This is a genomic window from Rhizobium sp. TBD182, assembly GCF_001950375.1.
Classification (GTDB): domain Bacteria; phylum Pseudomonadota; class Alphaproteobacteria; order Rhizobiales; family Rhizobiaceae; genus Agrobacterium; species Agrobacterium tumefaciens.
Window position 1 is genome coordinate 698,674 of the sequence record NZ_BDLN01000002.1, and the last position, 84,951, is coordinate 783,624.

General features: G+C 58.4%; 68 protein-coding genes and 1 tRNA gene (1 of these 69 only partly in view). 23 read left to right on the forward strand and 46 right to left on the reverse strand.

The annotated features are described in order from the left end of the window. The 6 genes from T18_RS11990 to T18_RS12015 form a co-directional block, all read left to right on the forward strand. Positions 1-2,224, forward strand: partial view of a circularly permuted type 2 ATP-grasp protein gene (locus T18_RS11990; RefSeq protein WP_003511535.1) — the 3' portion only. The gene continues 182 nt to the left of window position 1, outside the view; only the last 2,224 of its 2,406 coding nucleotides appear in the window; the start codon falls outside the window, past its left edge; its stop codon occupies positions 2,222-2,224. A gap of 4 nt (positions 2,225-2,228) precedes the next feature. After that, entirely contained in the window at positions 2,229-3,107 is an 879-nt protein-coding gene (locus T18_RS11995; RefSeq protein ID WP_003511536.1) for a transglutaminase family protein, read from the forward strand. A gap of 157 nt (positions 3,108-3,264) precedes the next feature. Continuing rightward, the gene (locus T18_RS12000) at positions 3,265-4,503 is read left to right on the forward strand and encodes a vWA domain-containing protein (protein WP_038494383.1); all 1,239 of its coding nucleotides are present in this window, start codon (positions 3,265-3,267) and stop codon (positions 4,501-4,503) included. A gap of 162 nt (positions 4,504-4,665) precedes the next feature. Next, on the forward strand, positions 4,666-6,288 hold the full coding sequence (locus T18_RS12005; protein ID WP_038494386.1) for an ABC-F family ATP-binding cassette domain-containing protein: 1,623 nt from the start codon (positions 4,666-4,668) through the stop codon (positions 6,286-6,288). 86 nt (positions 6,289-6,374) lie between these two features. After that, positions 6,375-7,523 (forward strand): alpha-hydroxy acid oxidase, encoded by a 1,149-nt coding sequence (locus tag T18_RS12010; RefSeq protein ID WP_035199743.1) that lies wholly within the window; start codon positions 6,375-6,377, stop codon positions 7,521-7,523. A gap of 202 nt (positions 7,524-7,725) precedes the next feature. Beyond that, positions 7,726-8,694 (forward strand): MarR family winged helix-turn-helix transcriptional regulator, encoded by a 969-nt coding sequence (locus tag T18_RS12015; protein WP_075807667.1) that lies wholly within the window; start codon positions 7,726-7,728, stop codon positions 8,692-8,694. A 16-nt stretch (positions 8,695-8,710) separates the two neighbouring features. Here the strand turns inward: T18_RS12015 and T18_RS12020 are convergent, their stop codons facing one another. The 11 genes from T18_RS12020 to cpdR form a co-directional block, all read right to left on the reverse strand. Then, positions 8,711-10,915 (reverse strand): methyl-accepting chemotaxis protein, encoded by a 2,205-nt coding sequence (locus T18_RS12020; RefSeq protein ID WP_038494392.1) that lies wholly within the window; start codon positions 10,913-10,915, stop codon positions 8,711-8,713. Between the two features lie 297 nt (positions 10,916-11,212). Further along, positions 11,213-12,712, reverse strand: coding sequence for an FGGY-family carbohydrate kinase (locus T18_RS12025; RefSeq protein ID WP_038494395.1), 1,500 nt, complete (start codon positions 12,710-12,712; stop codon positions 11,213-11,215). Continuing rightward, a complete protein-coding gene (locus tag T18_RS12030; RefSeq protein WP_038495838.1) occupies positions 12,705-13,547 on the reverse strand; it encodes a class I fructose-bisphosphate aldolase in 843 nt (280 codons plus the stop codon). Before T18_RS12030 ends, T18_RS12025 begins: the two co-directional genes overlap by 8 nt. 2 nt (positions 13,548-13,549) lie before the next feature. Continuing rightward, positions 13,550-15,274 (reverse strand): glycerol-3-phosphate dehydrogenase/oxidase, encoded by a 1,725-nt coding sequence (locus T18_RS12035; protein WP_038494398.1) that lies wholly within the window; start codon positions 15,272-15,274, stop codon positions 13,550-13,552. Positions 15,275-15,396: 122 nt separating this feature from the next. Beyond that, a complete protein-coding gene (locus T18_RS12040) occupies positions 15,397-16,395 on the reverse strand; it encodes an aldo/keto reductase (RefSeq protein WP_038494401.1) in 999 nt (332 codons plus the stop codon). Continuing rightward, positions 16,392-17,366, reverse strand: a complete 975-nt coding sequence (locus tag T18_RS12045; protein WP_038494403.1) for a sugar-binding transcriptional regulator — start codon at positions 17,364-17,366, stop codon at positions 16,392-16,394. The genes T18_RS12040 and T18_RS12045 overlap by 4 nt, the downstream gene beginning before the upstream one ends. 29 nt (positions 17,367-17,395) lie before the next feature. Then, a complete protein-coding gene (locus T18_RS12050; protein WP_003511562.1) occupies positions 17,396-18,397 on the reverse strand; it encodes an ABC transporter permease in 1,002 nt (333 codons plus the stop codon). 12 nt (positions 18,398-18,409) lie between these two features. Continuing rightward, the gene (locus T18_RS12055) at positions 18,410-19,930 is read right to left on the reverse strand and encodes a sugar ABC transporter ATP-binding protein (RefSeq protein ID WP_038494406.1); all 1,521 of its coding nucleotides are present in this window, start codon (positions 19,928-19,930) and stop codon (positions 18,410-18,412) included. Positions 19,931-19,999: 69 nt separating this feature from the next. Continuing rightward, positions 20,000-21,013, reverse strand: a complete 1,014-nt coding sequence (locus T18_RS12060; protein ID WP_003511565.1) for a substrate-binding domain-containing protein — start codon at positions 21,011-21,013, stop codon at positions 20,000-20,002. 554 nt (positions 21,014-21,567) lie between these two features. Beyond that, positions 21,568-21,642: transfer RNA gene (locus T18_RS12065), tRNA-Val, on the reverse strand. 81 nt (positions 21,643-21,723) lie between these two features. Further along, on the reverse strand, positions 21,724-22,086 hold the full coding sequence (cpdR, locus tag T18_RS12070; RefSeq protein WP_003497910.1) for a cell cycle two-component system response regulator CpdR: 363 nt from the start codon (positions 22,084-22,086) through the stop codon (positions 21,724-21,726). 181 nt (positions 22,087-22,267) lie between these two features. On the opposite strand from cpdR, the gene T18_RS12075 reads away from it, so the two are divergent. Then, positions 22,268-23,152: an N-formylglutamate amidohydrolase gene (locus tag T18_RS12075; RefSeq protein ID WP_038494409.1), complete on the forward strand. Its 885-nt coding sequence runs from the start codon at positions 22,268-22,270 to the stop codon at positions 23,150-23,152. Between the two features lie 320 nt (positions 23,153-23,472). Beyond that, on the forward strand, positions 23,473-24,249 hold the full coding sequence (gene hisN / locus T18_RS12080) for a histidinol-phosphatase (protein WP_013761929.1): 777 nt from the start codon (positions 23,473-23,475) through the stop codon (positions 24,247-24,249). 53 nt (positions 24,250-24,302) lie between these two features. Here the strand turns inward: hisN and T18_RS12085 are convergent, their stop codons facing one another. Next, on the reverse strand, positions 24,303-25,244 hold the full coding sequence (locus tag T18_RS12085; RefSeq protein ID WP_038494412.1) for an alpha/beta fold hydrolase: 942 nt from the start codon (positions 25,242-25,244) through the stop codon (positions 24,303-24,305). A gap of 385 nt (positions 25,245-25,629) precedes the next feature. Here T18_RS12085 and hspL point away from each other — a divergent pair, with 385 nt between their 5' ends. Then, positions 25,630-26,112: a heat shock protein HspL gene (gene hspL, locus T18_RS12090; RefSeq protein WP_003511572.1), complete on the forward strand. Its 483-nt coding sequence runs from the start codon at positions 25,630-25,632 to the stop codon at positions 26,110-26,112. Between the two features lie 66 nt (positions 26,113-26,178). Here the strand turns inward: hspL and T18_RS12095 are convergent, their stop codons facing one another. Continuing rightward, on the reverse strand, positions 26,179-27,198 hold the full coding sequence (locus T18_RS12095; protein WP_003511574.1) for a bile acid:sodium symporter family protein: 1,020 nt from the start codon (positions 27,196-27,198) through the stop codon (positions 26,179-26,181). A gap of 99 nt (positions 27,199-27,297) precedes the next feature. On the opposite strand from T18_RS12095, the gene T18_RS12100 reads away from it, so the two are divergent. Further along, positions 27,298-28,158 carry a LysR substrate-binding domain-containing protein gene (locus T18_RS12100; RefSeq protein WP_003511576.1) on the forward strand — a complete coding sequence of 287 codons (861 nt, stop codon included), beginning with the start codon at positions 27,298-27,300 and terminating at the stop codon, positions 28,156-28,158. 18 nt (positions 28,159-28,176) lie between these two features. Here T18_RS12100 and glpK read toward each other — a convergent pair whose 3' ends face one another. The 19 genes from glpK to T18_RS12200 form a co-directional block, all read right to left on the reverse strand. Next, on the reverse strand, positions 28,177-29,676 hold the full coding sequence (glpK, locus tag T18_RS12105) for a glycerol kinase GlpK (protein ID WP_038494415.1): 1,500 nt from the start codon (positions 29,674-29,676) through the stop codon (positions 28,177-28,179). Positions 29,677-29,745: 69 nt separating this feature from the next. Continuing rightward, positions 29,746-31,467, reverse strand: coding sequence for an extracellular solute-binding protein (locus T18_RS12110; RefSeq protein WP_003511579.1), 1,722 nt, complete (start codon positions 31,465-31,467; stop codon positions 29,746-29,748). A 76-nt stretch (positions 31,468-31,543) separates the two neighbouring features. Next, entirely contained in the window at positions 31,544-31,837 is a 294-nt protein-coding gene (locus T18_RS12115; RefSeq protein WP_038494418.1) for a DUF2160 domain-containing protein, read from the reverse strand. Between the two features lies 1 nt (position 31,838). Then, complete coding sequence (locus T18_RS12120) at positions 31,839-32,762, reverse strand: carbohydrate ABC transporter permease (protein WP_003511581.1); 924 nt, start codon at positions 32,760-32,762, stop codon at positions 31,839-31,841. Between the two features lie 3 nt (positions 32,763-32,765). Next, on the reverse strand, positions 32,766-33,632 hold the full coding sequence (locus tag T18_RS12125; RefSeq protein WP_003511582.1) for a carbohydrate ABC transporter permease: 867 nt from the start codon (positions 33,630-33,632) through the stop codon (positions 32,766-32,768). Between the two features lie 2 nt (positions 33,633-33,634). Further along, complete coding sequence (locus T18_RS12130) at positions 33,635-34,705, reverse strand: ABC transporter ATP-binding protein (protein WP_013761936.1); 1,071 nt, start codon at positions 34,703-34,705, stop codon at positions 33,635-33,637. 13 nt (positions 34,706-34,718) lie between these two features. Next, a complete protein-coding gene (locus T18_RS12135) occupies positions 34,719-35,789 on the reverse strand; it encodes an ABC transporter ATP-binding protein (RefSeq protein WP_013761937.1) in 1,071 nt (356 codons plus the stop codon). 37 nt (positions 35,790-35,826) lie between these two features. Then, positions 35,827-37,350, reverse strand: coding sequence for a glycerol-3-phosphate dehydrogenase (locus T18_RS12140; RefSeq protein WP_038494421.1), 1,524 nt, complete (start codon positions 37,348-37,350; stop codon positions 35,827-35,829). 108 nt (positions 37,351-37,458) lie between these two features. Further along, the gene (locus T18_RS12145; RefSeq protein WP_003511588.1) at positions 37,459-38,232 is read right to left on the reverse strand and encodes a DeoR/GlpR family DNA-binding transcription regulator; all 774 of its coding nucleotides are present in this window, start codon (positions 38,230-38,232) and stop codon (positions 37,459-37,461) included. A gap of 141 nt (positions 38,233-38,373) precedes the next feature. Then, positions 38,374-39,852 carry a siroheme synthase CysG gene (gene cysG, locus T18_RS12150; RefSeq protein ID WP_038494424.1) on the reverse strand — a complete coding sequence of 493 codons (1,479 nt, stop codon included), beginning with the start codon at positions 39,850-39,852 and terminating at the stop codon, positions 38,374-38,376. Continuing rightward, positions 39,824-42,472 carry a nitrate reductase gene (locus T18_RS12155; protein ID WP_038494427.1) on the reverse strand — a complete coding sequence of 883 codons (2,649 nt, stop codon included), beginning with the start codon at positions 42,470-42,472 and terminating at the stop codon, positions 39,824-39,826. The genes cysG and T18_RS12155 overlap by 29 nt, the downstream gene beginning before the upstream one ends. 214 nt (positions 42,473-42,686) lie before the next feature. Next, positions 42,687-43,022 carry a nitrite reductase small subunit NirD gene (nirD, locus tag T18_RS12165; RefSeq protein WP_003511593.1) on the reverse strand — a complete coding sequence of 112 codons (336 nt, stop codon included), beginning with the start codon at positions 43,020-43,022 and terminating at the stop codon, positions 42,687-42,689. Between the two features lie 5 nt (positions 43,023-43,027). Beyond that, positions 43,028-45,475, reverse strand: coding sequence for a nitrite reductase large subunit NirB (nirB, locus tag T18_RS12170; protein WP_038494431.1), 2,448 nt, complete (start codon positions 45,473-45,475; stop codon positions 43,028-43,030). A gap of 5 nt (positions 45,476-45,480) precedes the next feature. Next, a complete protein-coding gene (locus tag T18_RS12175; RefSeq protein WP_003511595.1) occupies positions 45,481-46,278 on the reverse strand; it encodes an ABC transporter ATP-binding protein in 798 nt (265 codons plus the stop codon). 13 nt (positions 46,279-46,291) lie between these two features. Continuing rightward, positions 46,292-47,185 (reverse strand): nitrate ABC transporter permease, encoded by an 894-nt coding sequence (gene ntrB / locus T18_RS12180; RefSeq protein ID WP_013761943.1) that lies wholly within the window; start codon positions 47,183-47,185, stop codon positions 46,292-46,294. A 112-nt stretch (positions 47,186-47,297) separates the two neighbouring features. After that, positions 47,298-48,590 carry a CmpA/NrtA family ABC transporter substrate-binding protein gene (locus T18_RS12185; RefSeq protein ID WP_013761944.1) on the reverse strand — a complete coding sequence of 431 codons (1,293 nt, stop codon included), beginning with the start codon at positions 48,588-48,590 and terminating at the stop codon, positions 47,298-47,300. A gap of 377 nt (positions 48,591-48,967) precedes the next feature. Then, positions 48,968-50,245 (reverse strand): CmpA/NrtA family ABC transporter substrate-binding protein, encoded by a 1,278-nt coding sequence (locus T18_RS12190; protein ID WP_038494434.1) that lies wholly within the window; start codon positions 50,243-50,245, stop codon positions 48,968-48,970. 36 nt (positions 50,246-50,281) lie between these two features. After that, the gene (locus T18_RS12195) at positions 50,282-50,869 is read right to left on the reverse strand and encodes an ANTAR domain-containing response regulator (protein ID WP_003511609.1); all 588 of its coding nucleotides are present in this window, start codon (positions 50,867-50,869) and stop codon (positions 50,282-50,284) included. A 102-nt stretch (positions 50,870-50,971) separates the two neighbouring features. After that, on the reverse strand, positions 50,972-51,625 hold the full coding sequence (locus T18_RS12200; RefSeq protein ID WP_003511611.1) for a GntR family transcriptional regulator: 654 nt from the start codon (positions 51,623-51,625) through the stop codon (positions 50,972-50,974). A 263-nt stretch (positions 51,626-51,888) separates the two neighbouring features. On the opposite strand from T18_RS12200, the gene T18_RS12205 reads away from it, so the two are divergent. The 6 genes from T18_RS12205 to amyA all read left to right on the forward strand — a co-directional run bounded on the left by T18_RS12205 (position 51,889) and on the right by amyA (position 59,809). Beyond that, entirely contained in the window at positions 51,889-53,130 is a 1,242-nt protein-coding gene (locus T18_RS12205; RefSeq protein WP_003511614.1) for an NRAMP family divalent metal transporter, read from the forward strand. Between the two features lie 123 nt (positions 53,131-53,253). Beyond that, a complete protein-coding gene (locus T18_RS12210; protein ID WP_038494438.1) occupies positions 53,254-54,021 on the forward strand; it encodes a LamB/YcsF family protein in 768 nt (255 codons plus the stop codon). An 11-nt stretch (positions 54,022-54,032) separates the two neighbouring features. Beyond that, on the forward strand, positions 54,033-54,842 hold the full coding sequence (locus T18_RS12215; protein WP_003511619.1) for a putative hydro-lyase: 810 nt from the start codon (positions 54,033-54,035) through the stop codon (positions 54,840-54,842). Positions 54,843-54,849: 7 nt separating this feature from the next. Next, on the forward strand, positions 54,850-56,448 hold the full coding sequence (locus tag T18_RS12220) for a 5-oxoprolinase/urea amidolyase family protein (protein WP_038494441.1): 1,599 nt from the start codon (positions 54,850-54,852) through the stop codon (positions 56,446-56,448). An 11-nt stretch (positions 56,449-56,459) separates the two neighbouring features. Then, positions 56,460-58,190 (forward strand): acetyl/propionyl/methylcrotonyl-CoA carboxylase subunit alpha, encoded by a 1,731-nt coding sequence (locus tag T18_RS12225; protein WP_038494444.1) that lies wholly within the window; start codon positions 56,460-56,462, stop codon positions 58,188-58,190. A 131-nt stretch (positions 58,191-58,321) separates the two neighbouring features. Then, a complete protein-coding gene (gene amyA / locus T18_RS12230; protein WP_025595302.1) occupies positions 58,322-59,809 on the forward strand; it encodes an alpha-amylase in 1,488 nt (495 codons plus the stop codon). A 38-nt stretch (positions 59,810-59,847) separates the two neighbouring features. Here amyA and soxR read toward each other — a convergent pair whose 3' ends face one another. Further along, positions 59,848-60,303: a redox-sensitive transcriptional activator SoxR gene (gene soxR, locus T18_RS12235; RefSeq protein ID WP_013761951.1), complete on the reverse strand. Its 456-nt coding sequence runs from the start codon at positions 60,301-60,303 to the stop codon at positions 59,848-59,850. A gap of 154 nt (positions 60,304-60,457) precedes the next feature. Next, positions 60,458-62,563, reverse strand: coding sequence for a TonB-dependent receptor plug domain-containing protein (locus T18_RS12240; RefSeq protein ID WP_038494447.1), 2,106 nt, complete (start codon positions 62,561-62,563; stop codon positions 60,458-60,460). A 147-nt stretch (positions 62,564-62,710) separates the two neighbouring features. Here T18_RS12240 and T18_RS12245 point away from each other — a divergent pair, with 147 nt between their 5' ends. Beyond that, positions 62,711-64,180 (forward strand): glycosyl transferase family protein, encoded by a 1,470-nt coding sequence (locus T18_RS12245; protein ID WP_038494450.1) that lies wholly within the window; start codon positions 62,711-62,713, stop codon positions 64,178-64,180. On the opposite strand, the gene T18_RS12250 is transcribed toward T18_RS12245, so the two are convergent. The 6 genes from T18_RS12250 to repA all read right to left on the reverse strand — a co-directional run bounded on the left by T18_RS12250 (position 64,177) and on the right by repA (position 70,051). Continuing rightward, positions 64,177-65,376 (reverse strand): low temperature requirement protein A, encoded by a 1,200-nt coding sequence (locus tag T18_RS12250; protein ID WP_038494453.1) that lies wholly within the window; start codon positions 65,374-65,376, stop codon positions 64,177-64,179. The genes T18_RS12245 and T18_RS12250 overlap by 4 nt on opposite strands. 38 nt (positions 65,377-65,414) lie before the next feature. Then, entirely contained in the window at positions 65,415-65,687 is a 273-nt protein-coding gene (locus tag T18_RS12255; protein ID WP_038494456.1) for a hypothetical protein, read from the reverse strand. Between the two features lie 66 nt (positions 65,688-65,753). Further along, the gene (locus T18_RS12260) at positions 65,754-65,966 is read right to left on the reverse strand and encodes a hypothetical protein (RefSeq protein ID WP_038494459.1); all 213 of its coding nucleotides are present in this window, start codon (positions 65,964-65,966) and stop codon (positions 65,754-65,756) included. Between the two features lie 400 nt (positions 65,967-66,366). After that, positions 66,367-67,644, reverse strand: coding sequence for a plasmid replication protein RepC (gene repC, locus T18_RS12265; protein WP_075807636.1), 1,278 nt, complete (start codon positions 67,642-67,644; stop codon positions 66,367-66,369). A 185-nt stretch (positions 67,645-67,829) separates the two neighbouring features. Further along, a complete protein-coding gene (repB, locus tag T18_RS12270) occupies positions 67,830-68,840 on the reverse strand; it encodes a plasmid partitioning protein RepB (protein ID WP_013761957.1) in 1,011 nt (336 codons plus the stop codon). Then, entirely contained in the window at positions 68,837-70,051 is a 1,215-nt protein-coding gene (gene repA / locus T18_RS12275) for a plasmid partitioning protein RepA (RefSeq protein ID WP_075807637.1), read from the reverse strand. The genes repB and repA overlap by 4 nt, the downstream gene beginning before the upstream one ends. A gap of 440 nt (positions 70,052-70,491) precedes the next feature. Between repA and T18_RS12280 the strand changes: the two genes are divergently transcribed. From T18_RS12280 to T18_RS12295, 4 genes are all read left to right on the forward strand, one after another. Next, positions 70,492-71,877 carry an FAD/NAD(P)-binding protein gene (locus tag T18_RS12280; protein WP_038494467.1) on the forward strand — a complete coding sequence of 462 codons (1,386 nt, stop codon included), beginning with the start codon at positions 70,492-70,494 and terminating at the stop codon, positions 71,875-71,877. A 416-nt stretch (positions 71,878-72,293) separates the two neighbouring features. Beyond that, the gene (locus T18_RS12285; protein ID WP_003511636.1) at positions 72,294-72,689 is read left to right on the forward strand and encodes a RidA family protein; all 396 of its coding nucleotides are present in this window, start codon (positions 72,294-72,296) and stop codon (positions 72,687-72,689) included. Positions 72,690-72,721: 32 nt separating this feature from the next. Then, complete coding sequence (locus T18_RS12290; protein ID WP_038495841.1) at positions 72,722-73,810, forward strand: D-TA family PLP-dependent enzyme; 1,089 nt, start codon at positions 72,722-72,724, stop codon at positions 73,808-73,810. Positions 73,811-73,880: 70 nt separating this feature from the next. Beyond that, on the forward strand, positions 73,881-75,359 hold the full coding sequence (locus tag T18_RS12295) for a M81 family metallopeptidase (RefSeq protein WP_038495844.1): 1,479 nt from the start codon (positions 73,881-73,883) through the stop codon (positions 75,357-75,359). 12 nt (positions 75,360-75,371) lie between these two features. Here the strand turns inward: T18_RS12295 and T18_RS12300 are convergent, their stop codons facing one another. From T18_RS12300 to hutI, 6 genes are all read right to left on the reverse strand, one after another. Continuing rightward, positions 75,372-75,941 (reverse strand): HutD family protein, encoded by a 570-nt coding sequence (locus T18_RS12300; protein ID WP_038494470.1) that lies wholly within the window; start codon positions 75,939-75,941, stop codon positions 75,372-75,374. Positions 75,942-75,984: 43 nt separating this feature from the next. Then, positions 75,985-76,992, reverse strand: coding sequence for an alpha/beta fold hydrolase (locus T18_RS12305; protein WP_233284962.1), 1,008 nt, complete (start codon positions 76,990-76,992; stop codon positions 75,985-75,987). A gap of 245 nt (positions 76,993-77,237) precedes the next feature. Beyond that, positions 77,238-78,911: a urocanate hydratase gene (gene hutU / locus T18_RS12310; protein ID WP_025595291.1), complete on the reverse strand. Its 1,674-nt coding sequence runs from the start codon at positions 78,909-78,911 to the stop codon at positions 77,238-77,240. Beyond that, entirely contained in the window at positions 78,908-79,726 is an 819-nt protein-coding gene (hutG, locus tag T18_RS12315) for an N-formylglutamate deformylase (RefSeq protein WP_038494476.1), read from the reverse strand. The genes hutU and hutG overlap by 4 nt, the downstream gene beginning before the upstream one ends. Before the next feature lies 1 nt (position 79,727). Beyond that, a complete protein-coding gene (hutH, locus tag T18_RS12320; protein WP_038494479.1) occupies positions 79,728-81,263 on the reverse strand; it encodes a histidine ammonia-lyase in 1,536 nt (511 codons plus the stop codon). After that, a complete protein-coding gene (gene hutI, locus T18_RS12325; protein ID WP_038494482.1) occupies positions 81,260-82,519 on the reverse strand; it encodes an imidazolonepropionase in 1,260 nt (419 codons plus the stop codon). The genes hutH and hutI overlap by 4 nt, the downstream gene beginning before the upstream one ends. A 115-nt stretch (positions 82,520-82,634) precedes the next feature. Between hutI and T18_RS12330 the strand changes: the two genes are divergently transcribed. Together T18_RS12330 and hutC are read left to right on the forward strand one after the other, a co-directional pair. Further along, the gene (locus T18_RS12330; protein ID WP_038494485.1) at positions 82,635-83,981 is read left to right on the forward strand and encodes a formimidoylglutamate deiminase; all 1,347 of its coding nucleotides are present in this window, start codon (positions 82,635-82,637) and stop codon (positions 83,979-83,981) included. A 48-nt stretch (positions 83,982-84,029) separates the two neighbouring features. Continuing rightward, on the forward strand, positions 84,030-84,755 hold the full coding sequence (gene hutC / locus T18_RS12335) for a histidine utilization repressor (protein ID WP_025595286.1): 726 nt from the start codon (positions 84,030-84,032) through the stop codon (positions 84,753-84,755). The last annotated feature ends 196 nt before the right edge of the window (positions 84,756-84,951 follow it).

Consider the following 84,951-nt stretch of genomic DNA (forward strand, 5'->3'; position numbering starts at 1 on the left):
CTTTGCCCGCACCGACCGCTATCTGCGCGATGCGGGCGTGTTTTACCGCGATTATAGCAAGGGCAGCAGCGAAAGAAACTGGCCGATCTCCCATATTCCGGTGCTGATCGACGACAAGGAATGGACGGTTCTTTCCGAAGGGCTTAAACAGCGCGCCAATCTTCTGGAAGCCATGGTCGCCGATTTTTACGGCGAAAACCGGCTGGTGAAGGAAGGTTACGTACCGCCGGCACTGATCGCCTCCAATCCGGAATATCTGCGGCCGATGGTCGGCGTAAAACCTGCAAGCGGCCATTATCTGCATTTCTGCTCGTTCGAGATTGGACGTGGACCTGATGGCAACTGGTGGGTACTTGCCGACAGGACACAGGCGCCTTCCGGCGCAGGGTTTGCGCTGGAAAACCGGGTGGCGACCACGCGCGCGCTTTCCGACATCTATGCCGAAACCCATGTTCACCGTCTCGCTTCATTTTTCGGCGCTTTCCGCGACACCTTGCAGTCGCACAGAAAACATCCGGATGACCGCATCGCGGTGCTGACGCCCGGCCCCGCCAACGAAACCTATTTCGAACACGCCTATATCGCCCGCTATCTCGGCTTCATGCTGCTAGAGGGTGAGGATCTGACCGTGGTCAACGGCCGCGTGATGGTACGGACCGTGGCCGGACTGAAACCGATCGGCGTGCTTTGGCGGCGCCTCGATGCCTCCTATTCCGATCCGCTGGAACTGAACCAGCAATCCCACATCGGCACGCCCGGCATGGTCCAGGCGCTGCGCAATGAAGCACTGACAATCGTCAACGCGCTCGGCACCGGCATTCTCGAAACACGGGCCCTGCTGTCCTTCATGCCGCGCGTCTGTCGCCACCTGCTTGGCGAAGACCTGAAACTGCCGTCCATCGCGACCTGGTGGTGCGGACAGGAATCCGAGCGTCGCCACGTTGCCGGCAATATCGAGGGCATGGTCATCGGCCCGGCCTATTCCCGGCTGCCCTTCTTCGAAGACAACGGTCAGTCCGTGCTCGGCTCGTCCTTGCGTGAAACGGCGAAGGAATCGATCAGCGACTGGCTCGCTTCCGATGGCCACAGGCTTGTCGGCCAAGAGGTGGTGACGCTTTCCACCACGCCGGCCTATATCGACAACAAGCTCGTGCCGCGCCCGATGAGCCTTCGCGTTTTTGCCGCCCGCACCCAGGATGGCTGGCAGATCATGCCGGGCGGCTTTGCGCGGATCGGCAGCAGCAACGATGTATCCGCCATCGCCATGCAATCAGGCGGCAGTGCTGCGGATGTCTGGATCGTCAGCGACAAGCCGGTGGAACGCACCACGCTTTTACCGGCGGAAGAAAGCTTCACCCGCAATATGCCGGGCAGCCTGCCAAGCCGTGCGGCGGACAATCTCTTCTGGCTCGGCCGCTATATCGAACGTTCGGAAGGCGCATTGCGCATCTTGCGCGCCTGGCACGGACGTTATGCCGAATCCGCCGACCCACGTCAGCCCTTGCTTGCGCATGTGACGCGTTATCTCGAAGCGCTGGATGTGGAAATGAACGATGCCGTGCCGGAAAGCCTGCTGAACAACATCAACAGCGCGCTTTATTCCGCCAGCAACATCCGAGACCGTTTTTCGCCGGACGGATGGCTTGCGCTGAATGACCTTGCCAAGACTGCCCGTCGGTTCCACGCAAAGGTTTCGCCGGGCGATGACGCGACCCATGCCATGACGATCCTCCTGCGCAAGCTTGCGGGCTTCGCCGGTCTCGTGCACGAAAACATGTATCGTTTCACCGGCTGGCGTTTCCTGTCGATCGGCCGCTATCTCGAGCGTGGCCTGCATATGACAAGGCTTCTCGGCCACATGACCGGACCGGATGCGCCAGATGGATCCTATGACATGCTGCTCGAAATCGGTGATAGCGTCATGACCCATCGCCGCCGCTACAATGTCAGCACGGCGGGTCTGACAGTCACCGATCTTCTGGCGCTCGATCCGCTCAATCCACGGTCCATCCTGTTTCAGCTGAACGAGATTCGTACCGAGGTGGAGCAGCTGCCGAACGCCTTTACGAACGGCCAGATGTCGCCCTTTTACCGCGAGGCGATGCGGCTGCATTCCGGCCTTGCCGTCATGACGCCGGAAAACATGAATGGCGCGATCTACCGCCAGCTCGAAACGGACATGGAACATCTCTCCGATGTTCTGGCCCAGACATATCTCGGATAACCCGATGCTTTATGACCTTTCCCTGCATATGGGTTACACCTACGACACGCCGGCCCATGGCGCGCGTCACATCATCCGCGTGCTGCCCCTGTCGATCCCGGGCCGTCAGCGCTTCATCGCCGGCACCATAGATGTTTCGCCGGTGCCGGAAGAACGGGCGGTCTTTGAAGATTTCTTTCATCAATCGGCCACCTCAGTGCATCTGCGCGCGCCGCACGAAAAGCTGGATATCCGCATGCAGGCGCGTGTGATGGTGGAGGCACCTGCGCTGACGGCAGATTTTTCACCCGAGCTTTCACGCCTGCCGCAAGATCTTGCCGACGTCTGGTCGGTCGACTTCCAGTCACCGCATCACTTCATCGGCGCCAGCCCGAGACTAGGGACGGATACGGCGATATCGGCCTATGCGCGGGAATTGCTGAAGCCCGGAATGACCATTCGCGAAATCGCACTCTCGATGTGCAAACGCATACACAAGGACTTCACCTATGACGGTGAAGCGACGACTGTCGATACGACACCGTCGGAAGCCTTCAAGCTGAAACGCGGCGTATGCCAAGACTTTTCGCATATCATGATCATGGCGCTGCGCAGCCTCGGCATTCCCGCCGGTTACGTCAGCGGCTTCCTGCGCACCATCCCCCCGCCGGGCAAGGAACGTCTGGAAGGTGCCGATGCGATGCATGCCTGGGTTCGCGTATGGTGCGGTGAGGCCGCCGGTTATCTGGAGCTCGACCCCACCAACGATATCGTTGCCGGCAGCGACCATATCGTCGTTGGCTATGGCCGGGACTATTCCGATGTCGCGCCGGTGATCGGCGTATTGAAGAGCTACGGCAACCAGCAGATCAAACAGGCCGTCGACGTCATTCCCGTCCAGTAATGATACATTACGTGTTATTATGAGCATACTCGAATTAATACTTGAAAAACTGCACCAATTTGAACGACGTATAAAATTTAACCGTCTACATTAGTGGATTCTACATCGTTTGCGGGTTTCCTGCGCTCAGTCTAATGTTCTAATTAGTGAGCCCGTTATGATCTCCTCCGCATATCAAAAAATGACGCGCCGTTTCCTTGCCGATACGGGCGGCAATTTTGGCATGATGACGGCAATATTGCTGCCGGTGCTACTTGGTTTTGCGGGGGCCGGCATGGAGCTGGCGAATGTGATGCAGGTGAAAGCGGACCTGCAGAACACGGCGGATTCGGCGGCTCTCGCGGCGGCGACCGAGGCCCGCTTGAAAGAAGGCGCTCTGACGGACGAACAAATCAAGGAAATCGCCAAGGCCTTCATCGCCAGCCAGATGGAAAAGACCCTGACCGAGGAGGAGAAGAAGGCGCTCGAGAAAAACTCTCCAGTCAATATCGGCACAACGGACGATGCGCGCGGCAAGACCTACACCATCCAGACCACGATAAACTACCAGATGCAGCTTAATCCGCTCTTTGGGTTCTTCGGGGCGAAAACACTCGACCTTGCCGCGACAGGCACCGCGGTAAGCACTGTCAACAAGGGCGCGCCGATCTCCATGTATCTGGTGCTCGACCGCTCGGGTTCGATGTCCTTCAAGACCGATACGCTCAACACCAAGAAAACGTCGTGCCAGAACTACACGGTCGATAACTGGGGGAGTTATCCCAATCTCAAAAATACATCGCCCTGCTACGTCAACAAGGCTACTTCGCTAAAAACCGCGGTCGGCTATCTCGTCGCGACGTTGAACAAGGCCGATCCCACTTATACCGCCAACGGCGGTTCCGAACTGGTTCGAACAGGAGCCTCGGTCTATACGCATGAGACCTACGCGGCCCAGCCTATCACCTGGGGTACTAGCAGCGTTGCCACCTATGTCGACAAACAGATCCCGGAGTTTCCGTCTGGCGGTACGGATGCCCGCAGCAGTCTGAATGCCGCATACAACGCCCTTAAAAAAGCGAATACCGTTGAAGCGAAAGAACACAAGGACAAGAAAAGCGAATCCTTCGAGCGATACATCGTTCTCATGACGGATGGCGAAATGACGGGGAACAGCTCCTCCTGGAGTTCCAGCATCGACCAGACCGTGCGCAATACCTGCGATACGGCCAAGAAAGACGGTATCAAGATTTTCAGCGTCGCGTTCATGGCGCCGGACAAGGGCAAGTCGCTGCTGCAACATTGTGCGTCCAGTCTCGACAATTATTACGCACCTGAAAACATGGAGCAGATCGTTACCGCCTTCGGCGAAATTGCCCGCAAGGCTGCCGGCAGTTTGGCAACGCTGACCAATTAAGGGAAAATCAAGCCAGCATCCCCCGGAAACGACCCCGCTTCCGGGGAGCGATGTTCCCTGGGCGACCTTGCCGGGTTGCATGGCTGGCACGGCGTGCGCGGCAGGTGACAGCGCCGGCGACACATGGCATAGGAGAGCCGCTCCCATTCACAGGCCCCTGTCATGATCCGCATCGAAAATATCAGCAAGTCGAACAGTCACCGCATTCTCTACATCGAGGCCTCCGCTGCGCTCAATCGCGGCGAGAAGATCGGCCTTGTCGGCCCCAACGGTTCTGGCAAGACCACGCTGTTCCGAATGATGACCGGGGAGGAACAGCCCGACGAGGGACAGGTCGTCGTCGAAAAGGGCATGACGGTCGGTTATTTCAACCAGGACGTCGGCGAAATGTCTGGCCGTTCCGCCGTGGCCGAAGTCATGGAAGGTGCCGGCCCGGTCAGCGAAGTCGCAGCCGAACTCCGGCAGCTGGAAGCCGCCATGTCCGATCCCGACCGGATGGACGAAATGGACGCCATCATCGAGCGTTACGGCGAAGTGCAGGCGCGGTATGAAGAACTGGACGGCTACGCGCTGGAGGGCCGCGCGCGCGAGGTTCTGGACGGGTTGAGCTTCAATCAGGAAATGATGGATGGCGATGTCGCCAAACTTTCCGGCGGCTGGAAGATGCGCGTGGCGCTCGCCCGCATCCTTCTGATGCGCCCGGACGTGATGCTGCTCGACGAACCATCGAACCATCTCGATCTCGAAAGCCTGATCTGGCTCGAAGATTTTCTGAAGAACTACGACGGCGCGCTTTTGATGACCTCGCACGACCGCGAATTCATGAACCGCATCGTTACCAAGATCATCGAAATTGACGCGGGTAACCTCACCACCTATTCCGGCGACTACGGCTTTTATGAACAGCAGCGTGCGCAGAACGAAAAGCAGCAGCAGGCGCAGTTCGAACGCCAGCAGGCGATGCTCGCCAAGGAAATCAAGTTCATCGAGCGCTTCAAGGCGCGTGCCTCGCATGCCTCACAGGTGCAGAGCCGCGTCAAGAAACTCGAAAAGATCGACCGCGTAGAGCCGCCCAAGCGGCGCCAGACGGTCGCTTTCGAATTTGCGCCGGCGCCGAGATCCGGCGAGGATGTCGTCGCGCTGAAGAAAGTGAAGAAGGCCTATGGCAGCCGCACGATCTATGGCGAACTTGACTTCATGGTGCGGCGCAAGGAACGCTGGTGCATCATGGGTGTCAATGGTGCCGGAAAATCCACCTTGCTGAAACTCGTGACTGGCGCGACAACGCCGGATTCCGGCAATGTCACTCTCGGCGCTAGCGTCAAGCTCGGTTATTTCGCCCAGCACGCCATGGATGTTCTGGACGGCGACAGCACCATTCTGGAATGGCTGGAGGAACGTTTCCCGAAAGCCGGGCAGGCACCGCTGCGCGCCCTTGCCGGCTGCTTCGGTTTTTCCGGTGACGATGTGGAGAAGCGCTGCCGCGTTTTGTCCGGCGGTGAGAAGGCCCGTCTGGTCATGGCTGCCATGCTGTTCGACCCGCCGAATTTCCTCGTGCTGGACGAGCCGACGAACCATCTCGACCTCGACACCAAGGAAATGCTGATCAAGGCCCTGTCGGAATATGAAGGCACGATGCTTTTCGTTTCGCATGACCGCCATTTCCTGGCCGCCCTTTCCAACCGGGTGCTGGAACTGACGCCTGACGGTATCCACCAATTTGGCGGCGGATATACGGAATATGTCGAAAGCACCGGACAGGAAGCGCCGGGCCTGCGCAGCTGAGGCAGCTTGACGGACGTATGAGACGCAGAATTCCCGGGACAGGTTTCATCTTTTAACGTTTGCATAGCGGATCGGCGGACTAACAAATGCAACTTAAAGACTGCTACAATTTCCACGATTTTCGCCGAATGGCAAAACAGCGTCTTCCCGGACCGATCTTCAACTACATCGACGGTGCTGCCGACGATGAGGTGACGTACCGGAGAAACACGGCCGCCTTCGAGAATTGCGATCTCGTTCCCGACGTGTTGCGGGGCGTTGCCGATGTGGACATGTCTGTCACCGTCATGGGGCAGAAGCTGGCGATGCCGGTCTATTGTTCCCCGACGGCGCTTCAGCGTCTCTTCCACCATCAGGGGGAGCGGGCGGTTGCGGCCGCAGCCGGAAAATTCGGCACGATGTTCGGCGTTTCTTCACTCGGCACCACCAGCCTCGAGGAAGCGCGCCGGATCAGCGGCGGCCCACAGGTCTATCAGTTTTATTTCCACAAGGACCGTGGTCTCAACCGCGATATGATGGCGCGCGCCAAGACTGCGGGTGTGCAGACGATGATGCTGACGGTGGACAGCATCACGGGTGGGAACCGTGAGCGCGACAAGCGCACCGGTTTTGCCATTCCGTTCAAGCTCAATCTTTCTGGCATTGCGCAATTCGCCATCAAGCCGGCCTGGGGGATCAATTATCTGACGCATGAGCGCTTCAGCCTGCCCCAGCTCGACGGCCACATCAAAATGGACGGCGGCGCGCTCTCCATCAGTCGCTATTTCACGGAAATGCTCGACCCATCCATGACGTGGGACGACGTCGCACAGATGGTGCGTGAATGGGGCGGCCCTTTTTGTCTGAAGGGTGTCATGTCCGTGGAGGACGCCAGACGCGCCGTCGATATCGGTTGCAGCGGCATCGTGCTTTCCAATCACGGCGGTCGCCAGCTCGATGGCTCGCGTAGCGCCTTCGACCAACTGGCCGAGATTGTCGACGCAGTCGGTGACCGTATCGATGTCATGATGGATGGCGGCGTTCAGCGCGGAACGCACGTCCTCAAAGCCCTGTCTCTGGGGGCGAAGGCCGTGGGGCTTGGCCGCTATTACCTTTTCCCGCTTGCCGCCGCCGGACAGCCGGGTGTCGAGCGGGCGCTTGAGCTAATGCGCATCGAAATCGAGCGCGGCATGAAGCTGATGGGCTGCACCACCGTCGACCAACTGACACGCCGGAACCTGCGGTTTCGTGACTAGAGCGGTGTCAGCGCGAGGAAATCGAGGCCTGTCGAGCTTATCGACAATATAGTCGGATAATCACCCGTACCGAATGATCCCTTTGATACCACCACAGCGGTTTCGAGAGGTTTTCATGTTATCGGCGCTGCGCAGTGGTGACCTTGGCAAGACCGATCGAATATGATTATGGTTGCATGATGCAACCATAATGGATTTTGGCATGTCCGAAAGACCCTTTCCCATAAACGATATCCGCTCCACCTCGCGTCGGCTCGTGCGCGAACTCGGCTTCATGGGTGGAGACTTTGCCGGCACCGATCTGCCGCCCTCCGCCGTGCACGCCCTGATCGAGATCGAGGCATGCCCACGCATTTCCGCACGCGATCTGGGAAAGATGCTTCGGCTTGAAAAGTCGAGCATCAGCCGCATGCTTCGCAAACTGGTTCTTTCGGGCGATGTTCTAGAAGAAACGGACGAAGAGGATAGTCGTATCAAGCGGTTGCGCCTCGCCGGGCGAGGACAGAAGCGGGTCGAAGCCATCCACACCTTTGCAAACCGACAGGTATCAAACGCACTGTCGCGGCTCGCGCCTGCGGATGGCCAAAAAATCCTTGACGGGCTTCGCCTTTATGCCGACGCGCTGGGAGACCGGGCCGACGCCGCGGCTCCCCCGATCGAAATCGTCAGGGGCTACAGGCCCGGCCTTATTGCCCGTATCACGCAAATGCATGCGCTCTATTATGCCCGGACATCAGGCTTCGGCCAGCGCTTCGAATCCGTTGTTGCCGAAGGTCTCGCCTCCTTTTGCAACCGGCTCGAAAGCCCGCAAAATGCGATCTGGGTCGCAATGCGTGGAGACGATGTCATCGGCTCCGTTGCAATCGACGGTGAAGATCTGGGACCGGGAACCGCGCATCTGCGCTGGTTCATCGTCGATGATGGCGTGCGTGGTGGCGGCGTCGGGCGAAGGCTGTTGGCAACCGCCCTTGCGTTCACGGACGAAAAAGCGTTCGCCGAAACCCATCTGTGGACTTTCAACGGACTTTTGGCGGCACGGCATCTTTACGAGGCCCAGGGTTTTACGTGTGTAGAGGAACGTCCCGGCAGCCAGTGGGGAAGCGAGGTTCTGGAACAGCGCTTCGTCAGGCCGCTTCCTGTGGTTGGCGGCGCTGAACGTGAAGCGAACTAAACCCCGTGGCGGCCGATCAAGCCGCCTTGAGAGCCCCCCGATGAGCAACTGCGCCTGAACCCAGCTCGAACTGGCCGAGCAACCGGTTCAGCGCATCGACCTCGCCTGCAAGATTGTGGCTTGCGGCGGTCATTTCTTCCACCATCGCGGCATTTTTCTGCGTGTCCTGATCCATCTGGTTCACGGCGGTATTGATCTGCTTAAGGCCGGACGACTGCTCTTGCGCGGATTCGACGATCGCGGCGACGTGCTGGTTGATCTCCTGCACTTCGGCGACAATCGCGTCGAGTGCCTTGCCGGTGTCGCCGACAAGATGCACGCCCTCTTCGACCTGCTGGTTCGATTTTGTGATGAGCGACTTGATTTCCTTCGCCGCGACGGCAGACCGCTGCGCAAGTTCGCGCACCTCCTGCGCCACCACGGCAAAACCCTTGCCCGCCTCGCCGGCTCGCGCTGCTTCCACGCCGGCATTGAGCGCCAACAAGTTCGTCTGGAAGGCAATCTCGTCGATCACACCGATGATACTGGAAATCTCGTTCGAGGATTTTTCGATCCGCTCCATCGCGATTACGGCCTGACGCACGACTTCGCCCGATCGTTCCGCACCGATGCGCGTGCGGGAAACCAGACGGCCCGCCTCATGCGCACGGTTCGCGGCGTCTTTCACGGTTATCGTGATCTCTTCAAGAGCTGCGGCGGTTTCTTCCACGGCAGCAGCCTGCTGTTCCGTCCGCCTTGCCAGATCATCGGAGGCTGCCTTGATTTCATTAGCGCCGGCATCAATACCGGCGGCATTATCCGATACCCGCAGAAGCGCGTTCTGCAACTTCCCGGCAGAACCGTTAAAATCGTTGCGCACGGCATCGAACCGCTCGACAAAGGGATCGTTGATACGACAGGACACGTCGCCATCTGCGAGCCTGGCCAACGCCTGAGCCAGACTGTCAACTGTGAAACGGATGCCGCTCGCCTCATCAGCAGCCTTGTGTTCGCGGGCCACCCGCTCCTGTTCGCCAAGAGTTCGGTTGGCTTCCGCTTCCTGCTCCAGCAAGGCTTTTTCACGATTGTTTTCGCGCAAAACGTCAAGCGAGCGGGCAAGATCGCCGATCTCGTCCCTGGTCTCGATATCCTTCAATGTCAGCTGGAGATTTCCCCGAGCGATCTGGGCGGTCTCATCGATGACATTCGTGATGCGGTTGATGAACCGCCGTGCAATAAACCAGCCGGCCAACGCCAGCAGCACCGCCGCCGTTACGATCGTCAGGACGGCGTCACGCATCATTGCATGCAGCTGCGCAAAGACCGTGTCTTCCGGAACCGAGACGATTGCGTACCATTTCATGTCGCCGGTGAGCATGACCGGCAAGGCAACGGCAAGGGAAACCGTGCCGTCCTGTGCCGTCATTTCCAGCTCTTTTCCGGGATTGGCGATCAGTTTATCCCAGCCTGCAGTTTGTGCGCCGCCATCTGCGAGGTTCTTACCCATTATCGTCGCATCGGGATGGCTGATGATCTTGCCGCCGCCGCTCACAAGGCTCATGAAACCCGTTCCCATCGGCCGGACGGCTGACAACGCCTTGTTCGTTTCCTCCAGCGACAGATCGAGGCCAGCGACGCCCAGAGTTTTACCGTCGACGATGACAGGTTTGGCGACCGAGGTAATCAGAACCTCCTTGCCATCGATTGCGTAAGAATAGGGTTCGATGACGACTGTTTTCTTCAATGTGAAGGGCAACTGATAATAATCGCCTGGACCCGCGGTGGTATAATCCGTCAATGCGGTGTTGCTTATTTTGCCTCCGCTCCGCACCCAATAGGGTACATAACGACCAGTCGCATCATATCCCTCCTTGTTGACGAAATCCGCATCCTTGCCATCGAAGGCATTGGGCTCCCATCCGGTCCAGAGACCAAGCAAATCGGGATTGTTCGCCAGCATGTGCCGGATAAGCTGATCGGCCTTGCTCCGATCGGCATCGCCCGACTGCTTCATCGATTCCAGAACCGAGCCGAGGCTATTGACGATGTGAATCATGCCGCCGATATTTTTCTCGGTCGTCAGGGCTTCGGCTTGCGCGATCTGCTGCATACGCTCCATACTGTTGGCCCTCGTATCCTCAAAGGACCGATAAAACAGCACGGCCGAAGCCGCGATCGTTGCAACGACGCCGCACGCGGCGACTGCGAAGATATTACGGCCCGTTGTCGATTTAAACAGCATGTCTCATCCCCACAAAAAATCCCGGCCGCGACGGCTGAGGTCGCTGCGCGCAAGCCCGAAATGTCAGCAACCAGACCGGAGGATAATATTAGAAAACTATGCTTAAAAATTACTTTAATTCATATTTTTAGCGCAATTAAGAAAACAGAAATAAATTATAAAACCGTAATATTACAGTACAAACAAAATATTACGCGATATCCGAACCTTCCGAAACGCCAGCATATATTGCAAGCTACGAGCAAGCTCATGCGGCACGCATCATTGCGTGCCGCTGATCAGGAAAACCGGGAGCCTTTAGTCCTGCAAACGCAGATCACTCCAGAAGCCGCGCAACTGGTCGGTCAATTGTGTGTAGAGGCCGTAGCGCCGCCTATAATGCGGGAGTTGCCCCGCATCCGGCCGGTAGGCACTGGCCACGCGGGTCATCGCTGCGACCGCCGCTTCATAGCCGGGATAGAGACCGACCGCCACGGCCGCGCCGATGGCCGCACCAAGCGCGCCGGTCTCGCGGGCCTCCGCGACACGCAGCGGGATTTCAAGAACGTCCGCCATGATCTGCGGCCAATGCTGGCTGCGGGAACCGCCGCCGGACATGACGGCACTGTCGACCGGCAGCCCCGCTTCCCTGAGAACGCCGATATGGCGGCGGTGTTCGAAACACACACCCTCGAACAGGGCTCTCAGCATGTGGCCTTCGCCATGCCATCCCGCCAGACCATAAAACCCGCCCCGAAATTCCGCGCCCAGTCGCGAGCCGAAGATGAACGGGTGGAAGAACGGATCGTCGGCGCGTTGCGAAACGGAACCGACCAGATCGTTGCAGCGCTCGAAGGCATGGTCACCATGGTCACCGCGAACACGGTGCACGTACCATTCAAGATTGGCCGCAGAGGTGGCGCTGGACTCGATATTGACAAAGCGGCCACGTCCAAAGGTCGTGACCATAAAGACATCGGGGCTGATGACCGGTTTATCCGCGAAAACCTGATTAATGCTCCAGGTGCCGGCGATGATAGAAGCCTCCCCGGCGTTGATGACGCCCGACCCCATGGCGCTAGAGACGACATCGAAAAAACCACCGATAACGGGTGAGCCCTCGGAAAGCCCCGTCAGAGCCGAAGCCTCAGCTGTCACATGGCCGACGATATCCGCCGATTCTACGAGGCGCGGAAAAAAGGCGACGGCATCCTCAAGCCCGTAGAGCGACAGGAGTTCCCGGTCGAGCTTCGCTTCGGGGAAGGCAAGCAACCCCGCACCACTGAGATCGGAAATATCATTGGCAAGACAGCCGGTCAGGCGGAAGTTCAGGAAATCCTTGCAGAACAGCACCGTTCCGATCTGGGCATATGTATCGGGCGCATGCCTTTTCACCCAGGCCAGCAGGCTGGGCGTTTGCGCGGGCCAAGGCCGTTGCAGACAACGGTTCTGTAGTTGCGCGCCGCTTTTCCGGTCAAGCTCTACCGCCACATCGGCGGCTCGGCTGTCAAGCGACTGGATACCGATCAGGGGCTGCTGATCCTTGTCCAGCAGGTAGAGACCGTTGCCGTGGCCGGCGCAACCGACGGCAAGGATGCTCCGGGGATCGACGGAAGATTTTGCCAGAAGCTGGCGGATCGCCTCGCATCCGTTGCGCCACAACTCCTCCAGATCGCGCTCGACGTAACCGGGCTGCGGAAATGTCGAATGGCCGTCGATGGCGTGTTGCGCGACCTGCCGGCCGACCGTGTCGAACAGCACCGCCTTGATCACCGTGTTACCGACATCCAGACCCAATATATGATTTTTATCAGCCACGATTATAGATGTCCCATGCTTCTTCGCTGCCCGCACCCTGATGGATGATAGCCATCAAGGCCGCAACGACGGCCTTGGGGTTGTCATGCTGGTAGATATTCCGTCCATAGACCATCCCGGTCGCGCCTTCGGCCACCAGTGCCGCTGATTTCGCCAGCACGTTGCGCAAGTCCTCACGCCCCCCGCCCCGCACCAGAACCGGGCACCGCGCTGCCTCGATGACCTTGTGAAAATCCAGCGGATTGCTGGTGGGATCGGCCTTGATGATATCGGCTCCCATTTCCGAGGCAAGACGCACCAGGGTGACGATCTTTTCAGCATCGCCATCCACCTGGTAACCGCCGCGCACGTCATTGGGCAACATCACCAGCGGTTCGATCATCAGCGGCATGCCGTAACGATGGCAATCGGCGCGCACGCGGCTGATATTCTCGACGCATTGGCGAAACAGTTCCGGCTCGTCCGGCAACATGAACAGGTTCACGACGACGCAGGCGGCGTCCATCTCCAGCGCGCCGATGATCGGATCGTGATAATTCTGGAGCTGCGACCACATGGTTCTGTGGCGCGTTGAATTATAGGGGTTGCCCATGTCGATGCGCATGACGAGCGCCGGCTTGTCGCGCTGAGGCCGTTGCTGCAATAGATCCGCCTGTCCGTAGGTCATCTGGATGGCATCGGGAGCTGCTTCGACCAGCCTGTCCACAGTTTGAGCCATATCCTCCAGCCCGACGAGGAAGCTCGGCTCGTTGCAAACCCCGTGATCAATGGCAACGTCCAAGCATCCACCATTGCGGAACAGCCGGTTCATGCGCGCCTTTTTCGAAATCCGCATCATCATGCATTCTCCTTGCATCTGTGTTTAAGCATTGCCGTCGTGACCCCGTAAAAGGTCTCCAGTTCATCAATTAGCCGCTGCCGTTCGTCTGCCGCCTGTTGTGGCGCCCATCCCAGCTCGCGCGCTGCGACACCAAGGATCGCATCGATCAGATCGGCATCGATGACGCCGGTAATGGCAAGCGTCGTGCGGCGCAGGATGAGATCCGTCAGATGGCGGACATGTTCGCAGCGGATCAGCCAGACCACCTCTGCCGCCGTGATCGGCGGTTTTTCGCAAAGCGGACTGTCATCCGGACGGCCCCGACAAAAACCCATCAACTCGAAGGCACGTGAACCGTAGGCCGATGCCAGATACTCGGCCCGGTCCCGGTCGATCGAAAATTCCTCCGACAGCAGGGCCGGCAGGCGCCCGGCACCGCTGGGGAAGTTCCTGCCGCCGCCGATCGGGCGGTTCATTGTGCCAGTCAGCCGCTTGCGTCCGAGAAAGGCCAGGGCCTCGTCGGTCACCTGTTCGCCAAAGGCTCTGAACGTCGTCCACTTGCCGCCGATCATGCAGAGCTGCGGCGGATCGCCCTCCACGCGGTGGACGAAATGGCTGCGGGATATTCTTCCGGTAAAGGCCGCGTCGCTGCGCGGCAGCGGGCGTATGCCGCTGAAACTGTAGACGATGTCGGAATGGTCGATGGAAATATGCGGAAAGACCTGACGGACCGCATCGAGAATATAATCACGCTCTTCCGGTTCGCATCGCACCCGTTCGGGACGATCGACCTTGATATCTGTCGAACCAGCGAGAACCCGGCCAAGATAGGGAAAGAGGATACAGACACGGTTGTCGGCATTCTCGAAAAAAATCATATGGCCGTTCAAGGCCTTAAAGAGCGCCTCGTTGGCGAGGATCAGATGCGATCCCTTGGTGCCGGAAACGGTCGGTTTCGCCCTCCCCGCAGCCTGTGTGGTCGTTAGCGCTCCAATCGTCTCATCGATCCAGGCGCCCGTCGCATTGACGATGATGCGTGGCCGGACGGGCAAGGTTTCGTCCGTGCCCTCCACCTTAAGACCATAATCACCGCCAGCACGGACAAACTCGGCATAGTTCAGCGCAATGCTTTGCGGCGCATCGGCCCGGGTGTCGATCACAAGCTCCAGCGCAAGCCGTTCGGGCTGGCTGATCCACGCATCGTAATAGGTGGCCGAATATCTGATGCCTGGCGTCAGGCCCGGCCAGCGTTGCAACGTCTTGCGTGCGTTGCGGAAGGTGTGTCGGGGAAGGATGCGATTTTTGCGGGTGACGAAGTCATAGAGCATGAGGCCCGCCTTGATGGCCAGTGCCCCCCGGCTGGCGGGTTTTCCGCCGGAACCCACAAAGGTCGCAGCCGCGTTGAACAGGCCGCTGAAGGTTGAAAATATCGGGATCGTCGTCGGCAGCGGATGAACCATATGCGGTGCCAGCGTCAGAAGCGCATCACGCTCCCGCAGCGATTCCGCCACAAGGCCGAATTCACCATTTTCGAGATACCGCAGGCCACCGTGGATCATGCGCGAGGGTGCAGCACTGCAACCGGACGAGAAGTCGTTGCGCTCTACCAGAAGCACCCGCAGTCCCTGTAAAGCAAGATCGCGATAGGCGGCGATACCATTGATACCGCCACCGACGACGACGGCGTCGAAATCACCGTCTTGCCGGATGCGGCGTAGAGCGTCCTCGCGAAAACTGGGCATAGGAGTACCGTTCGCTGGCTAACAACCAGCGTCCCAATGTTGTTAAACGTTTAAAGCGACGAGAGAGAGGGGTGGCGAAAATTATGCGCTATTCGCCTGAAGCCCCGTCTCAGCTACATGATTTACGCATCGAGCCCCACGAGATGCTCGGCAACGCCGGCGCTGATGAGAGCCAGTTCATTTTCCGCGAGGCGCAGGCGGGCCGCAGCAGCGTTTTCAACCGCCTGAGCCGGATCGCGCGCGCCGCACAGCGAGAATGTTATGCCGGGCTGGGCAATCGTCCAGGCAATCACGACCTGCGCAATCGACGCCCCATGCGCTTCGGCCACCGGCTCCAGACCCCGCATCAGCCGCGCGATCTTCTCGCGGTTTGCCTGGCTGAAACGCGGATTGCCCTTGCGCTGATCATCACCTGCAAAAACCCGTTCAGGTCCGACCTTGCCCGAGAGGAGACCGAGCGCCAGCGACGAGTAGCTCAGGACCGAAACAGCACTCGTGCGGCAAAGCGGCAGAAGTGTCGTCTCGATGTCCCGCCGCACCATTGAATATTCTTCCTGTATGGCATCCAGCGCGCCGGTGGCGATATAGGCTACCAAATCCTCCGGCGAGACGTTGCTCGCGCCGATCGAACGGATCTTGCCTTCGTCCTTCAGGCGCACAAGCATTTCCACCGTCTCGGCAATCGGCGTCGTCGCATCCTGCCAGTGGGTGACATAGTGGTCGATATAGTCGGTTCCAAGCCGCTTCAGGCTCTCTTCGACCTCATGGCGGATCGAAGCGGCGCCGAGATAACGGTGAACGGGCTTGCCATCCTGGTGGAAGAAATAGGCGCCCTCGTTCACATGCCAGACCAGCCCGCATTTGGTGACCAGCACCACCTTGTCGCGCCGGCCGGCAATCGCCTTGCCGACGATGGTTTCCGCAAGCCCCATGCCATAGGCCGGCGCGGTATCTATCAGGGAAATGCCGGCGTCAATGGAGGCCTGGATAGCGGCGATGGATTGCCGCTCATCGGTGCCGCCCCACATCCAGCCGCCGATGGCCCAGGTGCCCAGCCCCACGGCTGATGCGCTGATACCGCTGCGGCCAATCGTCCGGGTCAATATTGAATTGTCCGTCACGAAGTTTCCCCCTCTTCCTGATCCAGTAAATAGCCGGCGATCGCCTCGTCCACGACGAGCGAGGTCAGATAGCGGCCGGCAAGCGTGGCTGCCACCGGTCCGGCCTTGATGGCCCCGGCCGCCACGCCGATGATGTTCGGGCACCGGGCAAGCTGCCCGGGGTCCAGCGCCACCACGCGCGAGTTGAGATCGATCCGCGCCAGCTGCCCATCCGCCATGGTGAGATGGGCAAGGAATTCCCCGGCAATGCCCGCATCCACCAGCGCCTGCCCGCCACGGGCCGCATCCGGCAGCAGATCGTAATAACCGGAACCGGGCGCCTCCACGGAACCGATGCCAACCAGTGCCACCTGCGCCTGTCGCGCTAAGTCGAACACTTCGCGGATCGAAGCGACATTCATCAGGAGATCACGCTGTTCTTCATCCTCGGCAAATAGCGGCGCATGAATGAGCGACGCGCTGCCGCCGAGCTTCTCCGCCAGTTGCGTGGCCAGATGATTGACATCCGTATAGTGCTTGCCCTGGACACCGCCGGTCAGCGGCACTACCCGCACATCGAAACGGCGCTCGGCCTCCAGATTATCGACGACGGCACTCACCGCCTTGCCGCCGGTAATCGCAATCACGTCGCCGTCGCGGATCGTCTCCAGCAAGTGGTTGGCGGCCACGCGTCCGACCATCTGCAGCGCGGTTTCCGGATTGTCGGACACCGTCGGTGTCACCACCGACTGTCTGAGGCCGAAGCGGCGTGTGATCTCGTTTTCGAGGTCCACCAGCCTCTGATAGGGACTGGCGATAGTGATCTTTACCATGCCTGCCTTGCGGCCCGCCGCTATCATGCGGTTCACCTTGGTGTGGGAAAGATTGAGCCGCTCGGCAATTTCCGACTGCTTCACGCCCTCGATGAAATGCAGCACCAGGACGGAGTACATCTGCCTCTGTTGATCGAAATCGTCCTTGGTATCCAGCATGATCGTATATCTCCAATTACCACAGGCGCTCAGCGGCGACGCTTGACAAGATAGTGGTCGAACAGGACCGCCGTCAGCAATATGCTTCCCCTGATGATGTCCTGCCAGTAGACAGACACATTGAGCAAGGCAAGCGAACTGGAAACGACCGACAGAAGGATCGCCCCGAGGATTGCGCCGAGAATGGTGCCAGAGCCGCCCGAAAGGCTGGCGCCGCCGATGACCGCGGCTGCAATCACGTTAAGTTCCATGCCGACTCCGAAGCTCGGCTGTGCTGACCCGAAGCGGGCCATGTAGATCACGCCTGCGACACCGCACAGCATCGAACAAAGTGTGGTGGTGGCAAACACCACCCGGCCGACGCGGATGCCGGAATAAGCCGCCGCTTTCGGATTGCTGCCGGTATAGAACACCTTACGGAATGCCGTCGTACGCCGCAGCAAGAGATCGAAGCAGACGACCACCACCGCGAATATGATCAGCACCAGCGGAATGCCGCCAAGCGCGCCCTGGCCGATGAATTTGAATTCCGGCGGCAGCGAGTAGAGACCGAGCGGCCGGCCGCCCGTTGCGAGCAGGCAGACGCCGCGCGCAATCACCATGACGCCGAGCGATACGATGAAGTGATGCAGGCCGATGACCGTTGTCAGAAATCCCATGGCCATGCCGACCAACGTGGTGAGGCAGATTGCCAGCCCGGCCGCGACCCAGGGATCGACACCGTTGAGGAATAGCCAGCCAGCCGCAACCATCGCAAGCGCCGTGACGGAACCGACGGATAGATCAATGCCGCCCGAGATTAACAGGATCGTCATGCCGACCACGACGATGCTTTCGATGGCGAAAACCATCGCCATGGCCCGCAGATTGTCGACCGTCAGGAAATACGGGGATATGAAAGACATCACCGCGAAAAGGGCGAGGATGATGACGATAAGTCCGGTTTCCCGTGCCTTGAGCGCCGGTTCCCACCAGCCTGTGCGGCGAACCGCCACTTCTGCAATGCCCGAAGGTGTTTCCGATGTTGCCATTTTCCCGCTCCCTCAGGCCCCTGCCGGGCTCTCTGCAATATTGATCGATGCAAGCTGCATGATCTTTTCTTCCGTCATGTCCTCACCCTCAACCTCGCCGGCAATGCGCCCCTCGCGCACGACCAGTACGCGGTCGCTGACACCGATGAGTTCCGGCAATTCAGAGGATATGACGATCACGCCCACACCCTCGCGTGCCAGTTCCCGGATCTGGCGGTGGATTTCGGCCTTTGCGCCCACATCCACCCCGCGTGTCGGCTCGTCGAGAAAGACGACCTGTGGCCCCACCGACAGCATCTTTGCCAGTGCCACCTTCTGCTGGTTGCCGCCGCTCAAGGTAGAGACAGCGTCACCGACGCTGTTTGCCCGCAATTTCAGCCGGCGTCCCAACTCGTCGGCGCGCTTCATTTCCTTGCGCCGTTCGATAAAGCCCATGCCGTTTGATATCCTGCCGACATCGAGCGCCGAGACATTCGCGGCAATGGACATGTTGAGAAACAGCCCGTTGCCCTTGCGGTCTTCCGACAGATAGACCAGCCCCTCCCGAATGCTGTCGCGATAGTCATTGAGCCTCAGCGGCCGGCCGCGCAACGTGACCTCGCCTTTTGGTTTTCCCTCCAGCCGGCAGACCGCACGGACAATTTCGCTTCGACCTGCGCCGATCAGGCCGGCGAGCCCGAGGATTTCGCCCCGGCGCAGATCGAAATCGACATCGAAAACGCGCTTTCCCTCGTTCAGTCCCCGAACAGAGAGAATGACGTCATTCGATTTCTCTTCTTCCGCAAGTTTCGGTGGGTAGAGCTTGTCGAGCACCCGTCCCACCATGCTGTTGACGACTTCCTCCGGGGAAATCTCCGAGATATTCTCCGTCCTGATGTGGCAACCGTCGCGCATCACCGTGATGCGGTCGCAATGCTCAAAAATCTCCGCCATCCGGTGCGAGATATAGATGATCGCAATTCCGCGTTCCGCCAGCCGGTGCATGATCCGGAAAAGGGTCTGGGCCTCGGTTTCGGTCAAAGCCGCCGTCGGTTCATCAAGGATCAGGATACGGCAGTCCAGCGTCAGCGCCTTGGCAATCTCGACGATCTGCTGTTGCGAAATCGACAGATCACCGGCACGGCTGGTGGGATCGATATCGCCGATTTCTTTGAGGATGGTTGCCGCCCGCTTGCCAAGATCGCGATAATTCATGAACCAGGATTTACTCTGGCCGGTCTCCGACATGAACATGTTTTCGGCAACCGAAATTTCCGGGCAAAGCGCAATCTCCTGATGCACGAAACCGATACCGAGCCGGTTCGCCGCATTGGGCGAGGAAATCTTGACCGGTTTGCCGTCCAGCAGGATTTCGCCGCCATCAGGCTGCAAAATGCCATCGATAATATGCATCAGCGTCGATTTACCGGCGCCGTTTTCACCCGCGAGCGCATGGATTTCTCCCCGCCGCAGCTCAAAGGCAGCAGTGCGCAACGCCCGCACGGGCCCGAACGCCTTGTGAATATTCGTCATGTTGAGGATGACCTCTCCCATAACGCCCCTCCCGAACGTGGCTCCCCTTTGCCGGCGAGGCGTAAACCTCGCCGGTTTCAGGGCGGCGCATCAGCGCCCCTTCATATAGTCATTGAGATCAAAGGAAGCGGCGTTCGCCTTGGTAATCACGGCGAAACCATTGTCCATTGAAGGAACCTGCATCGGGTTGAAGCCAGATACCTTGTAGTCGTTGAAGGGGTCGATCAGATCCGAATGGGCACCCAGAAAGGTGTTCATGAAACCCATGAAGCCCTGAACGCCCTGATTGGGATTGATGGACATGTAGATGTTGCCCTGCTTGATGTGCTCCAGCGTCGCCGGGGTAATATCCGCATGCAGGATCAGGACCTTCTTCTTGGCCTCGAGAACAGCGGTCGTTGCGCCTTCAGCCGAGCCGGCTTCAGGAATCCACAATGCGCCTAGATTGGGGTTGGCCTGCAACAGGGCACCCACCGCCTGATAGGCGACGTTTGCATCCTGGTTGGTCGCCTGGCGGCCGACGAGCTTCATTTCCGGATAAGTGCGCCCCATGTAATCGATGAGTGCGGTGACGCGCAGATCATGGTTGCTTTGGCCCGGATTTTCGAGAACGGCATATTCGCCCTTCTTGCCCAGCTTCTTGACGATCTCGTCAGCCGCAAATTTCGCCTCGGCAACATTGTCCGAGGTGATGTAGGCGGTGCGTTTTGACTTCGGCGAATCTGCCGCAAAAGTCGTCACCGAAACACCGGAGTCGATCGCCTTGTTGATCGGTTCGATAAAGGGATCGGCCTGCATCGGATGCAGCAATATACCCTTCGGCTTCTTCACCAGTTCCTGCTCGAAGGACGCGATCTGCTTGGTGATGTCGTATTCGGGCGTACCGGTGAAAACGGCCTCGCAGCCCAAGGCCTTCGCGGCCTGCTTGAAACCTTCAAACACCGGCACCCAATAGGGGTGGCTGGAAACCATGACGTTCATCACATAGGTCTCGCCCGGTTCACAGGCGAATTTGCCCGCAGCAGCGGCCTGAGAGCCGGCGCCTGCGGAAATCGCCACGGCTAAAACACCCGCGGCAACGGTCGATTTCAGAAAAGCCAACATATTCCCCTCCCAAGGACAATGACCAATCCGCAATAAATTTTAAGTCGTGTAATTTATTGCATGACGTTTGAGATATCGGGAAACCGGGCAAGCGTCAATCCGGTTTGCATTTTATTTTTTTGAGTGAAATTTATTGCGGAGCGCATGGATAGTTTGGAGGCTGCCTACAGGATAGCCCGTCGCTCGAGCGAACTCCGCTGATCGAATAGGCAGTCAATCAGCTTGCCTATACCAATCAGCTGGCGGCAGTCGGATGTCTTAAGAACAAGGGACGGCAAGGCGCGATGCACTCAGGACGCCAAATGGCGGGTAGCGCGTAAACGCTTCGGTTCATCACGCCCTCCTCCATGTCCATGCCGCATGGAAGGCCGCAAAGTCCTCCTGCCGATCCTCTTTGCCCTAGTTGGAGTGGTATTTATGACGGTGTCGCAGCGGGTTCCTGTGATGGGACCGTTGACGCGTACTCCATAGGGGACAGGTTCAATTGACACTGAGGCAACTATGCAAAAAGGCCCTGCGATTTCTCGCAAGGCCTTGATATTTAAGAATTCGGATGGTGGGCGTGACAGGGATTGAACCTGTGACCCCTACGATGTCAACGTAGTGCTCTCCCGCTGAGCTACACGCCCTCCGTGGCGGCGGATAGACCACAAAACCGGTTCATGCGTCAACTGCTTTTTTTCGGTTTTGTGAAGGTTTTTTGAGACCCCTTACGCCACAAGGAGTTTGTTGACCTCATCCACTAGATCGCGAAGATGGAACGGCTTGGAAAGCACCTTGGCATCCTTTGGAGCCTTCGAATCGGCGTTCAGCGCGACGGCCGCAAAGCCGGTGATGAACATGACTTTCAGGTCGGGGTCGAGTTCAGTCGCGCGCCGGGCCAACTCGATGCCATCCATTTCGGGCATGACGATATCTGTCAGCAACAGCGAGAAAGGCTCTTCGCGAAGCCGGTCGTAAGCGCTTGCGCCATTGTCGAAGGAAGAAACCTTGTAACCGGCTTTTTCCAGCGCCTTGACGAGAAAGCGGCGCATATCGTTATCATCTTCAGCGAGAAGAATTTTCTGATTCATCATAAGTGACCGTAACTGCTCAATGTTTGAGATACCCTAGCCCGATTATAGGATTTTCACGGTAAATATCATGTGAACACAAGAATCGGTATAGCGCTGCATGGTCGATAGTATGGACTTGCCGCACCGTAACTGGCAACATGAACATCCTGATAGTTTACGACATGGTAAATGGCACTGAATGGACTGGATAACGGGTGAATACGAGCTGTTCGAAGTAACGGAACCTGCCGTTCAAACCCTGCCATTCGTCTATAATTCACCCCATAGCGGTCGCTGTTACCCCATCTCCTTTCTGGAATCGGCACGGCTTGATTCGCACGAGATCCGGCGCTCGGAAGATCATTTCGTTGACGAGCTGTTCGCCGCTGCGCCCGTCATCGGTGCGCCGCTGCTGAAAGCCAATTTTCCCCGCGCGTATCTCGACGTCAATCGCGAGCCCTACGAGCTTGATCCGCGCATGTTCGAAGGCACTCTGCCTCCCTACGCCAATATCGGCTCCATGCGGGTTGCCGGCGGCCTGGGAACGGTACCCCGTATCGTCGCCGAGAATATGGACATCTATGCCCACCGCCTGCCGGTGGACGAGGCGCTGTCACGGATCGAGACGATTTACAAACCCTACCACGCCTGCCTGCGCCGGCTGCTGTCACGCACCCACGCCAATTTCGGCATGGCGGTACTGATCGATTGCCATTCGATGCCGGGCAATATCCGCGTTGCCGGCTCGAACCTGCGGCCGGATGTCATTATAGGCGATCGCTACGGCACCAGTGCTTCCCAGGAGGTCTCCCGCGCCGCTCTGCATTTTCTTGAAGAACTGGGTTTCGTTGCGGTCTGCAACAAGCCCTATGCCGGCGGCTTCATCACGGAACATTACGGCCGACCGATCCGCTCTCTTCACGCGCTCCAGATCGAGGTCAATCGGGCGCTGTACGTCGATGAAAAAACGCTTTCGAAGAAAGCAGATTTTCCCGCCATTCAGGCATCGCTTGAAATATTCATGCGCCAGCTCGGCGCTTTTGTTTCGGAATACGCGATCGAAACCTCGCTCGCCGCCGAATAACACATCAAATTCCAGGATATTTCAGACCTCTGTTCCAGACAGCCTGGCCACGCGCCGGACAAAAAAAACCGCGCCTTGGCGCGGTCAAGTCTAGGGAGGAAACACCCAAGGAGGGTATTTACAGTCAAAGACTGCAGGGTCACGCTACGCATTATATGCACAATTGTCAATCATTTTATTTTATGCACTTTTTTTAGGCTTATGCTGAAAATTTGGAATCGGCCTTGCTTGCATCCGTACGTGTGGACGGCGGGTGCAATTCCGGTCTATGCATTTCGCCATACAATTCAGGCCCAATAATTAAGGCAATGAGGTTTCGCATGCTGCCCGACCGGGATTTCTTCTTCAAACTTGCCGAAGCCGCCAGCGCTGAAACGCTTCCCCGCTTCCGCACAGGCATTGCCGTCACCAACAAGGAGGACGGCGGCTATGACCCGGTGACGGAAGGCGATCAGGCAGCAGAAAGCGCCATTCGCGCCCTCATCGAGGCACGTTTCCCGCAACACGGCATTCTTGGTGAAGAACACGGCAATGTCGGTCTCGATCGCGAACATATCTGGGTTATCGATCCGATTGACGGCACACGCGCCTTCATTTCCGGCGTGCCGGTCTGGGGCACGCTGATCGGCTTCCAGTCGGCCGGCCGCGCTTCGATGGGCATCATGGACCAGCCCTTCACGAAAGAGCGTTATTTCGCCGACGGCGAGGCCGCATGGTATTTCGGGCCGGATGGTGAACGCAAGATCCGCACGCGCGAATGCGCTTCGCTGTCGGATGCTGTGCTGTTCACCACGACACCCCATATCTTCACGACGGAAGAAAAGCCCCTTTACGACAAGGTGCAGGATCAGGTTCGCCTTTTCCGTTATGGCGTGGATTGTTACGCCTATTGCCTGCTTGCCGCCGGCCATGTCGATCTGGTGATCGAATCGGGCCTGAAGCCCTATGATGTCGGCGCCCTCATTCCGGTGATTGAACAGGCGGGTGGCATCATCACCACCTGGGATGGGGGTCGTCCGGAAAATGGCGGCCGCATTCTGGCAGCCGGTTCCAAAGCCGTGCACGAACAGGCGCTCGCCATTCTTTCAAAGCTGTAGATGGTGCAACTGACGGGCATGGCGCAAACCGCGCCATCCCCGTCATCGCCGCGTCATTCCGGCGCGAAAAAGGCGTCGACGGCCGCCAGCGCCTGTTTGCGGAAAACGTCGCGCTCATGCAGCAATTCATGGCGCGCGCCGGTTATGGGAAGAAGCTGCGCCGCGCGGAAGTTGCGCGAGAGTTCCTCCTGCGCCTTATAGGGCGTGATCGTATCCAGCATCGGCGCAAGAATGAGGGTGGGAATGGTTATGTCCGTCAGATGGTCCTGACGGGTCACCCGACCCATCGTTTTCAGCGCTTCATAAACCCATCGCGCTGTCGGTGCGCCGATGAAGAGTTCCGGAAATTGCCGATGCAGCGCAAGATTTCTGGCAAAACGTCTGGCGTCAGACGTCAGCGGGTTGCCATCGAAATCCCGTTCGCGCTGATCCCTGCCGAGCTGAAGCTTTCCAAGACCCAACAGGCTTAAAGCGGTCGCGACCAGCCGGATGACGGACGAAGGAACGGATTGCTGGCTTTCCAGCTCGATAAAGGGCGAACAAAGCGCCAGACGGTCGATCCTGTTCGACAGGCCGGGTGCTGCGGCCAGTGCTGCAAGTGCGCCGGTTGAATGGGCGATCATGAAGAATGGCAGCCTGGTATCCGGCAGCACCACCTGTTCGAGAAACAAACTTATATCGCGCTTGTAGTCGGAAAAACGTCGTACATGCCCGGCGCCTGGCTTCTTCAGCAACCGTTCGGAACCGCCCTGCCCGCGCGTATCGAAGGTCGCGACCCAGAATCCCATGGCCGTCAGATCGCTGACGGTCTCGAAATATTTCTCAATACATTCGTTGCGACCATGCAGCAGAACCACGGTTCCGCGCGCAATGTGTCGGCTAGCGCGGAAGATCGCGTATCGAAGCTGTTTGCCGCCGTGGCCGGTGAAATAACCGACGGTATGGTTGCCGGGAACCGGGTTGTCTTCGCTCTCGCGCAATGTGGCTTCGATCATCGGTCTTTTCCGGCTTCTCTGCCTTTTCGGGATAGGTCGGCGACGGCGGAAGGTCAAAGAAAAAATTGCCGGAACCGTCGGTTAAAGCAGTCGCGGTTCCGGCGAATAGGACAGAAGAAGAAGGGACGTTATTGCTTCTGCCACGGAGCATGTCTCCGATGACGGATATTTATGGCTCTCAAACTGAACGATGCTGGAACCGGATGTTCAGCGATGGTTCATCTTGTTGTCGCCCTTTCCGCTTTAAAGCGCCCCCTTGACGGAGCGCCAAGCCATTCCCATCTCATTCATGCGGCCGCCAGAACGGGGCCGCGCCATATGTCCGGCCGTCGCCAGAACGGGACGCCGGATCAACCGCAAACAGTCGCTTCATAAGGAGGACACCATGCGTCACGTCGATTTTTCCCCCCTCTATCGCTCCACCGTCGGTTTCGACCGTCTTTTTTCGATGCTCGACGGCCTCGGCCAGCCCGAACAGGCCCAGTCCTATCCGCCCTATAACATCGAGCGGACGGGTGAAAACGCCTATCGTATAACCATGGCGGTTGCCGGTTTCGATGAAACGGAACTAAGCATAGAATCCCGTGCCAATACGCTGACGGTGAAAGCCGAGAAGGCTGCAGATGAGAAGTCGTCTGAAGGCGAGTTCCTGTATCGCGGCATTGCCACGCGCGCTTTCGAACGCCGCTTCCAGATGGCTGATCATGTCGAAGTCCAGACCGCTTCCCTGAAGAATGGCCTGCTTCACATCGATCTCGTCCGCAATATTCCGGAAGCCATGAAACCGCGCCGTATCGCGATCTCCTCCGACAGCGCAGATGCGCCGAAGACGATCGAAGCACAGGTCACGCCGGCCCAGGTCAACTAAGCCGATCCGGATGTCAAACGAACGGCCCCGTTAAGGGGCCGTTTTTGTTTGCCTAAAATTCAGCCCTCAGCGGGTGGATACTGCCGCGCCTTCCGCAGCGACAGTTTCCGTTATCGCTGCTTTTTCATGGGCCTTGCGGGCATAACGCTGGGCCAGCACTGCGCAGACCATCAGCTGAACCTGATGGAAGAGCATGATTGGCAATACGATTGCGCCGATGCTCTGGCCGGCGAAGATCGCTCCTGCCATGGGCACGCCGCTGGCAAGGCTCTTCTTCGACCCGCAGAAGGTGATGGTGATTTCATCCGCCTTGTCGAAACCAAGCGCCCGGCTGCCGAACATCGTCACGCAGAGAACAAGCGCCAGAAGAACGATATTTATGCCGATGACAACGCCGATATCGCGCACGGAAAACGTCTGCCATATGCCTTCGATAACTGCTTCGGAGAAGGCAAGATAGACCACCATCAGGATGGAACCGCGATCGACCGGCGACAGCAATTTCTTGCGTGCCCTGATCCAGTCACCGATCCACGGCTGCAGCACCTGGCCGGCGATGAAGGGCAAGAGCAGTTGCAGGAAGATTTGCAGGAACGCATCCAGCGAAAATCCACCACCATGGCCACCGACCGTGAACAGCAGCCCGACCAGCAGCGGTGTCAGCACCATGCCGAAAATATTCGAGGCGGAGGCTGAACAGATCGCGGCAGGCACGTTTCCGCCTGCCATGGATGTGAAGGCGATGGACGATTGCACCGTCGACGGCAGGACGCAGAGAAACAGCACACCCATATAAAGCGGTGCCGGCAGAATGCTCTCGGGAATGAAACCGATCGCCACGCCCAGCAACGGGAAAAGGCCGAAGGTGACGAGAAGGATCGCCATGTGCAGGCGCCAGTGCAAGATACCCGCAATCACCACATCCCGCGACAGCCGCGCGCCGTGGAGAAAAAACAGCAATGCGATTGCCAGTTTCGTGGCAAGCCCGAAATACACCGCCGGCTGTCCGCTGATCGGCAAAAGGGAAGCCAGGATCACGGTGGCCACCAGCATCATGGTGAAACGGTCAGGCAGGAAGCGGGTCATGGGAGGTCTTTCCGACATCGGTTTTGCTTGAAATATCCCATACTATCGCTCATCATGAATTCGGATGCAAAGACTAACAGTTATCACGATATGAGATAAATGCTGAACCTTCAACATCTTGCCAGCTTCGTGATGCTTCAGCAAACCGGCAGCTTCACGCTGGCTGCCGAGCGGCTGGGCATCGGCCAATCCACCGTCAGCCAGCATATTCAGCGGCTTGAGGCGGCACTTGGCCGTCGGTTGATTGCGCGCAGCACCCATCAGGTGAAGCTGACGGGCGAAGGCGAGGCGCTGCTCGGTTATGCCCGCAATATGCTGGAGATCGACAGCAGAGTTTCATCGCTATTCAGCGAAAACCGCCTGCGCGGGCGCTTAAGGCTTGGCGTTTCCGAGGATTTCGTCGCTAGCCGGCTCACCGCCATTCTGGAAGAATTCATCCGCCTCTATCCCTTGGTCGATCTGGAGCTGACGGTGTCGCTGAGCGGCGTGCTTTACCAGATGCAGGATAATGGCGAGTTGGACGTCGTGCTCGCAAAACGTCGACTCGGTGATAAGCTCGGCCACTTCCTGTACCGCGAACCTCTGGTATGGCTCGCGCGTGACCCGGAGCGAATGCTGAGCCAACCGGACGCCCTGCCGTTGATCGCCTTTCCGCCGCCAAGCATTACTCGAAAGGCGGCACAGGAAGCGCTGGATCGGGCAGGTCTCGCGTGGCGGATCGTCTGCACCTGTGGCAGCCTTAGCGGACTGACCGCTGCCGCAAGGGCGGGCATGGGCATCCTCGTGCAACCGCGCAGCATGGCGCCAGCCGGCCTCAGGGAGATTGCGGCTGATGTGCTGCCGGCGCTCGAAGACGTGGAATTCGTGCTTCAGCCAAGTAAGGGCGCGGACACAAAACTGGTGCGCGCCCTTTCCGATCTGGTATCCAGCAAGAGCATCGCACCGGGCAGTTTTGCGTAAAAAAGACGCTTGCTCGAGTCAATCTTCCCGTTTCGAGAGGCAGCGGCCAACACTATCACGCCACCCCGCGATGGCGCTCTTACGCTCCGTCTCATCCATATCTGGCAGAAAACGGCGATCCCGTTTCCAATGGGCGGCAAAGGCCTCCCGGTCCGGCCAGATGCCGGCGCGCGATGCTGCGAGCCATGCCGCACCGAGAATGGTGGTTTCCAGGAATACCGGCCGGTCGACCGGTGCAGCGAGAATGTCCGCCAGCCGCTGCATGGTCCAATCCGAGGCAACCATGCCGCCATCGACCCGGAGCACCGTCTTGCCATTGTCGCCCGCCCAGTCGTTGCGCATGGCATCCAGAAGATCGAAAGTCTGATAGGCGACGCTTTCGAGTGCCGCGCGGGCGAACTCCGCAGGGCCGGTGCCACGCGTCAGGCCGAAAATCGCGCCCCGCGCTTCGGCATCCCAATAGGGCGCGCCAAGGCCGGTGAAGGCCGGCACGAGGTAAACCCGCTGCTTGGGATCAGCCTTTTCGGCAAGCGCGCTGACTTCAGACGCGACCGATATGAAACCGAGCTCGTCACGCAGCCATTGCACGGCGGCGCCGGCAATGAAGATCGAGCCTTCGAGCGCATAGGTCGTCACGCCATCGAGGCGATAGGCAATGGTCGTCAGCAACCGGTTTGTCGAGGCGACCCGGTCGGTGCCGGTATTGAGAAGCGCAAAGCAGCCGGTGCCATAGGTCGATTTCATCATGCCGGGTTCGAAGCAGGCGTTACCGATAACGGCAGCCTGCTGATCACCGGCGACGCCGAGGATCGGAATTTCCGCACCCAGAAGCGCCTTGTCCGTTACGCCGAAATCGGCCGCGCAATCAAGCACCTCCGGCAGCATGGCGCGGGGAATGTCGAGGATGGACAGCAATTCGTCATCCCAGGCATTGTCCTCGATATTGTAGATCAGCGTTCGCGAGGCATTGGTAGCGTCGGTCACATGGCGGCGACCGCCGGTGAGGCGATAGATCAGGAAACTGTCGACCGTGCCGAAGCAGATTTCGCCCTTCACGGCTTTTTCGCGAAGGCCGCTGACGCTGTCGAGAAGCCATTTCAGCTTCGTGCCGGAAAAGTAGGGGTCGAGCAGCAGACCGGTCTTTTTCGAAAAGAGCGGCTCCAGCCCCCTTCGTTTCAGATCCTCGCAAATTGGTGCAGCACGGCGATCCTGCCAGACAACGGCCCGATGCACGGCCTCGCCCGTATTACGGTCCCACAGCACAGTCGTTTCGCGCTGGTTGGTGATGCCGATCGCCTCGATATCGGAAGCGGACATACCGGCATCGGCAAGCGCCAGCCGGATTGTTTCAAGCACGCTTTTCCAGATATCCTCGGCATCGTGTTCGACCCAGCCAGAGGCCGGGAAATGCTGCGGAAATTCTCGCTGGCCGACACCGATGACCCGCATGTCGCGATCAAAGACCATCGACCTTGTCGATGTCGTCCCCTGATCGATCGCCAGAATATAACCGCCCATTATGTCACTCCCTTTCAAACGCGATGACGGGGCGGCAAAGCCGCCCCGGTTTAAGATTTCACGCAGACATTACTTCTGCCAGCTTTTGACCAGCTCGTCGTAATTGACGGTGACCGGCTTTTCCTTTTCGTTGGCAATCTTCAGCTGCGGTGCCAGATTGCCCTTCGAAACGGCGTCCTTGTTCCAGTAGTCGATATCGTGTTCTTCCGCCAGTTTTGGGCCGATATCGCCCTGCACACCGGCGCGCTCGATACGGGCCATGACTTTTTCCTGCTCGGCGCAGAGCGAGTCCATTGCGGCTTGAGCGGTTTTGGCACCCGAAGATGCATCGCCAATTGCCTGCCACCAGAGCTGCGCCAGCTTCGGATAGTCAGGCACGTTGGTGCCGGTTGGCGACCATTGCACGCGAGCGGGCGAGCGATAGAACTCGATCAGACCACCAAGCTTGGCGGCCCGGTCCGTGAAGCTCTTGTGATGGATGGTGGTATCGCGAATGAAGGTCAGACCAACATGGCTCTTCTTCACATCCACGGTCTTGGAAGTTACGAACTGCGCATAAAGCCATGCGGCCTTGGCGCGATCGTCAGGGGTGGATTTCATCAGCGTCCACGAACCCACGTCCTGATAACCGAGCTTCATGCCGTCCTTCCAGTAGACGCCATGCGGGGAAGGTGCGACGCGCCATTTCGGCGAACCGTCCTCGTTCACGACAGGCAGGCCGGGCTTGGCCATATCGGCAGTGAAGGCCGTGTACCAGAAGATCTGCTGGGCAATGTTACCCTGCGCCGGCACCGGACCGGATTCGGAGAAGGTCATGCCCTGCGCTTCTGGCGGCGCAAATTTCTTCAGCCATTCGAGATATTTCTCGATGGAATAGACCGACGCCGGACCGTTAGTATCGCCGCCGCGTGCCACGCACGAGCCGACCGGCTGCGACTTGTCGTTGACCTTGATGCCCCATTCATCGACAGGCAGGCCGTTTGGCAGGCCCTTGTCGCCGTTGCCGGCCATGGAAAGCCAGGCATCGGTGAAGCGCCAGCCAAGCGACGGGTCCTTCTTGCCATAGTCCATATGGCCGAAGACCTTCTTGCCGCCGACATCACGGCCGGTGAAGAATTCGGCAATATCCTCATAAGCCGACCAGTTTACGGGCACACCAAGGTCGTAGCCGTATTTGGCCTTGAAATCCGCCTTGTTCTTGTCGTCGTTGAACCAGTCGTAGCGGAACCAGTACAGGTTCGCGAATTGCTGGTCGGGAAGCTGGTAGAGCTTCTTGTCCGGTGCCGTCGTAAAGGCGCTGCCGATGAAGTCCTTGAGATCTAGGCCGGGATTGGTGACGTCCTTGCCCTCATTGGCCATGAAATCCGTGAGGTTGCGGACCTGCTGGTAACGCCAATGCGTGCCGATGAGGTCGCTGTCATTCACCCAGCCGTCATAGAGGTTCTGGCCGGTCTGCATCTGAGTCTGAATCTTTTCGACGACGTCACCTTCCTGGATGATGTCGTGCGTGACCTTGATGCCGGTAATAGCGGTAAACGCCGGTGCCAGGACCTTCGATTCATATTCATGTGTTGTCAGGGATTCGGAAACGACCTTGATGTCCATGCCAGCAAAAGGTTTGGCGGCATCGATAAACCATTGCAGTTCCTTTTCCTGATCTGCACGCGAAAGCGACGACATATCGCCGATTTCCTTGTCCAGAAATTGCTTTGCCTCCTCCATTCCGGCGAAAGCGGAACCTGTCATTGCCAGCAGCATGGCTGCCGTCGTCGTCATCAGATGCCGTCGCATATCAGTCCTCCCAAGGGTTGCGATTGCACGAAGTCTGCCGGGTGCGGTTTTCCTCCGCCGCACCGTTCTTCCTGCTCTAGACGAAACGGAAAACGCCAATTGCGTAAACCGCCGACAGAGCGAGAGCCCACCACAGGTTCGGGCCGATCAGCCCGAGCCATGCAAGATGAATGAAAGCGCTGCCGAGCAGCGAAATGAACAACCTGTCGCCACGCGTTGTCTCGAAGCGCAGCAGGCCGAAGCGGGGGTTGCCGCCGGGCGAGAGATGTTCCCAGAACCACATCCCAACCAGCAACACGGCGATGGCACCGAAAAACGCGGCCGTCTGCCAGGTCCATGCCATCCAGGTGAAATCGGGCATCTTCGTCATGTCAAACCCTCCCCAGCGCAAAGCCCTTGGCGATGTAATTGCGAACAAACCAGATCACCAGCGCACCGGGTATGAGTGTCAGCACGCCGGCGGCGGCAAGCAGGCCCCAGTCCATGCCGGCGGCGGAAACGGTTCTCGTCATGGTCGCGGCAATCGGCTTGGCGTCGGTCGTCGTCAGCGTGCGGGCGATCAGAAGCTCGACCCACGAGAACATGAAGCTGAAGAAACAGGCGACACCGATGCCGGAGGCAATGAGCGGCATGAAAATCTTCACGAAGAATTTCGGGAAGGAATAGCCGTCAATATAGGCGGTCTCGTCGATTTCCTTCGGTACACCCGACATGAAACCTTCGAGAATCCACACCGCCAGCGGCACGTTGAACAGGCAATGCGCCAGCGCCACGGCAATATGCGTGTCGATCAGCCCGAAAGCGGAATAGAGCTGGAAGAAGGGCAGCGCGAAGACGGCAGGTGGCGCCATGCGGTTGGTCAAAAGCCAGAAGAACAGGTGCTTGTCGCCCAGGAAGCGGTAACGGGAGAAGGCATAGGCCGCCGGGAGTGCCGCCGAGACCGAGATCACCATGTTCATGACGACGTAGATGATCGAGTTGATGTAACCCGAATACCAGGATGAATCCGTGAAGATCGTCCGATAATTCTGCAACGTCGGCTGGTGCGGATAAAGCGTCATCGACGAGACGATTTCTGTGTTCGTCTTGAAGCTCATATTGATAAGCCAGTAGATCGGCACGAGCAGCAGGATGATGTAGATCGTCGGCACCAGCCAGGAAAAGCGCGATGGCCCATGGCGGCGGCGCGATCGTGAATTCGCAGCAAGGCCTGATATTCTTGCCGAACTGGCTCTTACCGGTGGATTGCCGATACCGTTGAGTTCCACGCTTGTGGTGACATCAGAGGCGCTCATGTCTCAAGTCTCCGCGTCGTGGCTGGTCATCACGGTGTAGAACACCCAGGACAACAGCAGGATGATGAGGAAGTAGATCAGCGACATGGCCGCCGCGGGACCCAGATCGAACTGGCCGAGCGCTACCTTGACGAGATCGATGGACAGGAAGGTGGTGGAATTTCCGGGGCCGCCGCCGGTGACGACGAAAGGCTCGGTATAGATCATGAAGCTGTCCATGAAGCGCAGCAGGAATGCGATCAGCAGCACCCGCTTCATCTTCGGCAACTGAATGAACCGGAAAACCGCAAAACGCGATGCGCCATCGATCCTTGCCGCCTGATAATAGGCATCCGGAATGGAGACGAGGCTGGCGTAGCACAGGAGGACGACGAGGCTTGTCCAGTGCCACACATCCATGATGACGACGGTGATCCATGCGTCGACGGGATCGTTGACATAGTTGTAATCAAGCCCAAGCTGATTGGCGTAATAACCCAGCAACCCGATATCGCTGCGACCGAACACCTGCCAGATCGTGCCTACCACATTCCATGGCACCAAAAGCGGCAGCGCCATGGTGACGAGGCAGACCGGCACGCCGATGCCGGATTTGGGCATCTTGAGCGCGATGAATATGCCGAGCGGAATTTCAATCGCCAATATGATGCCGGAAAATACCAGATTGCGTCCGAGCGCGTTCCAGAAACGGTCGGAGCCAAGAATTTCCTGAAACCATTGGGTTCCCGCCCAGAAGAATTGATTGTTGCCGAAGGTATCCTGCACCGAATAGTTCACGACCGTCATCAGCGGGATGACGGCGGAAAACGCGACCAGCACCAGAACCGGCAGCACCATGAACCACGCTTTGTTGTTCCAGGTCTTTTCCATGGTCAGGCCCCCATCTTCACACGCCAGGAATCGGCAAAGACACCGATAGCGGCCGGATCGAAGCGAACACCCGCTTCTGCCGGAATGTCCTCCTCCTCCGGAACGACAATCGCAAGCTTTTGGCCGGCGAACCGGGCGCGAACGATCTTTTGCCGGCCGATATCCTCGACCTTGTCGACGGTGATGGGCATGCCACCCCGCTCCAGCCGAACGAATTCCGGCCGGATGCCGATTTCGATCCGCTTCGATCCATCCACCACCGGCACGCCGGCAAGCGGAACGCCAAGGCCGCCGACAACCGCCGTTGCGCCATCGATGCTGGCAGGCATCACATTCATGCCGGGCGAACCGATGAAGTAACCGACGAACGTATGTCCCGGGCGTTCGAAAAGCTCGGCGGGTGTGCCGATCTGGACGATCTGTCCGTCATACATGACCACCACCTTGTCGGCGAAAGTCAGCGCTTCGGTCTGGTCGTGCGTGACGTAGACCATGGTGAAACCGGACTGGCGGTGGAGGCGCTTCAACTGTGAGCGCAGCACCCATTTCATATGCGGATCGATCACCGTCAGCGGCTCGTCGAAGAGGATGGCATTGACGTCGGATCGCACCAACCCGCGCGCCAGCGAAATTTTCTGCTTCTGGTCCGCCGTAAGTCCGCGCGCGTGGCGTTTGGCCATGCCGGAAAGATCGGTCATCTCGAGAATTTCCCGCACACGGCGGTCGACTTCGGCTTCCGGCACTTGCCGGTTGCGCAGCGGAAAAGCCAGATTGTCATAGACTGTCATCGTGTCGTAAACGACCGGGAACTGGAATACCTGGGCGATGTTGCGATCTTCGGTGGAAAGATCGGTGACATCCGTTCCGTCAAAGGCGATGCGGCCTTCCGAGGGGCGCAGCAAGCCGGAAATGATGTTGAGCAACGTGGTCTTGCCGCAGCCGGAAGGGCCAAGCAGCGCATAGGCACCGCCATCCTCCCATTCGTGATGAACTTCCTTCAGAGCATAATCACCTGCCGCCTGCGCCTTGGCGTTGTAAGCGTGGCGGATATGATCGAGCGTGATGCGTGCCATGATCGATCTCCCCTTAAGCCGCTTCGCCGATGGCGTGGCCGTGTGTATCGAAAGCCATCAGGTGCCGCGTATCGAGAAACAGCTCGATCTCCGTGTCCGGCTCGATGTCGTGAATGCCCTGCGCCAGCATCACCCAACGCTGGCCTGAAAATTCCACATGTACGAAGCTTTCCGATCCGGCGATCTCCGAGATCAGTGTCCGCGCCCGGATGGATTGCGCCGCCTGCCCCTTTTGCTGTGGGAAAAGATGATGTGGCTGGAAGGCAATGGTCACTGGACCGTCAGGCATGGCAGCAAGATGCGCCGGCACCGGCACAACCGCATGGTCGGCGCGCGTGAAGGCGCCGCCCGTCTTGATGACCTCGATGGTGTTGAGTGGCGGATCGGCAAATATTTTCGCGGTTACGATATCCACCGGACGCCTGTAAACTTCGATCGTGCGGCTGAATTGCGTTACCTTGCCCTCGTTCAGCGTCGCGGTATTGCCACCGAGCAGCAGAGCTTCGGAGGGTTCCGTCGTGGCGTAAACGAAAATCGCACCGGATTCGGCAAAGATGCGCGGCAATTCCTCACGCAACTCCTCACGCAGCTTGTAATCGAGATTTGCGAGCGGCTCGTCGAGGAGCACCAGATTGGCGTTTTTGACGATGGCGCGGGCAAGTGCCGTGCGTTGTTGCTGGCCACCGGAGAGGTTGAGAGGCGTACGATCTAGATAGGGCGTCAGCCTCAGAAGCTCGGCGGCCTTCCTCACCTCCCTGTCGATCGTTGCCTTGTCCTTGCCGGCAACGCGCATCGGCGAGGCGATGTTTTCATAAACGCTGAGCGCCGGATAATTGATGAACTGCTGATAGACCATGGCGACGTTGCGCTTCTGAACCGGCCAGCCCGTCACGTCCTCCCCATTGAAGAGAATCGTACCGCCACTTGGCTTGTCCAGCCCGGCCATCAGCCGCATGAGTGTCGTCTTGCCCGAAAGTGTCGGTCCAAGCAGGACGTTCAGGCTTCCGCGCTGCAACGTCAGATCGGTCGGGTGAATATGATATTCACCGCCGGCCATCTTCGAGACGTTTCGCAATTCAAGCATGGTGATCCAAAGCCTCCTCCGCTTTTTGATCGGATCGTCAGATTGCCTTCAAGCGTCCACCTGCAATGTCATCGATATAATCCTCCAGCCCGCGCACCTCTTCTTGGGTAAAGAAAAGCCCCTGCTTGGTGCGGCGCCACAGAATATCCTCCGCCGTCAGCGCCCATTCCCGGGCCATCAGCCAGCGCACCTCGGCCTCATAAAGCGTGCCGCCGAAATGCCGTCCCAGCCCTGCCATGTCCCCGGCATTGCCAATAATCGACACGGCGTCCGTTCCGTAGCAGCGGATGAGCCGCTTCGCATGCCGCTCATCGAGAAACGGATAACGCGACCGCAGGGCCGTGACCTCTCCCGCATAAGCCTCGGCACCGAAATTTCCGCCCGGCAAATGTGAACCGGCCGTCCACGGCGAGCCCTTTTCACCCAGCGCATCACCGATTTTTTCAAGAGCATGTTCGGCAAGCCGTCGATAGGTGGTGAGCTTGCCACCGAAGATATTGAGAAGCGGCGCTTCGCCTTCAGCTCCTTCGGTTTTCAGCACATAATCGCGGGTTGCCTCCTGCGCTTTCGATGCGCCGTCGTCAAACAGCGGCCGCACGCCGGAATAGGTCCAGACGATATCGGCCGACGTCACCGGTTCAGCGAAATATTCGCTCGCCGCGTTGCAAAGATAGCTGATCTCCTCGTCGCTGATCTTAACAGCCCGGGGGTCGGCGGTATAGTCGCGATCCGTCGTGCCGATCAGGGTAAAATCCTGCTCATAAGGGATGGCGAAGATGATGCGCCCGTCCGGGTTCTGGAAAAAATAGGCGCGCGGATCGGAAAACTTCTTGCGCACGATGATGTGGCTGCCCTGCACGAGGCGGACATTGTGGACATTGTTTTTACCGAATGTCGCAGCCAGAACCTTGTCTACCCAGGGGCCGGCCGCATTTACAAGCATGCGCGCCCGGTAGGTCGCGGTTTCTCCGGCACCATTTTTCGTTTCGACCCGCCAGAAGGCGCCTTCGCGGCGTGCCGAAACGACCTGCGTGCGGTTGAGGATCAAGGCGCCGCGATCGGCGGCATCGCGGGCGTTCAGCACCACAAGACGGGCATCGTCCACCCAGCCGTCAGAATATTCGAAAGCCCGGGCAAAAATCGGCTTCAGCGGTTTCCCTGCGGGATCACGGCGCAGATCGAGCGAGCGGGTGGCGGGCAAAAGCTTGCGGCCGCCGAGATGGTCATAAAGAAAAAGCCCGAGACGCACGAGCCAGGCCGGGCGCACGCCGCCCTTCTGGAATGGCAGAACAAAGCGCATGGGCCAGATGATGTGCGGCGCCATGGCCCACAACACCTCGCGCTCCATCAGCGCTTCTCGCACCAGACGAAATTCGTAATGTTCGAGATAACGCAAACCGCCATGAATGAGCTTTGTGGCGGCCGAAGAGGTGCCGGAGGCAAAATCGTTCATTTCCGCAAGCGCAACGGAATAACCCCTGCCGACAGCGTCACGCGCGATGCCGCAGCCGTTGATGCCGCCGCCGATCACGAAAACATCGTGGATTGCCTCGTCAGACATGGACCCTCCCGCGCTTTCATCGACGCTCTCCTCATCGATATATTGAAAGCACGGACATCTAATTTGAAGACAAAACGAATGTCAAACGAAATTCCGGGACGGTTCGGATCAAGGCTCCCCAACCTCGGTTTCAATCAACCTGACGTCATGATCGGCACAGATGGATCGGATCGAATCGACCGGACAATGATCGGTAATGAAGGTGTGCACCTGTGAAAGATGGCCGATGCGCACCGGCGCCGTCCGCTCGAATTTCAGTGAATCCGATACAAGAATGACGTGGCGAGCGTTGGACATGATCGCCTGGGCAACCTTGACCTCGCGAAAGTCGAAATCCAGCAAAGCGCCGTCTTCATCGATTGCAGAAACGCCGATGACGGCGAAATCGACCTTGAACTGGCGGATAAAATCCACTGCGGCCTCCCCGACGATGCCGCCATCGGAACCGCGCACGACGCCGCCAGCGATCACCACCTCAATGCCCGGAAAAACCCGTAACCTGTTGGCAACATTAATATTGTTGGTGATGACCATCAACTCGTGATGATCCGCCAGCGCTTCGCCCACCGCCTCGGTCGTCGTACCTATATTGATGAAAAGCGAGGAATTGTTGGGGATGAGGGCAGCGGCAGCGGCGCCGATCGCCTGCTTTTCGGAGGAGGCGATCGCACGGCGTGCCTCGTATTTGACGTTTTCGTTGCCGCTCGGAAAAAGTGCGCCGCCATGGATGCGCGTCAGCACCCGCGTATCGCAGAGATCGTTGAGGTCCTTGCGGATCGTCTGTGGCGTTACCGAAAACCGCGTGGCCAGCTCGTCCACCAGCACACGCCCGCTTGCTTTCGCCAGCGCAACGATTTCATCCTGACGCGGTGTGAGCATCATTTCACCCTCCCTCCTCTTTCAATTTTTTCGTTTTATTGAAGAGCGAACGAAAAACCAATGTCAAGGGACGGTTTTGTGGCGCCGATCAGGTCCACTTGCGGAGGTATGCGAAAAACGTATCCGCACGGACCAGCAAGATTATTAGCCGGCTTTCTGAATTGACATCGGGACCGGCTCCGGCAGGCCTATCTCGGAAAACGCAGAGATTGCAGCACCAAACGCATCACCGATGCCGATCAATATAGGCTCGTTCACGCCCATTCGCTCAACCGCCGCAGCCAGTTGCACGAGCGAACCGCACCAGCGCTGCTCATTTTCGCGGCTGACGGAAATCATGATGGCGACGGGCGTCGAGGCCGGCATGCCATGCGCCAGAAGGGCTTCCTCGATGCTGGCAGCGGTTCGCCCGCCCATGTAAAAAACCGTGGTCACGGAAGGGTTCGACAGCGACTGCCAGTCGATATTCTCCGGCAGCTTGCCCTGTCTGGAGTGCCCGGTGACGAAGCGGACCGACTGGGCGTGATCGCGGTGGGTGAGGGAAACGCCGAGCCGCGAAGCCATGGCGCTTGCCGCGGTGATGCCTGGCACGATTTCGACCGGGATGTTTTCAGCCTCCAGCGCTGCGATCTCCTCGCCGGCGCGTCCGAAAATCATCGGATCGCCGGATTTCAGCCGCACCACCCTTTTGCCGGCCTTGGCAAGGCGGATCATCATGTCGTTAATATCTTCCTGCTTGCAGCTTTCCCGGCCGCCGCGTTTGCCAACAAGCATACGCTTCGCCTCCCGCCGCGCCAGTTCCAGCACCTCGGATGAAACGAGATCGTCGAACAGAATGACATCCGCCGCCTGCAGGGCGCGTACCGCTTTCAGCGTCAGCAGCTCGGCATCGCCCGGTCCGGCACCGACCAGCGTCACAAGGCCACGTCCCGATCCTCTCCGACCGGCCTGCGTGCCGATGTCTGTCAGCAGCCTTTCTTCGCTGCCCTCATCCAGCCTTTCGGTAAACGCCCGGTCGACAAATTTCTCCCAGAATGATCGCCGCGCCGTGCCGGGCGCGAGGCGTATATTGACCCGCTCTCGGATGGTTTGGGCAAGCGCCCCCCAATCCTTGAGAGCGTGCGGCAGCAAAGTCTCGATGCGCCGGCGAATGGCCTGCGCCAGAATGGGTGCGGCGCCATCGGTGGAGATCGACACCACCACCGGCGAACGATTGACGATGGAGCCAAACTGGAACTGGCAGAATTCCGGCTTGTCGATGACATTGACAGGCACGCCGGCAGAGCGCGCGGCATTGTAAAATCTTCCCGCCTCTTCGTCGGTTTCACAATCCGCCAGCGCCAGTTCCGCGCCTTTGAAACTATCCGGACCCCAGGAACGGTCATGCCATGTCAGCATCTGGCTTGTCGAGACGAGCGCCGCAAAGCATTCCGAAAGCTCGCTTTCCTCGCAATAGAGATGAAGTTCCGCCCCGCAGGCAAGCAGCAGTTCCGCCTTCCATGCGGCCCCATCCGATCCGCCCGCCAGCACCACGCGCTTGCCCTCAAGCCCCCAGAAGACCGGCAACTTGGCGAGCTTCTCCATGCGGTTCGGTTCATTCCGCTGCGGTTTTAAGGCATCCATCGATGATCCCCCTGATCTCGGCGCGGCAGGAGCCGCAATTGGTTCCGGCATTCAACGCAGCACCTATGGCTTCGACGCTGTGGCAGCCATTGCGGATGGCGGCCGTGATCTGGTTGACCCCGACATTGAAGCAGGAGCAGACCGTCGCCCCGGGATCGGCGCGACCGGCACCGGGACGCCCGGCGACCAGCGCAAAACGCATGCGCAAATCCTCATGGCGTTCGTTCAGCTGTGAAATCGCCCAGTTGCGGGCAACGGCCACCGGCTCTCTGGCGACGAACAGCGCTGCCAGCAAGGTATTACCGTCGAAGAAAGCAAGCCGCAGATCGCCCGTCTGCCGGTCGCTGTAACCCAGAGGCTCAACCCTGATATCGATGCCGAAAACCCGTCGCGCCCAGAGCGTCCAGTCCTGCGGCTGTTCCTCGAAGGCAAGCTCCATGCGGTAGCCGCCATCCGCCTTCGCAACTGCCCAATAGGCGCAGTCCGGCGCATCAGGCCGGGTGCGGGAGATCGCAAATCCATAGGCTTTCGCTACAAAACGTCGTGCACTCACGCCGACATTCTTCGAAGCGGGCTGACCGGAATGCGGGTCCGTGACCGCTGGCACGAGCATATCGATGCGGGCCTGCGAGGCGAACTGGTCGTTCCAGTGCATCGGCGCAAACACAGCTCCCCGTGCCTGCCTCTCGCTGACCAGAGCCCTCAGCAGGACCTTGCCGTGCGGGCTTTCAATCTCCACCAGATCGGCGCTTTCGATTCCCAGCAACTGTGCATCGCGCGGGTGAAGTTCGGCAAAGGGTTCGGCGATATGGGCGGTAAGCCGCGCGCTTTTGCCGGTGCGGGTCATGGTGTGCCATTGGTCGCGGATACGGCCAGTATTCAGCGTCAGCGGGTAGTCCGCCGATGTCCTGCCGGTCTCCGGCAGTGCCGTGGCGATGAAGCGGGCCTTGCCATCCGCATGGAAAAAGCGGCCATCCCCGAAAAAGCGGGTCGTGGCGACTTCACCGGGTTCGGCTTTTGGCCATTGAAACGGTGTCATCGTATCGTAGGAATCACGGTCGATCCCGCCGATATCGAAATCGCGGCTTCCGGCGTTCTCGAAGCCGGAGAGAGCGGCATGCTCGGCGAAAACCTCAGAAGGTTGCCGGTAGCCGAAGGCGGCGTCAAAACCCATGCGCCGTCCAACTTCGGCGATTTGCCACCAGTCGGCCCTTGCTTCGCCGGGCGCGTCAAGAAAACCGCGCTGGCGGGAAATACGTCGTTCGGAATTGGTGACCGTGCCGTCCTTTTCACCCCAGCCGAGCGATGGCAACAGCACATGGGCGTGGCGGGCGGTATCGGTCTTGGCGATGAGATCGGACACCACGACAAAGGAACAGGCCTTGATCGCCGCCTCGACGGCACCGGCATCCGGCATGGAAACGACGGGGTTGGTGGCCATGATCCACAGCGCCTTGATGCGGCCATCGGCAACCGCCCGGAACATATCCACGGCCTTGAGGCCAGGCTTCTGCGCAATCGCCGGCGAGGCCCAGAAGCGCTGCACGCGGTCGCGGTCTTCAGCGTTCTCGATCGCCATATGGGCCGCCAGCATATTGGCAAGCCCGCCCACCTCGCGTCCGCCCATGGCGTTGGGTTGGCCGGTCAGCGAAAACGGCCCCATGCCCGGCCGGCCGATGCGGCCTGTGGCGAGATGGCAATTGATGATGGCGTTGACCTTGTCGGTGCCGCTTTGCGACTGGTTGACGCCCTGACTGTAGCAGGTGACGGTTTTTTGCGTGCGTTCGAACAATTCGTAAAAGGAAATCAGTTCCGCGATTGTCAGACCGGTCTTGTCGGCAATCTCCGGCAGGCTGTGCCCGGTCGCTGACTGCATCGCGGCATCGAGGCCGACAGTGTGGATTCCAACATAAGCATTATCGAACGCGGAACTGGCGGAAAGATGGGCCAGAAGACCGGTAAACAGCGCCACATCCCCATCCGGGCGGATGGCGAGGTGCATATCGGCAATATCTGCGCTCATCGTCCGGCGCGGATCGATGACCACCACCTTCATGTCCGGCCGCGCCGCCTTTGCGGCAGCAAGCCGTTGATAGAGGACGGGATGACACCAGGCGAGATTGGATCCGGTGAGGATTACCAGATCGGCAAGCTCCATATCCTCATAGGTGCCGGGCACCGTATCGGCCCCGAAGGCGCGGCGATGGCCGGCGACCGAAGACGACATGCAAAGCCGTGAATTCGTATCGATATTCGCAGATCCGATGAAACCCTTCATCAGCTTGTTGGCGAGGTAATAATCCTCCGTCAGCAATTGGCCGGAAACGTAAAAGGCAACCGAATCCGGGCCGTGCTCGGAAATGGCCTCGGAAAATCTTGAAGCAACGAGTTGAAGCGCTTCGTCCCATGCCACACGCTTTCCGTGGATTTCGGGATGGAGCAGCCGTCCGTCGAGGTCGATGGTTTCGGCCAGAGCCGAACCCTTGGAACACAGCCGGCCGAAATTGGCGGGGTGGTCCGGATCGCCTTTGACGGAAACGATGCCGTCATCGGCAACGGTGGCGATGACGCCGCAGCCGACACCGCAATAGGGACAGGTGGTTTTCGTTTCAACGGGCATGGGTTTGCCCTCTTGGTGCGTGGCATTTACCCCCCTCTGCCCTGCCGGACATCTGCCCCTCAAAGGGGTAGATCAATTGTGGCACCGGCTCTATTTTACAGCTTGTGTCTCCGACAACAGAGATGAAGCGAGAAGCGTGCCACTTGTCGATCTTGCCCCTCGAGGGGGAGATGTCCGGCAGGGCAGAGGGGAGTATCGTCGCCAACATCTGATATCACTCCGCCGCAATCATCAAAGTTTCGAGCGCAATCGAAAGCCGCCCGTCGAGATTGCGGAGAGGAATGGTCCTCACCTCACCCTCATCCGCCCCCAACGCCTTGCCGGTCTCCAGCGAAATGACCCAATTGTGCAAAGGACATGTCACCGAAGCCCCGTGCACGATGCCCTGAGACAGCGGGCCGCCTTTGTGCGGGCAATGATCCTCGATGGCGAAGACCTGATTTTCAGCCGTGCGAAACACGGCGATCTTGCCCATAGGCGTTTTCACGCAGCGCGCGCCGCGCAGCGGAATGTCGGAAATGTCGCCAATATCGATCCAGTTGCTGTCCATCGTTCTCACTCCGCTGCCTCGTTGAAACCGATTGCCGCCATCGGCCTGAATTCGTGCTTGTCGTGGCCGGACACACGTTCCGACCAGGGATCGACCTGCGCGAATTTCTGGCTGAAGACGAAGCGGTCAAAATAGGCCCGGCGCTTGTCGGCATCGTCCATGATCTGGCGGCGGACTTCGTCGTAACCGATGCGCTTGGCCCATTTATAGATGCGCTCGAGGTAGCGCGCCTGCTCGCGGTACATCTGGGTCAACGCCACGATATGCTCCAGCGCCTCATCCTCTGTATGGACGAGGCCCAGCACTTCCGTACCCTTGATATCGAGACCGGCGGCACCGGCGAAGTGGATTTCGAAACCGGAATCGACGCAGATGACGCCGATGTCCTTGCATGTCGCCTCAGCGCAGTTTCGCGGACAGCCGGAAACGGCAAGCTTCAGCTTGGCGGGCGTCCATGAGCCCCACATGAATTTTTCGATGCGGATGCCGAGGCCGGTGGAATCCTTCGTGCCGAAGCGGCACCATTGTTCTCCAACGCAGGTCTTCACGGTGCGAAGCCCCTTGGCATAGGCCTGGCCGGAAATGAAACCGGCCTTGCCGAGATCGGCCCAGACCGCCGGCAAATCCTCCTTCTCGATGCCGAGAAGATCGATGCGTTGCCCGCCTGTCACCTTCACCATCGGGATTTCGAACTTGTCGACCACATCCGCAATCGCCCGCAGTTCGGAGGAAGATGTAACGCCGCCCCACATGCGTGGAACGACGGAATAGGTGCCGTCCTTCTGGATATTGGCATGGACGCGCTCATTGATATAACGTGACTGGTAGTCGTCGGCATATTGGTCGGGAAAATCGCAGACGAGATAGTAGTTGAGCGCCGGTCTGCACTTGGCGCAGCCGCAGGAGGTCTTCCATTCCAGTTCCTGCATCACGGCGGGAATGGTCTTCAGGCTCTTGGCCTTGATGAGACGGCGCACATCATCGTGGCCGAGATCTGTGCATTTGCACATGGGCTGCACGGCAGTGGGATTGTAGCTGTCGCCAAGCGTCAGCGTCATCAGCTGTTCGACAAGGCCGGTGCAATTGCCGCAGGAGGCGGACGCCTTGGTATGGGCGCGCACATCATCCAGCGAGGTCAGCCCCTTCGAGGTGATGACCGAGGTGATCTTGCCCTTGCAGACGCCGTTGCAGCCGCAGATTTCCGCATCATCCGGCAAGGCTGCAACGGCCGCCATAGGGTCCAGCGGGGACCCTCCCTGATAGGCCTGGCCGAAGATCAGGGTTTCGCGCATGGCGGAAATGTCGGTCGATTTCTTCATCAGGTCGAAGAACCACGAACCATCCGCCGTCTCGCCGTAAAGAACCGCGCCGATGATGCGATTTTCCTTGAGGATCAGGCGCTTGTAGACACCGGCGGTGGCATCGCGAAGCACGATTTCCTCGCGGTCGTCACCCTCGGCAAAATCGCCGGCGGAAAACAGGTTGATGCCGGTGACCTTAAGTTTGGTATTGGTGACCGAACCATGATACTCGGCTGAACCGCCGCAAAGCCGGTCCGCCAGCACCCGCGCAGATTCATAAAGCGGCGCGACCAGCCCGTAGCACATGCCGCGATGCTCGGCGCATTCGCCAAGCGCATATATCGAGGCATCCGACGTCATCATGCCATCATCCACGACGATGCCGCGATTGACGGCGATGCCGGCTTCCTTGGCGAGACCCGAGGCGGGACGGATGCCGACCGCCATCACCACCATGTCGCCTTTAATGACGCGGCCGTCTTCCAGCTCGATGCCTTCGACCTTCTCCGCGCCGAGAATGCATTTGGTATTGGCCTTGGTGATGATGTCGATGCCGCGCTCGTTCAGCGCCTTTTCCAGAAGATAGGCCGCTGCCGGATCGAGCTGCCGCTCCATGATCGTCGGCATCAGATGGATGACGGTGACGTCCATTCCCTGGCGCTTCAGCCCATAAGCTGCTTCCAGACCCAGAAGGCCGGCGCCGATGACGATGGCGCGACCCTTGCCTTCGGCGATTTCAAGCATCTTCGTGACATCGTCGAGATCGCGATAGGCGAGAACGCCCGGCAATTGATGGCCAGGGACGGGAATGATGAAGGGCAGGGAACCGGTGGCGATCACCAGCCTGTCGTAGGAAACGGTGATGCCGTTTTCGCTGGTTACGGTCTTGTTGTCGCGGTCGATGCCGGTGACCTTGGCGCCCTTGTGCAGCGTCACATTGTTGGACGCGTACCATTCGTCATTGTGGATGACGATATCTTCATAGCTCTTTTCGCCTGAGAGTACTGGCGAGAGCATGATGCGGTCGTAATTGACGCGCGGCTCGGCGTTGAAAATGGTGACGTCGTAGAGGCCGGGGGCGGTTTCGAAAAGGTTTTCCAGCATGCGCCCCGGCGCCATGCCATTGCCGATGATGACGAGTTTTTGCGCCATGGTGGTTACTCCGCAGCTTCGACGAAGCGGTGACGTTCGTAAAGGAACTTCAGCACGGCCTCGCGGCATTTGAGGTAGGTCTTGTCGGATGCAAGCTCGATGCGGTTGCGCGGGCGCGGCAGCGGCACGTCAAGCACTTCGCCGATATGGGCGGCGGGACCGTTGGTCATCATCACGATACGGTCGGAAAGCAGCACCGCCTCATCCACATCGTGGGTGATCATGACCATGGTGTTGCCAAGCCGGGCGTGGATTTCCATCACGGCGTCCTGAAGGTGGGCGCGAGTCAGCGCATCCAGTGCGCCGAAAGGCTCGTCCAGCAGCAGGATTTTCGGCTCCATGGCGAGCGCCCGGGCAATGCCGACGCGCTGTTTCATACCACCGGAAATTTCAGACGGTTTCTTGTCCTTGGCATGGGCCATCTGCACGAGATCCAGATTGCGCATGACCCAGTCGTGGCGTTCCGCTTTGGTCTTGGTACTGCTGAAGACCTTCGCGACGGCCAGGTTGACGTTTTCATAAACCGAAAGCCAGGGGAGCAGGCTGTGGTTCTGGAAGACGACGGCGCGTTCCGGGCCAGGTTCGTTGACCTCGCGGTTTTCCAGAAGCACGACGCCTGCTGAGACTTTGGTCAGCCCGGCGATGAGGTTGAGCATGGTGGACTTGCCGCAGCCGGAATGCCCGATGACCGAGACGAATTCGCCCTTGCCGATGGTCAGGTTGATGCCTTTCAGCACCTCGGCGCGCGAACCGCCCTTGTCGAAATATTTGTCGATATGATCGAGTTTCAGATAAGCGTTCATGATGGTCGCCCTTTTAGTTGGCCGCAGCGCCGCGGGTGATGACCTTGCCGAGCGCCGCTACCAGCTTGTCGAGCATGAAGCCGACAACGCCGATGTAAGCGAGCGCCACGATGATGTCGGGCAGGCGCGAGGAGTTCCACGCATCCCAGATGAAGAAGCCGATACCGACGCCGCCGGTCAGCATTTCCGCAGCCACGATGGCGAGCCAGGAGAGGCCGATGCCGATGCGCAGACCGGTGAAGATGTAAGGCGCGGCCGACGGCAGCATGATCTTGAAGAAGAATTCGATCTGGTTGAGCCGCAGCACCTTCGCAACGTTGCGATAATCCTGCGGAATGTTGCGCACGCCGACCGCCGTATTGATGATGACGGGCCAGATGGAGGTGATGAAGATCACGAAAATGGCCGACGGATTGCTGTCCTGAAAGGCGGCAAGTGAAAGCGGCAGCCAGGCGAGCGGCGGCACGGTGCGCAGGACCTGAAAAATCGGGTCGAGGCCGCGCATGGCCCAGATCGACTGGCCGATGACCGCACCGAGAATAATGCCGGCGATGGCCGCAAGGCCGAAACCGTATGCCACACGCTCCAGCGAGACCAGCACGCGCAAGCCGAGGCCGATATCCTGCGAACCATTATGGAAGAACGGCGATACGATGAGATCGTAGCTTTCCTCGAATACCTGGCTTGGCGGCGGCAGGGACGAGCCGGGGGCGGAACAGAGCACCTGCCAGACGCCTAGCAGAACGGCGAGGACGACAAATGGCGGTATGATATTGCGGGCCGCCGCAGCACCCAGTTTACGCAGATTGAACCGCGAGGGATGTTTGGGCGGAAGGGTCACGACGTTTGCCTTTTGTACCACCGGTTGCTGCGGCTGTTCCTTGAAATTTCGAGCCAATGCGGACATGGCGTTTCCTTTGGATTTCGGTTGCGGTCAGGGTCTCGCCCCTCATCCGGCCTTTGGTGTCCAACTTTAAATGGCAACCCGGCGGAGGAGGGGCGACACCCGTGTCTCCTCCTCAGGAGGCTGCCTTGATGGAAAGACTTTCGAGATAGGCCGACGGGTTTTCGGGGTCGAAGACCTTGCCGTCGAAGAAGGTTTCCTTGCCGCGCGACGTGGAGGCGGGAATATCGGCAACACCGAGATCCTTTGCAGCGTCGCGCCAGATGTCCTCGCGGTTGACCTTGGCAACCAGCGCCTTCACGTCCGTATCGGGTGCAAATTTACCCCAGCGGATGTTTTCCGTGATGAACCAGCTGTCGTGGCTGCGGAAGGGATAGGACGCGTGATCCTGCCAGAACTTCATCTGCAGACCGGTATTTTCCAGCACGCGGCCGTTGCCGTAATTGATATTGCCCTTGAGGCGGCCAAGAACGTCCTTCGGCGGCACGTTGAACCATTGGCGCTTGCCGAGGATCGTGGACATCTCCTCCTTGTTCGCCATCTCATCGCACCATTGCTGGGCCTCCATCACGGCCATCAGCAATGCCTTGGTGGCGTTGGGGTTCTTTTCCACCCAGTCGGCGCGCATGCCGAGCGCCTTCTCGGGATGCCCTTTCCAGAGTTCCCCGGTGGTACAGGCAGTAAAGCCGATGCCCTGATTGACGAGTTGCTCGTTCCAGGGTTCGCCCACACAGAAGACGTCCATATTGCCGACCTTCATGTTGGCGACCATCTGCGGCGGCGGAACGACGATGGTGGAGACGTCCTTGTCCGGGTCGATGCCGCCGGCGGCCAGCCAATAGCGGATCCACAGATCATGCGTGCCGCCGGGAAATGTCATGGCAGCCTTGATTTCCTTGCCTTCTGCCTTCTTCTTCTCGAAAGCTGCCTTCAGCTTGGACGCGTCGAGCTGAACGCTGGTTTCAGCATATTCCTTGGCGACGGAAATACCCTGGCTGTCGAGATTGAGGCGGGCGATAAGCGCCATCGGCACAGGCACGTTGTTCTGCGTCACCTTGCCGGTATGCATGAGATAGGGCATCGGGGTCAGGATATGCGCGCCATCAATGCCGTTCGATGCGCCGCCGAGCACGAGATTGTCACGTGTCGCACCCCAGGATGCCTGTTTGAGAACCTCGACATCCGGCATGCCATGCTTGGCGAACAGTCCCTTTTCCGCCGCGATGATAAGCGGGGCGGCGTCGGTCAGCGCGATGAAGCCGATTTTCGCGCCCTTCACTTCCGGCTCAGCCGTGGCTGCGAAAGCGCCTGACGGAAAAGCGGTGCGCACGGCGGTAACAAGAGCTGCGGCGGCTGTCGTCTTCAGTATGGTGCGGCGGCTGACATCGCCCGAGAATATCTTTTTCATTCGCATCTTCCCCTTATTGGACCACCGCATGGGTGGCGCGTTCGCTTGCGAAAAAACCTGAAAATAAAAAAAACGCCGCTCGGAGTTTGCGCCTTCGGAACGGGAAATGTTCCGGGCAGCAAAACCTTGCGACGTCTATGTCTGTGAAAGCGCTTATGCCGCGCCCTGCTCGCCCCGATCGCCGTTGACCAGTGCAAAGACGACGACGCAAGAGGCGTGCCAGTTTTACTTATGGAAGCTATCGCCTTGGAAAAAAACGGAATTTCCGAGATTGAATCGGACGATTAAATTTTAATCAGTAGGAATTTTGTCTATGGTTTGCGCAAATGGATAAATTCCGCGCTTGAAATTTGCGCAGCTTGCCCGGCCGACGGCTGTCAGGCCTCGCCTTGGGAGATGGAAAACGAGGCAGAACTGCGCACGGAAAAGCCATTCACATATCCAGCAATGTCTGCGGGATCGAAAACAAAACCGTCCACGAACCGGTCACCCGCCTCCTGCCCTTCGACTCGAATATCGGCATCATCGGGCGCATTGGCATCGCCCAGTGCCGCCCGATAAATATCTGGACGGTAAGCGGACAGGGTGGCCTCCACACCACCTTGCGAAAACTCCGTCTGCCCCCAGCGGATCATCTGGCTGTAAATCCACAATGCCTGGCTCTGGCGCGGATAATTGGCATGGCCGCCGTGGAAGAGGAAATATTTGTCGATGACCCGGCGGTTGCCCTGGCTGTCGATGTTGAATTCACCGGCAAGCACATGGCGGATGATGCTTTGCGGCGCACCGATATAACGCGGATCGGCAAGTATCCTGCTCAGATCATCGTGATTTTCCGCAAGGTCGCACCAACGTGCGGCGGCATCGAGCGCAATCAGCAGCCGGCTGACCGTTTCCTGCTGGCTTTCAGCCCATTCAGGCCGCATCCCGATCACCTTTTCCGGCGCGGACGGCCACAAATCCTGCTTGGCGGCGACGATCCTGCCCACACCGCGCTCGGCGGCAACGATGTTCCACGGCGCACCGACACAGAAACCATCTATGGCGCCCGCCGCCAATGCGTCCGACGTCAATGGCGGTGGTACGACCACCAGTTTGACATCGTGATCGGGATGAATGCCACCAGCGGCGAGCCAATAGCGAAATTCGTAATTGTGCGAGGAAAACGGGTAGGTCATGCCGAGCGTCGGTGTAGCTTCGCCCCGCGCTCGCATGTCATCCAGCACCTGCTTTAAGGCCTTCGCATTTTCCAGCGCCCCCGCCGTTTCGGAAAGCCCCGTCAACGCCTTCATCCGGGCAAAAAGCCGCGTCGAAAGCGTTATCGCATTGCCGCCGCGCCCAAGTGAAAACGGCGTGATCGTCGGCGAAGGGTTCGAGCCGAGTCCGAGCATGGAGGCAACGGGCATTGGCGACAGCATATGGGCAATGTCGAATTGCCGGAATGCCAGCCGGTCGCGCACATTCGCCCAGGACACATCCTTGACGAGATCGAGCGTCAGGCTTTCGCGCTCGGCAAAGCCGAATTCCGCCGCAGCAATGAGGACGGACGCATCGACAAGAGGAATAAAACCTGCCCGCAGGATTTTTTGCCGGTCGCTGCCAACAATTGCCGGCGTGCCCGCTTTTGAACCGGCCGATTTTTCCTGTGCCGCCATATCATACACTCCTCGACTGTCCCGCCGGCGGGTTCGTTACATCAACAGACCGGCCGCGGTGACCACGCTTTGCGCGATCTCGGATATTTTCTTTTTCTCGTTCATCGCCGTTTGCCGCAGAAGCGCAAAAGCCTCCTCTTCGGACAGGCCACGCATTTTCATCAAAATGCCTTTGGCGCGCTCGATGACCTTGCGCTCCTCAAGCGCCGATTTTGCTTCGGCAAGTTCCTGTCGCAGACGGCTGAAAGCGTTGAAGCGGCTGACCGCCATATCGAGGATGGGTTTGACGCGCTCTTTCTTCAGCCCGTCAACGACATAGGCGGAAACACCGGCCTCAACGGCCGCCTCGATGGACGCAGTATCGGAGCGGTCGACAAACATGGCGATCGGCCGGCCGACCGTGCGTGTCAACTGAAACAGATGCTCCATCATGTCGCGATTGGGATTTTCAAGGTCGATGAAGATGACATCGGGCTGCAGCGTCTCGATGGTCCGCGCCACGCCGTGCACCTCATGGATGAGCGTCACGCGATTATACCCGGCCTCGCGCAGCCCCTCCTCGATGATCGAGGCGCGGATCGCGTTTTCGTCTATAACGAGAATGGTGAGGTCGCGAAGCGTCATGTCGGCATTGATGACGCACCGCAACAAACTTGGCAATCAGGCGCCGATATAAAAATGGAGCGGACGTGCAAGGGACGTTTTCATCCCGCTCCGCCTGATTTCTCAGGACGCCCGTTCGAGCGCCTTCAAAACCGTCCGCTCGGAAAGATTGAGATAGATTTCCATCTCGTCACCGGCCTCAGCCGCCTTGCCCTCTTCCATCAGCGACAGGATCTTGCTGTTCATGTCCACAAAGGGGGAATGGAGCTGCTCCGGGTCTTTCAGCAGGCCGAAACAAAGCCTGAGCTCAGCGGCGATTCGCTCGTAAAAATCGCTGAGACGAGCGCTGTCGAGAAGGTCGACCACGGCGGCGTGAAACTTCATGTTGGCGCTGCCCACGCCTAACCAGTCTGCCTGGTCGCGCTTTATCCTGGCATCATCGACCGCCGTGCGCATTGTCCGGATGGCCGGGTGCTTGTGCCAGGCCTGACGCAGCGCCCCGCATTCCACCATGCGCCGCACCCTGTAAATATCAATCACCGAAGCCAGGGTGGGAACGGCGACAAAAACGCCGCGATTGGCCTCGTGACGCAGCAGACCATCCTTGGTCAGGAGACGAAAGGCTTCACGCAGCGAATTGCGGGAGACCTCGAAACGTTCGCTGAAGGCTGCTTCCGAAAGACGCTGGCCCGGCATCAGTTCACCGGAGATCAGCAGGGTGCGAATACCCTTTGCCAATCGATCCGCAAGCGGCAGACCCTCTATCGTTTCCGTCATGGCGCTTTCCTTAAGAGCAATGCAACGTTGGGAATTCCGTGACAGGCATGTTCGGACACGGCATGATTGCCCATAGCACAAAGCTTCAGCAAAGCGCCAAAAAAACGTGATGAATTCATACTCATAACGTCCAACAAATAGACAAAATAAAAGAACGATTATCATTTATTGTTGAACAATATTGACAATCTCACGGAACAAGACAAGATCGGTGGCATAAAGCATCCGCGAGGGGCGGATTGCGACAGGAGCGGAGAAAATCCATGGAGCAGAAAAAGCTCACCCCGACTGCCGATCTCAAAATGTCAAAACGTGCATCTCTTCTGGGAGCAATCTTCCTGATGGCAACATCTGCTATCGGTCCCGGCTTCATCACGCAGACGGCGACATTCACCATGCAGCTTGGTGCCGCATTCGCCTTCGGCATTCTTGCTTCCATCCTCATAGACTTCGTCGTTCAGCTCAACATCTGGCGCATCGTAACGCTGACGCGCATGCGTGCGTCCGACATCGCCAATGCTGCCATTCCGGGCTCCGGCTATCTTCTCGCCATTCTCGTCATCATCGGCGGCCTTTTCTTTAATATCGGCAATATTGGCGGCACCGGCCTCGGCCTGAACGCCATCTTCGGGCTCGATCCGAAAATCGGCGGCGCCATCAGCGCAATCTTTTCCATCGCCATTTTCGTTTCCAAACGGGCTGGCCTCGCCGTCGACCGGTTCATCATTTTCGCCGGTATCCTGATGATCGTGCTGACGCTCTACGTTGCATTCGTATCCGCGCCGCCGGTCGGTGATGCCTTCCGCCAGACATTCCTGCCGGACACAATCAATTTCGCGACCATCACCACCATCGTCGGCGGCACCGTTGGCGGCTACATCACCTATTCCGGCGCGCACCGTCTGCTGGACCGGGGAATGGTCGGCATTGAAAACCTGCCCGCGGTAAACCGCGCCGCTCTGACCGGCATCGCTGTCACCGGCATCATGCGTTACGTGCTGTTCCTCGCCATTCTCGGCGTTGTCGCTAGCGGCGTCGTCATCGATACATCGGGCCAGGCCGCCAATCCCGCCGCACAGGCTTTCCGGTCGGCCGCGGGCGATCTCGGCTTCCGCCTATTCGGCATCATCTTCTGGGCTGCGGCCATCACGAGCGTCATCGGCGCGGCGTATACCTCCGTCTCGTTCCTGCCCGTGTTCAAGCAGGACATGACGGAACGCGCCCGCAACATGGCGACGGTCATCTTCATCGCTGTCTCGCTCGTCTGCTACCTGCTCATCACGACCCCGCCCGCCGCCATGCTGGTCTTCGTCGGCGGCCTGAACGGTCTTATCCTGCCCATCGGCCTCAGCATCTTCCTGTTTGCCGCATGGAAGCGCGAAGACCTGATGGGCGGCCATCGCTACTCGCGCATTCTGCTCGGGCTTGGCGTTCTGACATGCGCATTGACGTGGTACATGGGCTACAAGTCCGCCGGCACCATTTTCGGCCTGCTCGGCCTCTAATAAACTAGAGCGTTTCCGCATTTCGGAGAAAAGCGGAAACGCTCTATATATTTGTTATTACGCATTTTCCCGAAGCAAAACCGCTACGCACTTTTGCTGGAAATGCTCTAAAGGGAGGCAAACATGGCCGCTATCGATCTCAACAGCGATCTTGGCGAAAGTTACGGCGCGTGGCGCATGGGAGACGACGAGGCGATGCTTGCCATCGTTTCCAGCGCCAATATCGCCTGCGGATTTCACGCAGGTGACCCGGCCGGGATTTACCGCACCGTCAAGGCCGCTGCCGAAAAAGGCGTGGTCGTCGGGGCCCATGTTTCCTACCCGGACCGCGTCGGCTTTGGCCGCCGCGATCTGGATGTGACCTCCGAAGAGCTGATCGCCGATGTCATCTACCAGATCGGTGCACTAAAGGGTGTCGCCGCCGCAGCCGGAACCACGGTGCGTTACGTGAAGCCACATGGCGCGCTTTACAACCGCATCGCCAATGACGCGAAACAGGGACAAGCGGTCATCGACGGTATAAAGGCCGTCGATGCCTCGCTGATGCTGATGGGCCTTGCCAATGCGCCCATCCTCGATCTCGCCCGCAAGGCAGGCCTTGCCGTCGTCGCGGAAGCCTTCGCTGACCGCGCCTATACGCCAGAAGGCCAACTCGTCTCGCGCCGCGAGGCGGGCGCCGTACTGCACGACGCTGCCAAAATCGCCGACCGGATGGTGCAGCTTGCCCGCGAAGGAACACTCGAAGCCATCGACGGCAGCAGCATCAAGATCGAAGCACAATCCATCTGCGTGCATGGCGACAGCCCCGGCGCGGTGGCGATCGCCCAGGAAATCCGCCGCCGTTTCGACGCCGAGGGCATCGAAATCCGCTCTTTTGCATCCATTCTCTAAAAGGGCGACCAATGACGATACCCTTATCCTTTCTGAGCCACACCAATGCGGATGCCGCCCGGACGGCCCGCGCCGATTATCGTGGCGGCCTCGTTGCACCGACCTCCGGCATCGCTCCCGGTTTCACGCAGGCCAACATGATCGTGCTGCCGCGCGACTGGGCCTTCGATTTCCTCCTCTATGCGCAGCGTAATCCCAAGCCCTGCCCGGTGCTCGATGTTTCAGATCCCGGCTCACCAACCACGCTTCTTGCCCCCGGTGCCGATCTCAGGACCGACCTGCCGCTTTACCGTATCTGGCGGGACGGCAAACTTGCCGAGGAAACGGCGGATGCGACCGCCGCATGGGCAGAGCGTGACGATCTCGTCGCTTTCCTGATCGGTTGCAGCTTTACCTTTGAAACGCCGATGGTCGAAGCGGGTATCGAAATCCGTCACATGACCGACAAAAGCAACGTTCCGATGTATCTGACCAACCGCCCCTGCCGGCCGGCCGGCCGATTTAAGGGCAACATGGTCGTTTCCATGCGACCGATCCCGGCTTCGCGCGTGGCCGATGCCGCGACAATTTCAGGACGTTTTCCGGCGGTTCACGGTGCGCCCGTGCATGTCGGCGCGCCGGAAGAAATCGGCATATCGGATCTCGCGAAACCGGATTTCGGTGATGCGGTGCGGATCGAACCCGGCGAGGTTCCAGTTTTCTGGGCCTGCGGCGTGACGCCTCAGGCTGCAGTCATGGCGTCCGGCGTGCCGTTCGCGATTACCCATGCGCCCGGGCACATGTTCATCACCGACATTCCCGATTCTGCCTATCACGCGTGAGGATATGATGCGTTTTCTCCCCGTCAGCCTCACCACCATTCTCGTCGAACTTGCCGATCTCGATGAAACGCTGGCGCTGTTCGCCTCGCTTCAGAACGATCCGATTGAGGGCATCGACGAAACGGTTCCGGCTGCCCGCACCCTGATGATCCGTTTCCGCCCCGAAAAGATTGGCGCAGAGGCGCTGGTTGCACGGCTTTCCAGCCGCGATCTCTCCGCAAAAATCGCGCCCTCGGACAATCTGGTGGAAATCCCCGTCCATTATAACGGCGAAGATCTGGCCGACGTTGCCGAACTGACCGGCATGAGCATCGACGAAGTCATCCGCCGCCATACCGAAAGCGAATTCACCGTGGCCTTCTGCGGTTTCGCGCCCGGCTTCGGTTATCTGGTTGGCGGCGATACGGCTCTTCACGTGCCGCGCCGGCAAAGCCCGCGTACCCGCATTCCGGCGGGTTCGGTGGCGCTGGCTGGCGCCTTCAGCGGCGTCTATCCGCAAAACAGCCCCGGCGGCTGGCAGATCATCGGCACCACCCCGGTGAAGATGTGGGATATAGACCGTGATCCCGGCGCGCTTTTCCAGCCGGGTTATCGCGTGCGTTTCTTCGATATGGACAAGGCCGGAAGAACGGTTGATGTTCCCACCTCAGCGCCGCGCACCGCCCGCCCTGAGATGACAAGAGAAGGCCCGCATTTCGAGGTGCTCGCGGCCCCCATGCCCGCCATTTTTCAGGATCTCGGCCGCTTCGGCCAAACCGGACAGGGCGTCTCCGCCTCCGGCGCACTGGATCGTGGCGCGTTTAACGCCGCCAACCGTATCGTCGGCAATCCCGTTAACTCGCCGTGTCTCGAGCTGACGCTCGGCGGCTTTTCCTTCAAAAGCACGAGCCGCGCCGTCATCGGCATTGCGGGCGCGCCCTGCCCCATCACCGTCAAGACCGCAGATCGCAGTTTCACCGCACAAACCCATGTTCCCGTGTCTCTCGAACCCGGCGATATCGTAACCTTGGGTCAGCCGCCGAAGGGCATGCGCTGTTATCTTGCTGTGCGTGGCGGGTTCGATGTCGAGCCCGTGCTGGGCAGCTATGCGACGGATACGCTCGCCGTAGTCGGTCCAGAAAGCGTGACTGCGGGCACTACTCTGCCGCTGAAGGGCGAAAAGACAGGACTTTCCAGCGTGTCTGTCGACGAGGCTCCGGCCTTCGATCCGCCGGCAACCGGCGATATTGTGACGCTCGACGTGGTTCTCGGACCGCGTACCGACTGGTTCACGCAAAAGGGCCTCGATACGCTGACCGGCCAGCTCTGGCAGGTCACGCCGCAATCGAACCGCGTCGGCATCCGCCTTGCCGGCGAAGTGCCGATGGAGCGCAGGGACAGTGCCGAATTGCCGAGCGAAGGCACGGCCACCGGAGCAATCCAGATTCCCCATAGCGGCCAGCCCGTTCTTTTCCTTGCCGACCACCCGTTGACCGGCGGCTATCCCGTCATCGGCGCGGTCGCAGAATACCATCTCGATCTTGCGGGGCAAATCCCCGTCAATGCCAAAATCAAGTTCCGCCCGATCGGCCCTTTTGCCGAAATCGCGGCGGCTAAAAGTCTGTAGGGAGAATAGCGATGAAAAAAGTGCTGATTGCCAATCGCGGCGAGATCGCGGTGCGGATCATCCGCGCATGCCGTGATTACGGCCTGCAGTCGGTTGCCGTTTATGCCGATCCCGATCAGAATGCGCTATTCGTTCGGTTGGCGGATGAGGCCTATGCGCTGGAAGGCGTCCGCCCCGCCGAAACCTATCTCGATATCGCCAAGCTGATCGCGATTGCCAAACGCGCCGGCGCGGATGCCGTGCATCCCGGTTACGGCTTTTTGTCCGAACGCGCCGAATTTGCGCAGGCGGTTATCGATGCCGGCCTTAGCTGGATCGGCCCCGACCCACATGTCATTGAAGCGCTGGGCGACAAGGTGGAAGCGCGGCGCATCGCCACCAGCGTCGGCGCACCGCTGGTGGCCGGCAGTGACGGCCCCGTCTCTACCGCCGCCGAAGTCACCGCTTTTGCCGAAGAATACGGCCTGCCCGTCGCCATCAAGGCGGCGCATGGCGGTGGTGGGCGCGGCCTGAAGGTCGCATGGAAGATGGAAGAGATCGCCGATCTCTACGAATCCGCCGTTCGCGAAGCGACCGCCGCTTTCGGTCGCGGCGAGTGCTTTCTCGAACGCTTCCTCGACCGGCCCCGCCATATCGAGGCGCAGGTTTTGGCCGACAAGCACGGCAATGTGCTGGTGCTGGGCACCCGCGATTGCTCGCTGCAACGTCGGAACCAGAAGCTGATAGAGGAGGCTCCGGCCCCGTTCCTGTCTGCCGAACAGCGACAAAAAATCCACGACGCGGCAAAGGCGATCTGTGCCACCGCGGGCTATTCCGGTGCCGGCACCGTCGAATTCCTGCTCGGCGTTGATGGCACGATTTCTTTCCTGGAGGTCAATACGCGCCTGCAGGTGGAACATCCCGTTACCGAGGAAACCACCGGTATCGATCTCGTCATCGAGCAGTTCCGCATCGCCGAAGGCCACACCCTGCGGGTGGTTGAAACGCCGGAACCGCGCGGCCACTCTATGGAATTCCGCATCAATGCCGAAGATCCCGGCCGAGGATTCCTGCCAACACCCGGCACGATCTCGATTTTCGATGCTCCTTCCGGCCCCGGCATCCGTATGGATAGCGGCGTCGTCAGCGGCTCCAGCGTGCCTGGCGTATTCGACTCGCTGATGGCGAAGCTCATCGTTACGGGTACCGACCGCGATCAGGTTCTGCGCCGCGCGCGCCGCGCGCTGAAAGAATTCCGTATCGAAGGCATTGCCACGGTTCTGCCGTTCCATCGCGCCGCAATCGAGACGGACGACTTCATCGGCACCGACGGTTTCAAGGTTCATACCCGCTGGATCGAGACCGATTTCGCCGCCATGCCTGACGCCATGGAACGTCCTGCACCGGCTGAAGACCCTTCCATCACGCGCACCTTTCTGGAAATCGACGGCAAGCGTGTTTCTGTCGGCCTGCCGAACCTGCTGCTCTCCGGCCTCGGCGCTGTCAGCGGCGGCAATGCCGCTGCCCCCGGCGCGTCGGTCAAGGAGAAGGAAGGTGAAATTATCGCTCCCGTTTCCGGCACCTTGCAATCGTTCAAGGTGACCGATGGCGAAACTGTTTCCAAAGGCGATCTTCTGGCCGTCATGGAAGCCATGAAAATGGAAACGCAAATCGTGGCGACGAAGGCCGGCAAGGTCCGCCTGATCGTCAAGGAAGGCGACTATCTTCAGGCGGGCGCGGCACTTCTCGAAATTGCGGAATAACGCATAGACCAGGCCACCGGACCCATCAGGGAAGGTGGTCCCTCACAATCGAAGTTTGGTCAATACGGCGGCGGAACCCTTTCGCCGCCGGGCCGTTTATGGCGCGACCTGCTAACCATCATGAGGGAAATATGGCCGGACGCACCTTGCTTCAATTCTTCCATTGGTACTATCCGGACGGAGGGAAATTATGGAGCGAGGTGGCCGAAAAGGCGGAAAGCCTTGCCCGAATGGGTATTACCGACGTCTGGCTACCGCCGGCCTACAAGGGTTCTGCGGGCGGTTTTTCGGTAGGTTACGATACCTATGATCTCTTCGACCTTGGCGAATTCGACCAGAAGGGAACAGTCGCGACCAAATACGGTGATCGCGCTGCCCTCGAACAGGCCGGTCGGACGCTGAAGGAAAACGGCATCCGCGTCATTCACGACGTGGTTCTCAATCACAAGATGGGCGCGGATGAACGAGAGAAGGTGCGGGTTCGCCGCGTCAATCCCGATGACCGCACCGAGATAGAGGACGAGGATTTCGAGGCGCACGCCTATACGCGCTTCACCTTTCCCGGCCGAAACGGCACGCATTCCAAATTCATCTGGGACCTGAAGTGCTTCAGCGGCGTCGACCACATCGAAGAGCCTGATGAGGACGGCATTTTCCGTCTCGTCAACGAATATGGCGACGGCGAATGGAATGAGGAGGTCGACGAGGAAAACGGCAACTTCGATTATCTCATGGGCGCGGATGTCGAATTCCGAAACAGGGCTGTGTACGAGGAACTGAAATATTGGGGCCGGTGGCTTGCCGAACAGGTGCAGGTGGATGGTTTCCGTCTGGATGCGGCCAAACATATTCCGGCATGGTTCTTCCGCGACTGGGTAGGCCATATGCGCGACACGATTAATCCCGACCTCTTCGTTGTGGCGGAATACTGGCACCCCGATATAGACGCGCTGAAAAGCTATCTCGATCTGGTCGACAAGCAGCTGATGCTCTTCGATGTCGCCCTTCACCACCGCTTCCATGACGCTTCCAAGCAGGGCGGCGATTTCGACATGCGCACTATCTTCGATGGTTCGCTGCTTTCCGCTGTTCCAGATCACGCCGTCACGCTTGTCGACAACCACGACACGCAGCCGCTGCAATCTCTGGAAGCGCCGGTAGAACCCTGGTTCAAGCCTCTGGCCTATGCGATCATTCTGCTGCGCGAAGAAGGTGTGCCTTGCGTCTTTTATCCCGATCTTTTCGGTACGACGTATACAGACACCGGCAATGACGGCAACGACCATGAGATCGTCATGCCGGCTATCGAATGCCTTCCGAAGCTCATCGAGGCACGCAGCCGCTTTTCCAACGGTGCCCAGACGGATATTTTCGACGATCCGAGCTGCGTTGCGTTTATTCGCCACGGTACCGCCGATGAGCCGGGCTGCGTTGTGGTGATGTCGAACGGCGAGGCGGCGGAAAAACAGATAGATCTCGGCCCTGAGCAGGCGGGAGCTGTATGGCGCGATTTCCTTGGACACCGTCACGAACAGATCACCCTTGACGAGCATGGCAAGGGTCTGTTTTCCACCAATGGCGGCAACGTCAGTGTCTGGGTTCCGGCCGACGTCGAGTAGGAACAATTGCTTTTAAAGCGGCCAGCCGGAAACCTTGCTCATTTGACGGATACGAGACGGCGCGGGCCCGCGCCGGCATCGGCCAGAACATCGTTTGGATTGCGTAAGGGACAGTCATCAAGTGAGAGGCAACCGCAACCGATACAGCCGGTAAGCTGGTCGCGCAGCATAATCAGGTTGTTGATACGAAGCTGCAGCATTTCCCGCCAGGACTGCGAAAACACGCGCCAGTCAGCCGTCGTCGCCACCCTGTCCTGCGGCAAATCCGCCAAGGCGTCCCTGATGATGCTGAGCTGGATACCTGCCCGCTGCGCAATGCGGATAATGGCAATGCGCCGCAGGACGGCGCGATGATAACGACGCTGGTTCCCGCTGGTGCGCCAACCTTCGATCAATCCCTTCGCCTCGTAAAAATGGATGGTGGAAACGGCGACGCCACTACGACGCGCAACCTCCCCAACCGTCAGGCTGTGTTTAAAGATGGTATTTTCCATGCCGGCTCCGTTTTCTGAACGGCCTCCGCTCTGAAAAACGCGGAAACACACTAGAGAGCAGCCGGTATAATTCCTCAACCATAGTTGAGGTCAATAGGATGGATGGCAAAAAGAGGCGCCCATCGGGCGCCTCTGAATTCATAAATATCGCGGATCAGAATTTGGCGGTCATGCTGATCCAGAAGCGGCGGCCTTCCATGACCGTGTTGAAATCGTCACCGCCTACTTCCTTGTCGAATACATTGTAAACCGCCGCGTTGAGATCGACATTTTGGGCCACCGCATATTTCGCCCCGATGTCGAGGGTGGTGTAAGCGTCATATTTACGCCCGGCCTTGCCGTTGATCGTAACCGGTTTGCCGTTCGTACCGATGCGCGGACCCGCATTGATTTCCGATCCGTGATAATTCACCGAGGCCCAGGCTTCCAGCCCGTCCACCGGGGTGACCCATTCGCCTCTCAGATTGGCCATGTGCTCCGGTGTCCGCGCCAGCGGAAAACCCTCGTAATCGCCCGTCTTCTGTTCGGAATGCGTATAGGTATAGTTGCCGCGCAATGTCAGTTCCGGCGTCGCATACCATGCTGCCGTCAGTTCTATGCCCTGAATGACCGCGTCGTCGATATTGTAATTGTACCAGAGGCGATAATTGCTATCTTCGCTCCAGCGGGCAGGCGTTCCATCCGGATTGAGCACCAGCGCGTTGGAAATCTTGTCCTTGAAATCTGTGTAGAAATAGGTCGCACCAAGGGCGACATCACCGTTGTCCCAGAGTGCTGCCAATTCATAACTCGTGCTTTTTTCCGCCTCCAGACCCGGATCGCCGATGATCACGCCGCAGGTACCGTTCGAGGCATAGGTGCAACCACCGCCGCCAGTCGTATAGGCGTAACCCGGTGCGATCTGGCGGATTTCCGGTGCGCGGAAACCTGTTGAAATGCCGCCCTTGATCGTAAGATCGTCGGTTGCGCTCCAGACGCCGTAAAGGCGCGGGCTGAAATGATTGCCATATTTTTCATGGTTATCCAGACGAAGGCCGCCAGTCAGCGCAAAGCTATCGACAATGCGCCATTCATCCTCGACGAAGAGCGCCCATTGCGTCGCCGAGAAAGTTTCGTCGCGACCGGTACGGCGTCCCGGATTCTGGTCCTTCAGCTGTGCCTCGAAATATTGACCGCCGGTGACGAGCGTATGGTTGCCGAACAGTTCGAACGGCGTGGTGAACTTGCCGTCGAGAACGCTATTGCGAATCTCCGGCGAGCGCGGATTTTCAGTGACGCGTCCCGTGCGAAAGTTTCTGGTGAAGTTGGTGCGCTCGGCCCATTCCTGCTGGAAGGAGAATTCAGACGTGGTCGGTCCCCACCGGCCGGTATGCGACAATGACCAATGGTCGCGCGTATTGGTGTTGTAGGTGCCGTCTGCATTGGCTGCCAGCGTCTCGCCGGACTCGGCATCGCGGCGCAACCGTGCTTTGCCAGCCTCGAGATAGATGTCGTGATCCTCATTCGGCGTGAAGGTCAAACGTCCATTGAAATCATATTCCTTCGCGCCCGTCGTACCATTCAATATGCGGTCTTCGCCGCGCGTGAAGCCCCTGCCCCAGATCTGCAGCCCCAGCCGGTCCTTCAGGATCGGCCCATTGGCATACCAGGACACCTGACCGCTATTACCGAATTTTGAATGTTGCTGAACCGTACCCTCGCTGGTGACGGAGCCAGACCAGACATCGCCAACCTTGCGGGTGATGATGTTGATGACGCCGCCCATGGCATCGGAACCGTAAAGAGAGGACATCGGGCCGCGCACGACCTCGATGCGTTCGATCGCCGAAACCGGCGGTACGAAACTCTGTTCGAAGCCGGAATTACCATTGGTACGGGCATCGCGCGTGCTCTGCCTCTTACCGTCAACCAGGATCAACGTGTAAGCGCCGGGCAATCCGCGAATGAAAATATCCTTCTCATTGGCAATGCCGGTGACAGACACGCCCTGAACTTCGCGCAAGGCGTCTGTCAGATCGCGGTAAGACCCCTTTTCCAGATCTTCTCGCGTCACAACCGTGATGCTGGCCGGAGCATCCTTTACATTCTGCTCGAAGCCGGACGCGGTCACCACGATCTGCTGAAGAACGGTGGTTCCGTCGGTCGCCTGCTGCGCGACAGCAGGCAATGCAACGCTGAGCGCCGTTCCCGCCATAGCGACGGAAATGCCAGCCTTTATTATCGTCGCGGCCATATCCTGCCCGCGGTACTTCAATTCCATGTTACGCCCCCGCATTTAACTTGAGAATTTACCCCCACTTATTTAGGAGGGAGGTCTGGCGCAACGCGTTTGTTTTCGAACAGTTCTAAATTCCAGAAATTGCAAAAAGGCCACCTCTAATCGGGGGCGGGGTAAAAAAACAGCAAGATGACAACCGGCAAGAGAAAAGAAGAACCAGCTTCCCCGACAAAGCCCGACAGGCTTGGTCAGCTGAAACTACTTGTCGCGTTCGATGCGTTGTTGCGGGAAGGAAGCGTCAGCCGCGCAGCGGCAGGCATGGGACTGCCGACATCATCGATGAGTCGGATATTACAGCAGCTGCGCGAGAAATACGGCGACCAGCTGTTCTTACGCACCGGCCAGGGTTTGCGACCCACCCCTTTTGCCGAGACCATGCGGCTGCGCATTCGTTCGCTGGCGGCGGAGGCGGAAAACCTGATCGATTATTCACAGGAAAAAGCGGCAGCTCCTGCCGCCGCCAATGTTAGCGGCTGGGAACGGCCGGTGCTGATGAAGGCGCCGCCTCTTTCGCTGCGCCCCAGCGTTCTTCTGGAAGGTCAGCCGACACCGGAAAATATAGCGGACCGCCTTGCCCGCATCGGCCACAATGCCGATCCGCAGCACAGGCTCGCCAAATATATAGCGACCTCGGCGATGGGCATCGGCAACAGCCGCCCGCTCAGCCAGCAAGAGGCGATGGACGCGCTTTCGATCATTCTCGAAGGCGATGCAGATCCCATACAGATAGGAGCCCTACTTGCGACCATGCAATATCGCGGTGTGACCGCGGCAGAGCTTGCCGGTTTTATCGAAGCCATGTGGGGCCATATAAAAAGAGACCAGCAAGCGCCCGCATCGGTCGATCTTGACTGGCCGGCCTATATGTCGCCCAAACATCGCGATGCACCCTGGTTCCTGCATTCCGCGCGTCTCGTTTCCATGGCGGGATATAGCGTCTTGTTACACGGCCATGTGGGCCAGGGAGAAAATGGCGGTAAGCTCGAACTCGCCGCTGAAGCCTGCGGCATACCGCTCTGCCATTCACTTTCGCAGGCGGCCAAGGCCACTGCCTCGCAAGGGATCGCCTATCTGCCGATCGGTGGACTATCGTTACAGTTTCAGAGCCTGCTTGGCCTGCACGGCATTCTGGAAATGCGCCTGCCGCTCAATACGGTCGTGCATCTTCTCAATCCGCTTCGCGCCAGAAGCACCATTATCGGCGTCGCCCGCCCCTCCTATCAGGAGCTTCATCGCGATACGGCGCGGCTGCTTTCCGTCGAGAGCCTTGCCATTCTCGGCAATACGCGGGATTTCGCGCAATTTACTCCCTTCCGCAGCACCCGGATCTTCGGTCTTTCCAAGGGCGAGGATGTCGAGTTCGTCATTCCGGCCCGCGAAACCCCACCGGCCGAAATGCCGACCATGTTCACCACCTTCGAATATTGGCGCGCCGTCTGGACGGGGGCGGCCAGAGACGAGAGAGCGGAAACCATCATCGTCTCCACAGCTGCCATCGCCCTGATGCTCCTCAATGATATGGTGCTGCCTTTCGAAAAGGCCTATGCCCGCAGCCTGAGGCTATGGAACGACAGGGCACGCAATTTCGCCACTGCCTAGGCGTTGGCGACTGATTTTTTCAGCGCCAGATATTCCCAAAGCGCCACCAGCAGCAAAATCCCCGTGCTTGCCAGTTGCAGCGCAAAAAGCGGCACGCCAGGCACTGGCAGAAGCAGGCAGAGCGCCGCTACTCCGGCAAAATGCGAGATCGGCCGCTGATAGGTGGCAGCAATCTTGACGCCGATATTACCGGCTAGAAACAGAATCGGGCCGCCAAGAATGGCGATGGACTCCCTCATCGTCGTCCCTTCATGGGCATGGGACAGGCTGAAATCCTCTCCAACTGCCGTGAGAATGATGCCGGCCACGATAGGCAGATGTCCATAGTTGAAAAGATTTTGGGCGATCTTCGCTTTCTCGTCGGCATGTTCGGCCTTTCTGGAGGCCTCTTCCTGCCCGTGATGGAAATAGATCCACCACATTGTGACGGTGCTGACGAAGGCCGAACAAAAGACGATGAATGTGAGGCCGGAATTCATATATTCCGTGGCCGTGCGGCCGGTGGTTAGGATCGTTTCCCCGAGACAGATGATGACGAAAAGCGCACAGCGCTCCGCAAGGTGCTCGCCGGAAAGATGCAGCTTATCCGCATCGCTTGCTTTCAATCCCGGGACGACATAACGAAAAGCCGGTCCGGCATATTCTATCGCGAGTGCTATACCCCACAGGAGGATTCGATCCATCAAATCGACAAGCCCACCAGCCAGCCAGAACAGGCTCGATATGACTAGCCAGATCGTCACCCGCACAAAAACCAGAAAAGACTGCCTGTCCTCTCCCTTGAAGGCATAAAGTGCAAATAGGCTCCTTCCCACCTGCATGGCACTGTAGATAAGGGCAAACACGAAACCCTGTTCCGCAAAAGCCTCCGGCAGCGCGATGGCCAAAAGAACCCCGCCGAACATCAGGACGAAAAGCAGAATCCGGACAGGCTCCTTTTCGGTATTCAGCAGGTTGGTGATCCAGGTGGTGTGTATCCACAACCACCAAAGTGACAATATCAGTATGCCCGCCTCAAGCGCCGCTGTCGGTCCGAAGTCCTTTGCTAGCGCATGGGAAAGCTGAATGAGCGCGAAAACGAAAACCAGATCAAAGAACAGTTCAGGAAAGGTCGCCTTTTCTGCTTCGTGCCCGTCCTGTTTGATCCAGGTTTGCGCATCCGGTTTCTGCCCGGACGTTTCGCTTTCGGTTCCCATTCTGCCCCTGTTCGTCAATATGAATTATTGCGATCGCGTTAGCGTTGCGCTTCATCCGAAGAATTAACATTCGAGTCCCGGCCGGGAAACTGCAGCGCCCGCGCATTGTCGGGATAAAAACGCGGTCCTACCAGACGCACTGTCTTGCCGGAGACATCGGTAATATAATTCGATGCTGTCGCCCCAGACGAGAATGCGGCGCTACGGGTCTTGGTCGGTTCCAATATGCTGACCTCTAAAGGCTGAGCAAATATCGGGTGGCTCGTCGCGGAGATGACAATTGTCGCGATAAAGAGGGACTTGGAGAACATCGGCACATCCTGTCACAATTGACTGCGCCATAAACAGCCCTCGCCCGGTTTGGTTCCAGCCGTCTTTCAGCTGTCCTCGTCCAGATAGGTTCGATATTGCACATAGTCTGAACTTGGTTGCCCGTCGACAATTTCCGGCGGTCGCCCCTCACCTCCGGTTAAATAACCGGCATCTTCAAGTCCCGCCTTCAAGAGCTTTTCGATGGCGGTATGTCGAGGCAAGGCAATGTCTGCCATGTACACAGCGACAGCCAGCTCCATATCGTCTGGAAAAACCATAGGCTCACCGCCCCCCTTCCAACATAGATAGGGAAACGCACGATCTTAAGGAAGGTTCAGTTCCAACATCGTGCCATATCGAAATCTCGGCATTACCCCGGTCTAGTCAGGCAAGAAACGCATAAAAATCGCGCTTTTCCTGCCCGTATCATCGCACTACCGCTAAAATATTCCCGGACTCAAGCGATTGAAACCAATCATGGAATAACTCAAACGAAAGCCAATCAAGGCTTAACTTTCATTACTTTGCATTAACCATAGGACCCCCTGCCAGCGCAGTCTGTTCGTAAACACTGGCAGCCTCACAGCGAATCTTCGATGTCTTGCAGAAACAGCGTCAATGTAGCTGCAGACTGGGAATTCGGCAAGCCGACGCCATTTTCTGTCAGTCCTCAAGAACTCATACGGCCATGCTTCTCTCTATCCCGTCAGTTCGACCCCGCAGTTGCGCCAGAAGCATGGCCTGAAGATCAAACCCGCCCTCGTGGGCTTTACGGGTGAGATTGCGCAGATATCCGCCCAGCGAGCTGATCTGGTCCGCCTTTTGCAGCAGGCAGGCAAGAATCGCCGCTGTTCCCTGTCGACCGAAAGTGGTGAGGGCGTCCTGGTAGGCCGATTGGCTAACGTTAAACATGGTTTTGATGACTGATGTCGCCACTTCCAGATCACGCCATCCAGTCACTGCTCCTCCGGGTGCATAGAGGGAAATGTCCGGGCAAGCCTTCACAACCAAAACAATATCAGGAACAAAAAATTGCTTATGAAGAACAGGCTTTGGCTGTTGCGATGACGGTTTTGCACTGACGGGTACGGCGTATTCTGGCTGTACGACTGTCGTGTCGGCAGGTGCGACGATTACCGGTTCACGCAAATTTTGCGGTTTAGATATAGATTCGGATTCTGAATTCTTTATGAGGCGCTCATTTTGGCAGTCATTGCCGCCCGATTTCTCCGAATTTTCAATATTTTCCAGATAGTTGGTCACTTCTGCACGCAGGGAGACCAAAAATCCGGCGATTTCCTTGAGTTCGACAGGCTTTGAATTACGGCCGAGAGACCGGGCAATGGCATTGTAGCGCGCCTGGAATCCTTCTGACGTTACGACTTCACCGCTGGCGGCTATCATCTCGCAAAGCTTCTGGATATCGCGGCGGCACAGGCTGATGTTTTCACGAAGCCGCTGAAGGTCGAGCCGCTCGCGAACGATGCGTTCGGCGAGTTCCTCGATTTCCGATTTGCGGGCGAGAAGCGGTGCCAGCGAAAAACCATAGGCTTCGCTGATTTCCCCGCCCCTGTGCTTACGGGCGTAGCGTTTTCCGTTCGGACTATCCTTGCGAATGATGAGACCGGCCTCGACGAGAGCCGAGAGATGGCGGCGCAATGTCTGTTCTGCCATTCCATGTGCTCGCAATGACAATTGCGTATTCGACGGAAAGACGACCAATCCGGCTTCGCTGGAGAGTTCATTTTTCGGATAAAAACTCAGAAGGGCGTTCAAGACCGCTAGAGAACGATCGGTCACGCCGAGCAATGGTCTGGCTTCACAGACCGAACGGTAGAGTTTCCATTTATCGACCGCCTCGGTCTTTTTGTTTTTCTGCGCGGCAAACTGAGTTGCGAGGACGCCAAACGACATCGCTCGCCGCCCAAAGGGCGTCGTTACACATGTGCTGTCCATGTCTTTCACCTTTCACAAGGCAAAAGAAAATCGCTCACCGAAAAATTCGATGCCAAGACTCTTGACTATGATTCGCGGAAATGAGATTCTTTGGTTGCTTAGATCAAAGAAAGGCTTCCGTGCGGCAACGTTCGGGGGCTTTTTTCTTTTGTAATGCTTCTCCTGTTAGTCGTTGGTATTAACAATCACTGCTTGGACCGGTATTCGGCAAACAGCGCCTGAAGATGTTCCAGAACGAAATCGGCAAATTCCGGCGCCTCGTTCTTGTCGATGGATATATCCAGCTTGCGGTCGCTTTCGACCACCTTTGCCAGCCTGCTGCCAGTTTCCGAAGACCAAACACCGGCTTTCTTTGCCTGGGCCTTGGGTTTCAGAAAATCCAGAAGCGACTTGAAGCGTTCTTCGGACGGAAGAGCGGCAACGGATGGCTCCCTTACATAAGCGCGCGCAGCTTCCTTGACCTGTGACGAGGAGAGCTGATCTGCGAGATCCATCCAGTTACGGCGACCGACGGTGGGTGCTGGACCAATAAGATCGATCAGATCCTCGGGAATGCGACCGACAACCGATAGCATGTTGGAAAGATCGCCCTTGTGCAGGGACATCGCCGCCATGATCGTATCACGCGGAAACCGCATCTGCAGTTTCTGGGCGAAGCGCGCCTTTTCGATATAGGTTAGGTCACGGCGCTCGTTGTTTTCCTGTCCCTGGGCGACAACCAGCTGTTCGTCGCTGAGATCGCGAACCACGGCCTTGACCGGAATACCCAGGTTGGAAACGGCGCGCAGACGGCGATGGCCAAATGCGACCTGATAACGTCCCGGAAATTCAGGATGCGGGCGAACCAGAATGGGAACCTGCTGGCCCTGCTCGCGAATAGCCTCCACCAGGCCTGCATCAGCCTCTTCTGAGGCTGGCATGCGGTCGGGTATGAAGGATGGGTCGATATCAGCAGGATTGAGCGAAACGATCGTAAGGCCCTCTGCGAGCCGTTTTTCGATCTCTTCAGCACGCTTGGAGCGTTCCGACACTTCGTTCAGAGACTGGCCGATCATGCCGACTGGCGAGTTCGACACATCCGTCACCAGTTCGGGAGAACCGAGGATGGGTCTGACACGCGGACGGGACCGCTCGGGAGTGGTATCGTTGTCTGTGCCTGGCGTGCCAAGATTGGCGAAAATCTGTTTTCTGCTCATGCTGCCCTACCCCACGCTTTTTTAATCAATCCCTCGATTTCAGCGTTCACGTTGTTCATGGCTTCCAGTGCGCGGTCATAGGTGGAGCGCGTGAACTGGGTTCTTTCCACCTCGAAAAGCGTCTGGTTGGTCAATCCGGCATCCGAAACGGCCGTGCTCTTCAGCATCGGGTGAATGAGGACGTTTTCACCGAAGATCGAGCGCAGGAAAGCCACCATCTGGTTCTGCGGCCCATCGCTCGGTTCGAAACGCGTGATGAGGTAACGCATCCAGTTATAATCGGAGCGTGCGCCGGCCCTGCCGATTTCAGCGAGAAGATCGCCAGTCATGGCAAGGAACTGGTTCATGGACATGACATCAAGCATTTGCGGATGAACGGTCACGAGAACCGATGTTGCTGCCGTCAGCGCCGAAAGCGTCAGGTAACCGAGTTGCGGTGGGCAATCGATGACCACGACGTCGTAGAAATTCTGGGCCTGGGCGATTGCCTGGCCAATGCGAGCGAAGAACAGCGTGTCGCCCGGTGCGCGACGCATCAGTGCGCGCGGGGTATCATGTTCGAACTCCATAAGCTCCAGATTGCCCGGAACGATATGAAGGTTGGGAATATAGGTGCCGCGAACGATCTCGGCGATCGGCCGGCGTTCGTCATCGTAGCGGATCGCGCCGTAGAGCGTTTCATTCGGGCCGACATCCATTTCGGGCTGGTGACCGAAGAGAGCGGAGAGACTGGCCTGCGGATCAAGATCGATCGCCAGAACCCGGTAACCGCGTAGCGCCAGATATTGCGCCAGATGCGCGGACGTCGTGGTCTTACCCGAACCGCCTTTGAAATTCATCACGGCGATGACCTGCAATTCCTCGCCTTCGCGACGGTGGGGGAGATAACGACGCGTGCCGCGCGCGCCCTGATCGAGAAACTTTCTGATTTCGTCCATATCCTCTACCGAATAGGAACGACGACCGGATGCCTGCGCTGCGTCGAGCTCCGGACGCTCAGCGGCGATCTGACGAAGATAGGCTTCACCGATGCCAATCAGCCGGGCGGTTTCCGCCGGCGAAAAATGGCGCATACTCTTTTCGGTATGCGGCGAAAACGTATTCGCATTATGCGCCTGCAATTGGGCTGACAATGCAGCCGAATGCTGTTGTATAAGGCTCGTGAGGTCGGGTGCCCCTGCAGCAAATCTTGAGTCGGCACTCTGTGTCATGGATCTACTTTCGCTCGATATTGCAGTTGCGGTTTTTTTCGAAAAAGACGGTTTTTTCCGCAACTGAGATATAAGCGCCGATTCTCTTTTTGGCGCAATAGGCTTTTTTCCCGGATGCAGAAGTACCGCTAAGGCATTGTGGAAGAATCAGTTTTGCTTTTTGTGACAGTTTTTCGGTTAGCCGCGGCTAACTTCATCTTCGTTCTGGCTGAGACGCGGTTTTTCGACTTCCTTCAAAACTGACAAGGAGCGATCAGAGCGAAAGTTTGCCGCGGCTAACTTTGGGAATCCCGCGCACCAAATGTGCAGGGCGCGATCCCGCCGGCGGAAAGTGAAGGGTAGACATTGGCAGATGTTTAATCTCTACTCATCGACTAGAGTATCAACGGGTTCGGCGCCCACCGCCTGACCTTTCGTGCTGTCGCAGGTTGGAGGAATAAATGTCCTATGATGTCGCTATCGTCGGTTCGGGTTTCTCGGCCATCTGTACCGCCGCTCATCTCTTATCATTCCTGCCCGGGGACGCGTCGATCGCCATTGTCGGCGACGAGTCGGATTTCGGGCGCGGTACGGCCTATCGTACCGAGTTGCCCTATCACCGGCTCAATGTGCCGGCAGGGCGGATGAGCGTATTCCCCGACAGGCCTGATGACTTTCTCGATTGGCTGACGGAGAATGGGCTCGGCAATGATCCATTGGCTTTTGCCTCACGTGGCGACTACGGCCTCTATCTCAGGGACAGGCTCGCCAGCCTGCTGAGAAGCCGGGATCAGCGGGCGAGGGTGGACTTCATCCGTGCCAAGGCTTCAGCCTGTCGCCCGGATGGCAATGGCGGTTTCTCTTTTGCACTGGAGAATGGTGAGAAGCTACGAGCGAAAAATGTTGTCTTATGTCTTGGTGTCGGCGCGGCAAGTTTGCCGGTGCAAACTCTGACGAAAGATGACGACGCGCCGCATCGCATCATCGGGCATTGCTGGCAGTCTGGATGGCTGTCGAAAGTAAAGGCGGGGGACCGCATCTGTATTCTGGGTTCTGGCCTGACGATGATAGATCAGGTCCTGACGCTTCGAGGAAAGGGACACCGTGGCCCAATCCACGTATTGTCCCGCCGCGGACTTGTGCCGCATCCACATATCAGCCCGCCACTGTCGCCAGCTGATCCGCGCTTACCAGAAGGTTCGACCGAGATCAGCCGGTTAGTGCAGGCTCTGCGTAAGCAGGTGAAAGATGGTGCGCCGTGGCGTACTGTCATGGACGGTCTAAGGCCGAAGACCCAGCTGCTTTGGCAGAGCCTGACATCTGAGCAGCGAAGCCGGTTTCTTCGCCATGCTTTGCCCTGGTGGAACATTCACCGGCACCGAATCGCGCCCGAAGTGCATAAGGCTTTTGAAAAGCTATTGTCTGACGGCGTCCTAGAGATCCATGCCGGTTATCTTCGCGCTCTCGACGAGCAGGACGAGGGGATCGCCGTACTCTATCGCCGTCGGCATACGGAGACGCTTAGAGAGCTTCAGGTCGATTGGGTCGTTAATTGTACGGGAATGGAGAGGGCGGGGATCGGTCATTCACGGCTTTTGGAAACCATGCGGGACGATGGCGTGCTTTTGCTCGACGCCTTTGGTCTTGGGGTCGAGGTCGATGGCCAGTCGCGCTTGTCAAACGCGGACGGGCAGATCTGGCCTGGCCTGTTTGCCGCCGGGGCGCTGACGGCGGGCCGCTTTTGGGAGATAACCGCCGTGCCGGATATCCGCGTGCAGGCGCAAAAGATTGCGCGAGCTGTCACGGACAGAGTGGTATCGGACCGGCGGGTTTCGGCACACGGTTGATGTGAAGGAAAGAACACTCGCACAGCGCCAGGTCTTGAAGAGTTTGCGCTTGAGACTGCTCCTCTAACTTTTCAGATACTGAGGTTTGCCGCGGCTAACCTCTCTATTTCTCTCATCAGGCAGCCATCCGAATGTACCGGGCTTCCTCATTACGCGATAGAGCTAAGGGTTAGTGAGAGCCGTGGCTCAGCCAATAGCCGCTTCCATAGATCGCGACAGACAATGGGTTTTGAGCCTCATTATTCGGTTCGACAACGTGCGGCGATACGAATAGCTCACCGTGACGTCCATCCGTCCGCGAGTTGATGATTTACACAATTGCTAAATTATTTACATCACTTATGGAATATTGATGCAAAACGAGCTATTAAACCCTTAAAAATATGATTTCTATGAAAATTATTTGCGAGGCATCTATGGAAAAGCAGAAACTGGTACGATTCGAGACGGCTGACGCTCAGGCTGGCGGACAGCGCAGGCCTTTTGCCAAGGCCGTGCGGGCCGGTGATTTCGTCTATGTGTCTGGACAGGTGCCAACAGTCGATGGTGAAGTAGTAACTGGCGGCATTGTGGCTCAGACCGAGCAGGTTGTGGCCAATATCATGGATGTTCTGGCGCTTGCGGATTGTACACTTGCCGATGTCGTCAAGGTCAATGTCTGGCTGGATGATGCTCGGGATTTTTCGAGCTTCAACGCGGTCTTCCAGAAATATTTCATCGATCATCCACCGGCACGTTCAACCGTGCAGTCGCCCCTGATGGTCGATGCGAAGGTTGAAATGGATGTTATCGCCTATAAGCCACTGGTTTGATTGCCAATTTCCGATCCTGAGAGCGTATGACGATGACCTACCCCTGGCCTGACGAAGGCACCCCACTCGATGCGATCTCGACGCCGATGCCCGTGATCGACGAGGACCGACTTGCCGCAAATATTGCGCGGGCGCAGTCCTATCTTGATGGACATGGCATGGCTTTTCGCCCCCATATCAAGACGCATAAGATACCAGCCATTGCGAAGCAGCAGCTTCAGGCGGGCGCCATCGGCATCAATTGCCAGAAGGTCAGCGAGGCGGAAGTTTTCGCGGATGCCGGTTTCGACGACATCCTCATTACCTACAATATCCTCGGCGTGGCGAAACTCTCGCGGCTGAGGGCATTGAATGCGCGTATAGGGCAACTGAGCGTCGTCGCCGACAGCGCCGTGACGATTGCCGGCCTTGCCGGCACATTCGATGCGGAAAGACCGCTTTCCGTTCTTGTCGAATGCGATACCGGCGGAAAACGCTGCGGTGTGCAGACCCCGGACGCCGTGTTGCAGCTTGCAGAAAAGATCGTCGCGGCACCGGGCCTCGATTTCAAGGGCATTTTGACCTATCCGGCACCCGGTGGCGCTGAAAAGGTGGATAACTTCATTCGGAAAACCATGGCGTTGCTTGCGGAAAAGGGCATCGACTGCCCGGTTCGCTCCAGTGGCGGCTCACCGGATTTTTTCTCTGCTCACCTCGTTCCCTCCGCAACCGAATATCGGGCGGGCACCTATGTATATAATGACCGTTCGATGCTGCGTGCCGGACATTGCACCGCTGGCGACCTGGCAATGCATGTTCTTGCCACAGTGGTGTCGCGACCGACAGCTGATCGCGCTGTGCTCGATTGTGGCTCCAAGGCTTTGACCTCCGATCTGCTTGGGTTCAGCGATTACGGGCTGATTGAAGGGTATGAAGGCGCGAAAATCATGTCGCTTTCGGAAGAACATGCGGTGGTCGATTTGTCGGGCTGCACATCGGGCCGGCCGGAAATCGGTGAGCTGGTCAAGGTTGTGCCGAACCACACCTGCGTCATCACTAATCTTTTCGACAGGATGGTTTTCCATCGAAACGGTATCGTGACGCGGGTGGAAGACGTGGCAGCACGCGGCACCGTCTGGTAACATTACCCGGCTAATTAAATTGCAAAAAAATGCTGCTTAAAAGCGGGCATCGGCAACGAGAATGACAGTCATGCGCATATTCACGGCATCGCTTGCCACCGAAACCAACACGTTTTCACCCGTCCCGACGGACATGGACGCCTTTCGCGCGGCTTTTTACGCTGGGCCCGGCGAACATCCGGAAACGCCGACACTGTGCTCCTCACCGGTACCAATTCTGCGCCGACGCGGCAAAGCGGAAGGGTTTACGGTAATCGAGGGTACCTCCTGCTGGGCGGAACCGGCGGGGCTGATACAGCGCCAGACCTATGAAACGCTACGCGATACAATTCTTGCCGAGCTTGCCGCCGCCCTGCCGGTCGATGCGGTAATTCTTGGTCTCCATGGCGCCATGGTCGCGCAGGGTTATGACGATCCGGAAGGCGATTTCCTGTCGCATGTCCGCACGCTTGTTGGTCCCGACGTACTGATCGCGGCGGAATTCGATCCCCACAGCCATTTGACCCCTTTAAGGGTCCAAAATCTCGATATCATGGCGACGTTTCTGGAATTCCCGCATACGGATTTTGAGGAACGTGGTGAGCACGTCGTTGAACTGGCACTTCGCACCCTCCGCGGAGAGATCAGGCCGGTTATTTCCACTTTCGATTGCCGCATGATCACCATTTACCCCACCAGCCGCGAACCAATGCGTTCTTATGTTGACCGTTTGAAGGCTTTGGAGGGCAAGGACGGCGTGCTGTCTATTTCCGTCATTCACGGTTTCATGGCAGGCGATGTACCAGATATGGGCACGCGTATCGTCGTCGTGACAGATAATGACAGGGCAAAAGGTGACGCACTGGCCGAAAAACTCGGCCATGAGCTTTATGCCATGCGCAAGTTGACTGCCATGCCGATGCTCGACACGGAATCGGGTCTCGACAGGGTTCTCGCCATTCGTAGTGAGCATCCGGATATGCCGGTCGTGGTGTCGGATATATGGGATAATCCCGGTGGTGGCGTTGCGGGTGATGCCACCCATATTCTGCGGCGCATGGTGGAGCGCGGCATGGACAATATCGGTGTGGCAACGATCTGGGATCCGATTGCTGTGTCTTTCTGTCACGCGGCAGGCGAGGGGGCAGAGATTGATCTGCGTATTGGCGGCAAATCCAGTCCCGAAGGTGGCGAGCCGCTCGATTTCCGGATCAGGGTCATGCGCACTGCAGAAGCAGGGTGGCAGAGTTTCCGAAACAGCCGCGTCACGCTCGGCCGCGCCGCCGTCGTTCGACCGGTCGGAACGGAAATCGATATCATTCTCATTACCAGCCGCACGCAAACTTATGAGCCGGATATCTTTTCCAATCTCGGCATTGATTTTGCCAGGAAAGACGTGCTGCTGGTGAAGTCCACCAACCACTTCCATGCGGGTTTTGCGCCGGTCGCTTCCGAGATCGTTTATATCGCCGCGCCCACTTCCTATCCGACCGATCCGGCCACAACCGCCTATCGCAAGGCAAGCCTCCAGCTATGGCCACGGGTGGCCGATCCGCTGGGGTTGGACTGAGGCTGCGACGCTTCAAATATCTTGTAGCGTGATCAGAAAGAATATGCCTTCACCATGATCTGAATCGATGGTGAACGGCACGCTTTCCGTGATGAAAACGCTATCCAGCTTCTCCAGCCGGGCTGTGTCGTTGTTGACGGCGACCGTCAGAGGATCGAGCGCGAGGATCAGCCTTGTTCCCGTTGCCGCCTGCATCGAGCGGCTGCCGGATAGTCTTTGCACGCTGTGGGCGAAGGACGAGCGGCGGGTCATGACATTCAGGTCGACGATCGCGCCGTCCATCAGGGTCGCATCTACGGGAACATCGGCGGCAAAGGGCAGGGGGGTACTCTCCGTCGTCAGCGCCACCGGCTCATGACCCGAAATAGCAAGTTCAAGGCCGTTTCCCTCGATAATCGCAAGCGTGCGGTCTATGCCGGCGAAGCTGGAAAATGGTCCGTCCTGAGCAACGGTCGCCATGCTGACGCGCCAGTCGAATGCATCCACGGAAGCACCCGGCGGATGGATGGCGATTTCCACCGTAACGCCGCCGCCATTTTTCCACGGCATGGTTTTGTGTTCGGAAGCGCGTAATATTCTCATGTGATGTCCAGAATCGGGTCGTTAAGGGCGCGGGGGCGGAAGTTTATGATCCGCGATCATTCTCGATGCGTCGCTCAATCGTTTTTTGGACCGCCTTTAAATCGGATGGCCGGCCGGCAACCTTTTCGATCGCGGCAATGGCAAGGTCACTGGCGACATAGTCAGATTTATGCCCGAGATTGTGCACGACGATCAAAGTGGAGCCGCGAATATCTCTGGCGAGATGACGGGAATGCACCTCTGGCGAGACGATCGTGTCCGTATCACCGGTTATGATGACGGTTGGTGCCGTGATGCGCCGATACTCCGAGGAAGCTCCACGCGCCCATTCATTGAGAGCCGCGACCTCCTGCGCATTGTGCCGAAAGGCCCTGGGCCGCAGGGCCGCCACGGAATGCGTTGCTTCCACATAACCGGCGGGTCTGGAATTGGGTGCAAAAACACCGCGCGTTGCCTGATCCAATGCCAGGAGGCCGGCGGGCGGAGCAATGAAGGTGCTGAACAGCGGACCGGTGAAGGGCGCATTTGCCGCTGTGTAATACCAGGCGATGCCACCCTCCCATGGATAGACAGCGGGAGAAAGGAATACGAGGCCCGCGACCATTTCCGGATGACGGACCGCAAGCGATGCCGCGATGGCGCCGCCAAAGGAATGTCCGACGATAATCGCTCTCGGGACGCCTCGCTTTTTCATAAGCTGGGCAATGGCGTCCGCCTGTCCATCCGGGAGAATATTTGCCTTGCCGCCGATATCCGAATTGCCGTGCCCTGGCCTGTCGACAAATAGCAGTTTTGCACGGCCTCTCAGCTTTTCGAGAAACGAAAACATCGGATCATAGAGACTGGCGCTTGCGCCGTGAATGAAGAGGATCGGCGGAAGCTCGGCGCTTTTTCCCGGCTCGACCAAGATGCTGTTCAGCTTGTAGCCGCCCACATCGATCCGCACGGGAACATTTTGCTGCTTTTCGGACGCCACGGCATTCGTAGCGGAAACCGGAAGAAGTGCCCCGAGCAGGAGGGTAAATGCAAGCGGAAGGAACCTGTACGCCATTCTTTGATCTACCATGTCCTTCATGCCTGCCTAACGGTTAGCGCGGCTTTCAAACGAGCATACAGTCGGTCGGTTAAAAACAGCAACGTAAGAAAGCCGCAGACAGACCAGAAGTTCCACCGGCCGCCGACAGCGGCGTCGAAACTGATGCGGCACCGCTGTCGGCACTGTACGATGGGTGGATCGCGGCTCTCTTCCCGGATCAGATAAACGGCGCAGCCTGAAGACTGCGCCGAGTTTTTTCTTTAGTTACCGAGAATGCCGGGCAGTCGCAGGCCCTGCTCTTTTGCGCATTCCACGGCGATTTCGTAACCGGCATCGGCATGGCGCATAACGCCGGTTGCCGGGTCGTTCCACAGCACGCGCTCTATGCGGCGGGCCGCGTCATCGGTGCCGTCGCAGCAGATGACCATGCCGGAATGCTGGGAAAAGCCCATACCGACACCGCCGCCGTGGTGCAGGGAAACCCATGTCGCGCCGGATGCGGTATTGAGCAGCGCGTTCAGCAGCGGCCAGTCGGATACGGCATCCGAACCGTCCTGCATGGCTTCGGTCTCGCGGTTCGGCGAGGCGACGGAGCCGCTGTCGAGGTGGTCGCGGCCGATGACGATCGGAGCGCTGAGCTCGCCGTTCTTGACCATTTCGTTGAAAGCAAGACCGAGACGATGGCGATCACCAAGGCCAACCCAGCAGATACGCGCCGGCAGGCCCTGGAAGGCGATGCGCTCGGCGGCCATATCAAGCCAATTGTGCAGGTGCTTGTTGTCGGGCAGCAGTTCCTTCACCTTTGCGTCGGTCTTGCGGATGTCTTCCGGATCACCCGATAGTGCCGCCCAGCGGAACGGGCCGACGCCGCGGCAAAACAGCGGGCGGATATAGGCCGGAACGAAGCCCGGGAAGGCGAAAGCGTTTTCCAGCCCTTCTTCTTTTGCCACCTGGCGGATGTTGTTGCCGTAGTCGAAAGTCGGAATGCCCATGTCCTGGAAGGCAATCATCGCTTCGACATGTTCGCGCATCGAGGCACGGGCAGCTTTTTCGACGGCTTTCGGGTCGCTCTCGCGCTTTTCCTTCCACTTGGCCATCGTCCAGCCCTTCGGCAGATAGCCGTTGATCGGGTCGTGCGCCGAGGTCTGGTCGGTTACCATGTCTGGACGGATGCCGCGGCGGACCATTTCCGGCAGGATTTCAGCGGTGTTGCCGAGCAGGCCGACGGACTTCGCCTCACCGGCGGCGGTCCAGCGCTCAATCATCTCCATCGCCTCATCAAGAGTTTCGGCGCGGGCATCGACGTAGCGGGTGCGCAGACGGAAATCGATCGAATCGGGATTGCATTCAATAGCAAGGCAGCAGGCACCGGCCATCACGGCGGCAAGTGGCTGGGCGCCGCCCATGCCGCCAAGGCCGCCGGTCAGAACCCATTTGCCTGTGAGATCGCCGTTATAGTGCTGGCGACCGGCCTCCACGAAGGTTTCGTAGGTGCCCTGCACGATGCCCTGGCTGCCGATATAGATCCACGAACCGGCGGTCATCTGGCCGTACATGGCAAGACCCTTTTTATCCAGCTCGTTGAAATGATCCCATGTCGCCCAGTGCGGCACGAGGTTGGAGTTGGCAATCAGCACGCGCGGCGCATCCTTGTGGGTGCGGAACACGCCGACCGGTTTACCGGACTGGACCATCAGCGTTTCGTCTTCGTTGAGGTCGCGCAGGGTCGCGACGATCTTATCGAAATCCGCCCAGGTGCGGGCGGCACGGCCGATGCCACCATAAACCACCAGCTCGTGCGGGTTCTCGGCCACTTCAGGATCGAGATTGTTCATCAGCATGCGCAGCGGCGCTTCTGTCATCCACGATTTCGCGGTCAGCTCGGTTCCACGCGCAGCGCGGACGTCGCGGATATTGTGACGAGGATTGGTCATTTGGTTCCCCTTTTGGTGTGTGCGAGTGTCAGCGCAGTCGTTTCGATGCGCGTGAGAATGTCTTTCAGGTGGATACGAAGCTTGGTGGCCTTGGCGTCGTCATAGGCAAACGGCAGTGCCTCTGTCGTTAGATGGGTGGATTGCGCCAGTTCCATCTGGATGGCGTGCACGCCGGTTTCGGGCTTTCCGTAGTGGCGTGTCGTCCAGCCACCCTTGAAGCGACCGTTGAGAATGCTGGTGTAACCTTCTGCCGCAGCGGTCGATTCGACCGCCATTGTCTCGATGGCTGGGTCGCAGGTCCTGCCCATATCCGTACCGATGTTGAAATCCGGCAGCTTGCCTTCGAACAGGAACGGGATATGCGAGCGGATCGAATGGCAATCATAGAGAATGGCGATGCCGTGAATGGCCTTAACCCGCTCGATTTCCGCGGCAAGGGCTGCGTGATAGGGTGCATGAAACGTTTCCAGCCGAGAGACTATGTCGTCCTGATTCGGTTCCTGCCCCTCATTCCAGATCGATTTGCCGTCGAAATCGGTTTCCGGAACAAGGCCTGTGGTGTTTTGTCCTGGATAGAGGCTAACGCCTTCAGGATCGCGGTTGGCATCGATCACATAACGATGAAAGGTGGCGCGAACCGTCGTCGCGTTGGGGAGCAGATCCGCGTAGAGACCGTGAATATGCCAGTCGGTGTCGGCAAGCATCTTGCCGTTGTCGTTCAAGCGTTGCCAAATCGCTGCCGGAACATCGGTGCCGGTGTGGGGCAGGCCGAGAATGACGGGCGATGTGCCTTCTTTAATATCGAAGACGCGCATCTTACGCCTCCAGCTTCGGAAGAATGCCGTCGGAAATCACGGACACAAGAGCGCCGGTAGCAATAAGGTCGGATGCCGCCTTCAGATCCGGCGCCATATAACGGTCCTCTTCCAATGAAGGGATCGCCTGACGCAGCACGGCGATTGCCTTTTGCAGCTCCGGGCTGGTTTTCAATGGCCCACGCAGCTCAACGCCCTGAACCGCCGAAAGCGCCTCGATGCCGAGGATGGCGAAAAGGTTCTCCGTCATCGGTAGCAGGCGGCGCGCGCCGTGGCAGGCCATGGATACATGGTCTTCCTGATTGGCTGAGGTTGGCGTCGAATCGACCGAAGCCGGATGAGCCATCTGCTTGTTCTCGCTCATCAGCGCAGCGGAGGTGACTTCGGCAATCATCAGGCCGGAATTCAGCCCCGGTTTTTTCGATAAAAATGCCGGAAGGCCATAGGATAGAGCCGGATCGACAAGCAGCGCCACGCGGCGTTGCGCGATCGCGCCGATTTCGCAGATGGCAAGCGCCGTCTGGTCGGCGGCAAATGCCACCGGTTCAGCGTGGAAGTTGCCCCCGGATACGACGGAATTGTCGGAAAGCACCAGCGGATTGTCCGTCACGGCATTGGCTTCGATTTCAAGCGTGCGGGCTACCTGTCGCAGAAGATCGAGGCAGGCGCCGTCCACCTGCGGCTGGCAGCGGATGCAATAGGGATCCTGAACGCGCTCGTCGCCTTCGATGTGGCTGACACGGATTTCGGATCCTTCCAGCAGGTTGCGCAGCGCAGCCCCCGCATCGATCTGGCCCTTGTGGCCGCGCAATGTGTGAATATCGGGATGGAAGGGAGCCGAAGAACCCATGGCGGCATCGGTGGAAAGCGCACCTGTTATCAGCGCTGCCTGTGCCGCGCGGTGAGCGCGGAAAAGACCGGCAAGCGCCAGCGCAGTCGAGGTTTGCGTGCCGTTGATCAGCGCCAACCCTTCCTTGGCGGCGAGCACGACCGGGGTCAGCCCGGCTCTAGTGAGAGCTTCGCCGGCGGGCAGAAGCGTACCTTCATAGAAAGCCTCGCCTTCGCCCATCATCACGGCGGCCATATGGGCAAGCGGTGCGAGATCGCCCGACGCTCCGACCGAACCCTTTTCCGGAATGGAAGGGATGACACCCTTTTCCAGCATGTCCTCAATCAGCCGCACCAGTTCCAGCCGCACGCCGGAGGCGCCGCGACCAAGCGAAATCAGCTTCAGCGCCATGATCAGGCGCACGACATTTTCCGGAAGCGCCGCACCGACGCCGCAGCAATGTGACAGGATGAGGTTACGCTGCAGCGTCGCAACATCGGCTGCGTCGATCTTGATCGAGGCGAGTTTGCCGAAACCGGTATTGATGCCATAGACCGGAGCGTTGCCGGCGGCGATCTCGGCGATGCGGGCCGCTGCTTTTTTTATGCCGGCATCGAACGAACGGTCGAGTTTCGCTGTGCCGTTATCCCAGTAGATTGCGGCAAGTTCAGCAAGGGTCACATTGCCGGGGTGAAGCGTGATAGTCATGTAGAAACCTTCTGTCCCTTGAAAATGCGGGCGTGGAGCGGGTTGAAGCCGATGCGGTAGACAAGTTCAGCCGGGCGTTCGATATCCCAGATGGTGAAATCAGCGGATTTTCCTGCTTCCAGCGTGCCGGTTTCCGCAAGCAGGCCGAGCGCCTTTGCGGCATTACGCGTGGTCGCCGTCAGGCATTCCTCCACCGTCATGCGAAAAAGCGTGGCACCCATGTTCATGGTCAGCAACAGGGAAGTCAGTGGTGAGGTGCCAGGATTGCAATCGGTAGCCAGCGCGATGTCAGCGCCTGCATCGCGCAGGGCCTGAACCGGGGGCAGCTGTTTTTCGCGGAGCGCGTAAAAGGCCCCGGGCAGAAGCACGGCCACCGTTCCCGCTTTAGCCAATGCTTTTGCACCGGCCTCATCAAGATATTCCAGATGATCGGCGGAAAGCGCACCATAGGACGCGGCAAGCTCCGTACCGCCGAGGTTGGAAAGCTGTTCGGCATGCAGCTTGACGGGAAGACCGTACTGTTTTGCCGCTTCGAAAACCCGGGTCATTTCCTCAACGGAAAAGGCGATGCCTTCGCAAAAACCGTCAACCGCATCCGCCAGTCCTTCCGCATTGGCTTTTTCCAGCCCCGGCAGAACCACGTCCATAATGTAGTCGGCGTTACGGCCCTTATATTCGGCCGGTGTCGCATGCGCGGCCAAGTAGCTGGTGACGATTCTAACGGGCCGTAACGTCTCAAGTTTGCGAGCGACGCGCAGCATTTTCAGTTCGGTTTCGATATCAAGACCGTAACCGGATTTTATTTCGAGAGTCGAGACACCCTCCGCCAGAAGCGTATCCAGACGGGGCAATGCCTGTGCCACCAAAGCCTCTTCCGAGAGGGCGCGCGTGTCGCGTACCGAAGAAACGATACCACCGCCCGCTTTGGCGATCTCCTCATAGGTCGCGCCATTGAGGCGCATTTCGAATTCCATGGCGCGGTTGCCGCCGAAGACCAGATGTGTGTGGCAGTCTATCAGGGCCGGGGTGATCCAGCGTCTCTCACAATCGGTTATCTCGTCGGCCGTTGCCAGGTCGGCGGGCAGATCGCTTTCAGCGCCGGCAAAGACGATGCGGTCGTTGCGTATGGCAATGGCTGCATTTTCGATAGCGCCGATGCCTTCCATGGTAGGATCAAACGTCGCCAGCCGGGCATTGCGCCACAATGCGGTAGTGTCACCCGTCGTCATTCCCTTTGTATATTTGTTCCCTGGCATTTGCTTTTCGCCTTTCTTTTATGTGCCAAATGTATATACATAATAATCACGTTGGCAAGCCGCAATTTCGTATGCGATGTCGCCTTGTCAGAAGAGATCAAGAGGAGAGGGTGGCATGACGGTAATTCACGCGGGCGCAGCACTTCTGGCCGATGGGTGGGTGCAAGATGTTCGCATCCACTGCAGGGGCGGTGCTGTTTCATCCGTCGAAACCGGTGTTTCTCCACAGCCGCAGGATGAACGGCATGCCGTTATCGTGCCAGCCATGCCCAATCTCCACAGCCATGCCTTTCAGCGGGCCATGGCAGGGCTTGCTGAAATTCGCGGACCTGCCGATGACAGCTTCTGGAGCTGGCGCACGGTCATGTACAAATTCGCGCTGTCAATGACACCGGATCATGTCGAGGCGGTTGCTGCCCAGCTTTATATGGAAATGCTGGAAGCCGGTTTTGGACGGGTCGGTGAATTTCATTACCTGCATAACGATATGGATGGTTCGCATTACGGCAATATCGCCGAAATGGCCGAACGTATCGGTGCCGCCGCCTCGCAAACGGGGATCGGCCTGACTTTGCTGCCGGTATTTTATGCGCATTCCGGTTTCGGCGGTCAGCCGCCGATCGACGGTCAGAAACGTTTCATCCATTCGCTCGACAGTTACGAAAGGCTCATGCAGGGCGCCCAAGCCGTGGTGAATGGGCTTCCGGGTGCAACGCTCGGCATTGCGCCACACAGTCTCCGTGCCGTAACTGGTGAAGAACTGGCGGCGATCGAACCGCTGGCGAAAGGCGGCCCGATCCACATTCATGTGGCGGAGCAGGTCAAGGAAATCGAGGACTCGCTCGCCTTTTCAGGTGCGCGGCCGGTGGAGTGGCTTTTGCAGAATGCGCCGGTCGATGATCGCTGGTGCCTTATCCATGCGACGCATATGACAGAAGCCGAAACCCGCCGCATGGCAAAAAGCGGTGCCGTTGCCGGCCTTTGCCCCATCACCGAGGCCAATCTTGGCGACGGCATCTTCCCCGCTCCCGGTTTCATCGCGGAAGGCGGCCATTACGGTGTCGGTTCGGATTCCAACATTTTGATCTCCGTGCCGGAAGAATTGCGGATGCTCGAATATTCGCAGCGCCTGTCGCTTCGGGCGCGCAATGTCATCGCCGATGCCGGCCGTTCCACTGGCGAGAAACTGTTCCAGCAGGCGCTTCAAGGCGGTGGCAGGGCGCTGGATTCAAAAAATCAGATAGAAGCGGGAAAAAGCGCTGATTTTGTCGCGCTTGATTGCTCGGCCGTTCCCCATCTTCCGGCATCCCAGATTCTCGACCAGTGGATGTTCGCGAGTAGCGCCCACGTCGATACCGTCTGGGTGCGCGGTAAAAAACTGGTGCAAGCGGGCCGGCACGTCCATCGCCATGAAATATCGGATCGCTTCAACAAGGTCATGGCCGAACTTGTCGATAGCTGATATGCGCTCGATAGGAACGACATCGAGCCGTTGGAAGGCATTGCGGACGTGACGAAAGCATCGGCCGGGCAAACCCTGCACCAGCGAATCCTCGGTGATATAGAGGGCCGGATCGTATCGGGCGAATGGCCGCCGGGTCACCGGTTGCCTTTCGAGGTTGATCTCGCCGCCCACTACGATTGCTCCCGCATGACCGTCAACAAGGTCATGGGCCAGCTTGTGAAGGCCGGCTTGATCGAGCGCCGCAAGAAATCCGGCAGTTTCGTCCGCCAGCCGCAGATCCAGTCCGCGGTTCTCGAAATCCACGATATCAGGGCGGAAGTCGAATCCCTTGGCCTGGAATATGGCTTCAAGGTCCTTAAGCGCACACAGCGTGTCGCGAAGCGTGAGGATCGGACAAGTCTCGATATTGCCATTGGTACATCGCTGCTCGATATCGTCTGCATTCATTTTGCGGGCACGCGGGAATTCTGTATCGAGCAGCGTCTCGTCAATCTGGCAACCGTTCCCGATGCCGCTGAAATCGACTTCACGGAGATTGCACCCGGACCCTGGCTTCTCGGCCATGTTCCCTGGAGCAATGCCGAACACCGCATCAGTGCCGAAACGCCCTCGAAAGATGTGGCACGCCTGTTGGGTATCTCCGACAGGCAGGCCTGCCTTGTCGTGGAGCGGCGCACATGGAGCAATTCGGGTGCCGTCACCTATGTACGCTTCACCTATCCCGGCAATGCACACGCTCTGGTCGCCCGTTTCAGCCCGTCTTCCGAATAAGACTGGGAAGGGCGCAATGCCTGCAATACCCAAGAGAGCGCCCTCGTCGTGGTAGGGAAAAGCCATAGCTCCCGTCATGCAGCTCCGAAACGTTAAAATCTGTTAGTTTGTATGACTAATTTCAAACTCTCCTTTAAAATCAATGCTTTGAATGTTTTTTTTAGAATTTGTATTTTGGTGTGTTGACTTGTTTGTG

Bases quoted from the DNA above. Each gene is read 5' to 3' on its own strand.
- T18_RS11995 (WP_003511536.1), top strand. From the start codon at position 2,229: ATGCTTTATGACCTTTCCCTGCATATGGGTTACACCTACGACACGCCG.
- T18_RS12000 (WP_038494383.1), top strand. From the start codon at position 3,265: ATGATCTCCTCCGCATATCAAAAAATGACGCGCCGTTTCCTTGCCGAT.
- T18_RS12005 (WP_038494386.1), top strand. From the start codon at position 4,666: ATGATCCGCATCGAAAATATCAGCAAGTCGAACAGTCACCGCATTCTC.
- T18_RS12010 (WP_035199743.1), top strand. From the start codon at position 6,375: ATGCAACTTAAAGACTGCTACAATTTCCACGATTTTCGCCGAATGGCA.
- T18_RS12015 (WP_075807667.1), top strand. From the start codon at position 7,726: ATGTCCGAAAGACCCTTTCCCATAAACGATATCCGCTCCACCTCGCGT.
- T18_RS12020 (WP_038494392.1), bottom strand. From the start codon at position 10,915: ATGCTGTTTAAATCGACAACGGGCCGTAATATCTTCGCAGTCGCCGCG.
- T18_RS12030 (WP_038495838.1), bottom strand. From the start codon at position 13,547: ATGCGGATTTCGAAAAAGGCGCGCATGAACCGGCTGTTCCGCAATGGT.
- T18_RS12035 (WP_038494398.1), bottom strand. From the start codon at position 15,274: ATGCCCAGTTTTCGCGAGGACGCTCTACGCCGCATCCGGCAAGACGGT.
- T18_RS12045 (WP_038494403.1), bottom strand. From the start codon at position 17,366: ATGCTGGATACCAAGGACGATTTCGATCAACAGAGGCAGATGTACTCC.
- T18_RS12050 (WP_003511562.1), bottom strand. From the start codon at position 18,397: ATGGCAACATCGGAAACACCTTCGGGCATTGCAGAAGTGGCGGTTCGC.
- T18_RS12055 (WP_038494406.1), bottom strand. From the start codon at position 19,930: ATGGGAGAGGTCATCCTCAACATGACGAATATTCACAAGGCGTTCGGG.
- T18_RS12060 (WP_003511565.1), bottom strand. From the start codon at position 21,013: ATGTTGGCTTTTCTGAAATCGACCGTTGCCGCGGGTGTTTTAGCCGTG.
- cpdR (WP_003497910.1), bottom strand. From the start codon at position 22,086: ATGAATCAGAAAATTCTTCTCGCTGAAGATGATAACGATATGCGCCGC.
- T18_RS12075 (WP_038494409.1), top strand. From the start codon at position 22,268: ATGGACTGGATAACGGGTGAATACGAGCTGTTCGAAGTAACGGAACCT.
- hisN (WP_013761929.1), top strand. From the start codon at position 23,473: ATGCTGCCCGACCGGGATTTCTTCTTCAAACTTGCCGAAGCCGCCAGC.
- T18_RS12085 (WP_038494412.1), bottom strand. From the start codon at position 25,244: ATGATCGAAGCCACATTGCGCGAGAGCGAAGACAACCCGGTTCCCGGC.
- hspL (WP_003511572.1), top strand. From the start codon at position 25,630: ATGCGTCACGTCGATTTTTCCCCCCTCTATCGCTCCACCGTCGGTTTC.
- T18_RS12095 (WP_003511574.1), bottom strand. From the start codon at position 27,198: ATGACCCGCTTCCTGCCTGACCGTTTCACCATGATGCTGGTGGCCACC.
- T18_RS12100 (WP_003511576.1), top strand. From the start codon at position 27,298: ATGCTGAACCTTCAACATCTTGCCAGCTTCGTGATGCTTCAGCAAACC.
- glpK (WP_038494415.1), bottom strand. From the start codon at position 29,676: ATGGGCGGTTATATTCTGGCGATCGATCAGGGGACGACATCGACAAGG.
- T18_RS12110 (WP_003511579.1), bottom strand. From the start codon at position 31,467: ATGCGACGGCATCTGATGACGACGACGGCAGCCATGCTGCTGGCAATG.
- T18_RS12115 (WP_038494418.1), bottom strand. From the start codon at position 31,837: ATGACGAAGATGCCCGATTTCACCTGGATGGCATGGACCTGGCAGACG.
- T18_RS12120 (WP_003511581.1), bottom strand. From the start codon at position 32,762: ATGAGCGCCTCTGATGTCACCACAAGCGTGGAACTCAACGGTATCGGC.
- T18_RS12125 (WP_003511582.1), bottom strand. From the start codon at position 33,632: ATGGAAAAGACCTGGAACAACAAAGCGTGGTTCATGGTGCTGCCGGTT.
- T18_RS12130 (WP_013761936.1), bottom strand. From the start codon at position 34,705: ATGGCACGCATCACGCTCGATCATATCCGCCACGCTTACAACGCCAAG.
- T18_RS12135 (WP_013761937.1), bottom strand. From the start codon at position 35,789: ATGCTTGAATTGCGAAACGTCTCGAAGATGGCCGGCGGTGAATATCAT.
- T18_RS12140 (WP_038494421.1), bottom strand. From the start codon at position 37,350: ATGTCTGACGAGGCAATCCACGATGTTTTCGTGATCGGCGGCGGCATC.
- T18_RS12145 (WP_003511588.1), bottom strand. From the start codon at position 38,232: ATGATGCTCACACCGCGTCAGGATGAAATCGTTGCGCTGGCGAAAGCA.
- cysG (WP_038494424.1), bottom strand. From the start codon at position 39,852: ATGGATGCCTTAAAACCGCAGCGGAATGAACCGAACCGCATGGAGAAG.
- T18_RS12155 (WP_038494427.1), bottom strand. From the start codon at position 42,472: ATGCCCGTTGAAACGAAAACCACCTGTCCCTATTGCGGTGTCGGCTGC.
- nirD (WP_003511593.1), bottom strand. From the start codon at position 43,022: ATGGACAGCAACTGGATCGATATTGGCGACATTTCCGACATTCCGCTG.
- nirB (WP_038494431.1), bottom strand. From the start codon at position 45,475: ATGGCGCAAAAACTCGTCATCATCGGCAATGGCATGGCGCCGGGGCGC.
- T18_RS12175 (WP_003511595.1), bottom strand. From the start codon at position 46,278: ATGAACGCTTATCTGAAACTCGATCATATCGACAAATATTTCGACAAG.
- ntrB (WP_013761943.1), bottom strand. From the start codon at position 47,185: ATGTCCGCATTGGCTCGAAATTTCAAGGAACAGCCGCAGCAACCGGTG.
- T18_RS12185 (WP_013761944.1), bottom strand. From the start codon at position 48,590: ATGAAAAAGATATTCTCGGGCGATGTCAGCCGCCGCACCATACTGAAG.
- T18_RS12190 (WP_038494434.1), bottom strand. From the start codon at position 50,245: ATGGCGGCACAGGAAAAATCGGCCGGTTCAAAAGCGGGCACGCCGGCA.
- T18_RS12195 (WP_003511609.1), bottom strand. From the start codon at position 50,869: ATGACGCTTCGCGACCTCACCATTCTCGTTATAGACGAAAACGCGATC.
- T18_RS12200 (WP_003511611.1), bottom strand. From the start codon at position 51,625: ATGACGGAAACGATAGAGGGTCTGCCGCTTGCGGATCGATTGGCAAAG.
- T18_RS12205 (WP_003511614.1), top strand. From the start codon at position 51,889: ATGGAGCAGAAAAAGCTCACCCCGACTGCCGATCTCAAAATGTCAAAA.
- T18_RS12210 (WP_038494438.1), top strand. From the start codon at position 53,254: ATGGCCGCTATCGATCTCAACAGCGATCTTGGCGAAAGTTACGGCGCG.
- T18_RS12215 (WP_003511619.1), top strand. From the start codon at position 54,033: ATGACGATACCCTTATCCTTTCTGAGCCACACCAATGCGGATGCCGCC.
- T18_RS12220 (WP_038494441.1), top strand. From the start codon at position 54,850: ATGCGTTTTCTCCCCGTCAGCCTCACCACCATTCTCGTCGAACTTGCC.
- T18_RS12225 (WP_038494444.1), top strand. From the start codon at position 56,460: ATGAAAAAAGTGCTGATTGCCAATCGCGGCGAGATCGCGGTGCGGATC.
- amyA (WP_025595302.1), top strand. From the start codon at position 58,322: ATGGCCGGACGCACCTTGCTTCAATTCTTCCATTGGTACTATCCGGAC.
- soxR (WP_013761951.1), bottom strand. From the start codon at position 60,303: ATGGAAAATACCATCTTTAAACACAGCCTGACGGTTGGGGAGGTTGCG.
- T18_RS12240 (WP_038494447.1), bottom strand. From the start codon at position 62,563: ATGGAATTGAAGTACCGCGGGCAGGATATGGCCGCGACGATAATAAAG.
- T18_RS12245 (WP_038494450.1), top strand. From the start codon at position 62,711: ATGACAACCGGCAAGAGAAAAGAAGAACCAGCTTCCCCGACAAAGCCC.
- T18_RS12250 (WP_038494453.1), bottom strand. From the start codon at position 65,376: ATGGGAACCGAAAGCGAAACGTCCGGGCAGAAACCGGATGCGCAAACC.
- T18_RS12255 (WP_038494456.1), bottom strand. From the start codon at position 65,687: ATGTTCTCCAAGTCCCTCTTTATCGCGACAATTGTCATCTCCGCGACG.
- T18_RS12260 (WP_038494459.1), bottom strand. From the start codon at position 65,966: ATGGTTTTTCCAGACGATATGGAGCTGGCTGTCGCTGTGTACATGGCA.
- repC (WP_075807636.1), bottom strand. From the start codon at position 67,644: ATGGACAGCACATGTGTAACGACGCCCTTTGGGCGGCGAGCGATGTCG.
- repB (WP_013761957.1), bottom strand. From the start codon at position 68,840: ATGAGCAGAAAACAGATTTTCGCCAATCTTGGCACGCCAGGCACAGAC.
- repA (WP_075807637.1), bottom strand. From the start codon at position 70,051: ATGACACAGAGTGCCGACTCAAGATTTGCTGCAGGGGCACCCGACCTC.
- T18_RS12280 (WP_038494467.1), top strand. From the start codon at position 70,492: ATGTCCTATGATGTCGCTATCGTCGGTTCGGGTTTCTCGGCCATCTGT.
- T18_RS12285 (WP_003511636.1), top strand. From the start codon at position 72,294: ATGGAAAAGCAGAAACTGGTACGATTCGAGACGGCTGACGCTCAGGCT.
- T18_RS12290 (WP_038495841.1), top strand. From the start codon at position 72,722: ATGACCTACCCCTGGCCTGACGAAGGCACCCCACTCGATGCGATCTCG.
- T18_RS12295 (WP_038495844.1), top strand. From the start codon at position 73,881: ATGCGCATATTCACGGCATCGCTTGCCACCGAAACCAACACGTTTTCA.
- T18_RS12300 (WP_038494470.1), bottom strand. From the start codon at position 75,941: ATGAGAATATTACGCGCTTCCGAACACAAAACCATGCCGTGGAAAAAT.
- T18_RS12305 (WP_233284962.1), bottom strand. From the start codon at position 76,992: ATGGCGTACAGGTTCCTTCCGCTTGCATTTACCCTCCTGCTCGGGGCA.
- hutU (WP_025595291.1), bottom strand. From the start codon at position 78,911: ATGACCAATCCTCGTCACAATATCCGCGACGTCCGCGCTGCGCGTGGA.
- hutG (WP_038494476.1), bottom strand. From the start codon at position 79,726: ATGCGCGTCTTCGATATTAAAGAAGGCACATCGCCCGTCATTCTCGGC.
- hutH (WP_038494479.1), bottom strand. From the start codon at position 81,263: ATGACTATCACGCTTCACCCCGGCAATGTGACCCTTGCTGAACTTGCC.
- hutI (WP_038494482.1), bottom strand. From the start codon at position 82,519: ATGCCAGGGAACAAATATACAAAGGGAATGACGACGGGTGACACTACC.
- T18_RS12330 (WP_038494485.1), top strand. From the start codon at position 82,635: ATGACGGTAATTCACGCGGGCGCAGCACTTCTGGCCGATGGGTGGGTG.